This window comes from Ideonella margarita (assembly GCF_038066635.1).
GTDB lineage: Bacteria > Pseudomonadota > Gammaproteobacteria > Burkholderiales > Burkholderiaceae_C > Ideonella > Ideonella margarita.
Window position 1 is genome coordinate 334853 of sequence record NZ_JBBUTI010000001.1, and the last position, 110974, is coordinate 445826.

Below are 110974 nucleotides of genomic sequence, written 5' to 3' on the forward strand. Positions count from 1 at the left end.
CCCGCTGGGCCTTCCGGCCAGCGAGCAACATGCCCTGCAGTGCCTGTCGCTGCCATGTCACCCGCAGCTGGATGATGCCCAGCTGGATCAAGTGATCGCCGCAGTCAACAGCTTCCGGGCGATCTGAGTTTCTGGGCCTCCGCATGACGATCACTGCCAGCTCCAGCCGCCCGGCGATCGCCACGCTGGGGCTTTGGCTCGCTGCACTAGCCGCCGCACTGCTGGCACAAACAGCGCTGTTGTGGGTGCTGCTTGCGCTGGTTGGTGCGAGTACCGCCCGTGCCGCTGGGTGGGTACGCCGGCCTTGGTGGCCTGCTTGGGCTCTGGTGCTTCTGTTGGCTGTGATCAATTCGACCAAGTGGCCGGATTCAGACTTGGCGGAGTATTACCAGTACCTGGCCTACTGCCGACCCTTGGACTGGTGGGTGTTGGTCAGTGACCCGGACTCACATCTCTCGGTTCGAGTGACAGAGCCGGTGTTTCGCAGCTTTGTGTGGTTGCTGGCACAGCTCAGCCCGGCTCCGCGCATCAGTTTCGGACTGATGTGCAGCATGCTGATCTACGGTATGGCGCTGGCCCTCAGCGCCCAGGTCGTCAATGTGCTGAATGACTCTGACGACAATCCGTCGGACCCGGCGCCTGTGGTTGCCGTCTGCGTGGCGCTGCTGCTGGGTGTGACTTTTTCATTGACGGCGCACCTCGTCCGCCAGTACCTGGCCGGTGGCGTCTTCATGCTCGCGATGTGGCACTTTGTGTTGCACCGTCGCCCTCTGGTGTTGCTTTGGGCTGTTGTAGCTGTACTCGTCCACAATTCGGCAGTTCTGCTTTGGCTACCCTTGATGCTGGCTTGGGCAAGGCCACTCGCCCCAAGGCTTTTCTGGGCCATGTTGCTGCTCGCCGTGATTCTGACCAACGCAGGGTTGGTCGGTTGGCTCAATGAGCTTACGGCAGCGGCCACCCTCATCAAGGACGATGGGCAGATCGGTCTGGCACTGCCGCTGTTGGACTTGGCTGTGTTGAGCGGCGGCTGGTGGCTTCTGCGAAGTAGCTCCTCCGGACAGCGGCTGCAACTGCTGTGGTACTTCTGCATTGCCTTCGCGGCGCTGCTGCTTTGCATCCGTGAGGTTCCGCTGATGTTCTTCCGGACCTACTTCTTCCTGGAGTTCCTGCGCGTGCCCATGCTGGCACTGCTGCTGTGTGCCGGCCTGCGCCGCGGCGGCGACTGGCGAGCTCCGATGGCCGTCCTGGCCCTGCTGTGCGCGGCAGGACTTTGCTGGACCCGGGTCCAGGGCGCGGAGTGGACCTACCGCAGCACCCCCCAGAGCTGGCCTGAGTGGTTGCAGATGGACCGCTTGGTCGACCGCTGGCAGAAGATCGAAGACCTGCGCCTGTAAGGGCATGCCGACCCGCACTGGCCGGTCAGGCAGCTCAGCCGCGGCGTACCGCCAGGCGGCGCAGGCTCACGGTGTTGGGCAGGCCCCAGAGGCGACGTGCCAATCGCTTGGGCCAGGGCTCGTTGTAGGACGCACCGGGTGCCGGGCCCCGTGCCGCCAGCCCTTGCAGACGGCGCTGCAGCTGGCCGTACCAATGCTGCAGCTGCAGCGCGTAGGGCGCATAGACCCAGCGTTTGGCACCGGCCGGCAGGTGGTAGCCAAAGGCGTAGCAGAGCTGGTCTTCGCTGTAGCTCATCAGGCCGTGGAAGTGGAAGAACACCAGCGGCCGCCAGTCGCCCCAGGCCGGATCGCCCGGGTCTCTGACCTGCACCTGGCCAGCCACCTCGCGGAACTCGGTCCGCCCGGCGTTCCATGGTGCGATGCCCGCGCCGACGTGGGTCGACACATGCACGCCCTCGAAGCGGCTGGTCCAGTCGTCCAGGTACTTCTGGTCGCCGAACTTTCCGTCCTCGCGCCGTGCGAAGCACCACTCGATGCAGCGATCGCACCACCATTGCAGCGCCGCCAGCCCGCGATCGTTGGCCACGAAGCGCATGAACTGCACGCAGTAGCGCCCACTCAGGGCCGCCTGGTCGTGCTTCGGCGTGTAGCGGTGCTCGGTCAGCAATACGGCCGCGTCGCCCATCTCCTCGAATACCGGCTCGGGATCGGACAGCAGCCAGACGTCGGCGTCGACATAAGTGCATTCCGCGCAGCCCAGCACCTGCAGGCAGTGACGGATGATGTGCGGCGTGCAGGTCCAGAAATACTCACCCATGCCCCGGCTCGGCTTGACGCGCAGCAGCTCGGGCGTTTCGAACTCTGCCGGGGTCACGACCACAACCTGCGGGCGCTTCAGCTCGCGCAGCAGCGTCGCGGTCTGCTCGTCCATAGCAAAAACGTGGATGCGGTGGTCCGGGCAGTGCTTGGCCAGGCTGTCGATCAGGGCCAGGCCACGGACAAGGTAGGTCGCGTTGAAGATGGTGCAAAAGTTGCGATGCATGGGTTGGTGCGCCCGAGCGCTCAACGGGGACCGCGCGCGCCGCGCAGCCGGGTAGCCAGCACATGGCCGACGAAGATCGGCGCCGAGACGAACATGCGGCGCCAGAGCCGGCGTGGCTGCTGCAGCAGCCGTGGCAGCCATTCAAGACCGAGGCGCTGGAAGATCATGGGCGAGCGCACGACCTTGCCGGCGTAGAAGTCGAAGGCCGCGCCGATGGCCGCGGCGAAGCCGAACTGGCCGCCCTGTGCCAACTGGGCCAGCAGAACTTCCTGCTTTGGGGCCGATAGACCCATCCAGAGAACGTCAGGCTGGTGGCGCTCGATCAGCGTGCGCATGGCGGCGATGTCTTCGGCGCTGAACTGGGCCCTGAATGGCGGCGAATAGGTCACCACTTCGCTGGCCTGCGGAAAGTCGCTGCGGTAGCGGCGCTCAACGATACCCAGCGTGTCTTCGGTGGCGCCGATGAACATCGCCTTGAACGGACCGCCCGCGTTCATGCGCCGCGACACGGCCAGGAAGGCGTCCGGGCCACAGACACGGGCCCGGATGTGCCCGCCCAGCAGGCGTGAACCAATGACGACGCCAACGCCGTCGGGGATCAGCCAGCGCGCCTGGTGCAGCGCTGCATGGAACGGCGCCTCGTCCAGCGCCATCACGTAGGAGTGCGGGTTGAGACAGGCCAGCCATTGGCCCTTGGCAGGTCGGGGGGCGCGCACGCCAGCGACGATCTCGTCGGCCAGGGCGTCCAGGTCCTGCGTGGTGAGCGGATAGCCCAGGAAGTCTTCAACGTGGGACGTCGGGGTCATGGTGTGTTGCAACGATGGGTGCATCGGCCGCCAGGGCCGGTGCACCGAGGGAGAAGGGCGCGAACGTCGCTGTGTCAGGTCTTGGCCGGCTGACGGCGGCTGCGCCGGATCAGCCAGAGCATGGTGGCCAGCTCGGCGCCCAGCGCGGCATTCAGGCCGAACAGCGTCCGCTTGGGGCGCACTTTGTGTTCGCCGGGCGTGGCCACGTCTATGACCTGAATCAGTGCGCCCTCGCGACTTTCATCTACCCGTGCCAGTTCGTATTGCCGAGCAAAGAGGTCGAACAGCGTCTCCTGGTACTTGAACTCGCGATAGCGGTTGACGTAGTCCGGGCTGGAGGGGTCGGCCTTGCCGCCACGCTGCTCCGCGTCGGTCAGCTTGGAGCGCAAGGCCTGGATCAGTGCTGACTGGCGCTGGACTTCGGGTGAGCCGGGAGCCATGGCGATCTGCAGGGTTTGCAGCTGTACCTCGGCGGTAGTGAGCTCGGCTCGCAGCTTGGCATAGCCTTCAGCGGCGGCCTTTGGTTCAGACTTCAGATCCCCCAACGTGAAACTGCTGCCTTGCAGCGCGCGCTGTGCTTCGGCCAGTTTCAATTTGACTTCTTGCAACTGCTTGTCAAAGAACACCCGGCGCTGCTGTGCCTCGGTAACCGCCAGCACCGACGTCATCAGTCGCAACTCGGTCACATATTGGTTCGCGATCGCTGCCGCTCGCTCGGCATCTGTGTCCTCGACTGTGACGACGATGAAGCCGTCTTTCTTGCCGAGCGTGATCTGCGCATGTTCAAGAAGGGATTGGCGGGCGTCCTGGCGCAGAGTTGCTCCGTAGACCTTCATCAGATCGAACTGATCGATCAAACGATCGCTGACCTTGACGCTCTGCATCATGGCTACATACTGCTCTGCCGGGCTCTTCACGCCCCCACCGCCGGCCAGGTTTGCCAGAGCACCCAGCGACGCCAGCGCACTGGCGGCACCGCTTTGCTGCTGCTGGGGTGGCAGAAAAGTGGTTGTGGCACTGAACACAGGCTTTATCAGAAAGCTGCCTCCAATTCCGAGCGCACCAGCCACGAGCGGCACGGCGACCAGCAAAGGCCAATGAGCGCGCAGTGGAGCGAGCCAAGCCTCCAGCGAAGCGCCCATGGATGGGCTTGTGGCAGGTGCGGGGGAAGCGTCAGTATGTTTGTTCATCAGAAGACTCACAGCCCCAACGACTTGATGCCCGCCAGACCCAGCCCGAACTGGTAGAGGATCTGGGTCCAGTCCTTGGCATCCTGGATGAAGGTGGTCTTGTCCAACTCTTCAGGCACAAACAATGTGTCGCCTGGCAGGGCCGTAACGCTGGCAAAGCGACTGTCCCGGAAGAAGGTTGAGCCTGACTGACGAGCGCTGACCACCGTGCCGTTGGCGCGAATCACGAACACGCTCTCGGCATCGGCGCCACGGGTTGGGCCACCGGCCAGCTTCAGATAGTCCGCCATGGTCTTGTCGTTGTTGTACAGGTAGCTCCCGGCGTTGTAGACGCTGCCGAACACACCGACGGTACTTGAGCGCGCAGGCACGCTCACCTGGTCGCCATCTTCAATCGGCAGTACTGGCAGCCGGGTTTCGTTTTCTGCTACCTCCAGCACGATGCGCCCTGTTGGCTTGGCTTGACGCAGACGTTCGATCAGTCGAGCGTTCGCCGTTTCGGCTGCGCCTTGATTGACGGTGTCTCCTGCAATCGTCGCCCGCCGTGTGCTCACGTTCTTGGTCAGTTCCGTTTCCAGATCACGCAATGCCCGGTCGAAATTTTCCTGCTGGGTGCGGCGCACACTCTGGCGAGTGAATTCGGTGCCGTACACATAAGCCGCAGGCGTCAATCCGCCAGCAGCTTGAATGGCGTCGGCCAGCGTGCTGTTGGGTGCAAGCACGTAATCGCCTGGCCGCGCCACTTCGCCTTCCACGCGGATGCGCTTGTTCTGCAGGTTCAGAGGCAATGCGGCCGTGACGGCACTGAACACTCGCACGACATCGCCAGCAGACAGGGTGCTGCGCTGACCGGCGCCGTCCAGCTTCAGCTCGGCGACGCGGCCAGTGGCTCGGTCAGCCAGGCGCTCAACGGCCACGCGAGTGCGATCAGCTACAGCGCTGAAGCCACCGCCCATGGCCAGCAGGTCCGCCACGGTTTCGTTTGGCTTGAGTTCAAACACGGCAGGTTGATTGATGCTGCCAATCAAGCCTACCTGCGGGCCGACAGGGCCGATGTGGATCACGTCGTCGGCCTGCACCACCTGGTCCGCGCTCCGGTCGCCGTTGAGCAGCAGGTTGTAAAGGTCGAAGCCGCTCACGACCTTGCCGTTGCGACGCAGCGTGATGTTGCGGAAGCTGCCTGCAGCGGTCGGGCCGCCAGCGCGCATCACCACATGCAGCACGCTGGACAAGCTGTTGACGGACAGGCTGCCCGGCCGTTGGACAAAGCCCGAAACGAACACACGCACGGAGCGCAGGCGCCCCATGCTCACGCTGATCTGGAAATTCTTGAACACCTGCGCCACACGGCGGCTGATGATCTCGGTCAGCTCGCCGCTGCGTACGCCGGCCACGGGAATGGAGCCCACCCGGGGCAGCACGATCCGGCCCGACCGGTCGACCATCACCTGCAGATCGGCGTCCACCGAGCCCCACAGCGTCACGCTGATTTCATCGCCCGGTTTGACGACATAGTCGTTGGGCACGAGCGGCGAGGGGTCTTGAACCGCGCTACCCCGTGTGTCACTGACGAGCTCCGCACCAAACCGGCGGATCGGTGTGACCACGCCGCCGGTGGCCTCCGCTTGGCGTTGCACGTAAATCTCGAATTCGCCCGGGCTGTAGACGACCTTGGGTTCAACGACCTCGATGACGTCAGCGTCGGTTGCGCTGCGATTGGCTCCCGAGGTGCTGCGCTTGAGCCGGTAACTTCCGTTGGTCGTGCCGTCGGTGCTGTTTTGCAGGTTCGTACGGTTCGCAGCGTCACCGATTGGATTGTCCGATTGGGCCATGGTGAGCGGGGCTGCGAAAGCCAGACCAATCAGCAATGCGGCTTGACTCAAGCTGTGCAAGACGGAATATCGATGGGAATGCATGGATGAGTGGGTATGCCCCACGGTTCGTCTGTGAAAGGACTATCCGTCTGATTCTATCGCCCGGGCATGACTGCCAAATGAGCGCATAGACCAAGCAGCGGATTGGCGTGAATTTGAGGTTCTGGCAGGGCAACCCGCAGCAATCCGTTGGTGCCGAAGGCCTGTCTTTTGCGCGACGCCGCCGGCCATCATGTCGGCGTCTCCGAGTCTTGAAATGAAGCGTTCACGATAGGCGCATCTCATCACGCAGCCTTGATTTGTTGAATTGATCTTGGAAAGCCCGGAGTCTGTCAAAGCAGCAAACGGCGGACCAAGCGATAATGCGCGGTGATGACCACCGAACCCCTCGCGCCCACGGCTGTTGCCGAGCAGGCGCCGATTCCCGCCCGTTTTGACACTTTGCCGCTGGACGCCAAGCTCCTGCGGGCTGTGGACGATCAGGGTTACGCCACCATGACGCCCATCCAGGCGAAGGCGATTCCCGTGGTGCTCAGTGGCCGTGACGTGATGGGTGCTGCCCAGACCGGTACCGGCAAGACGGCTGCGTTTTCCATCCCGTTGCTGCAGAAGATGATGCGGCACGAGAACTCCAGCACGTCGCCCGCACGCCATCCGGTGCGCGCGGTGGTGTTGGCGCCTACCCGTGAGTTGGCCGACCAGGTCGCCAACAACGTCAAGGCCTACGCCAAGCACACGAACCTGCGCGCTGCCGTGGTGTTTGGTGGCGTCGACATGAAGCCCCAGACGCTGGAGCTGAAGGCTGGCGTTGAAATCCTGATCGCCACGCCCGGTCGCCTGCTGGACCACATTGAAGCCAAGAACTGCGTGCTCAACCAGGTCGAGTACGTTGTGCTGGACGAAGCCGACCGCATGCTGGACATCGGCTTCCTGCCGGACCTGCAGCGCATCCTGAGCTACCTGCCCAAGGGCAATCGCCAGACCCTGCTGTTCTCCGCCACGTTCTCGCCTGAAATCAAGCGACTGGCGGGCAGCTACCTGCAGGATCCTGAGCTGATCGAGGTGGCCCGCCCGAACGCCACGGCTTCGACGGTGGAGCAGTTGTTCATCAGCTGCGTGGATGACGACAAGCGTCGCATCATCCTGAAGATGCTGCGGGACCGCGAGATCAAGCAGGCCATCATCTTCGTGAACTCCAAGCTGGGCGCGGCGCGCCTGGCGCGTTCGTTCGAGCGCGACGGCCTGCGCACCGCCGCACTGCACGGCGACAAGTCGCAAGATGAGCGTTTGAAGTCGTTGGCCGCCTTCAAGGCCGGCGAAGTGGACCTGTTGGTGGCCACCGACGTGGCTGCGCGTGGCCTCGATATCGCTGATCTGCCAGCCGTCTTCAACTTCGACGTGCCGTTCAACGCAGAAGACTATGTGCACCGCATTGGCCGCACGGGCCGCGCTGGTGCCTCGGGCATTGCCGTCACCATGGTCACCCGTGATGACGCGCGTCTGGTTGGCGACATTGAGAAGCTGATCAAGAAGACCATCGAGCTCGGCACCGTCGAACTGGAAGATGATCGTCCGCGTCGTGCCCCTCGCTCGTATGACGCTGACGCAGAGCCGCGTCGCCCGGTCGAGGTTGCGCCGCGCGCCTATGCCGAATCAGCCCCTCGCAGCGCACCTGCTCCGCGTCGCCATGAGCCGCGTCAGAGCCGTGACCCGTTCTTTGACAAGCCCTACGAGGCCACTGTCAGCGACTCGCCGGCAGCCTGGGAGAAGTCGGCGCCTGCAACGGCGTCAGCGCCCGCACGCGTCTCGCCCAACATCCGCCCGAAGCGCAAGCTGGCCAGCTTGCTGGGCGGTGGTCCCAAGGCGTGATTGACACACAGCCGCGCGGCGCACTCTGGCGCCGCTGGGCTGCTGCCGCGTTTGTGGCGGCGATGATGGGCATCCTGGTGCTGGCGCTGCTGCCTGGCGGCGGTGGAACGGATTGGTTCCCGCAGGCCGACAAGCTTCGTCACGCCTCGGCATTCATCGCGTTGTGGGCGCTTGGTTCACGGGTGCCTCGCTTGACGCCGTGGCGTCTCGTGGCCGTGTTGCTGGTTTTTGGGGCCGGCATCGAGGTGGCGCAATCCTTCACGACCTGGCGCGAAGCCTCGGTGCTTGATTGGGTTGCCGATGCCGTCGGCGTTGCCATCGGCGCCTGGCTCCTGCGCTTCCCTCAGGACGCCAGCCACATGAACACGGCCGGCAACTGATCCGGCAGATTCACCGGCGCAGTGCGCCAGCGCTCGACGCGCTGGGTCTTGCACCAGCCTCCCGGTGAGGTCAGTCCGCAGGCCACGCTGAGTTGCGTGCCCGGACTCAGGATCTGCACCAGGGCCTGGAAAAGCGCCGTGTTGCGGTAGGGCGTCTCGATCACCAATTGCGTCTGGCCTTCGCGGCGTGAGCGGGTTTCCAGCTCGCGTACACGCTGTGCCCGCAGGTCGGCCTGCTGGGGCAGGTAACCCTCGAACGCGAATCGCTGGCCGTTGAGCCCGCTCGCCGCCAACGCCAGGGTCAGTGAGCTGGCGCCTGGCAGCGGCTCGACGATGATGCCGGCCGCGTGTGCCGCTGCCACCAACGTGGCGCCGGGGTCTGCCACGGCGGGCAGGCCAGCTTCAGACAGCAAACCCACGTCGTGGCCGGCCAGGGCCGGTGCCAGCAGTGCTTGCCAATCGCGCGGGTCGGTGGTGTCCCCGGCACCCTTGCGCGGCCGTGGCAACTCCTTCACATCCAGGCTTTGCAGCGGCTGGCTCAAGGGCGTCACGGCATCCACGCGCTTCAGAAAGGCGCGGGTTGATTTGGCGTTTTCGACGGCCCAGTGCTGCAGGCCCGCCGCGCGTGCCAGCACGCCATGGCTCAACACCTGCTCGATGGGCTCCGGCTGCGTGCCCAGGTCCAGCGCATTGGGCACCAGCACCAGCTTGCCTCGGGCCGTGCTCAAGGCGCCGCCCCTTCGAGCGGGTTCAGTCCGGCCGCGCGCAGCAACTGGCTGGTGCGGATCAGCGGAAGTCCGATCAGGGCCGTCGGGTCATCGGAATCGATGGCGTCCAGCAGCGTGATGCCCAGCGTTTCGCACTTGGCACTGCCGGCGCAGTCGTAAGGCTCTTCAGTGCGCAAGTAGAACTCTATCTCCGCATCGCTCAGGGTGCGAAAGCGCACATGCACGGGTGCCAGCAATGTCTGCGCGAACTGGGTGTCGCCGCGCACCACGGCCACTGCGGTCTGGAAGGTGATCGTGCGGCCACTCATGCGCTGCAGCTGCGTCACGGCGCGCTCATGGGTGCCGGGCTTGCCGATGGGCTCTCCGTCCACGTCGGCTACCTGATCAGAGCCGATGACGATCGCGCCCGGGTGCTGCTCGGCCACGGCTTGGGCTTTGGCCAGTGCCAGACGGCAGGCGAGGGCGGCGGGTGCCTCGCCGGACAGCGGGGTTTCGTCCACTTGGGGCGAGACGGTGATGAAGGGCAGGCGAAGGCGCTCCAGCAGTTCGCGGCGATAGCGCGACGTGGAGCCAAGGATCAGGGTCGGGCGAGAACTCATCCCCCAATTGTCCCATCGCCGGCAGCGTGGTGCGTGCCGGCCAGGTGGCGGGCTCGTACACTTGCCGCATGAATCCGAGATCCATAGACCCCTGCCGCGCCGATGTGGCCTCGCTGGCAGCCTCCGGTGTGCTGCTGACGGGCCAATGGCCGCTGGCTGAATTGCAGCGCCTGCATGAATCGGCCATGGCCACTGGCCAGGCGCCTGATGCCGTCGACTGGCAGTTGTCCGCCGAGTACCGCCCCGTGACCGGCGGTGAGCCCGAGTTGTGGCTGCACCTGCAAGCCACCTCGTTGGTGGCGCTGTGCTGCCAGCGGTGCCTGGGTGCCGTGATGGAGCCCGTCGAGGTCGATCGCTGGATCCGCTTGGTGCGTGACGAAGCGCAGGCCGAGGTGCTGGATGCCGAGATGGAGGACGACGTGCTGGTGCTTGAGCGGGTGATGGACCTGCGCGAGCTGACCGAGGACGAGTTGCTGCTGGCGCTGCCGCTGGTCCCGCGCCACGAGGTGTGCCCCGAACCGCTGCCGGTGCCGGAAGACGACTTGCCGGTGGAAGACGACAAGCCGAATCCGTTCGCGGCCCTGGCGGCTTTGAAGAAGCGCTGAACTCGGCTATTTCCTCAAGCGGCTGGCCCGTGTTATACTAGCGGGCTTTTCCGGGTGTGCCTGGGTTTGGCTCGAAGCTTGCGGCTGCAGTGAATGCAGTGGCCGAGCGTGCAAGCCAAAACCTGCAGCCGCACACCTCGGGCTTTGTCAGTTTCAAGGTGCATGGGTGGCCTAGCCGCCCACACACTGTTTATTCGCCGGGACCCCGGCGTCCCAGGAGAATTCCATGGCCGTTCAGCAAAACAAGAAGTCGCCCTCCAAGCGTGGCATGCACCGTTCGCACAACGCGCTGGTGACCCCGGGTACCGGCATCGAGCCGACCACCGGTGAAATCCACCTGCGTCACCACATCAGCCCGACCGGTTTCTACCGTGGTCGCAAGGTGCTGAAGACCAAGGCGGACGCCTGATCTCTGGCTCGTGATCGGGGTGGCTTGATGCCTGCCCTGTACACGCCGCCAATCCCGGTGCCATGTTCATGGTCCGGGTCTGCACAAAAATCGCCCCGCGCATGTCGACTGGAATCCGGTCGGTGTCCGCGGGCGTTTTCGCTGGCGTGCGCCAATTTGTCTGGCTGAAGATCTAGCTCATCGCCGTGTCACATTCCACACCTCTGAAGCCCATGGATCGCGTGCGAATCGCCGTCGATTGCATGGGGGGCGACCATGGCCCGTCCATCACGCTGCCTGCCTGCCGGGCTTTCCTGGACAGCCATCCTGACGTCGACTTGCTGCTGGTGGGCATGGCTGACGCGTTGGCGCCTGCAGCCAGCTGGCCGCGTTGCACGATCGTCGCCACCACGGAAATCGTGGCCATGGACGACCCTGTCGAGATTGCACTGCGCCGCAAGAAGGATTCGTCCATGCGGGTGGCCATCTCCAAACTGAAGGCAACCGCCACCAGCCCCGCCTTGGCGGACGTGTGCGTCTCGGCCGGCAACACCGGTGCGCTGATGGCGCTGGCCCGCTACCTGCTCAAGACGCTGGAGGGCATTGATCGCCCAGCCATTGCATCCGTCATCCCGAATGAGCACGGTGAGTTCACGACCATGCTCGATTTGGGTGCCAACGTCGACTGCACGGCCGAGCATCTGTTGCAATTTGCCGTCATGGGCAGTGCCTTGGTGTCGGCCATCGACGGCAAATCCGAGCCCTCCGTGGGCCTGCTGAACATCGGATCCGAGGTCATCAAGGGCAGTGAAGTGATCAAGCGGGCGGGCGATCTGCTGCGCTCTGCCGGTGCTGACGGGCACCTCAATTACTTCGGCAATGTCGAGGGCAATGACATCTTCAAGGGTACTGTCGACGTGGTCGTATGTGACGGCTTCGTCGGCAATGTCGCTTTGAAAACCACCGAAGGTCTGGCATCGACCATGAGCCGATTCATCCGGGAAGAGTTCACCCGGACGTGGTGGACGAAGCTCGCGGCGATCATTGCGATGCCTGTTTTGAAGCGCTTCCGCGCACGTGTGGACCCGCGCGGGTACAACGGCGCGGCGCTGCTCGGACTGCAGGGCCTGGTGTTCAAGAGCCACGGTTCGGCAGATGCGTATTCGTTCGGCCGGGCGCTGGCTCGGGCTTATGATGCCGCCCGCAACCGCTTGTTGGACCAGGTGCACGACCGCATCGTGGAAACCCTGCAGGCGATGCCCGCCAACCCGGGCGATGTGCCGGTCAGGCCCGCTGCCTGAATTTTTCGAAGCTTGCGTTTGTCCCATCCTCGTTACTCCCGCATCACCGGCACCGGCAGCAAGCTGCCCGAGCGCCGTGTGACCAACGCTGAACTGGCTGCCCAGTTGGCCGAGCGCGGCCTTGAGACGTCTGACGAATGGATCGTCGAGCGCACGGGCATCCGTGCCCGGCACTTCGCTGCGCCCGATGTCACGTCGAGTGACCTGGGGACCGAAGCCGCCCGACAGGCCTTGGCGGCGGCAGGCTGCGAGCCCGGCGCCATCGATCTGATCATCGTTGCGACCTCCACGCCCGACATGGTGTTCCCGTCGACCGCAACGATGGTGCAGCACAAGCTTGGCATCGCCGGCTGCCCGGCCTTTGACGTTCAGGCGGTGTGCTCCGGTTTCGTCTACGCGCTGACGGTCGCTGACGCGATGATCCGCGCTGGCTCGGCCACCAAGGCACTGGTGATCGGCGCTGAAGTTTTCTCCCGCATCCTCGATTTCAACGACCGCACCACCTGCGTGCTGTTCGGCGATGGCGCGGGCGCCGTGGTGCTCGAAGCTTCCGATGAGCCGGGCATCCTGGCGACCAAGCTGCATGCCGATGGCCGCCACCGCGACATCCTGTGCGTGCCCGGTCATGTGTCTGGCGGCGAGGTGATCGGCCTGCCTCTGCTCAAGATGGACGGCCAGGCCGTGTTCAAGCTGGCCGTGGGCGTGCTCGATGAAGTGGCCCGCGAAGTGCTCGACGCCGCTGGCCGTACCCCGGCCGACATCGACTGGCTGGTGCCTCACCAGGCCAACATCCGCATCATGCAGGGGACAGCCCGCAAGCTGAAGTTGCCGGCCGAGCGTGTGGTGGTGACCGTGGACCAACACGGCAACACCTCCGCGGCCTCCATCCCGCTGGCCCTGGACCATGCGGTCCGTGGCGGCCAGATCCAGCGCGGCGACACCGTCATGCTCGAAGGTGTTGGCGGTGGTTTCACCTGGGGCGCCGTGCTGCTCGATCTCTGAGCCACCGTCCCTTACCGCGCGCATCGAAAGACATTGACCATGACGGCATTTGCATTTGTATTTCCTGGCCAGGGCTCGCAAGCCGTTGGCATGCTCGACGCCTGGGGCGACCACCCGGCCGTGCGCGACACGCTGGCTGAAGCGTCCGCTGCCCTCGGTGAAGACCTGACAGCCCTGATCAAGCAGGGCCCGAAGGATCAGCTCGACCTGACCACCAACACCCAGCCCGTGATGCTGACGGCGGGCATTGCCTGCTACCGCGCCTGGCTGGCCGAAACGGGCCTGACGCCGGCGGCGGTGGCAGGGCACTCCCTCGGTGAATACACGGCCCTCGTGGCTGCCGGTTCGTTGAGCCTCGCCGACGCGCTGCCGCTGGTTCGTCTGCGCGCGCAAGCCATGCAGGAAGCTGTGCCGGTCGGCGTGGGCGCCATGGCCGCCATTCTCGGCCTGGATGCCGACGCCGTGCGCGCGACCTGCCTGGAAGCCGCTGCAGCCTCGGGCGAGGCCGTCGAGGCGGTCAATTTCAATGATCCCAAGCAGACCGTCATTGCAGGCACGAAGGCCGGCGTGGACAAGGGCTGCGAGCTGCTCAAGGCCAAGGGCGCCAAGCGCGCGTTGCTGCTGCCGGTGTCGGCCCCGTTCCACTCCAGCCTGATGAAGCCGGCTGCCGAGCGGCTGAAGGTGCGCCTTGCACAAATTCAACTGTCGGCACCCGTCATTCCGGTGGTCAACAACATCGACGTGTCCGTGGCGAATGAACCAGACGCCATCCGCGATGCGCTGTATCGTCAGGCGTTCGGCCCGGTCCGTTGGGTGGAGGTGGTACAGGCCTTGCGTGCCCGTGGCCTGACCCACATCATCGAGTGTGGCCCGGGCAAGGTGCTTGCCGGCATGGTCAAGCGCATCGACGCGGAAGCTGTCAGCGCCACCATTTTCGATCCGGCCTCGCTGGCCGAAGTCAAAGGAATCCTCGCATGAGCGAAGCAAGCAGCACCCCCGCACAGATCGCATTGGTCACTGGTGCCTCGCGCGGCATCGGCCGTTCGATCGCATTGGGGCTGGCCGCTCAAGGCTACAAGGTCATCGGCACGGCCACCAGTGATGCTGGCGCCGCGTCCATCACCGAAGCGCTGGCCGCCTACCCTGGCAGCAAAGGCTTGACCCTGAACGTCAATGACGCTGCTGGCGTGGACGCGGCCATCGAGGCCATCGTCAAGGAGCACGGTGCACTGCACGTGCTGGTGAACAACGCCGGCATCACCCGCGACACTCTGGCCATGCGCATGAAGGATGACGACTGGGATGCGGTGCTCGACACCAATCTGAAGGCCGTCTTCCGCATGTCTCGTGCCGTGATGCGTCCGATGATGAAGCAGCGTTATGGCCGCATCATCAACATCACGTCCGTGGTCGGTGCCTCCGGCAACCCAGGCCAGGCCAACTATGCTGCCGCCAAGGCCGGCGTGGCGGGCATGACCCGCGCCCTGGCGCGTGAGCTGGGCAGCCGCAACATCACTGTCAATTGTGTCGCCCCCGGCTTCATCGCCACCGACATGACCGAAACACTGCCCGAGGCCCAAAAGGCCGCGTTGCTTCAGCAGATTCCGCTGCAGCGACTCGGGCAGCCCGGGGAGATCGCCCATGCGGTGGTCTTCCTAGCCTCGCCCGAAGCGGGCTACATCACCGGTTCCGAGCTGCACGTCAATGGCGGCATGTTCATGAACTGATCCCATGGCCGGAAAAAGTGCTGGCATGTTGCCAGCGTAGAATCCGGCCCGTTTTACGCAATCCCTCCTGGAGGAGTCATGAGCGATATCGAAGCACGCGTCAAGAAGATCATTGCCGAGCAACTGGGCGTTCCCGAAGCCGACGTCACCAACGAAAAGGCCTTCGTGGCTGATCTGGGTGCCGATTCCCTGGACACCGTTGAATTGGTGATGGCCCTGGAAGACGAATTCGGCATCGAAATTCCGGACGAAGAAGCCGAGAAGATCACCACGGTGCAGTTGGCAATCGACTACGCCAAGGGCCACGCCAAGGCCTGAACGCCCATTGGGCAGTAACGATCCATACTGAACGCATGACCCGTCGTCGAGTAGTCATCACCGGCCTGGGGCTGATCAGCCCTGTTGGCAACACGGTCACCGAAGGCTGGAACAACCTGCTTGCAGGACGTTCCGGCATTGGCGCCATCACCAGGTTCGACGCTTCGGCGTTGACCTGCCAGTTTGCCGGCGAGGTCAAGGACTTCAAGGTCGAGGAGTACATCCCCGGCAAGGAAGCCAAGGCGATGGATACTTTCATCCATTTCGGTCTGGCCGCTGCGGTCCAGGCTGTTCAGGATGCGGGTCTGCCAACAGGCGATGCCCTGACCGAAGAGCAAGCCGAGCGTATCGGCTGCATGGTTGGTTCAGGCATCGGGGGGCTGCCCGAAATCGAATCCACCGCACGTACCGTGGTTGAACGCGGTCCGCGGCGGATTTCCCCATTCTTTGTGCCCGCGTCGATCATCAACATGATCTCCGGACACATCTCGATCCGCTACGGTTTCAAGGGCCCGAACATGGCCATTGTCACTGCCTGCACCACCGGTCTGCATTGCATCGGTGAAGCTGGCCGCATGATCGAGTATGGCGACGCCGACGTGATGATCGCCGGCGGCGCTGAAGCCACGGTGTCGATGCTCGGGGTGGGTGGCTTTGCCTCTGCCCGGGCCCTGTCGACCCGCAACGAAGACCCCGCCACCGCGTCGCGGCCGTGGGACAAGGACCGCGACGGTTTTGTCCTCGGCGAAGGCGCCGGTGTGCTGGTCCTCGAAGAATACGAACACGCCAAGAAGCGCGGCGCGAAGATCTACGCCGAGCTGATCGGCTTCGGCATGGGTGCCGATGCGTACCACATGACCGCGCCTAACGTGGACGGCCCGAAGCGTTCGATGAAGGCGGCCCTGCGCAATGCCGGCATCAACGCGGACCAGGTGCAGTACCTGAACGCCCACGGCACGTCGACCCCGCTGGGTGACCTGAACGAAACCAACGCCATCAAGCTGGCGTTCGGTGATCACGCCAAGCAGCTGGTGGTCAATTCGACCAAGTCGATGACCGGCCATCTCCTGGGCGGCGCCGGTGGCGTCGAGTCGGTGTTCTCGGTGCTGGCCCTGAAGAACCAGGTCTCGCCTCCGACGATCAACATCTTCAATCAAGATCCCGAGTGCGATCTGGATTACTGCGCCAACACGGCGCGGGACATGAAGATCGACATCGCCGTGAAGAACAACTTCGGCTTCGGTGGCACCAACGGAACCCTGGTGTTCCGTCGGGTCTGATTCCCAGCGCCTGCCGCGCCGCATGCGCGTTGCACCCCCAGCCAGCTACCCTGTGAGCGCGTTCAGCGTCTTTCACGGGCTGGCCTTGGGTGCCGTGATCGTGGCGCTGCTCAATGTGCTGCTGTGGAGCGGCCAGTTGCTGGCTGCTGAAGCGCAATGGCCGTGGATCATCCTGGCGCTGCTGTGTGTGCTTGCCATGTGGCCGGCCTGTCGTTCATTCTGGCGCGCTGTTGCTGGTCGTGAAAATCAAGAGGCCACCTCGCCGGTGCTGCGCTGGAGCGAGGGCGCCTGGCAGTTGTTGCACACCCGAGTTGACGGGGCTCCTGTCCTTGAAGCCGCAACAAAAACCGCAGCTGAAGTCACCGCAGAACGCGGCACACCCGAACTGCTGCTCGATCTCGGGCAGCATCTGCTGTTGAGTTGGCGTGCGGACGATACAAAGTCGCTGCGCTGCATCGCCTTGTCGTCGAAGCCGGGCCACCTGGCTGCATGGCATGCCCTGCGCGTCGCCCTGCATGCCCGACAGCCTTTCACCGGCCAACCCGCCCGATGATCCAGCAGCCTGACGCAGATGCCGCGCTGGTCGAGCGCGTGAAGCTGGGTGACCAGAAGGCGTTCGAAATGCTGGTCATCAAGTACCAGCGCCGCATCGAGCGCCTGATCGGCCGGATGGTGCGAGACACCGACCTCGTGCAGGACATTGCCCAGGAAACCTTCATCCGGGCCTACCGTGCCCTGCCGCAGTTCCGCGGCGACAGTGCCTTCTACACCTGGCTCTACCGCATCGCGGTGAACACGGCGAAGAAGGCCTTGATGGATCTCAAGCGTGATCCGCTGATCACCGAGGCGGCCTTTGCAAGTTCCGACGACGACGACGAAACTTCTCGTCCCGGAAAGGAACCAACCGACACCGCAACGCCGGAAGCCTTGCTCGCGAGCAAGGAAATTGCTGCAACCGTGAATGCGGCGATCAACGCGTTGTCGGAAGATCTGCGTCAGGCCATCACCCTTCGGGAAATCGAGGGCCTGAGCTATGAAGAGATTTCGGATGTGATGAATTGCCCGATTGGCACCGTGCGCTCACGGATCTTTCGGGCCCGAGAGGCGATCGCAGTGAAGTTGCGCCCTTTGTTGGATACCCGTGATGGAGAGCGCTGGTGAGCCACCTTTCCGTGCCGAACTTCTGGAGTGACCATGTCTGAGCCGTCAAGAACCCCGGAGCGCCTGCTGCAGGACCTCTCTGCCTTGCACGATGGCGAGCTGGATGCCGCTGCGCTGGCTGCGCTCACGCGTGAATGGGCGGCTGAGCCCGAGTTGCGGGCCGACTGGCACACCTATGCCCTGATCGGTGACGTGCTGCGTTCTGATGATCTGGCCAGCCCGGCCGATCACGACAGTGCGTTTCTGCAACGTCTTCGTGGCCGCCTGGCCGACGAGCCCGTGGTCTTCGCCCCCATGCCGGCGTCCAAGAGCGCCGAGCAGCCTGCGGTGGCAGCAGTGCCGATGCCTGCGGCTGTGGGCGATAACCAGCGCCGCTGGTCCCGTCCGGCCGCGGTGGGTGCCGCGTGCATGGCCGTGGCCGGTGTCGCAATGGTGCTGCGCTTGGGCGACCCGACGCCCACCGGTGATGTGATGGCCCAGGCAGGCACGGCGGCCACGGCGCCTGCAGCGTCGTCGGTTCAGATCGTCCGCAACGCCGAACTGGATCGTTACCTGAGCGCCCACCGTCAGTTCGCCCAAGGCGCTGCGCTGGCCTCGCCAGGCGCCCTGCGGCAAGTTGCGGTGACACCGGACGGCCGCTGATGCCACTGCCCGGCATGACCACGTCACGTGCGCTCGCGCATCTGGGGCGCTCGCTGCGTCTAGGTGCGCGCCTGCGCTGGCAGCCTTTGCTGCTGCAGGCGGCTTGCGTCGCCTTGTCGGCATCGGCCGGACTGGTTCAAGCACAGACCCAAACCCAGAATCCGGGTGCTTCGACGCCCGAGGCACCGCTGGACGCGCGCGCCTGGCTCATGCGCACGCATGAAGCTGCCTCGACACGCAACTACCAGGGCACGCTGGTGTTCTCCAACAGCGCGTCGATGTCGGCATCACGGGTCGCGCACTACTGCGAGGCGAATCAGCAGTACGAACGTGTGGAAGCGATGGACGGCGAGCCTCGCAGCCTCCTGCGCCACAACGACACCGTGCACACGGTGTGGCCGCGCGCCAAGGTTGCGGTGGTTGAACAACGGGATGCTCGCGCTACCTTCCCGGCGCTGCTTTCCGCTGGTGAGCGCCGCGTGCTGGAGCTGTATGAGCTGCGTGTGCTCGGCGTCGACCGTGTGGCAGGTCGTGACGCCGACGTGGTGCTGCTGAAGGCGAAAGACAACCTGCGTTTCAGCCAGCGCCTGTGGGCCGATCGCCAGACGGGCCTGCTGCTGCGCTCAGACACGGTGGGTGCCAACGGGCAGACACTCGAGTCGGCGGCTTTCACCGAACTCAGCATCAACGTGAAGCCCCAGCCGGAGCTCGTGACTGGCCCGCTGCGCAAGCTGGACGGCTACAAGGTGCTGCGCCCGCAGATGGCGCCTAGCTCGCTCGCTGCCGAGGGCTGGCAGATGGGAGCCGTGCCCGCGGGCTTCCGGGAAATGCAGTGCGCCAAGCGCTCGCTCGACCCGGCCGGGCAAGCCGGCGCCCCCGTGGTCCTGCAGGTCATTTATTCGGACGGCCTGACCCACGTGTCACTGTTCATCGAACCTTTTTCTCCGCAGCGACACCAAGCCGAAGGTACTTCGGTGGTGGGCGCCACGCACACCTTCAGTGTCCGGCGCGATGACGTGTGGCTCACAGCCCTCGGCGACGTGCCACCGGAGACCTTGAAGCGCTTCGTAGCCGCGCTGGAGCAGCGCAAGCGCTGATCTCGTCGAGTTGTTCGTCGGTGATCAGTGGCTGGCGTCTGCCTGACACGGTTGCGAATGCACACGGCCAACGAGAAGGAGTTTTCATGAAGTTCCCTGCGCTCACGAGTGCATTGAATCTGCGCCGCGGCGCCCTGGTGGCGATGATGAGTGCCGGCGTCTTGCTGACGGCCTTGCCGCACGCCCCGGCCACTGCCCAGGTTCGTGGCCTGCCTGATTTCACCGAGCTGGTGGAACAGGCCGGTCCGTCGGTGGTCAACATCCGCACCTCTGAAAAAGCCAAGCCGGCCGCTGGCAACAGCCAGATCGACCCCGGCCTCGAAGAGTTCTTCAAGCGCTTCGGCATTCCAGTGCCAGGCGGGCGCACGCCACGAGGTGGCAACAACGGCGGGGACGACGATGCGCCCCAGCGCCGCGGTGTTGGCTCGGGCTTCGTGCTGACCGCTGACGGCCTGATCATGACCAACGCCCACGTGGTTGACGGAGCGGATGAGCTGATCGTCACGCTGACTGACAAGCGGGAGTTCAAGGCCCGCGTGATTGGTGCTGACAAGCGCACCGATGTGGCCGTCGTCAAGATCGATGCCACGGGGCTGCCGGCCGTCAAGGTGGGCGATGTTAGTCGCCTGAAGGTGGGGGAGTGGGTCATGGCGATCGGCTCGCCGTTCGGCCTCGACAACACCGTCACTGCGGGCATCGTCAGCGCCAAGCAGCGCGACACCGGTGACTTCCTGCCCTTCATCCAGACCGACGTGGCCATCAATCCGGGCAACTCGGGTGGCCCGCTGCTGAACATGCGCGGCGAGGTCGTGGGCATCAACTCCCAGATCTACAGCCCCTCCGGCGGTTATGCCGGCATCTCGTTCGCCATTCCGATCGATGAGGCTGTGCGTGTTGCAGACCAACTGCGCGCCAGCGGGCGGGTGATTCGCGGCCGCATCGGTGTCCGCATCGACGCCGTCACAAAGGAAGTGGCGGACAGCATCGGTTTGGGCAAGGTGACCGGTGCCTTGCTGCGCGGCATCGAAGCGGGCAGCCCGGCCGAGAAGGCGGGCCTGGAGGCGGGTGACATCGTCACCAAGGTGGATGGCCGCGTGGTGGAGAAGCCCGGCGACCTGCAACGCGCGATTGGTGCCGTGAAGCCCGGCGCGAAGGCCACGCTGCAGATTTTCCGCAAGGGCAACTACCGCGACGTGGTGGTCGTGGTGGCCGAACTGGAGCCCGATGCCAAGGTGGCCGCCGCAGCCAAGGCCGACGCCCCGGCATCCACCGCAGCGCGCAGCGTGCTGGGCCTGACGGTGGCGGAGCTGTCCGAGGCCCAGAAGCGCGAATTGCGCATCAAGGGTGGCGTGCGCGTGGAAACCGCAGACGGCCCCGCTGCGCGTGCCGGGTTGAAGGCGGGTGATGTCATCCTGGCCATCGACAACAGCGACATCGCCGACGTGAAGCAGTTCAACGCGGTGGTGGCCAAGGTCGACAAGAGCCGCCGGGTGACCATGCTGGTTCGCCGCGGCGATTGGGTGGATTACCTGGTCCTGCAACCCGCCAAGTAAGGCGGCCGCGCCGTTGGCCGGCGCGTGCCCGCAAGACCCGCTGACTGACTATTTCAGCGGGTCTTTTTGCATGGTGGGATAGTTGGCCCCGGTTTTGGCCTCGGGGCTGTTCGCCCAGGTGCCTGGCGAGAAGAAATTAGGTGTTGGTGACTGCTTACTTGTTTGGCCGAATGACCTGATTGTGATGTGCTGGCGATACAATGACAGCCTTCCGCCAAGCATTTCCAATGTCTTGGGCGCACAGTGCGACGGTGCTTGCAGGTTGGCCGCGCAGACGCAGTCGAATTGTTGATAACTTGTGGACAACAATGCCTGTTGGCACCCTGCAACGACCCTCCACCGCGCCAGGAGGCTGCATGCGCAAAGCGTGTTTTGGCTACAATGAAAGCCCAACATGCAGTTGCCAAACGTTTTGTTGGAAGGCGCGTCTCCTCTTGGACGTGCCTTTTTTTTAACTGCGATCCGCTCCTTCAACCGGTGGTGCCCCGAGGCGCATCCGGGTGCCATGAGCGGCTTGTCAGACGCTTCAGCCCCAGGCCGCAAGGCCGTCGTCCGTCCGTTCACGGGCTGCCAGGGCGCTGACAAGGCCAGGCTCAACGCCGCTCGCGATCGCACTGCAACGGCAGCGCACCGCACTGTTTCCGAACCGCATGGACCACATTCGCAATTTCTCGATCATTGCCCACATTGACCACGGCAAAAGCACCCTGGCTGACCGCATCATCCAGCGCTGCGGTGGCCTGAGCGACCGTGAAATGGAAGCGCAGGTGCTCGATTCGATGGACATCGAACGCGAGCGCGGCATCACCATCAAGGCCCAGACGGCCGCCTTGCAATACAAGGCCCGCAACGGTCGGATCTACAACCTCAACCTGATCGACACCCCTGGACACGTGGACTTCTCGTATGAGGTCAGCCGGTCCCTGTCGGCCTGCGAAGGCGCGCTGCTGGTGGTGGACGCCAGCCAGGGCGTGGAAGCGCAGACGGTGGCGAACTGCTACACAGCGCTCGACCTGGGCGTCGAGGTGGTGGCGGTGCTCAACAAGATGGACCTGCCGCAGGCAGACCCCGAGCGCGCCAAGGAAGAAATCGAAGACGTCATCGGCATTGATGCCACCGACGGCATTCCGTGCTCGGCCAAGACCGGCATGGGCATCGATGAAATCCTCGAAGCCGTGATCGAGCGCATGCCGGCCCCGAAGGGCGACCCCGATGCCCCGCCGCGCGCGATGATCATCGACGCCTGGTTCGACAACTACGTCGGCGTGGTGATGCTGGTCCGCGTGGTCGATGGCGAGCTGAAGAAGGGTGAGCGCATCCGCATGATGGCCACCAACGCCATCTACCCGGCCGAGCACCTGGGCGTGTTCACGCCGAAGAGCGAAAGCCGCGAATCTCTGAAGGCGGGTGAGGTGGGTTTCATCATCGCCGGCATCAAGGAGCTGCAGGCTGCCAAGGTGGGTGACACCATCACCCTCGAAAAGAAGCTGCCCAACAACGCCGGCCCGGCCACCGAAGCACTGCCTGGCTTCAAGGAAATCCAGCCGCAGGTGTTTGCGGGTCTGTATCCGACCGAAGCCAGCGAGTACGACCAGCTGCGTGATGCGCTCGAGAAGCTCAAGCTCAACGACAGCTCGCTGCGCTACGAGCCAGAAGTGTCCCAGGCGCTGGGCTTCGGCTTCCGCTGCGGCTTCCTCGGTTTGCTGCACATGGAAATCGTGCAGGAGCGACTGGAGCGCGAGTTCGACCAGGACCTGATCACCACCGCACCGAGCGTGGTGTACGAGGTGGAGCTGAACGGCGGCGAAATCATCCAGGTCGAGAACCCCTCGAAGATGCCTGAGCTGGGCCGCATCAACGAGATCCGCGAGCCCATCGTCACCGTGCATCTCTACATGCCGCAGGACTATGTCGGCACCGTGATGACGCTGGCCAACCAGAAGCGCGGCGTGCAGCTGAACATGGCCTATCACGGCCGTCAGGTGATGCTGACGTACGAGATGCCGCTGGCTGAAATCGTGCTCGACTTCTTCGACAAGCTCAAGAGCGTGTCGCGCGGTTATGCCTCCATGGACTACGAGTTCAAGGAGTACCGCGCGTCCGACGTGGTCAAGGTCGACCTGATGATCAATGGCGACCGCGTGGACGCCCTGTCGATCATCGTGCACCGTGCGCAGAGCCAGTACCGTGGCCGTGCCGTGGCCGCCAAGATGCGTGAGCAGATCCCGCGTCAGATGTACGACGTGGCAATCCAGGCGGCCATCGGCGCCAACATCATTGCCCGCGAGAACATCAAGGCCCTGCGCAAGAACGTGCTGGCAAAATGTTATGGCGGTGACATCTCCCGTAAACGCAAGCTGCTCGAGAAGCAGAAGGCCGGCAAGAAGCGCATGAAGCAGATCGGCTCGGTCGAGGTGCCTCAGGAAGCGTTCCTGGCAATTCTTCAAGTGGACGATTGAACCCTTTATGAGCGCACTCACCGCCGCCCTGTACGGCGCCCTGATCGTCTATCTTGGCGGTTGGTACATGAATGCCTGGATCGGCAACTTCTCGTTGCTGCTCTTCATCCTCTCCTTCGTCACGCTGCTGTACTGGCTGGCCGAGCGTTTCCGCTTCGCGCCTGCCCGTGAGGCGGCCGCCCGCAACCTTGAGCAGCAGGACGCACAGCGTCGGGCTGAGCTGGCGAAGCTGGGCATCGAGAAGGTCGATGGCGACATCACGGAAGCCCGCGAGAAGCTGCTGATGCAGCCCTGGTGGCTCGATTGGACCGCCGGCCTGTTCCCGGTGATCATCATCGTGTTCGTGATGCGCTCGTTCCTGTTCGAGCCGTTCAAGATTCCGTCCGGCTCGATGATCCCGACGCTGCAGATCGGCGACCTGATCCTTGTGAACAAGTTTCACTATGGCGTTCGCCTGCCCGTGCTGAACATCAAGGTCATCCCGAACCATGAGCCGGCGCGTGGCGACGTTGTGGTGTTCCGCTACCCGATCGATCAGCGCATGGACTACATCAAGCGTGTGGTCGGCCTGCCGGGCGACGAGGTGTCGTACCTGAACCAGCAGTTGCGCATCAACGGTGTGCCGGTGCCCACCACCCCGGCTGGCGATGATTACGACGACGAGAGCATGCGCTACATGGCGCGCTTCAACGAGAAGCTCGGCGAGATCGATCACCGCATCCAGCGCTTCCCGACGCCGTTGCCTTTCAACCCGGCCCAGACCTATCCGTTCCCCTTCAAGGATCAATGCCGCCACACTATCGAGGGTGTTGTGTGCAAGGTTCCAGCCGGTCACTATTTCGTGATGGGCGACAACCGGGACAATTCGGAAGATTCGCGATACTGGGGTTTTGTTCCTGACAAGAATCTGGTCGGCAAGGCCTTCTTCGTCTGGATGAACTTCAGCAACCCGGGCCGTATCGGCGGGTTCCACTGAGTGCACTCTCACGCGATTCACGGAAAGGGAAAGTCATGATCGTTCGGTCTCCGGCACACCACGCACAACGCGGCCTCTCGATGTTCGGGCTGCTGTTCACCGCTGTCGCGGTGGCGTTCGCCGCGCTCATGATCATGCGCATCTTCCCGACCGTGAACGAGTACCTTACGGTGCAGAAGTCGATCGACAAGATCATGGCCGAGAACCCGTCGTCGGTGCCCGAAATCCGCCGTGCATTTGATCGCCAGCGCGACGTTGAATACGCCATCACCACCTTGAACGGCAGCGACCTCGAGATCGAGGCCGTGGGCGACAAGTTCCGTGTGCGCTTTGCCTACGAGAAGGAAGTCGACCTGTTTCCGCCGGTCTACCTCCTGATCAAGTACCGCGGCGGTTCACGCTGAATCTGGCCGGCCATTGATGGAACAGCGTCTAGTCAACCTCCAGGAGCGCATCGGATACCGCTTCGTGCGTCCCGAGCTGCTCAAGCGGGCCCTGACGCACCGCAGCTTCGGCGCTGACCACAACGAGCGCCTCGAGTTTCTCGGGGATTCGGTGCTCAGCCTGTCGGTATCGCGCCTGCTGTTTGACCGCTTCGCAGGCTCTGACGAAGGCGACCTGACCCGTGTCCGCGCCCACCTCGTGCGCGAAGACTCGCTGCACAAGGCGGCGCTGGTGCTGGGTCTGCCCGACGTGATCCGCCTCTCCGAGGGCGAAGCGAAGGCAGGTGGTGCACAACGCGCTTCCATCCTCGCGGACGCCCTGGAAGCGCTGCTGGGCGCGATGTACCTGGACGGTGGTACCGAGCCCGCCAACGCCTTGGTGCAGAAGCTGTTTGGCGAGATGATCACCGGCACCACCGCCGAGAGCTGGCGCAAGGATGCCAAGACCGAACTGCAGGAATGGCTGCAGGCCCGTCGACTGTCGGTGCCCACCTACCGCATTGCCGGCGTTCGCGGGCAGGCCCATGCCCAGACCTTCGACGTGGCCTGTGACGTGCCGGCCCTTGCCGTGACCGACACCGGAGACGGGCGTTCACGCCGGGCCGCTGAACAAGAGGCCGCGCGCAAGGTGCTGCTGCAGCTGCAGGCCCTCCCTGAATCGACCATCGCGGCCCGCCTGCGCGACTGAGTCAACCGCGGTCGGCCGGTCCTCCGGGGCCGGCCACCGCGTCTGCTTTTTTACTTGCGCACAACCCGTGCGATTGCCGGACAATACCCCTGTGGACAACACCCCTGACGACCTGACCCCCGACGACGCCTCTGACGACGACGGCGTGGCCCAACGCTGCGGCCTGATCGCCATCGTCGGACGCCCCAACGTGGGCAAGTCCACGCTGATGAACGCGTTGGTCGGTCAGAAGATCAGCATCACGTCCAAGAAGGCGCAGACCACGCGCCACCGCATCACCGGCATGCGCACGGTCGAGGAAGCCCAGTTCGTGTTCGTTGACACGCCTGGTTTCCAGATGAAGCACGCCAACCCGCTGAACCGCACCCTGAACCGCACCGTGCAAAGCACGCTGAGCGACGTGGACGTGGTGCTGTTCCTGGTCGAAGCCGGCCGCTTCGGCAGCGACGACGAGAAGGTCCTGTCGCTGATGCCCGAGGGCAAGCCGCTGGTGCTGATCGCCAACAAGCTCGACGAAATCCACCGCCGCAGCGACCTGCTGCCGTGGCTGCAGAAGATGCAGGCCCGCCATCCCTTCACCGAATTCGTGCCGATGTCGGCGCAGAAGAAGTCGGATGTGGATCGCCTGTTCGGCATCCTCAAGCCTTACCTGCCCGAGCAGGACTGGTTCTATGAAGAAGACACGCTGACCGACCGCAGCGAGAAGTTCATGGCCAGTGAAATCATTCGTGAAAAGCTGTTCCGCCTGACCGGTGATGAGCTGCCCTACACCTCCACTGTGGTCATCGACAAGTGGGAAGAGGAAGAGGGCGGCACGCGCCGCCGCATCAGCGCCTCCATCGTGGTGGAGCGCGATGCCCACAAGGGCATGATCATCGGTGGTGGTGGCGAGCGCCTCAAGCGCATCGGCAGCGAAGCCCGCCAGGAGATGGAAAAGCTGATGGAAGCGCGGATCTTCCTTGAGTTGTGGGTCAAGGTGCGTTCTGGCTGGGCCGACAGCGAGGAGCACCTGCGCTCCTACGGCTACGAGTGAGCCCGCGGCGCCCAGCGGCTGCCAGTGCGGCCTATGTGCTGCACCGCTACGACTGGAGCGAAACCAGCCTGATCCTCGACCTGTTCACCCGTGAACAGGGCCGGCTGACGGTGGCGGCCAAGGGCGCCAAGCGCCCGTATTCGCAGCTGCGGCCCGTGCTGCTGCCTTTCCAGGGCATGACGGTGGTGCTGGGCCGGCCGGCCAAGGAAGAGCCCTCCGAGGTGCTCAACCTGCGCAGCGCCGAATGGGCCGGTGGCGCGCCGATGTTGCCTGCCGCCGCGCTGTTCGCCGGCTTCTACCTGAACGAGCTGCTGATGAAGCTGCTCGCTCGCCACGATCCTCACCCCGTGCTGTTTGATGCCTACGCCGCGTCACTGCCCGCGCTGGCCGCTGGCGACGACACGCTGACGCAGGCCGCGCTGCGCGCCTTCGAGATCGTGCTGCTGCGCGAGATCGGCCTCCTGCCCGAGCTGGACACCGTCACCGCCACGCTGGCGTCGGTGCAGCCTCAACGCCAATACCTGCTGCGTGCGGACAGCGGCCTCAGCACCGCCCGCGAAGGCGAGGCCAGCCTGAGTGGCGGCCTGCTGCTGCAACTCCAGCAGACGCTGGATGGCGGGGCGCTGAGCGAGCTGCAAACGGCGTGCGCCAACGAGCGCAACGCCCTCAAGGCCACCTTGCGCGGATTGCTTCACTATCATCTGGGGACGCCACGCCTGCGGACCCGTGACGTCATGCTCGGTGCCCAACAGTTCATCGGCCTGGCCGACGGGCCCGCCGAGCAGGTCGATCCCACCACTCATCCAGCCAGCTGAACCATGAATCCCTTGATGGCCCCCGAAGCCGTGTATGTCGGCCACGCCACGACCGCGCTGTCGGTCAATATCAACAAGGTGGCTCTGCTGCGCAACACCCGTCATCTGGGCATTCCCAGCGTGCTGCGTGCCGCTGAGCAGGTCTTGCAGGCCGGGGCACAAGGCATCACCGTGCACCCGCGGCCGGACGAGCGGCACATCCGCGGGACCGATGTGCATGAGCTGGCGGCGATGCTGAAGCGCGACTGGCCCGCGGTGGAGTACAACATTGAAGGCAATCCGTTGCACAACCTGATGGAGTTCGTGCGCATGGTGCGGCCGCACCAGGCCACCTTCGTGCCCGACACGGTGGGCCAGTTCACCTCTGACCACGGTTGGGTGCTGCCCGCTGATGCGGCCGTGCTCAAGCCGCTGATCGACGAATGCCATGCCCTCGGCGTGCGCGTCAGCCTGTTCATGGACCCGCTGCCGGAAGCGATGGCGCTGGTGCGCGAGCTGGGTGCGGACCGCGTGGAGCTGTATACCGAGACCTACGCCAGCGCGATGGGCACGCCCGACGAGCAGGCCGTGCGCGCGCAATTCGCGGCCACCGCCCGCGCGGCGCTGGCAGCCGGCCTGGGCGTGAATGCCGGCCATGATCTGAACCGCGAGAACCTCACGCCTTTCCTGCGCGAAGTGCCCGGTGTGGCGGAAGTGTCGATCGGCCATGCGCTGATCGCCGATGCGCTCGAGATGGGCTATGCGCAGACCACGCGCGAATACCTGCGCTGCATCCACGCTGCCCAAGGCCCCGCCACCGCATGATCGCTGGCATTGGCACGGACGTCTGCGACCTGCGGCGCATTGCCGAGACGGTCGAGCGGCGCGGCGAGCGCTTCGCACAGAAGGTGCTTGGCCCGCATGAACTGGCGGTCTATCACGCCCGCCGGGAGCGCTCGGCCGAGCGTGGCTTGGCCTACCTCGGCAGCCGCTTCTCCGCCAAGGAATCCTTTTCCAAGGCCATCGGCCTGGGCATCCACATGCCCATGACGTGGCGCTCCTGTGAAATCCTGAACCACCCCAGTGGCCAGCCCTACATCCAGCTCAACGGCCCCTTGGCTGAGTGGTTTGAAGCGCGCCACTGGCAAGCCCACGTCACCCTGAGTGACGAGACTGACTACGTGGTCAGCTTCGTCGTTGTTGAATCAGCCCCTGCACCATGACCACGCATTCGCCTGTCATTCTCGATATCGCCGGCCCCGCCCTGGACGCCAATGACCGCCGCCGCCTGGCCCACCCGATGACGGGCGGGCTGATCCTGTTCGGTCGCCATTGGCAAAGCCGCGCGCAGATCACGCAGCTGGTTGCTGAAATCAAGTCGATTCGCCCGGACCTGCTGGTCTGCGTGGACCACGAAGGCGGCCGCGTCCAGCGCTTCCGCACTGACGGCTTCACCCACCTGCCGCCCATGCGCTTTTATGGCGACATGTGGATGAACGACGCGATGCAGGCCACCGACGCCGCCACCGCCGCAGGCTATGTGCTGGCCAGCGAGTTGCGCGCTTGCGGCATCGACCTGAGCTTCACGCCGGTGCTCGATCTGGACCACGGTTCGAGCTCGGTGATCGGCGACCGCGCCTTCCACCGCGATGCACGGGTCTCGACGCTGCTCGCGAAGAGCCTGATGCAAGGTTTGATGCAGGCCGGCATGGCCAACTGCGGCAAGCATTTCCCCGGCCACGGGCATGTGGCGGCCGACAGCCATGTGGCGGTGCCGGTGGACAAGCGTTCGCGCAAGGCCATCCTGGCCGATGACGCGCGTCCGTACGAATGGCTCAGCACCTCGCTCAGCAGCGTCATGCCGGCGCACGTCATCTATCCCAAGGTGGACAGCCGGCCGGCCGGTTTTTCGAGCTTGTGGCTGCAAGACGTGCTGCGCATACAGCTGGGCTTCACTGGCGCCATCTTCAGCGACGACCTGAGCATGGAAGGTGCCCGTTTCATTGACGGCCAGTCTGTGACGGCGGTGGAGGCGGGCATTGCCGCGCTGACCGCTGGCTGCGACATGGTGCTGCTGTGCAACCAGTCACAGGTTGATGGTGGCCGCGCGGTGGATGACCTGCTCGACGGCCTGGAGAAGGCCCGCGTGCGTGGCCGCTGGGCCGCGAACGGGCACAGCGAGCGTCGCCGCCTGGCGCTGCTGCCCCAGACCGAGCCCCTGTTCTGGGACGAGTTGATGCACCACGCGCCGTACATCCGCGCGCTGGAGCGCCTGCACGGCTGATCACTCACCGGCGATTCGGCCACAAAAAAGCCGCCTCATAGAGGCGGCTTTTTCATTGGGCCGAGACCTTTGACGGGCCTCGGCGAGCCTGCGATCAGGCCTGGGGACGATCGAACGGCAGGCTGACCTGGCTGAGGTCCTTGCGGGTCTCGACCAGCACCAGCGGGCCTTCGTCGATGACCACCACCGGCGGGCGTTCACGCGGCACGTGCACCGGCTTCGGCTCTGCAGCGATGGCCGCCTGGGCGGCAGCGATCTTGGCAGCATCCGAGTTGACCCATGCCAGGCCTGCGCCTTCGGCGATGCGATTCAGCTCGTCGAGTGACAGCACGAAAGGTGCAGCCGGTGCCGCTGCGGGTGCAGCAACTTCGGCAGCCACGGCAGCCGCCGGAGCGGCTTCCACGGTGTCGGCACCCATGCCCACCAGCGGTGCTGCGGCGTAGGCGGCGGCATCGGCGGCTTGCTCGGCCGTCGGGGCCGGGCTGTCACCGAAGGCCGGTGCTTCCTGGCCGTTGGCTTCAGTCGACGCTGCGGCGTCACCGTTCTTCACGGCGTCATCGTCACGGCGCTGGCGGTCACGGCCACGGCCACCACGGCGGCGGCGGCCACCGTCGGTGCCTTCAGCGTTGTCGGCGGTCTCAACGGGGTTGGCAGCTTCGGCGGCCGCTTCAGCCACCGGAGCGGCTTCTGCGTCGGGCGCGTCATTGCCTTCTGCGCCGGCTTCGGTGCCTTCTGCGCGGCCATCTTCACGACCACGGCCACCGCGGCGGCGGCGACGACGGCGGCCTTCACGCTCGGCATCGCTGCCGGCTTCCGTCGTGGCGGCGTCGGTGCCTTCCGGCAGGTCGACCAAGCCGTTCGCGACTTGCAGTTCAGCGGCTGCCACCGGAGCGGCCTCGCTGTCCTGGCGACGCGGGCGGCGCTGGTTTTCCGTGGCCAGCGGCTGGGTGCTCTCGACTTCTTCGTTGCGCTCCGAGCCATTGCCGCGACGCTGATCACCACCGCGGCTGTTGCCGTCGTTGCGCGCTTCGTTGCGGGCCTCGTTACGGCCATCACGGCGGCCATCGCGGCGACCGTCACGGCGGCCTTCGGCCTGACCTTCGGTGCGCGCGCCTTCAGCACGCGGCTCGTTGCGGTTGCCCGAACGGCCTTCGGTGCGTGCGCCATCGCGCTGACCACGTTCGCTGCGCTCGCCGCGGCGACCCGACTGGCCTTGGCGGCCACCCTTGCCATCGCGCTGGCCGTCACGGCCGGTGCCTTCACCGCGTTCCTTGGTGGTCGCAGCTTCCTTCGGTGCAGCAGGTGCGGGTGCCGGCGCTTCAGCGCCGCCAAACAGCGACTTCAGCCAGCCGAAGAAACCGCCACCGCTCTTGGCGGCAGGCGCTGCAGCAGCAGCCACCGGCTTGGCGGCCACGGGGGCCGGTGCAGCAGCCACAGGGGCAGCCACCACCGGTGCCGGCGGGGCCACCGGGGCCGGCTGGTCGGGCAGCACGCCCTTGATGACCGGCTCCTGCTTGGCCTTCATCTTTTCACGACGCGTGATGCCGACTTCTTCTTCCGGCTCCTCGATCATCGTGTAGCTGGCCTGCAGGTTTTCCAGACGCGGGTCGTCGTGGCGCAGGCGTTCCAGCTTGTAGTTCGGCGTTTCCAGGTGCTTGTTCGGCACCAGCAGCACGGTGGTGCGCTGCTTCAGCTCGATCTTGGTGATTTCAGTGCGCTTCTCGTTCAGCAGGAACGAGGTCACTTCCACCGGCACCTGCACATGCACGGCGGCGGTGTTTTCCTTCATCGACTCTTCCTGGATGATGCGCAGGATCTGCAGCGCGGAAGATTCGGTGTCGCGGATGTGGCCGGTGCCGTTGCAGCGCGGGCAGGTGATGTGGCTGCCTTCGCTCAGCGCAGGGCGCAGGCGCTGGCGGCTCAGTTCGAGCAGGCCGAACTTCGAGATGGTGCTGAACTGCACGCGGGCACGGTCGAAACGCAGCGCGTCCTTCAGACGCTGTTCCACCTCGCGGCGGTTCTTGCTGTCTTCCATGTCGATGAAGTCGACCACCAGCAGGCCGCCCAGGTCACGCAGACGGCACTGGCGTGCGATTTCGTCGGCGGCTTCCAGGTTGGTGCGGGTGGCGGTTTCCTCGATGTCGCTGCCGCGCGTGGCGCGGGCCGAGTTCACGTCGATCGACACCAGTGCTTCGGTGTGGTCGATCACGATGGCGCCGCCCGAAGGCAGGTTCACCGTGCGCGAGAACGCGGTTTCGATCTGGTGTTCGATCTGGAAACGCGAGAACAGCGGAGCGTCGTCGCGGTAGCGCTTCACACGTGCGGCCGATTCCGGCATCACGTGATTCATGAACTGCTGGGCCTGCTCGTAGATGTCGTCGGTATCGATCAGGATTTCACCGACGTCAGCGGTGAAGTAGTCGCGGATCGCACGGATCACCAGCGACGATTCCTGATAGATCAGGTAGGCACCCTTGCCGCCCTTGGCCGCGCCGTCGATGGCGTCCCAGAGCTTGAGCATGTAGTTCAGGTCCCACTGCAGCTCGGCAGCCGAGCGGCCGATGCCAGCGGTGCGGGCGATCAGGCTCATGCCCTTCGGGTACTCGAGCTGGTCGAGGTTTTCCTTCAGCTCTTCGCGCTGCTCACCCTCGATGCGGCGGCTGACGCCACCGCCACGCGGGTTGTTGGGCATCAGCACCAGGTAACGGCCGGCGAGCGACACGAAGGTCGTCAGGGCAGCGCCCTTGTTGCCGCGTTCTTCCTTTTCGACCTGGACCAGCAGTTCCTGGCCATTCGAGATGACGTCGGAAATCTTGGCGTCGCGGACGCTGGCGCCTTCCTTGAAATACTGCTTCGAGATTTCCTTGAACGGCAGGAAGCCGTGGCGGTCTTCGCCGTAATCGACGAAGCAGGCTTCCAGCGAGGGCTCGACGCGTGTCACCACGGCCTTGTAGATGTTGCCCTTGCGTTGTTCGCGACCTTCGATTTCGGTCTCGAAGTCGAGCAGCTTCTGCCCGTCAACAATCGCCAGACGCCGCTCTTCCGGCTGCGTCGCATTGATCAGCATGCGTTTCATGTGCACTCCTCAGTGCGCACGAGGCAGCCCGGTGGCAGCCGCGTGCGTTCACGAAGACGTCACCGAATCCGGGAAAGATTCGGGCGACGCCTCAACCGATGCACGAGAAACAAGGAATGAGGCCGGAGAAGGAATCGCCCTGGACTGTGGCTGCGGCCGCTCTTGGCGGACTGAGCATCACAGCGTTGGCGCGTGCGGCAAAGTGCTCTCGGCCAGAACGTGCAGGCAGATCTGCTGCAACCGGGCGCCGGGCGCCTGGGGTTGCGCCCAGCCGCCACCAGGCCGCGCCGGCCATGAGCCGGGGCCTTTCGTCAGCGGGTGGGGGGAGCAAGACAACAGCATGCGGGAGGAACTGGGCGAACTGCTTCGACGCTGGCTGGATGTTCAGACGATCCCATGGGGCACTGAACATCCGGCCAAAAAACCTTGTTGGAAGTCCTTGCACGAGGCAAGGCGGCACATCCGATATTTCTCTGCCACGGTCCGTCTGCTGGCCGCGAGTCACATCGGGACCCACCATTCCTGCATTCAGACAGCGTTGCATCACCTATAAATGCGCGCAACTTCAGCGCGCATCACCACGGTAGCACGGCAACTACCCGGGTAAACTCTGAAAAATCAAGTACTTACCGTTCAAACGTGGCTCAGACCATTATAAAGGCGAAAACCCGGGCGACTGCCGCCCGCGGGGCCGCCGGACAAAAAGCCACGCGCGGCGCGCCACCCAAGGGCATTCGCGTGCCGATCAAGCCGGCGGCCAAGGTGGCCGCCAAGCCGGTTCGCGCCGTTCAGAACGTGCCACCGGTGCCCGTCGAAGTGGTGGCGCCGCAGGTGCGGCTGGTCACGGTGGATGACGGCTCGGCCGGTCAGCGCCTCGACAACTTCCTGATCCGCGAACTCAAGGGCGTGCCCAAGACGCACGTCTACCGGATCATCCGCGCCGGAGAGGTGCGGGTGAACAAGGGGCGGGCGGCCGCCGATACCCGGCTGGAGCTGGGCGATGTGGTGCGCGTGCCGCCGGTGCGCGTCTCGGCCAGCGTGGCAGACAGCGAAGCGGCCCAGGCCCTGGTGCCGCCGCGCGAGTTTCCGGTGTTGTTTGAGGACGACCATGTGCTGGTGATCGACAAGCCGGCTGGCGTGGCCGTGCACGGCGGCAGCGGCGTGAGCTTCGGCGTGATCGAGCAACTGCGGCGTGCCCGGCCGCAGGCCAAGTTCCTGGAACTGGTGCACCGCCTGGACAAGGAAACCTCCGGCTTGCTGATGGTCGCCAAGAAGCGCAGCGCGCTGACCAACCTGCAAGATCAGTTTCGTGCGCGCGAAACCGGCAAGACCTACGCCGCGCTGGTGATCGGTGACTGGTCGCCCGCCAAGAAGGTGGTGGACGTGGCACTGCACAAATACCTGACGCCCGACGGCGAGCGGCGGGTGCGCGCCGTGCCGGAAGACAACGAGGACGGCCGCCGCTCGATCTCGCTGGTGCGCATCCAGCGTGAATTTGATGGCTTCACCCTGCTCGATGTCACCATCAAGACCGGCCGGACCCACCAGATCCGGGTGCACCTGCTCCATGAAGGCCACGCCATCGTGGGTGACGACAAATATGGCGACTTCAGCCTGAACAAGACGCTGGCCGCCGGCCGCCATGCCTGCGGCGTCAAGTTCGAGCGCATGTTCCTGCATGCCCGCCGGCTGGCTTTCGACCATCCTGCCAGCGGGGAGCGCATCGAGCTCGCCGCACCCCTGCCCGCCGAATGCGAGACACTGCTGGCTCATCTTTCACCGCGTTGACATGCCCATACCCCGCCGTTTTGACCTGATTGCCTTCGATTGGGATGGCACGCTGTTCGATTCCACCGCGCTGATCGTGCGGGCCATCCAGGCGGCAGCGGCCGATCTGGGAGAGCCTGTGCCCGGCGACAGCCAGGCCGCCTATGTCATCGGCATGGGCCTGCATGAAGCGCTGAAACACGCGGTGCCCGGCCTGCCGGTCGAGCGTTACCCAGAGCTGGGCCAGCGTTACCGCGCCCACTACACCGCGAGCCAGCATGACTTGAGCCTGTTCAACGGCGTGCTGCCCATGCTGCACGCCCTCAAGGCCCGCCACCACTGGCTGACCGTGGCGACCGGCAAGAGCCGGCTGGGCCTGAACGAGGCGCTGGCCAGCACCGAACTCAAGGGCATGTTCGACGGCAGCCGCACGGCAGATGAAACGGCGTCCAAGCCTGATCCGCGGATGCTGTACGAGCTGATGCGCGAATTTGGCGCCGAGCCGCAACGCACGCTGATGATCGGCGACACCACCCACGACCTGCAGATGGCGCTGAACGCCGGTGTGCCGTCGGTGGCGGTCAGTTACGGCGCGCATGACCCGTCGGGCTTCGCCGCCTGTCAGCCCCTGTTCGTGGCGCACTCGGTGGCGGAATTGCACGACTGGCTGGCCGAGCATGCCTGAGCCGACCCGCCCCGCCTTGATCCTGGAGCCTCAGCCGCTGTGCGCTGCCAGCGACCTGGCTGAGCGCGGCCTGGCCCAGGTGTTCGATGTGCAGCTCTGGCGCCAGCCGGCCCGGGCCTTTGCGATGCGCTTTGACGGGAAAGTGGTGGGCTACCTCAACCGCTGCGCCCACGTGCCCACCGAAATGGATTGGCAGGCCGGCCAGTTCCTTGACCAGGACAAGCGCTGGATCATCTGCGCCATCCACGGCGCCGCTTACGAGCCCGCCAACGGTGTGTGCGTGGGTGGCCCGTGCCGCGGCAAGCGCCTGCACCCCGTGAAGATGCACGAGGTGGATGGCCAGGTGTTCTGGTCGCCCGACAACGACATCCAGCCCGTGGCGCCGGCCTGATCGCCCGCACCGCACGGCTTCCCGTTCTTTGATTTCAGCCTGACCCCACCATGAGCGACGTTCAAGACAACTCCACCAACCCGCCAGTGCCCACCCCGGCGCCTACGCCCGAGGCGGTGGCCCAGACCACGGCTGATGCAAACACTGCGGCATCCACTGCCGCAACCGCACAGGCGCCTGCAGCCGCCTCCGCGTCGCAGAGCCAGATCAACAGCCTCGAAACCCTGGTGCGCCAGGTCTCGGGTGAGTTGCTGCGCGAGCGCCGCAGCGACCGCCGCTGGCGTCTGGCCCTGCGTCTGGGCTGGTTCGGCCTGGTGCTGGCGCTGGTCTGGTCCGGCTTCTCGCAGCGCGGCAATCATCCGAATGCACCGAGCGGCCCGCACACGGCGCTGGTGGAAGTGCGCGGTGAAATCGCTGCCGACAGCGAAGCCAGCGCAGAAAACCTGGTCGCATCGCTGAAGTCCGCTTTTCAGGACGAAGGTGCGCAAGCCGTGGTGTTGCGCATCAACTCACCCGGCGGCAGCCCGGTGCAGGCCGGCATCATCAACGATGAAATCCGTCGCCTGAAGGTGTTGCACAAGAAGAAGGTCTACGCCGTCGTCGAGGAAATGTGCGCATCTGGCGCCTACTACATCGCCGTGGCCGCCGACGAAATCTATGTCGACAAGGCCAGCGTGGTCGGCTCCATCGGCGTGTTGATGGACGGCTTCGGCTTCACGGGCCTGATGGAGAAGCTGGGCGTCGAGCGCCGCCTGCTCACCGCCGGCAGCAACAAGGGCATGCTGGATCCGTATTCGCCCGCCAATGAGCGCCAGACCGCCCTGGCCAAGGCCATGATCGACCAGATCCACCAGCAGTTCATCAAGGTGGTCAAGGAAGGCCGTGGCGAGCGCCTGAAGGAAACGCCTGACACGTTCTCGGGCCTGTTCTGGAATGGTGAAGAGGCCGTCAAGATGGGCCTGGCCGACGAGTTCGGCAACCTTGATTTCGTGGCCCGCGAGGTCATCAAGGCCGAAGAGGTGATCGACTACACCCCGCAGGACAACGTGGCGGAACGCCTGGCCAAGCGCTTCGGCGCCTCGGTTGGTGCGGGCGCCGTGCGCGCCCTGCGCGGCTCGCTCGAGCTGCGCTGAACCTACAGAAGTCTGCCCCTCGGCCGATATGCCGAGGGTGGACCTCTGTCTTGAACCCCCTTCCGTGGCCCTTGGTGGCCACGCCATGCAGCCCCTGAGCTTGTCAGGGTGGGGCCGCAGCATGGCCGTTCCGGCATCGGGCATCGCGCATGGCTGACGACATCGACGCCGCCGCCGACGCCTTCGCCGAGGCCTTTGCCGCCGAGGTTCCGCCGCCTTCGCCGGCATCTCCGCCGCCCGGCATGAACATTCCCGTGCTGGACATGGCCGACATCGCTGCGGCCACCGCGACGGCCCAGTCCGGTCGCCCGGCTGCGCCGCCATCTCCCGTGAACCAGTTGCCCGGCACGCCCGCCGAAGAAGCCGCTGCTGCGATTGCCGCTGCCAGCGGCAAGGCCGGCGGGGAGGGCGAAGCGCATGCTGAAGGCGGCCACGCCGAGCACGGTGATGACGCCAGCGGACCCCTGCTGGCGGGTCTGGTGGCCTGGCACAACAAGCGCTGGTTCCGGCGCCGCCTGAAGGCCGAGCAGATCGACGGTGTGGGCCTTGTGCGCTTTGCCTACGCCAGCGGGCCGCAGGGGCCTGCACAGCCGCTGTTTACCCCTGAGCAACTGGTGCCTGGCCTCAAGGCCAAGCGCCTGGAAGCCTTTGTCAACGCACACGGGTTTGATGAGCGCCCCGGCCCGGGCACCTGGCCCACGCGTGACATCAGCCATGCCTTGCCCGACCAGGCCGTGCATTGGCGCTACCTGATGACCGCCGCCTATCCGGGCGAAGGCAAGAACCCGCTGCGGGCCCTGGTGGGCCGTGTGCCGCCCGGTGGCGTGATGCCCGTGGGCGGCCGGCCGGCTTGGTCGCTGCCCAAGGTGGGTGGCTTGGTGGCGGGCGTGGCGCTGGTGCTTGGCGCGGCGCTCTTTGGCTGGCACACCTGGCAGGCCCGCACCGCGGCAGCCGCCGCCACCGCGGCGGCGGAGGCGGCCTCGGCAGCGTCGGCTGCGGCAGCGGCCTCTGCGGTGGCGGCGGCTGAAGCCAAGGCGGCTGCGCTGAAACAAGCCGAGGCGGCGTCTGCGGCGGCTGCCCAGGCGGCGGAGGCTGCGTCAGCCGCTGCTGCTTCGGATGACGCCGCATCAGCGGCCGGGTCTGAACACGACAAGCCAGCCGACGCCGCCGACAAGACCCCGGCAGCAACCAAGGCTTCTGCCCACGACGACGCCCACGCCGCCGGCAAGGCCAAGGCCACCGCAGAGCCGCAGGAGCGGATCGATCCGGTCATCAAGCCTGACAAGTCGGCCATGGCCGCGCAGGCCGAATCGCCTGACGGTGAGGCGGAGCGCCCCGCCCGGCCGCAGGGCCGCTACGCCAAGCGGCCCTTGCACGCCTTGCCCGGCACGCCTGCACCTGCTGCCAAGGCCGAGGCGGAAGAGCCTCGCACGGCTCCGCCCGCTGCGGCGACCAAGTCGGCGGCGCCTGCGGGCAAGTTCGCGCTGGTCACGGGCGCCTACGCCGACCCTGCGCCGCTGGTGGCCATGCGCCGCCGGCTGCGCCAGGCGCTCGGCCGCGAGGGCGAGCACCTGCAACTCGAACTGCTGCCCGCCCCCGGTGGGCAGGCGCTCACGCTGTGGCCGCTGAAGTCCGAGCAGGAAGCTCAAGTGCTGGCGCGCCTGCTGCAGCAGAACGGCATCCCGATGCGGGTGGTCGCCTTCTAGGTGCTTTGGCCCCGGCACGCCGCGCCGCGTGCAGTCCCGGGGGGCGCTCCGCAGCAGGTTGGCCAGTCATTGGTCGAGGCTTCTGGCAGCCCGGGAAGGGCAAGGTCAGGCAACACAGGCAGAATGCCGCCCGTGCTGCGCTGCAGCACCTTGCCCACCCTGTAGCCGAAAATGCCCACACCATGAGCGTTCATTCCGCCTCCACGCCAGCTGCCGCCACCCGCGCCAGCGTGAGCTTGCCCCGACTCCGTGACATGGTTGCGCGCGGCGAGAAGGTCACCATGCTGACCGCCTATGACGCCACGTTTGCGAGGATCATCGACGACGCCGGTGTGGACGTGCTGCTGGTCGGCGACTCCCTCGGCAATGTGATCCAGGGCGAGACCAGCACGCTGCCGGTCACGCTGGAGCACATGGCGTACCACACCCAGTGCGTGCGGCAAGGCCGCCGCAGCGCCTGGCTGGTGGCCGACATGCCGTTTGGCTCGTATGAAGCCAGCCCGCAGCAGGCACTGGCATCTGCCGTCGCCCTGATGCGAGCGGGTGCCCAGATGGTCAAGCTCGAAGGTGCCGGCCCGATGGTCGAGACCGTGCGCTTCCTGGTCGAGCGCGGCATTCCCGTGTGTGCCCACATCGGTCTGACGCCCCAGCGCGTGCACGCCCTCGGCGGCTTCCGCGTGCAGGGCCGTGACGATGCGGCCGCCGCCATCCTGAAGGCCGAGGCCGCAGCGCTGGCCGAGGCCGGCGCCGACATGATCGTGCTGGAGCTGGTGCCGTCGGCGCTGGCCCGTGACATCACGCTGGCGCATCCGCGCATGATCACCATCGGCATCGGCGCCGGCGCCGGTACCGCCGGCCAGGTGCTGGTGATGCATGACCTGCTGGGCATCACCTCGGGCAAGCGGCCGCGTTTCGTGCGTGACTTCACCCGTGTGGCTGGCACCGAGGCCGATGCGCCGGGTCTGTCGATCGCCCAGGCGGTGCAGGCCTATGTCGCCGCCGTCAAGGACGGCAGCTTCCCGGACGAGACCCAGCACGGCTACTGAACCCGTGCGTTGATCGGCCAGGCGCCAGCCCCGCGGACGGGCGGCCTGTGCCATCCACTCAATTGCAGGAGAGCGCCCATGCGCGTCATTCACACCCTGGCCGAGCTGCGTGAAGCGCTCGCGGGCCAGACCAACACGGCCTTCGTCCCCACGATGGGCAACCTGCACGAGGGGCACCTCTCGCTGGTGCGCGAAGCCGCGCGCCTGGGCGGGCCGGTGGTGGTCAGCATCTTCGTGAACCGTCTGCAGTTCCTGCCGCACGAGGATTTTGACCAGTACCCCCGCACGCTGGCGCGTGACTGCGAGCTGCTGGCCCCGGCCGGCTGCGACATCGTGTTCGCGCCGTCCGAGGCTGAGCTCTATCCCGTCAAGCAGACCTACAAGGTCACGCCGCCGGCCGGCCTGGCCGATTTGCTGGAAGGCGAGTTCCGCCCCGGCTTCTTCACGGGCGTGTGCACCGTGGTGATGAAGCTGTTCCAGTGCGTGCAGCCTGCGGTGGCCGTGTTCGGACAGAAGGACTACCAGCAGCTCAAGGTCATCAAGGGCATGGCCGAGCAATTCGCGATGCCGGTGCAGGTGATCGGCGCGCCGACGGTGCGGGCCGATGACGGCCTGGCCCTGTCGTCGCGCAATGGCTACCTGGGCACGGATGAGCGCCTGGAAGCCGTGGCGCTGTCGAAGGCGCTGCAGCACCTGGCCGATGCCGCGCGTGACCCCAAGCAAACCCTCGCCGGCATGGAAGCCGCTGCCGCGGAAGAGCTGCGCCAGCGCGGCTGGGCGCCCGATTACCTGACGCTGCGTCGTCGCACCGACCTGCTGCCACCCACCGACGCCGAGCGTGCCGCCGGCGAGCCTCTCGTGGCGCTGGGTGCAGCCCGACTGGGCGCCACGCGCCTGATCGACAACCTCGAACTTTGAACGCCGGAGAACTGCCATGAGCATGCAAGACAACACCGCAGTGGCCGCACAGCCCATCCAGATCCACAAGCCGCGCGCGGCCCAGTCGGCGCCTGTCGAGCGTTGGTCTGTCGCTGACATCGAAGCCTTGTTCGACCTGCCGTTCCCGGAACTGATGCACCGTGCGCAGACCGTGCACCGCGAGCACTTCAACCCGACCGAGGTCGAGCTGGCCACGTTGCTGTCGATCAAGACCGGCGGCTGCCCGGAAGATTGCGGCTACTGCCCGCAGTCGGTGCACTACGACACCGGCGTGGACGCCACGAAGATGATGGAAGTGGACGCCGTGCGTGAAGCCGCGCTGGCCGCCAAGGGCGCCGGTGCCACCCGCTTCTGCATGGGCGCCGCCTGGCGTGCGCCGAAGGACCGCGACGTGGAGAAGGTGGCCGAGCTGATCCGCGAGGTGAAGTCGCTGGGCCTGGAGGCCTGCTGCACGCTGGGCATGCTGAACGAAAACCAGGCCAAGGAGCTGAAGGACGCCGGCCTGGACTACTACAACCACAACCTCGACACCGCACCGGAAACCTACGGCCGCATCATCTCGACCCGCGACTATCAGGACCGCCTGGACACGCTGGACAACGTGCGCAAGGCCGGCATGTCGGTGTGCTGCGGCGGCATCGTCGGCATGGGCGAAAGCCGCCGTGAGCGCGCCGGCCTGGTCGCCCAGATTGCCAATCTCGAGCCGTATCCGGAATCGGTGCCAATCAATGAGCTGGTGCAGGTGGAAGGCACACCGCTGGCGGGCACCGACAAGCTCGACCCGTTCGAGTTCGTGCGCACCATCGCCGTGGCCCGCATCACCATGCCGAAGGCGCGCGTTCGCCTGTCGGCCGGTCGCCAGCAGATGGGGGAAGCCATCCAGGCGCTGTGTTTCCTGGCGGGTGCCAACTCGATCTTCTACGGCGACAAGCTGCTGACCACTGGCAACCCTGACGTTGACCGCGACCGTGAGTTGCTGGAACGTCTGGGCCTGCACGCCCGCCACAGCCACGCCGCCTGATCTACGGGCTTTGCCTGTCTTGCCGATCCGTTTCCTGAAGTTGCCTGAGCTATGTTTCGTACCCTGCTGAAGTCCAAGATCCACCGCGCCACCGTCACGCATTGCGAACTGCATTACGAAGGCTCGTGCGGCATTGATGAAGACCTGCTCGACGCCGCCAACCTGCGGCCCAATGAGCAGATCCACATCTGGAACGTGAACAACGGCGAACGCTTCATCACCTACGCCATCAAGGCGCCACGCGGCAGCGGCATCATCTCGCTCAATGGCTCGGCTGCACGTCGGGCCAGCGTGGGTGATCTGGTCATCATTGCGGCGTTTGGCCTGGTGCACGAAGACAAGCTCGACGACTGCGTGCCGCAGCTGGTGTTCCCGGACGCGGCCAACCGCATCACGGAAGTGCGCCATACGCCGGCCGGCCCGCAGGCGGGTGACCCGGACATCCTGCCGCTGTCGGTTTGAGTGGCTCAGCCATGAACAGCAACGCCGACTGGCGCCGTCGCAGCCTGGCGGCGGTGTGGCACCCGTGTACCCAGATGAAGCTGCATGCGCCCGAAGGCGCCGATGTGCCGCTGATTCCGGTGACCCGCGCCGAGGGCGTCTGGCTGCATGACGCCGACGGTGGCCGCTACCTGGACGCCATCAGCTCCTGGTGGGTCAACCTGTTCGGCCACAACCACCCGGCCATCCGCGCCGCGTTGACCGACCAGCTGCAGCGCCTTGATCACGTCATGCTGGCCGGCTTCACTCATGCGCCGGTGGTGGAGTTGTCTGAGCGGCTGGCGGCGCTCACCGGCCTGGGCCATGCCTTTTATGGCAGCGATGGTGCGTCTGCCACCGAGATCGCGTTGAAGATGAGCGCGCACCACTGGCGCAATGCCGGGCAGCCCGCCAAGAACGGTTTTGTCAGCGTGGCCGGGGGCTATCACGGTGAAACCGTGGGTGCGCTGGCCGTGACCGACATCGCCCTGTTCCGCGAGGCCTACGCGCCGCTGGTGCGCCTGGCCCACACCGTGCCCAGCCCGGATGCCCGTGCCGCAAGGGGCGATCAAACCGCAGCGGATGTGGCCCACCTGGCCGCTGATGCGGCGGAGCGCTGGCTGGCTGAGCACCATGCCACCACCGCGGCCATGATCGTGGAGCCGCTGGTGCAGTGCGCCTCAGGCATGGCCATGCACCACCCGGTCTACCTGCAGCGGCTGAGGGCGGCCTGCAGCCAGTGGCAGGTGCATCTGGTGCTGGATGAAATCGCGGTGGGCTTCGGCCGCACCGGCAGCTTGTTTGCTCACCAGCAGGCGGGCATCCAGCCCGACTTCTTGTGCCTCTCGAAGGGCCTGACCGGCGGCACCTTGCCCCTGAGCGTGGTGCTGTGCACCGACGCGGTGTATGGCGCCTTTTATGACGACGAAGTGGCGCGTGGCTTTCTGCATTCGCACAGCTACACAGGCAACCCGCTGGCGTGCCGGGCGGCACTCGCCACGCTCGATCTGTTTGATGAGACCAACGCGCTGGTGGCCAACCAGGCCAGCGCCTCGCACCTGGCTGCGCTGTTCGAGCCCTTGAGCACCCATGCGCGGGTGCGCCATGCGCGGCAGCAGGGCATGATCTTCGCGTGGGACGTGGCCAGCAGCCTGCCCGATTTCGCCCGGCGTTACAGCCGCGCCGCGCTGGCCCGGGGCCTGGTGCTGCGGCCCATCGGCCACACGCTGTATGCCATGCCGCCCTATGTCATGAACGAGACCGAGATGGCCCACCTGGCCACCGGCGCGCTGGCCGCGCTGAACGACACCCTGGCGCAAGAGCAGGGCGGTGACGCCGTGACCCAAGGGGTGATGGATGCTGTCTGAACGTACGCCCCGGTGGTTCGTGACCGGCACCGACACCGGTGTGGGCAAGACCTTCATCAGCGCCGCCTTGCTGCACGCGCTGGCCACCCGCCACGCTCGCGTGGTGGGCATGAAGCCGGTCGCGGCCGGGCTGGTGCTGCGCGAGGGCCGGATGGTGAGCGAGGACGTGCTGCAACTGCGCGCCGCCTCCACCGTGCAGGTGCCCGCCGACCTGGACAACCCCGTGGCCTTGCCCGATCCGCTGTCGCCACATTTGGCAGCCCGGCGCGCCCAGCGCCCGGTGCAGGTGGCCGAGCTGGTGAGTGCCTTCGAGGCGCTCTGCACCCATGCCGACGCCGTGCTGGTGGAAGGCGCTGGCGGCTGGCGCGTGCCGCTCAACGACAGTGAAACGCTGGCCGACCTGGCGCGCGCCCTGAAAGCGCCCGTGGTGATGGTGGTGGGCATGCGTCTGGGCTGCCTCAACCACGCGCTGCTGACCGCCGAAGCGGTGCGGGCCGATGGCTTGACGCTGGCCGGCTGGGTGGCGAATGTGATCGACCCCGACATGGCCTGCCTCGACGAGAACATCCAGACCCTGCAAGCCCGGCTGGGCGCGCCCTTGCTGGGCGTGGTGCCCTGGCAGCCCCAACCTGACGCCGCCGCTATCCAACTGGCCCTGCCGCAGGTGGCGCCGTGAGCTGGCTGCATGAGTTTGAAGAGCGCCTGAGCGCGCTCGACACACAGCAACTGCGCCGGCGCAGGCGCGCTGTGCAGCCCCAGCACGGCGCCCACTTGCTGGTGGACGGGAAGCCGATGCTGGCGTTCTGCAGCAATGATTACCTCGGCCTGGCGCAAGACGCTGCCTTGCGCGCGGCCGTGCATGCGGCGGTTGATGTCTACGGCGTGGGCGCCGGGGCATCGCCGATGGTCAGCGGGCACAGCGTGGCGAATGCGGCGCTGGAGCTTGAACTCGCTGACGCCGTGCAACTGCCCCGTGCGCTGTATTTCTACGCCGGCTTTGCCACCAATGCCAGCATCGTGCCGGCGCTGGTGGGTGAGGGCGATGCGCTGTTTTCCGATGCCCTGAACCATGCCTGTCTGATCGATGGCGCGCGTTTGTCTCGCGCCACCATCCACCGCTACGCGCATGCAGACTTGAATGATCTGGCGAGCAAGCTGGCCGCCAGCACGGCGCGCCGCAAGCTGGTCATCAGCGATGCGGTGTTCAGCATGGACGGCAATGTGGCCGATATTCGCGGCCTGCTGGCGCTGTGCGAGGCGCACGACGCGCTGCTGCTGCTGGACGACGCCCACGGCTTTGGCGTGCTCGGCCCGCAGGGTCGGGGCGCGCTGGCGGCTGCCGGTCTGACCGGGCCGCTGGCATCCAGTCGTGTTCTCTACATGGCCACGCTGGGCAAGGCGCTGGGCGTGGCTGGTGCCTTCGTGGCAGGGCCCGACACGCTGGTGGAATGGCTGCTGCAGAAGACCCGCAGCTACACCTACGCCACGGCGGCGCCGGCATTGCTGGCCGAGGCAGTTCGGGCTGGCTTGCGTGAATGCCTGGGTGAGGGCGGCGATGGCCGCCGCGCCCACCTGGATGCGTTGATCACCGCCCTGCGTGCGGGCTTGATGCCAGGCGCACATCCGGCCATCGACGCGGCGGGATGGACGCTGATGCCTTCGGCCACGCCGATCCAGCCGCTGGTGGTGGGCAGCAATGCCGACGCACTGGGCGTGATGGCGGCCTTGCAGGCGCGTGGCATCTGGGTGCCGGCCATCCGCCCGCCCACGGTGCCTGCGGGCACGGCGCGGCTGCGCATTGCGCTCAGCGCCGCGCACACCCTGGACGATGTGTCGGTGTTGCTGCAGGCTTTGTACGACGCGGCGTTGGCGCCGCGCTCGGCTGGCTGAACAGCCGCTTGAGCGGCGGTCAGAGTGGCGGCTTCAGCGGCTGCCTGATCAGCGCGCCCCGGCGCCCATGCCGGCCAGGCCTTGTTCAGTCGGCTGGCTCGGGAAGCTGTGCCGCAGGATGCGCCACACCACCTGGCCAAACTGGCGCGGCAGCGAGCCGGTGTTGTAGGCCACGCCATAGCGGCGACAGATGTCGCGCACGGTGACGGCCATGTCGGCGTAGCGGTTCGCCGGCACGTCCGGGAACAGGTGGTGCTCGATCTGGTGGCTCAGGTTGCCTGACAAGACGTTCAGCAATTTGCCGCCCGCGATGTTCGACGAGCCCAGGATCTGCCGGTAGTACCAGTGCGCGCGGGTTTCGTTGCGCACGCTGTGCTTCGGGAAGGTGTGTGCGTTGGTCGTGAAATGGCCGCAGAAGATGATGGTGTAGGTCCACAGGTTGCGCAGACCATTGGCCACCAGGTTGCCGGCTGCCACCGCCAGGAAACCCGGGCCGGCCAGCGCAGGCCACACCAGGTAATCCTTGATCAGCTGGCGGCGCATCTTGCGCAGCACCGGCACGGCTTCCTGCTTGATCATGTCGCGGTGGCGCTGGCTCTTGAACCAGCGGCCCAGCCGGATGTCCTGGATGGCTACGCCCCACTGGAAGTACAGCGCGAAGATCACGGCATACAGCGGCTGGAACAGCGCGGCGGGTGTCCACTTCTGCTCGGGGAACAGGCGCAGCACGCCATAGCCGATGTCGTCGTCCATGCCGTGCACGTTGGTGTACGTGTGGTGCCGGAAGTTGTGGGTCTTGCGCCAGTTGGCGCTGGTGCCGGCGATGTCCCACTCGAACACGGCGCCGCGCAGGTGCGGATCACCCATCCAGTCGTACTGACCGTGGATGACGTTGTGGCCCAGCTCCATGTTGTCGAGGATCTTCGAGATGCCGAGCGTCAGGGCACCTACGCCCCAGAACGACCAGAACCATGCGCCCGGCAAGAAGGCGCCGATCAGCAGCAGGGCACGGCCCAGCAGTTCGCTCCAGCGCACGGCGGCCTGGATGCGGCGGATGTAGCGGGCGTCCTGGGCGCCCAGGCTCGCCACGGTGCGCTCGCGCAGGGCTTCGATTTCGGCGCCGAAGCGCTGCAGGTGGTCGTCGTTCATGCGGAGGGGCAGGTCAGAGGTCAAGCGAAAGATCGGTGCAGGCGTGGCTCACGCACAGGCGCAGCGGCACGCCGGGCTCGGCGTCGCGCTCGCCGGTGTCACTGGCCAGCGTGGTGCCGGACACCCGCGTGCAGATGCAGGTGCGGCAGATGCCCATGCGGCAACCGGAAGGCGGCGTGATGCCCTGGGCTTCCAGGGCAAGCAGCAGCGCCTCACCGGGCGAGATGCTGAGCGTGCGGCCGCTGCGCAGCAGCTGCACCTGCACGGGCGGTGCGTCGGCGGCCGGGGCATCGGCCAGCACGTGCGGCGTGAATGCTTCGGCGTGGAAGGTGCGAGCCAGCGGCTGCAGCAGGGTGCGGGCGGTGGCCACGAAGCCGGCCGGGCCGCAGGCCAATACGGTGGTTGTCGACCAGTCCGCCGGGGCGTGGCCGGGTTCGGTGGACTGTTCGGGCAACAGCTTGGGCAAAAGCTCCGCACTGAGCCGCCCATGTGGCGCTGGCTGGCAGGCTTGAACATCCGCGCGCACCGGGCCGGTCAGCACCACCTGCACACGCAGGCGAGGGTGCTGCGTGGCCAGGGCGCGCAGGTCGTCCACGCGCATCAGCTGCTCGGTGCTGCGGGCCCACACGATCACATCGAGCGCCACGGGCATGTCTTGCGCGGCCAGGGCGCGCGCAAGACCGACGAAGGGCGTGATACCGCTGCCGGCGGCCAGAAACACCAGCCGGTCACCGGGCGCCCAGGCCGTGGGGGCGGGCAGCACCATGTCGCCAAACGCGGGTGACACGCGCAGCACGTCGCCAACGCGGGCGGGCTCGCACAGGTGGGTGGACATCGGGCCGCCCTGCACCGGCTGCACCGTGATCTCCAGCCGACGGTCTGCGCGCGGCAGGCCGGTCAGGCTGTAGCTGCGGGTGATGAGGCGACCGTTGATTTCCGCGCCGACGTTCACGTGCTGTCCGGGCAGGAAGGTGCCCACATGCCGGTTGGCTTGCAGCGTCAGGGTGACGGCGCCACCGCCGGCGGGCCGACGATCCACCACGCGGGCCACCGGTTCAGCCCAGCGCCAGAGCGGGTTGATCAATCCGACCCAATAGTCGAACACGGCCGGGTCCACCACGGCATTCGCCAGGCGGTGGAACAGCGGGGCCGGCGAGGCGGCGGCCTCCATCGGCAATCGGGACAGGGACGAAGACAAACGGGCACTCCGGCAAACAGCTTCGGTCGGATTTTACGTGTGTCAATACAAATGTCTAGACACTTGTATATTAATTAGAGGAAGCTATCATGGCTTTCCTGATGCAGATCATGACCACGGCCCTGCCCATACCCTCTTCCGTTGAGACGCTCGCCGAGACGCCCGCGTCGGCGTCGCTGCCGACCACTGTCTCCGGGCCGGGTCGCAAGGCGCACATCTCGCGCGAGGACATCATCCGGGCGGCGCTGACGCTGCTTGGTCCGCACCGCAGCGTGTCGTCGCTCAGCCTGCGCGAGATCGCCCGCGAGGCCGGCATCGCCCCCAACAGCTTTTACCGGCAGTTTCGCGACGTTGACGAACTGGCAGTGGCCTTGATCGAACTGGCGGGTGAATCACTGCGCCGCATCATTGGCCAGGCGCGCCTGCGCGCGGTGTCGGGCCGCAGCGTGGTGCGTGGTTCGGTCGAGGCTTTCATGGACCAGCTGCAGTCGGACGACAAGTTCCTGCACATCCTGCTGCGCGAGGGCTCGGTGGGCTCTGACGCCTTCAAGCAGGCGGTCGACCGGCAGCTGAACTTCTTCGAGGAAGAACTGCAGGGCGACCTGATCCGCGTGGCCCAGATGCGCGGCACCGGCCTGCATGAGCCCGGGCTCACGGCCAAGGCCATCACCCGGCTGGTGTTCGCGATGGGCACCTCGGCGATGGACATGCCGCGTGATCAGCTGCCGGCGCTGACCGAGCAGCTGGTGATCATGGTCCGCATGATCATGACCGGCACCCAGGCGATGGCCGAGCACCCCGACCTGCCGCGTTGAACTTTGCAAACCGGGGCCTCGCGGCTCGGCCGGGTTTTGCGCACAATGGCTGGCAACGCCGCACAACCAGGAGCCAGCCATGAAGGGTGACGCCCAAGTCATCGCGTTTCTCAACGCCCAGTTGAAGAACGAACTCACCGCCATCAACCAGTATTTCCTGCATGCCCGCATGCTGAAGAACTGGGGTCTGATGCGCCTTGCCAAGCACGAGTACGAAGAGTCGATCGAGGAAATGAAGCACGCCGACAAGCTGATCGAGCGCGTGCTGATGCTCGATGGCCTGCCGAACCTGCAAGACCTCGGCAAGCTCTACATCGGCGAGAACGCGGTGGAAGTGCTGCACTGCGATCTGAAGATCGAGACCGCCTCGCACCCCTTGCTGAAGGAGGCGATTGCCCACTGCGAAAGCGTGCGCGATTACGTCTCGCGCGATGTGCTGCTGGAGATCCTCGACGACACCGAAGAGCACATCGACCACCTCGAAACCGAGATCGGCCTGGTGGCGCAGCTGGGTGAGCAGAACTGGCTGCAGACCCAGGTGGGTGACGCCAGCAGCTGAAGAACGCCAGTTAGCGGACGGATGCCAAAACCCTGATTGAGTCTCAGGGTTTCTGTTTCTTATTGAGAAGCAGTCGCATTTGCATTAAGCTTCAGTCATGGTGCCCTTTGTGCTGGCACCGGGCTGAACTTCCATGATCGTCTGTCTGTGCAACCGGGTCAGTGACCGTGACATCCGCAAGGCCGTGCAGGTCCACGCCATCCGTGACTTCGAAGTCCTGAAGGACCAGACCCGCGTGGCTTCCTGCTGCGGCTGCTGCCACGACTGCGCCCGCGAAGTGTTTGATGAGGCCTGCGCGCAGGCGGCCGCTGCCAGCGCCGCCGACAACGCCTCTGCCGCTGCCTGACTGACAGGCTGACGGGCTGACCCGCATCAACGAGCAGGGCGGGACTGCTTCAGCCCGCAGGCAAGCACCGCCTCCGGCGCGCTCAGTCGCCTGAAGGCCGCTCCGGCTGCCAGCCCTTGCTGCCCATCTTCGCTTTCTGCTCGGCGCGTTCCTGCGCAAACAGGTCTTCCAGCTGCTGCCGGCCGGCTTTGGCCATCGCCACGAGGCGCTGCTCGTCGCCGTAATGCGGCGCCAGTTTTTCCAGCATTTCCACGTTGTGCTGCCGGAAGCGCAGCGCCAGGTTGCGCGCCTGGTGCGGCCTGAAGCCCAACTGCTCCAGCGTGCTGCGGCCGCTCATCAGGGCCGCATCCAGCGTCTCGCGCTCGACCATCGTCACGCCCCGGCGCTGCAGCTCATACCAGTGCTGCGCATTGCGGGCGCGCACCACGAGTTGCAGGTTCGGGAAGTGCTCACGCGCCAGGTCCACCACCGCCAGGTTCTGCGCCATGTCGTCGATGGCCACCACCAGCACCTTGGCCTTTCCGGCGCCGGCCACCTTGAGCAGATCGAGCCGCGTCGCGTCGCCATAAAACACGCGCCAGCCAAAGCGCCGCAGGCTTTCCACCTGGCCGGCGTCGTGTTCCAGCACGGTGGCTTGAATGCCGTTGGCGTACAGCAGGCGGCCGACGATCTGACCGTAGCGCCCGAAGCCGGCGATGATCACCGGCGCTTCCTGCTGCTCGTTGATTTCCTCCAGCGCAGGCCCGCCGCCGTCACGAACCTGGCAATGCGCCGACCACCAGTCCGCCATCACCAGCAGCAGCGGCGTGAACAGCATCGACAGCGCCACCACGGCCACCAGCATCGAGGCGGTGGCCGCGTCCATCGCACCGGCCTGCGTGGCCGCCTGGCTCACCACGAAGGCGAACTCACCGCCCTGGGCCAGCAAGATGACAAACACCGGCCGCTCGGCCAGTGGAATGGGCATGGTGCGGGCCATCGCCCACAACACGCCGGCCTTGATCACCAGAAAGCCCACTACCAGCAGCGCCACCAGCCCCGGCCTGGCCAGCAACACGGCGAAGTCGATGCTCATGCCCACGGCGATGAAAAAGAGCCCGAGCAGCAGACCCTTGAAGGGCTCGATGTCGGTTTCCAGCTGCCGCCGGTATTCACTCTCGGCCAGTAGCACACCGGCAAGGAAAGCGCCCAGGGCCATTGACAGCCCAACAGCCTCCATCAGCGCGGCGGTGGCCACCACCAGCAGCAAAGAGGCTGCGGTGAAGATCTCCGGCGTGTCGCTGCGGGCAATCCAGCGCAGCGCCGGCCGCAACAGCAGGCGCCCACCCAGCACGATGGCCGCGATCACCCCGATCGCCTTGGCCGCGCCCCACCAGCCGCCGCCGGAATGCACCGCGCCCGTGGCACTGTCGGTGGCCAGCAAGGGCAATAGCGCGAGGATGGGAATGGCCGCCATGTCCTGCAGCAGCGCCACGCTCAGCACGCTCTGACCGGACGTGGTCGACATCAGGTTGCGCTCGGCCAGCACGCCCAGGCCAATGGCGGTGGACGACAGCGCCAATGCCAGTGATGCCGCCAGTGCCAGGTGCCAATCCACCCCGGCGGCGATCGCGGCGCCGGTCATCAGTGCGGTGGAGCCGAGCAGTTGGGCGCTGCCCCAGCCAAAAATCGGACGGCGCAGGGCCCACAGCCGTTTGGGCTCCAGCTCCAGGCCAACCAGGAACAGCATCAGCACCACACCGAATTCGGCGAAGTGCAGCATGGTTTGCGGGTCGGTCACCAGCTTCAGGCCCCAGGGGCCGATGGCAATGCCTGCAGCCAGGTAGCCGATGATGGCGCCGAGCCCGGCCAGCCGCGCCAGCGGCACCGCCAGCACCGCGGCGCCGAGATACACCAGGCTCATCGTCAGCCAGCCGCCCCCGGTGGAAGCGTGGGCCACGGCCTGACTGGCTGCAGCCTGCGTTGCAATCGCGTCCATCAGTGGCTCTCCTCCGGCCGCTCATCGGCCGGCACGTGGCATCCCGGACAGGCCGGCAGCTCGCTGATCTCCGGCCAGGCCGGATAACTGGAGAGGCGCTCGACGAACACCTCGCGGTGGCCCGCCAGTTCCGAGTCGCTCACCTGGTGGGCCCCGTGCAGCACCAGGGGCGGCAAGAAGCGCATGCCGCACAGGGCAGCGGTCTGTTCATGCGGCGGCCAGAAGGCATCCACAAAATGGCGGTGGTGGCCGCCCGGGGTGTAGGCCTCGTCGGTGCCGCCGGTGCTCACCACCAGCCAGAGGTCTTTGCCCCGCAGGGCGTCGCCACCAGGCCCGTAGCCCCAGCCGAAGCTCACCACCTCGTCCAGCCAGAGCTTCAGCAGCGGCGGCTGGCTGTACCAGTGCATCGGGAACACCCAGACCACCAGTTTGGCCGCGGCCAGCGCCGCCTGCTCGGCGGCCACGTCGATGTGGAAATCGGGGTAGCGGGCGTACAGGTCATGCACCTGCACACGACCGGGCGGCAGGGCAGCCGCGGCTTTCAGCAGGCTGCGGTTGACGCGGGAGCGCTCCAGATGTGGGTGGGCGCCGAGGACGAGAATCTCAGACATCCGGCTACCATACCTTTGAAAACCCAGACTTGTAGTGAGGAGTGCCTGATGCGCGTGATCGTCGTTGCCAACCCGAAGGGCGGTGTGGGCAAAAGCACGCTGGCCACCAACGTGGCGGGCTGGCTGGCCCACCAGGGCCAACACGTGATGCTCGGTGATCTGGACCGGCAGCATTCATCCCGGCAGTGGCTGGGTATCCGGCCGGCCACGGTGCCGGTCATCCAGGGTTGGGACTTGAGCGACGGCGACAAGCTCAAGCCGCCGAAGGGCGTGAGCCACGTCGTGATCGACACCCCGGCGGGCCTGCGCGGCAAGCGTCTGGCGGCGGTGCTGGCACTCGACCCCGTCGTGCTGGTGCCCTTGCAGGCCAGCCTGTTCGACATGCAGGCCACCCACGCCTTCATCGATGAGCTGGCGCAGGCCGGCCAGGGCCACTTGAAGCGCACAGGCCTGGTGGGCATGCGGGTGAAAGACCACACCATCGCGGCCGACCGCCTGACCGAGTTCGTCAGCGGCCTGCCTGTCCCCTTGGTGACGCAGCTGCGCGACACCCAGAACTATATTCATCTGGCGGCCCACGGTTTGACGCTGTGGGACGTCGCGCCCGGCCGTGTCGAGCGCGACCGCGCCCAGTGGGCGCCCCTGACCCGATGGATATGTGACGCATGACGACCCGATACGCCCATCTGTCTGACCTGCAAGCGCTGGTGGGGCAATCCCTCGGCGCCAGCGACTGGATCGTGATCGACCAGGACCGCATCCAGCGCTTTGCCGACGCCACCGGTGATCACCAGTGGATCCACCTTGATGAGGCGCGGGCCGCGGCAGGGCCTTTTGGCAGCACGGTGGCGCACGGCTTCCTCACCTTGTCACTGTTGCCGTGGATGTTTGGCAGCGGGTTCGACATCGACGACAGCCACATGGGTGTCAACTACGGGCTGAACAAGGTGCGCTTCCCTGCGCCGGTGCCGGTGAACAGCCGTTTGCGCGGGCACTTCCGTCTGCTGTCGTTTGAGCCGGTGTCCGGTGGTGCACAGCTCACGATTGAAGTCACCATCGAGCGTGAAGGCAGTGACAAGCCGGTGTGCGTCGCTGAATCGGTGTCGCGTCGCTACGTGTAAGCCTGTCAATTTTGTGAAGGCCCGTGCAGGTAACATCGCCGCCCACGTCCATAACAAGGGTCGACGCGCTGTTTCAACCGTGATCGACCACAGGGAATCATGAAAGTTTTGCTGGTAGACGACCATCCGCTGATCCTTTCCGCGCTCAAGGCGATGATGGAAAGCATCCGCCCGGGTGTGGCCGTGACGGCACTGGGCACCGCCAAGGAAGCGCGCGATGCGCTGCAGCGCGACGCCAGTTTTGACCTTGTGCTGCTGGACCTGCAGCTTGGCGAGGCCAACGGCTTTGATCTGCTGGCCGAGCTGCGCAGCGCCTGGCCGGCCTTGCCGGTGGTGGTGGTGTCGGCCTCTGATCGCTCCAGTGACGTGATCCGCTCGATCGACCTCGGCGCGATGGGCTTCCTGCCCAAGCGCATGTCGACCCAGGAGTTGGCCGAGGCGCTGCGCCTGGTGATGGCCGGCGGCATCTTCGTGCCCACGATGACGGCCGGCGATGACCCGCAGGTCGAGGAAGACGCCCGCGTGGCTTCCCCGGCGCCGCTGCCCTACGAAGACCCGTACCAGACCATGCCCTCGTTCGAGGAACTGGGCCTGACCCCGCGCCAGCACGACGTGCTGACCTTGCTGCTGCAAGGCAAGCCGAACAAGGACATCGCGCGCCGCATGGGCCTGTCGGTGGAAACAGTGAAGGACCACGTGCAGGCTGTGTTGCGGGGTTTGAATGTGAACTCGCGCACGCAGGCGGTGCTGGCGGTCGGGCAACTGACCCAGCAGCGCCGCCGGGCCGCGGCCACCGCCGCAGGCGCCGCGATGACGCCGCGTCCGCCCACGTATTGAGCATCCGTCGGGCTGTGCTGCCGGTCAGGCAGGGCGGCCCGCAGCGTTCAGCTGGGCTGGTAAGCCAGGCGAACGTAGATCGGCGCGAAGGCCTCCGCCTGGGTCAATTCCAGCAGGCGTTCGCGGGCCAGCTCCAGCATCGCGATGAAGGTCACCACCATCACCGAGTGGCCGCGCGTCACGTCGAACATGTCGCGGAACTCGACGAAGCGCTCGCCCTGCAGGCGCCGCAGCACCATGCCCATGTACTCGCGCACCGAGAGCTGTTCCCGCGTGATGCGGTGATGCTGGTGCAGCTTGGCGCGCCGCATGATGTCGGCCCAGGCGTCGCGGATGTCGGCCACTTCCACGTCCGGGAAGCGCGGGGCGATCGCCTGCTCGATGGTGACCTGCGCGCGCAGGTAATCGCGGCCCAGCACCGGCATCTGGTCGATGCGGGCGGCGGCCAGCTTCATCTGCTCGTACTCCAGCAGGCGCCGCACCAGCTCAGCCCGCGGGTCTTCCGCTTCCTGGCCTTCGTCGGTCTTCTTCGGCGGCAGCAGCATCCGCGACTTGATCTCGATGAGCATCGCCGCCATCAGCAGATAGTCGGCCGCCAGTTCGAGGTTGTGCTTGCGGATCTGGTCGACGTAGCGCAGGTACTGCCGCGTGACATCCGCCATCGGGATGTCGAGGATGTTGAAGTTCTGCTTGCGGATCAGGTAGAGCAGCAAGTCGAGCGGGCCCTGGAACGCTTCCAGGAACACCTCCAGCGCATCGGGCGGGATGTAGAGGTCGTTCGGCATGGCGAACAACGGCTCGCCATACAGCCGCGCCATCACGACGCCATCAATGGCCTGGGGGCTGACGGCGTCGGCGCCGGTCGGGGCTGGCGGCAACTCCACCGCGAGGGCTTCTGCCGGGCCGGGCTCGGCCGGCAGGTGGTCGCTCACGCGGGGCCTTACTTGGCCTTGGTCTGGTAGACGTAAGGCTGCTGCGCCACGCGGGCTGCAGCGAATTCGCCAGCGGCTTCGCGATCTTGCGCCTTGTCCCACAGCAGGGCGCGGCCGGCGCGCTGTTCAGCTTCCAGCCACGGCTTGGCCGACTTCAGCGACTCGATGAACTCGGTGGCTTCGGACTTGTAGGGCTTCCAGAACAGCGGCATGGCGGGCGACGGGCCTGGGTGCAGGCCGTAGTGACATTGAATCGGATGCTGATTTTAGCGCCCGCCCCCTGGCGGCAGGTAGGATTTGCGCGTCCGCGCCGGCCCCTGGCGTGAAACCCGACCACGGAGTGCCCGGCTTGATCGAGATCGAATTGAAATTCCAGGTGCCGACCGCCGCCCGCCAGGCCGTGCAGGCCGAGGTGAAGGCGCACGCTGGCGCTGCTTGCACCCGCCTGCAAGCCCGCTATGTGGACACGCCCGAGCAGCACCTCGCACGGGCCCGCGCCGCCTTGCGCTTGCGGCGCGAAGGTCCGGTGTGGGTGCAGACCCTGAAAGCCCAGGGCGTAGACCTGCTGCAGCGCCTGGAGCACAACGCCCCGGTGGACCCGGCCGATGGCGACCCGCCGGCCTTGCGCCTGGCGCGCCACGCGGGCACCCCGGCCTTGCCGGCGCTGGCACGCGCCCTGGGTTGCACCGATGACGCCATGAATGAGGCTGCCCGGACCGACAACACCCTCGGCCTGGGCGTGGTGTTCGAGACCGACATCCGGCGCGGCCATGCCCCGCTGACGGTGGCGCCCGGCAGCACCGTGGTTGAGCTGGCATTTGACGACGGCGAGATTCGCGGCGGCGGGCGCGCACAGGCCGTGTGCGAACTGGAGATGGAACTGCTGCAAGGCGACGTGGCCGGGCTGCTGGCCACCGCGGCCGATTGGGTGCAACGGCACGGGCTGTGGCTGGATGTGCGCAGCAAGGCGGAGCGCGGCAACCTGCTGGCGCAGGGGCTGCAGGCCTCGCCGCCGCAGCAGCCGCCGGCCGCCATCGCCGGGCAGCCCGGCCATGAGGCCGTGTCGGCGTGCCTGCATGCGGCGCTGCGCAATGCGGCCGTGGTTGCGGACCCGGCAGCTGATCAAGCCGCGGCTCCAGTGGCAGCGCCCCAGGCCCACACCCAGGCGCTGGTGGCCGGCCTCGGGCGGCTGCACAGCCTGCTCAGCCGCCATGCCGCTGAATCCGGCTTGGCGGAGTCGCTGATCCTGTGGCTGGCCCCGCTGGACGTGGCTGGCGCCGCGCAAACCCGCGCGGCCGGTCGGCTCGTGCGCTCAGCCGCCTTCAATCAATGGGTGCTGGGTGTGCTGGGCTGGTGTGCGGCGCAGCGGCCGAGCGCCTGATCGCCGCCAGCGCCGCGTCCACATCGGCGGCGATGTGGTCTTGCCCCAGCGCATCGGCAAAGCCTGAGCGCTGCATCAGGCTCAACGGCTGCGCGTTCACGGCGGCCAGCTGAAGCGCCACGCCGCGCAGGTGCAGCGCGTGCTGCAGGTGCACCAGCGCATCCAGACCTGACGTGTCCATCGAAATCAGCCGGTGCATGTCGAGCACCACGGCCTGTGTGCCCGGCACCACGGCCTCCGGCAGCGCTTCCACCTTGCCCACGGCCCCAAAAAACAGCGAGCCAAACAGCTCGAACACCTGCACGCCATCGGGCAGCTTGGGCGGGGTTTGGGCCAGCACCGTGAACAGCGTGCTCATGCGGTAGATGAAGAAACCGCACGCGGCCACCAGGCCCATCTCCACGGCCACCGTCAGGTCGAACACCACGGTGAGCACGAAGGTGCCGACCAGCACGGTGCGGTAGGGCATCAGGAAGTGCTTGAGCCGGGCAAATTCGCGCCACTCGCCCATGTTCCACGCCACGAACAGCAGGATGCCCGCCAAGGCGGCGAGTGGCACATGCAGCGCCAGCGGTGCGGCCAGCAGCACCACGAGCAGCAGCACGCCCGCATGCACCATGCCCGCCACCGGGCTGCGCCCCCCGGCGCGCACGTTCGTCACGGTGCGGGCGATGGTGCCGGTGGCCGGAATGCCACCAAAGAAGGGCGTCACGAAGTTGGCCACGCCCTGGGCCATCAGTTCCTGGTTCGGGTCATGCCGGGGCAGGGTGCTGGCCATGTTGTCGGCCACCCGGGCACACAGCAGCGATTCAATCGCCCCAAGCAGGGCGATGGTGAGGGTCGGGATCACCAGTTGCTTGGCCGTGCCCCATGAAAAATCAGGCAGGTTGAACGAGGGCAGGGTTTGGGGAATGCCACCGAAGCGCGATCCGATGGTTTCCACCGGCAAACCCAGCAGCACCGTCGCCAGCGTGGCGCCGGTCAGGGCCACCACCGTGCCCGGCAGCATGCTGGCGCCGCGGCGCAGCCGGTCAGCGGGGCTCGCGCCCTGCGCCGGCATGGCGTAACTCTTGGGCCACACCACCACCACGGCCAGGCAGGCCAGCCCCAGGGCCAGCGCCCAGGGGTTGAAGCTGCCGAGGTTGGCACTCAGCAGATGCAACTGGGTGAAGAAGTCGGCCGGCATCTTCGCGATCTGCAGCCCCAGCAGGTCTTTCACCTGCGACAGGCCGATCAGCACCGCGATGCCATTGGTGAAGCCGATGACGATGGACACCGGGATGTAGCGCACCAGCGCGCCGAGTTTCAGCCAGCCCATCAGGAACAGCAGCACCCCGGCCAGCGAGGTGGCGATCAGCAGATTGGGCAGGCCGTAGCGCTCGACGATGCCGTAGACGATGACGATGAACGCACCGGCCGGCCCGCCGATCTGCACGTTTGATCCGCCGAGCGCCGAGATCAGGAAGCCCGCGATGATGGCGGTGAAGAGGCCCGCCTCGGGCGCCACGCCACTGGCGATCGCAAACGCCATGGCCAGCGGCAGTGCCACCACGCCGACCGTCAGGCCGGCCCCGGCGTCCGCCAGGAACTGCCCGCGCGTATAGCCGGGCAAGGTGCTGAGCAGCCGGGGGCGAAAGGGTTGCAACCTTGCTCGCCAGCCCCCGGTATCAGCCATGGGGTCAGCGCACCCGCATGCCGGGTTGTGCGCCCGGGAAGGGTTCCAGCACGAAGATGCCGGGGTTGGCCTTCTCGTCGGCGTGGCTGGCGGCGAGCACCATGCCTTCGCTGATGCCGAACTTCATCTTGCGCGGGGCCAGGTTGGCCACCATCACCGTCAGCTTGCCTTCCAGCGCTTCCGGTTGATAGGCGCTCTTGATGCCCGAGAACACGTTGCGCAGGCGGCCCTCGCCCACATCCAGCGTCAGGCGCAGCAGCTTGTCCGAGCCCTCGACATGTTCGGCCTTGACGATCTTCGCGATGCGCAGATCGACCTTGGTGAAGTCGTCGATCTTGATCTCGGGTGCGAGGTCTTCGCCACCCGGCACCACCTTCGGCGCGGCCGGTGGCGTCAGCAGCTCTTCCAGCAGCTTGGCGTCCACACGCTGCATCAGGTGCTGGTAGTTGCCGATGGTGTGGCCGCCCAGGGCACGCGCCGCGTCGGCAAAGTTCAGCGGCGGCACGTTCAGGAAGGCTTCGACCTGTGCGGCCAGGGCCGGCAGCACCGGCTTGAGGTAGATGGTCAGCAGGCGGAAGGCTTCGATGCAGGTGCTGCACACATCGTGCAGTTGCGCCTCGGCGCCTTCCTTCTTGGCCAGGTCCCACGGCTTGTGCTGGTCCACATACTCGTTGACCTTGTCGGCCAGGCCCATGATTTCACGCAGGGCCTTGCCGAACTCGCGCTCTTCATACAGCTCTTCGACCGTGGCCTGGTGGGCGCGCAGGGTGTCGAGCAGGCTGCGGCCTTCCACGCCGAGGTCGGCGCTCAGGTGGCCGCCGAAGCGCTTCGACAGGAAGCCCGCGGCACGGCTGGCGATGTTGATGTACTTGCCGACCAGGTCCGAGTTCACCCGTGCGACGAAGTCATCGGGGTTGAAGTCGATGTCTTCGACGTGGCTGTTGAGCTTGGCGGCGATGTAGTAGCGCAGCCATTCCGGGTGCAGGCCGAGGTCGAGGTACTTCAGCGGCGAAATGCCGGTGCCGCGGCTCTTGCTCATCTTCTCGCCGCCATTGACGGTGATGAAGCCGTGCACGTTCACCTTGTCCGGCGTCTTGCGGCCGCTGAAGTGCAGCATCGCCGGCCAGAACAGGGTGTGGAAGTAGGTGATGTCCTTGCCGATGAAGTGCACCTGCTCCACCGACGGGTCGGCGAAGAAGGCGTCGAAGTCCTGGCCGATCTTGCCGAAGTAGTTCTTCAGCGAGGCCAGGTAGCCAATCGGCGCGTCCAGCCAGACGTAGAAGTACTTGCCCGGTGCGTCCGGGATCTCGATGCCGAAGTACGGCGCGTCGCGGCTGATGTCCCAGTCGCCGAGGCCGCCGTTGCCGTCGTCATCCTTGGTGAACCATTCCTTGATCTTGTTGAGCACTTCCGGCTGCAGGCGGCCCGGCGCATGCGTCCACTCTTCAAGAAACTCGACGCAGCGCGGGTCGGACAGCTTGAAGAAGTAGTGGTCGGAGGTCTTCAGCACCGGCACCGCGCCCGAGAGCGCCGAGAACGGGTTCTTCAGCTCGGTCGGGGCGTAGACGGCGCCGCACGATTCACACGAATCGCCGTACTGGTCCTTCGTGCCGCACTTCGGGCACTCGCCCTTGATGAAGCGGTCGGGCAGGAACATGCCCTTCTGCGGGTCGTAGAACTGCTCGATCGTCTTGACGCTGATCAGCTCGTTCTTGCGCAGGGCCAGGTAGATCTCCTTGGCCAGGGCGTGGTTCTCTTCGCCGTCGGTGGAGTGCCAGTTGTCGAAGCCGATGTTGAAGCCGTCGAGGTAGCGCTTGCGGCCAGCGGCCACTTCGCCGACGAACTCCTGCGGCGTCTTGCCGGCCTTTTCGGCGGCGATCATGATCGGCGCGCCGTGGGCATCATCAGCGCAGACGAAGTGAACCTGCGCGCCCTTCATGCGCTGCGCCCGCACCCAGATGTCCGCCTGGATGTACTCCATCATGTGCCCGATGTGGAAGGGCGCATTGGCGTAGGGCAGGGCGGTGGTGACGAAGAGTTTGCGAGTCATGGGCAACAGGGTCAGGGTTGGTGGCCGGCGAGTGCCGCGCATCCGGAACCCCTGATTTTAGGCGCCTCGGGCCGCGCCAGGTTGTTCGCTGCCGCGCCTTCCCTGTTTAAACGGGGCTCAACGGCCCACATTCACCATCGGCGTCGAGCCGCCATTCAGCAGCACGGTGTTGCCCGCCTTGCCCGCCACGGCGATGGCCGCGTCACGGTGAATCTCGGCCAGTCGCAGCTCCTTCAGCGCCGGCGTGAGCGAGGCGCTGATGATCTGGTTGGCCCGCGCTTCACCTTCCGCCTGCACCACCAGCCGCTCGGCCTCGGCCTTCGCCAGCTCGATCTCCTTGCGCTTGCGCTCGATCGCCTGGTCAGTCTCGGCCCGCTGGCGGATGGCGGCCTCGATCGCCGGGTCGGTCAGCAGGTTGCGCACATTGACGGCGGTGATGACGAAGGCGCTCTTGTCGTTGCTGTCGAGCTCGCTCTGCAGGCCGCTGCGGATCAGCTCGGCCAGCTCGGAACGCTTGGTGTGCATGGTGGTCGCGTCCAGCGTGGCGATGGCCTTGTAGACGGCCTCGCGCGCTTCCCGCGAGACGCGGCTGTAGGCGATCACCAGATCGCCGGTGCCGCCACTCACCATGTCCTTGTGCTTCACGACGTCGCCCTGGTACTTCACGTACAGGCCCGGAATCGCGCCGGGGTTGGTCTTGAAGTAGACGTCGATGTCGACGTCCTTCATGGTCAGGTTGTCGCGGCTCTTTGGCGTCAGGTCGTTGAGCGCGAAGTTCACTTCCTTCGCTGTGAACTCATCCACCGTCTTGAACAGCGTGAAGTACAGGCCTGGCGCCAGCGCTTCGGGGCTGACCTTGCCGAGCGTGCGTTCGACGCCCACATTGCCGGTGTCGATCTGGCTGCAGCCGCCCAGCAGGGCAAGCAGGCCCAGGCCCAGGCCCAGGGGCAACAGGGTGCGGCGAAGAACGGTCATGGTGCAGCTCATCCGAGTTGGTAGTGCGCTGATGCTAAGCGGGCCGGCGCGGCGTGCGTGGGCCAGTGACGGCGGGTTACCCGGCGCGTGGCGGGCACGACACAGTGCGCGGCGCCGCTTACCATCGCCGCATGCCGTTCATGCTCGATGCCCCGATCGTCACGCCGCGCCTGCTGGTGCGGTCACTGCACGCCGACGACCTGCCCGATCTGCTGGTGGTGAATGGCGATGACGCCGTCACCCACCATCTGCCGTATCCCTCCTGGGCGGGCATGGACGACGCGACTGCATGGGCAGAGCGGGTGCGGCAGCGCGAGCAGGCCGGCGACACCCTGCAGCTGGTGCTGCAGCGCCGCGACACGGGCCAGGTGATCGGTGCCTGTCTGCTGTTCAAGCTGGATGAGCCCAGTGGCCGTGCCGAGCTGGGTTATGTGCTGGGCCAGGCGCACTGGCATGGCGGCTGGATGTTCGAGGCCTGCGAGGCGCTGGTGGCGCACGCGTTCGGGCCGCTCGGTTTGCGGCGCCTGGAGGCTGAAGTGAACCCCGCCAATGCGGCCTCGATGGCCCTGATCCGCCGGCTCGGTTTCACTCAGGAAGGTTTGCTGCGGCAGCGCTGGACGGCCAAGGGCCGCACCTACGACATCGCGTTTTTTGGCCTGCTGGCGTCGGATCTGAAAACCACGGCCGATTGAGGCCGAGCCACCCGCAGTGATCCGGGCGGGGTGACTGAGTGGTTCAGTGCGCGGGCAGCGTCAGGTCGCGCAGCCGGGTCGGGCCGGCGTGCTGCACCACATGCTGGCGCAAGGCGCAGGCGTGGCCGGTGGCAAACAGCACTTCAGCCAGCGCAAACAGCGGACCGGTGAGGTGCGCAGCCAGACCGCGCAGTTGCCGGGGGCGGTGGCCCTCGTAGTAGCGGCCGATGCGCTGCAGACCCAGCCCCAGGGCCAGCACCGCGGCGCTGGCACCCAGCCCGCCTGCGGCGCTTGCGCCCACCAACGCAGCACCCAGGCCCAGTAGCGCCGCATTCATCAGGCTCACCAGCACGCCCAGGCGCCATTCGCCGCGCGTCACGTACCAGAGGCTCGACAGTGCCCACAACACCGCCGCCGGGCTGACGGGCCAAGGGCCGATCGGGCTGTCCAGCGTCAGCATGGTGGGTTTGGCCAGCAACATGCCCAGTGCCAGCACCGTGAGCGGAATGCCGACCAGGTGGGTGGTGATGTTGCGCGCATCGCGCCGGTCACTGGCGTACAAGGCCAGCAGGGTACGGGCAGGACGGAACGTGGACGGCATGGTGGTGGGTACGAACCGGAGCGCGGCGGGTTTGAACGTCAGGGCCCCATCGTAGCGCCAGTCGGCGATTCAGGTCAGGCCCAGCGCGCGCAGCAGTTCACGCGAACTCTGCACAGGCGCCCCGCTGCCCAGGCCCTTGACCAGCGTGGTGATGCCCGCGGCCAGCGGCGCCTGCCCGCCCTTGGACTGCGCCAGCTCGACCACGGCGCCGCAGATGGCGTCGATTTCGGTGGGTTTGCCCAGGGCCACGTCGTCGGCCATGCTGGAGCGGGCCTTGTCGTCGATGCGCAGCATCCGCGCGGCCAGCAGGCGGAACACCGCCGTGGGCAGGCGCAGCAAGGCGGGCATGCGCGCCGGGGGCACCGGGCCCAGCTGCGCGGGCTCGATGCCGGCCGCGGCCAGCACGCCCAGGGCTTCCTGCTGCAGCGCGGCCAGCACCCGCCGGTAGCCGCGATCCAGCAGTTGCGCCCGCAGCGGCAGGCCCGACAGCGCATTCACCGGGTTGTTCAGGTTCATCAGCAGCTTGGCCCACTGCACCGGGGCCAGGTCGTCATGAAGCCGCAGCGGCAGGCCGGCCTGCTCGAAGGTGGGCACAAGCGCCTCCAGCACCAGGTGCCGCTGGGCAGCCAGCTGACCGGCGGTGCCACGGTGCAGGCGCCCGGGGCCCAGCTCGGCGATGTTGTAGGGCACCATGCCCGGCAGCCACACCAGCTCAGGTGCCACGCGGGCGCCGAGCGCTGCATTGCCGATGCCGTTCTGCAGCGAGAGCACGGGCGTGCCCGCCGGCAGCATCCGGGCCAGCTCGCCAGCAGCCTCGGCGGTGGCGCCGCTCTTCACGCAAAGCAGCACCAGCGCGGGCTGCAGGCCTTCGGGGATGTGGGTGTGCAGCTGCAAGACGCTGGGGGCCAGGCGGGTGTCGCGGCCGTCGAGATCGGTCAGGTGCAGGCCGTGCTGGCGCAGGGCGCCGAGCATGCGGGGCCGGGCCACGAAGCTGAGGTCGGCACCCGCCGCAGCGAGGCCACCACCGACAAAGCCACCGACGCTGCCGGTGCCCATGACGAGAATAGAGGGGCGAGAGGAATCATTCATGTGAGCACCATGCTGACAGGCTTCTAAAATGGGGGGACTCCAAGGAAACCCGATGAGCATCAAGAGCGACAAGTGGATCCGCCGCATGGCAGAACAGCACGGCATGATCGAGCCGTTCGAGCCCGGCCAGGTGCGCCAGTCGGCCACCGGCCAGAAGATCGTCAGCTACGGCACCAGCAGCTACGGCTACGACATTCGCTGTGCACGCGAATTCAAGGTCTTCACCAACATCCACTCCACCGTGGTGGATCCGAAGAACTTCGACGAGAAGAGCTTCGTCGACATCGAGAGCGATGTCTGCATCATTCCGCCGAACAGCTTTGCGCTGGCCCGCACCGTCGAGTACTTCCGCATTCCGCGCAGTGTCCTGACGATCTGCCTGGGCAAGAGCACCTATGCGCGCTGCGGCATCATCGTCAACGTCACCCCGTTCGAGCCCGAGTGGGAAGGCTATGTGACGCTGGAATTCAGCAACACCACGCCGCTGCCGGCCAAGATCTACGCCGGCGAAGGCTGCGCCCAGGTGCTGTTCTTCGAGAGCGACGAGGTCTGCGAGACCAGCTACAAGGACCGCGGCGGCAAGTACCAGGGCCAACGCGGCGTGACGCTGCCCAAGACCTGAAGCGGGCCGGGAAGGCCTGCCTTTTCACGCTTTAGCCCGGCAGGTGGGCGGCGCACCATGAGCGCATCCGGATGGTCCGGATGCCACAAGGAGGCGCCATGGTTCCCCATCCCCACTCCGCTGCAGCCCAACAGGTCATCCGCAGCTGGCAGCCCCCGGTGCTTGGCGCGCTGGAGTTGGCTGATGCCTCAGGCAACCGGCCTTCTGCCCGCGCCTGGCCGGCGGCCAGCGACCTGGACATGGGTGCCTTGCTGCACTTCCGCTCGCTGATGGCCCTGGACGGCCACGCCGTGCAGGTGGCCCGCATGTGCTACGACCGCCTTTACGCCTACGAGCGCATCGCCACCGCGCACGGCAGCGCTCACGACCCGCTGCGCCGTCTGGCGCTGGAGTTGTTCCAGACCTACCACCGCCGGGACGAATTGCACGACAACGGCCACTGAACACGGGCTGCCCGAGGCGCTTCGCAGCGCTGCGTCAGCTTGCGGCCGGACAATGGCTGCATTCACGGACACAAGGGGGCAGCATGCGTTGGCAAGGTGAGCGGCAGAGCGACGAAGTTGAAGATCGTCGGGACGACGGTGGTGGTGGCATGGGCGGCGGCGGTGGTGGTGGCGGGTTGCCCATCGGCGGACGCGGCATCGGCCTGGGCGGCATTGCCGTGGCCCTGATCGCCAGCTGGCTGCTGGGCGTGAACCCGATGACGGTGATCGGCCTGCTCAGTGGTGGCGGTGAAGCTGCCGGCCCGGTGGCCGCGCAGCACGCACCCGCCACGGCCAAGGCACCCCGCAACGATGAGATGACGCAGTTCGTGCGCACCGTGCTGGCCAGCACCGAAGACGTGTGGGCCGCGCAGTTCCAGGCTCAAAACGCGCAATACCGCAAACCGGTGCTGGTGCTGTTCACCGGCCAGACACGCACCGCCTGCGGCAATGGCGAAGCGGCGATGGGGCCGTTCTACTGCCCGGGCGACAGCAAGGTCTACATCGATCTGGCCTTTTACGACACGCTGCGCCGCCAGCTGGGCGCGCCCGGCGACTTCGCGCAGGCCTATGTCATCGCCCACGAGGTGGGGCACCACGTGCAGCACCTGATGGGCATCTCGGACAAGGTGGACCAGATGCGCGGCCGGGTCTCGAAGACCCAGGCCAATGCACTGTCGGTGCGCCTGGAGTTGCAGGCCGATTGTTTCGCCGGCATCTGGGCGCACGACGCCAATCAGCGGCGCAACATCCTCGAATCCGGTGATCTGGAAGAGGCCTTGAACGCGGCCTCGCGCATCGGCGACGACGCGCTGCAGCAGCAGTCCCAGGGCCGCGTGGTGCCTGAAAGCTTCACCCACGGCAGCAGCGCCCAGCGGGTGGCCTGGTTCCGTCGCGGGATGGACAGCGGCCAGATCAACCAGTGCAATACCTTCGAGGCGAAGCAGCTGTGACAGCCGCACTCGCCTGAACACCGGAAAGAGGCCCCCATGCGTTCTGCCGCTCGTCCCAAGGCCCTCGTGGCCGCCTGGTTCGACTTTCTCTCACCGGCTCAGCGGCCGATGGCGATCGAGTTGCAGGCGGCGGTGCGGGGGGCCGTGCCGGATGTGGCCGAGTCGATCCGCTGGGGCAACCTCGTGTTCACGGTGAGCGACGAACTGATGGCGGCGCTGGTGCCGCACAAGGCGCACATCAACCTGCAGTTCTACCAGGGCGCATCGCTGCCGGCACACATCGCCGAGCTGGACGGCAACCAGCGCGACAGCCGCAGCCTGAAGTGCCGCCTCAGCCAGCCGCTGGACGGCGTGAAGGTAGAGATGCTGGTGACGGCAGCGGCGGTCATCGCGCGCCGGCAGGCGCTTGAGCGTGCGGGGGAGCGGGCCGTGGAGCGGGCCATTGAGCGGCCCAGCCACCCGCCGAACAAGCCCGTTTGACGCGCCAGGGCCTCAGGTCGTCAGCAGGCCTTTGGTTTCGATGAAGCGCACCACCTCGGCCAGGCCTTCGCGGGTCTTGAGGTTGGTCATCACGAAGGGCCGGTTCGGCCGCATGCGCTTGGTGTCGGCTTCCATCACCGCCAGATCGGCACCCACGTGCGGGGCCAGGTCGGTCTTGTTGATGATGAACAGATCGCTCTTGGTGATGCCCGGGCCGCCCTTGCGCGGAATCTTTTCGCCGGCCGCCACGTCGATCACGTAGATCGTCAGGTCGCTCAGCTCCGGGCTGAAGGTCGCCGCCAGGTTGTCGCCGCCCGATTCGATGAACACGATGTCGGCGTCCGGGTACTTGTCGAGCATGCGGTCGACGGCTTCCAGATTGATCGACGCGTCTTCGCGGATGGCGGTGTGCGGGCAGCCGCCGGTTTCCACGCCCATGATTCGGTCGGGCTCGAGCGCGCCGGAGATCGTCAGCAGGCGCTGGTCTTCCTTCGTGTAGATGTCGTTCGTCACGACCACCAGGTCCCAGCGCTCACGCATGGTCTTGCAGAGCATTTCGACCAGCGTGGTCTTGCCGGAGCCCACAGGGCCGCCGACACCCACGCGCAGCGCGGGCAGTGGCTTGGTACGACGGGCGGGAGAGGGTGCGGGCATGGTGCGTCAGCTCGTGGCAGGTTCAATGAATCGAGCATACGACATGCACGGAACATGCCTGCATCGCTCCAACACCATGCATCTTTGCAACCTCAGACCGAGATGCCCACCTGCAGCGTGGCGCTGTAGCCAGCCGCCACCGAACCGCTGACGGTGGTGGTCTGGGTGCTCACGCCGTCGCTGAAGACGTTGTCGGTGCTGTAGCTGATCCTGGCCAGGTTGCTCACGCTCGTCTCGTAGCCGGACTGGGCGTACACCGTGTTCAGCATGTCCATCGGGAAGGTCAGCTGCGAGGTCTTGATCTTGTTGCTGGCGATGCTGGCCGTGCTCAGGCTTGGATAGACCTCGAAGTGCATGTGGGTCATGCGGCCGTCGTAGCAGCCCGGCACGATGGTGGTGAAGGTGACCTGGCCGCTGGCGTTGGTGGCCTGCACGCCGCGCAGGTAGTTCTGGTCGGTGATGCCGCTGGAGTACATCGAATACTTGCCGCTGCGGTCGCAATGCCAGAGGTAGATGGCATAGCCCTCGAGCGACGCGCAGCTGTTGCCGGTGTTCACGAGCGTCAGGGTGATGGTCAGCGGCACGCCGTTGGCCGTGCCGGTGGCGCCGCCGATGCTGGACGTGATGTCCGAGCGCACGATGCCGCTGAGCGACAGTGCATTGGCCACGCTGCCGTTCACGCTGTTCGAGCCGTCGCCGGGGTAGGGGCCGGCGGTTTCCTCGGGAATGACTGAGCAGGTGCCGCTGCTGGTGGAGCCGCCTGTCGTTGTGCCTCCGGTGGTAGTGCTTCCACTGGAAGTTGTCGTGGTGGTGCCCGCGTCACTGCCGCCACCGCCGCAGGCCAGCAGGGCCAGCGGTGCCACGCCACCGGCGGTCAGCAGGCCCAGCCAGCGACGGCGGCTGGCGCGGTGCCGGGCCAGGGTGTCGAGGTCGGCTTGCAGACCGCCATCATGAGCGTGGTCATGGGCTTCGTGCTGCGTCGCGTGACCGGCGTTTGTAGTCTGTTCTGGTGTGCGCATGGTGGATTCCTCTTCAGAAGGTATCCATCGTGCGAAGTGCGCGTTGCTGACTTGTTGCTCGCGGTTTGCTCGCGGCAAAGCCTGCCCTCAAGACCGGAACAGCCGGGAATACTGGGCTTCGTGGCGGGCCGACAGAATCGCCAGCATCGGCGTGAAGGCCTGGCGCTGGCTGTCGGTCTGGCGCATGGCGGCCTCCACCACGGCCGGGATGGCCTGCGTCAAGGAAGCCAGCATGCGCTGACCGGCGCTCTGGCCCAGCGGCACTGATTTGATCGCGGCCTGCACCATGTTCTCGGCCCAGCCGAAGCAGTGGGTCAGCAGGGCCTCGCGCAGCGGGGCGCCGGCGAACACGGTGGCCAGGGCAAAAGACACCGGCCAGGTGGGGGCCGGTGACAAGGCGCCGAGGTGCGCCACCCGCGCATCGCTCGAGTTGCGCTGGCGCAGCCAGTCGTGCAGCGACCGGCCCATCTGCTCGGCCTGCTGGCGCAGCTCGCTTGATTCGCGGGTTTCACGCACCCAGTCATTCAACTCGGTGATGCGGGCCAGATCAGCGCGCTGCCAGGCGCCCACGGCGCGTGCCACCACACCCAGGTCAGCGCGGCCCAGTGCCAGGTGCAGCTGGTCGCTCAGCCAGGCGCTGGCCTGGGCTTCCTGTGTCACCAGGCCGGCTTCCACCGCCGCCTCCAGCACTTCCGAATAGCTAAAGCCGCCCACCGGCAGCGCGGGCGACGCCAGCCACATCAACTGCAGCAGGGTGGAAGCCGGCAAGGGCGCCGGCGCTGAACGCACACGAGGCATCGAGACGAGGAATCAGGTCAGTGGTCGTGCTTGTGACCGTGGTCGTGGCCGTGGTCATGCCCACAACCCGGGCCATGCACATGCGGTGCCGGCGCGGCCGCCACCGGGATGCCCAGCGGCTTGCCACGCACGGGCGCTGCGGCAGGGCTGTGCGCGTGGTCTTGTGCGTGGTTGTGCCCATGGTCATGCCCATGGTCATGCCCACAACCCGGGCCGTGCACATGCGCCGCCGGGGCAGCCGGGGCCGCGTGGGCATGTCCGTGACCGTGGTCATGGCTGTGGCCGTGACCATGCCCGTGCCCACCCGCCGCATACGCCCCGCTCTCGGGCTCGAAGGCGGCAGAGGTTTCGGTGACGATCAGGTGCATCTGGCGCAGCATGTCGGCCAGCACGTGGTCGGGCTCCAGCGTCAAGTGGCCGGGTTGCAAGGCCAGGGGCACATGCCGGTTGCCCAGGTGGTAGGCGGCGCGCAGCAGGTCAAACGGGCTGCCGTGCTCGGTGCAGGCACGCACCTCCAGCACCGGCTGCGGGGCCGCTTTCACGGCCACCAGCGAGCCGTCTTCCGCCACCAGTACGTCGCCCCCCCGCACCACGGTGCCGCGGGGCAGGAAGACGCCCAGGTGCCGGCCCTGGCTGTCGGTGGCATCGAAGCGGCTCTTCTGGCGCACGTCCCAGTCGAGTTCGACCGTGGCGGCGCGCTTGAGCAACACAGCGGCCAGGCCCTGGCCGCGCGGAATGAGTTTCTGGATCGTCAGCATGCGCCGATGGTAAGGCCGGGCCGGGTCAGGGCGCTCAGAAGAGGAAATAGCGCTGTGCCATCGGCAGCACGCTGGCGGGCTCGCAGGTCAGCAACTGGCCATCGGCACGCACCTGGTAGGTCTGGGCGTCGATCTCCATGTGCGGCGCATAGTGGTTGTGCACCATCGCCGCCTTGTTGACGGTGCGGCAGCCGCGCACCGCCGACAGGCGCTTGTGCAGACCGAACTGCTGGCCCACCTGCGCCGCCATGCCGGCCTGGCTCACGAAGGTCAGCGAGGTGCGTGCGATGGCGCCGCCGAAGCTGCCGAACATCGGCCGGTAATGCACCGGCTGGGGCGTCGGGATGCTGGCGTTCGGGTCGCCCATCGCCGCCGCGGCAATGAAGCCGCCCTTGAGCACGAGGCTGGGCTTCACGCCAAAGAACGCGGGCTTCCAGAACACCAGGTCGGCCCATTTGCCCACCTCGATGCTGCCCACCTCATGGCTGATGCCATGGGCCAGCGCCGGGTTGATGGTGAGCTTGGCGATGTAGCGCTTCAGGCGCGCGTTGTCGCTGCGTGCCGGGTCATCGGGCAGCTTGCCGCGCTGCACCTTCATCTTGTGGGCGGTCTGCCAGCAGCGGATGATGACTTCGCCTACGCGGCCCATGGCCTGCGAGTCGGAGCTGAACATGCTGATGGCGCCGAGGTCATGCAGGATGTCTTCAGCAGCGATGGTCTCGCGGCGGATGCGGCTTTCGGCAAAGGCCAGGTCTTCGGCAATCGACGCATCGAGGTGGTGGCACACCATCAGCATGTCGAGGTGCTCGTCCAGCGTGTTCACCGTGTACGGGCGCGTCGGGTTGGTCGACGAAGGCAGCACATTGGCCTCGCCCACCACCTTCATGATGTCGGGCGCATGGCCGCCCCCCGCGCCTTCGGTGTGGAAGCTGTGGATGGTGCGGCCCTTGAAGGCGGCTATGGTGTCTTCGACGAAGCCGGATTCATTCAGCGTGTCGGTGTGGATGGCCACCTGCGTGTCGGTTTCTTCGGCCACGCTGAGGCAGCAGTCGATCGCCGCGGGCGTGGTGCCCCAGTCCTCGTGCAGCTTCAGGCCGATCACGCCGGCTTCCACCTGCTGGCGCAGGGCGTGCGGCTGGCTGGCGTTGCCCTTGCCGAGGAAGCCGATGTTCATCGCGAATGCATCGGCCGCCTGCAGCATGCGGGCGATGTTCTCGGGGCCGGGCGTGCAGGTGGTGGCGAAGGTGCCGGTGGCCGGCCCGGTGCCACCGCCGATCATGGTGGTGACGCCCGAATACAGCGCTTCCTCGATCTGCTGCGGGCAGATGAAGTGGATGTGCGTGTCGATGGCGCCGGCCGTGACGATCATGCCTTCGGCGGCGATGATCTCGGTGCCCGGGCCGATGACGATGTCGATGCCCGGCTGCACGTCGGGGTTGCCGGCCTTGCCGATGGCCACGATGCGCTGGCCCTTCAGGCCGATGTCGGCCTTGACCACGCCCCAGTGGTCGAGGATGGTGGCGTTGGTGATGACGCAGTCGCAGGCGTCACCGGGCAGCGGGCCGTTGCTGCGCTGGCTCTGGCCCATGCCGTCGCGGATGGTCTTGCCGCCGCCGAACTTCACTTCCTCGCCGTAGCCGCCGGCGCGCAGCGTCAGGTCTTGCTCCACCTCGAGGATGAGTTCGGTGTCGGCCAGCCGCAGCCGGTCGCCAACGGTGGGGCCGAACATCTCGGCATAGGCGCGTTTGCTGATCGTGCTCATCAGAGTTTTCCTTGGACCAGGCCGCGAAAGCCGTAGACCACGCGGTCACCGGCCAGATCGATCAGATTCACCGTGCGTTGCTGGCCGGGCTCGAAGCGCACCGCGGTGCCGCTGGCAATGTGCAGGCGCTTGCCATGTGCAGCCGCGCGGTCGAAGCGCAGTCCGGCGTTGGTTTCGGCAAAGTGGTAATGCGAGCCGACCTGGATCGGGCGGTCGCTGGCGTTTTCAACCACCAGGGTCAGCACAGGCCGGCCCGGGTTGAGTTCAATCTCGCCCTCGTCAGTGAAAAGTTCGCCGGGAATCATCGCGCGCTCCCGTTCAAGCCAGCAGCAGGGCGCTGCCGAACACCGCCACGCCCAAGCCGGCTGCGCGGGTGACCCAGCCGTGGCGCTGCTGCAGCGAGCGGCCAGCCAGCCAGCCCATCAGGTGCAGGCTGGCCGTGCCGAGCAGCATGCCGGTGACGGCGGCGGCGCTGTCGCCCAGCTCCATCCCGTGTGCGGCGCCATGGAACAGCGCGAAGCCGCCGACCAGCGCGGCCGCCACCGGGGCCGGCAATTGCTGGCGTGCGGCAAGCAACAGGCCCAGCGCCAGCAGCGACGTGGCGATCATCGGCTCGATGGCCGGCAGCGCCCAGCCACCGGCAGCCAGCAGCACGCCCGCCAGCATCAAACCCACGAAAGACAGCGGTGCGACCCAGGCACGGCGGCTGGCACCGCTGCCGCTCCACAGGCCCACGGCCAGCATGGCGGCCAGGTGGTCCAGGCCGGTGTAGGGGTGAGCCAGGCCTTCTGCGAAGCCGGTGTGCGCATGCGCGGCGTCCGTGCCGTGCGCCGAAGCCAGCAAGGGCAAGGCGCCCAGGCACAGGGCGGCGCCCGCACGCACGAACAGGCGGGTGGAGGAGGTCGAAAGCGAGGAGGTCATGTCGGGTCCTTCAGGAGTGACGCGAGGAAAGCGATCTGAGGCAAATGCACACGCTTGGTGCGCAATGCCGGGGTTTGTGCGTGGTCAGGCGATGGGTTGGTGCACGGTCACCAGCTTGGTGCCATCGGGGAACGTGGCTTCCACCTGGATTTCGGGAATCATCTCGGCCACGCCGTCCATCACCTGGCTGCGCGTCAGCACGGTCTTGCCGTCACTCATCAGCGCCGCCACGGTCTTGCCGTCACGGGCGCCTTCCATGATGGCGGCGGTGATCAGGGCCACCGATTCCGGGTAGTTCAGGCGCAGGCCACGGGCCAGGCGCCGCTCGGCCAGCAGCGCGGCCGTGAAGATGAGCAGCTTATCTTTTTCGCGGGAGGTCAGTTCCATCGGGGCTCTCCAGGGTGGCGCATCTGCCCGGCACCTGTGCCGGTACGGGTGCACCACCTGTCGGTGTTGTTGAGGCTTGTACCTGCAAGGGTGATGCCATCGGTGCAGGCGCAGCACCGATGCGTGGTTTCACGTAGGCCGGGGTCGAGTTACAACGCGGTTTCAGGTGCAAGATCGAGCCCGGGGCCAGCGGTTGGGCCTCGAAGTTGCTAAATCAGGATGGCTGCGTCCGCGCCGCCAGTCAATGCAAAAAAGAGAAAGCTCGGAGACTCTTTCCATGGACATCAAGCACAGCGTGAACAACCGTCACCTCGCCCGCAAGACCCTGGCCCTCGTACTGGCCGGCGGTCGCGGCTCGCGCCTCAAGTCGCTGACCGATCGCCGCGCCAAGCCGGCCGTGCACTTCGGCGGCAAGTTCCGCATCATCGATTTCGCGCTCAGCAATTGCATCAACTCGGGCATGCGCCGCATCGGCGTCATCACCCAGTACAAGTCGCATTCGCTGCTGCGCCACCTGCAGCGCGGCTGGAGCTTCATGCGCAACGAGATGAACGAGTTCATCGACTTGCTGCCGGCCCAGCAGCGCCTGAACGAAGACGACTGGTACCGCGGCACTGCCGACGCGATCTGGCAGAACCTCGACATCATCCGCAACTCCACGCCGCCCGAGTACATCGTGGTGCTGGCCGGTGATCACATCTACAAGATGGACTACGCGGTGATGCTGGCCGACCACGTGGCCAGCGGCCGCGGTGTCACGGTGGGCTGCATCGAGGTCAGCCGCGAAGAGGCCATGGGCTTCGGCGTGATGGCGATCAACGAACACCGCCACATCACCCAGTTCGTCGAGAAGCCGGCCGATCCGCCAGCCATGCCGGGCAACCCCGCGATGTCGCTGGCCAGCATGGGCATCTACATCTTCTCGGCCGAGTACCTGTATCGCCTGCTCGAAGAGGACGCGGTTGATCCGGAGTCGGAGCATGACTTCGGCAAGAACCTGATCCCGAAGGCGGTGGCCGAGCAGCAAGCCTCGGCGCATCCGTTCTCGATGTCGGCGATCGCCAACCCGCCGTACTCGCGGGCCTACTGGCGCGATGTGGGCACGGTGGACGCCTACTGGGCGGCAAACCTTGATCTGGCCACCGTCACGCCCGAGCTGAACATGTACGACCGGGACTGGCCGATCTGGACCTACCAGGAGCAGCTGCCCCCCGCCAAATTCGTGCACGACGACGAGGCGGAAGGCCGTGTCGGGCAGGCCATCAACAGCCTGGTGTCGGGTGGCTGCATCGTCTCGGGCGCTACGGTGAAAGACTCGGTGCTGTTCTCGAACGTGCTGGTCCGCTCCTACAGCCAGATCGAGCGCACCGTGGTGTTGCCGGATGTGCAGATCAACCGCAACTGCCGCATCCGCAACGCCGTCATCGACCGCCGCTGCAAGCTGCCGGAAGGGCTGGTGATCGGCGAAGACCCGGTGCTGGACGCGCAGCGTTTCCACCGCAGCCCGAACGGCGTGGTGCTGGTCACCCGCGACATGCTGAAGGCGCTTTGACGATGCGGGTTCTGCAGGTCTGTGCCGAGATTTTCCCGCTGCTTAAAACCGGCGGGCTGGCCGATGTGGCCGGCGCCTTGCCGGCCGCGCTGGCGGGTGTGGGCGTCGATGCCCGGGTGCTGCTGCCCGGCTTCGACGCCATCCTGCAAGGCCTGCAGAACGCAGAGTGCCTGGTGGAGCTGCCGGGCCACGGCCAGGTGCCCGGCGGGCGGCTGCTGCGGGGTGAGCTGCCGGCCGCGGGCGTCACCGCCTACGTGCTGGACTCGCCCGCGCTGTACCAGCGCCCCGGCGGCCCGTACGCCGATGCCGCTGGCCAGTCCTGGCCTGACAACCACCTGCGCTTCGCCGCGCTGGGCTGGGCCGCCGCGGCGCTGGCGCTGGGCGCCGACACCACCTGGCGCCCGGCCGTGGTCAATGCACACGATTGGCACGCTGGCCTGGTGCCGGCCTGCCTGCGCGCCACTGCGGCGCCGGTGGCCAGCGTCTACACCATCCACAACCTCGCCTACCAGGGCCAGTTTGATGCGGCCTGTTTTGCCCAGCTCGGCCTGCCCGCCAGCTTCTGGGGCGTGAACGGCATGGAAGCCTGGGGCCAGCTCAACTTCATGAAGGCCGGCTTGTACTTCGCGGACCGGCTCAGCACGGTCAGCCCGACCTACGCCCGCGAGATTCAGCAGCCCGAACAGGGCATGGGCCTGGACGGCCTGCTGGCGGGCCGGGCCAACGTGCTGCACGGCATCCTGAACGGCGTGGACCCGGCGGTCTGGAGCCCGGCTTCCGACACCTTGATCAACACCCGCTACGACGCCAGCCGGCTCGCCGGCAAGGCCCGCTGCAAGGCCGATCTGCAGACGCGCCTCGGCCTGGCGCTTGACCCCAAGGCGCCGCTGTTCTGCGTGGTCAGCCGGCTGACGGAGCAGAAGGGCCTGCCGCTGGTGCTGAACGGTGTGCAGGCGATGGTGGCGCGTGGCGCCCAGCTGGCCGTGCTGGGCAGCGGCGACGCCCACATGGAAGCCCGCTTCCGCGCGTTGGCGGCCAGCCACCCGGCGTCGGTGGCGGTGCGCATCGGGTATGACGAGCCATTCGCCCACCAGCTGGTGGCGGGCGCTGACGTCATCCTCGTGCCCTCCCGCTTCGAGCCTTGCGGCCTCACCCAGTTGTACGGCCTGGCCTATGGCACCTTGCCGCTGGTGCGCCGCGTGGGCGGCCTGGCAGACACCGTGACCGACAGCGCGCTCGAGAACCTCGAAGACGACACCGCCACCGGCTTCGTGTTCGAGGAGTTCACCGATGCCGCGTTTGACGCCGCCGTGCGCCGCGCGCTGGCCCTCTACAAGCGCCCGAAGGCCTGGACGGCCGTGATGCGCGCCGGCATGGCCCGCCGCCACGACTGGCGCGTGGCCGCCGAGGCCTACCGCGACATGTACCGCCTGGCCCTGCCGCACTGAGCCGGCGCCGCCCCCCGTTTTTGATGACTTGACTGAACCCGAAGGAAGCCCGACATGGACCTGACCCAATTCGCCAATGCGCATGACGCCCTGGCCAAGGACGTGCCCGCTTTCAAGCGCGCCATCGCCAACAAGCTGATGTACCAGATCGGCAAGGACCCGTCGTCGGCACGCCCGGAAGACTGGATGCAGGCCGCCGCCTACGCCGTGCGTGACCACCTCGTCGGCCGCTGGATGACGACGACGCGGGCCCAGTACGCGCAGGACGTCAAGCGCGTGTACTACCTCTCGATGGAATTCCTGATGGGGCGCACCTTCGGCAACGCGGTGCTGGCACTGGATCTGATGACCACGCTCAAGCAGGCCTTGAGCGAGCTGGAGGTCGATGTCGACCAGCTGTTTGACCTGGAGCCCGATGCGGCGCTGGGCAACGGTGGCCTGGGTCGCCTGGCGGCCTGCTTCCTCGATTCGATGGCCACGCTGGCGGTGCCCGGCTTCGGTTACGGCATCCGCTACGACTACGGCATGTTCCGCCAGATCATCAAGGACGGCCGGCAGGTGGAGGCGCCCGATTACTGGCTGACCCACGGCAACCCCTGGGAATTTCCGCGGCCGGAAGTGACCTACCGCGTGCGCTTCGGCGGCCGGGTGGAAGAGGTGGGTACCGGCCCCACGGCCGTGGTGCGCTGGGTGGATACCGACGATGTGCTGGCCATGGCCTACGACAGCATCGTGCCGGGTTATGGCACCGAAGCCACCAACACCCTGCGCCTGTGGAGCGCCAAGGCCACCGAGGAAATGAACCTGCGGGCCTTCAACCAGGGCAACTATTTCGGCGCGGTGGAAAGCAAGAACCACAGCGAAAACGTGTCGCGCGTGCTGTACCCGGACGACTCCACGCCGTCGGGCCGCGAGCTGCGCCTGCGCCAGGAATACTTCTTCGTCAGCGCCAGCGTGCAAGACCTGGTGCGCCGCTACCTGCGCACCCACACCGAGTTCGACCAGCTCGCCGACAAGGTCAGCATCCACCTGAACGACACCCACCCGGTGCTGGCCATTCCCGAGCTGATGCGCGTGCTGCTCGATGAGCACCGCCTGCCCTGGGCCAAGGCCTGGGCGCTGTGCCAGAAGGTCTTCAGCTACACCAACCACACGCTGATGCACGAGGCGCTGGAGACCTGGCCGATCGACATGTTCGGCCGCGTGCTGCCGCGCCACCTGCGCATCATCTTCGACATCAACGCGCACTTCCTCGGCGAGCTCACCCGCACCCACGGGCAAGACGTCGACCTGATGCGTCGCCTGTCGCTGATCGATGAGTCGGGTGAGCGCCGCGTGCGCATGGCCTACCTGGCGGTGGTGGCCAGCCACTCGATCAACGGCGTGTCGGCGCTGCATTCGGACCTGATGCAGCAGTCGATCTTTGCCGACTTCGCGCGGCTCTGGCCCGAGCGTTTCAACAACAAGACCAACGGCGTCACGCCGCGCCGCTGGCTGGCCCATGCCAACCCGGGCCTGAGTGCGCTGCTGGATGCGCGCATCGGTACCGGCTGGCGCCGCCAGCTCGACCAGCTGCAGGGCCTGAAGGGCGCGATCGAGCTGCCGGGCTTCCTGGGCGCGTTCCGCAAGGTCAAGCGGCAGAACAAGGAGCGCCTGGCCGCTCTGGTGCAGAAGCAGCTGGGCGTGACGCTGAACTGCGACGCGCTGTTCGATGTGCAGGTCAAGCGCATCCACGAGTACAAGCGCCAGCTGCTCAACGTGCTGCACGTAATCACCCGCTACCAGCGCATCATCGCCAACCCCGATGCGGTGTGGACGCCGCGCGTCGTGGTGTTCGCCGGCAAGGCGGCGTCGGCTTATCACATGGCCAAGCAGGTCATCCGCCTGATCAATGACGTGGCGGCGGTGATCAACAACGACCCGCGCGTGGGCGACAAGCTCAAGGTCGCGTTCATTCCGAACTACAGCGTGAGCCTGGCGGAAATCATCATTCCGGCGGCCGATCTGAGCGAGCAGATCTCCACCGCCGGCACCGAAGCCTCGGGCACCGGCAACATGAAATTCGCCATCAACGGCGCGATGACCATCGGCACGCTGGACGGCGCGAATGTGGAAATGCGCGACCACGTCGGCGCCGACAACTTCTTCATCTTCGGCCTGACCACGCCGGAAGTGGCCGACCTGAAGGCCGGCGGTTACCAGCCGCGCCGCTACCTCGAAAACGACGCTGAGCTGGCCAGCGTGCTGGAAGCCGTGCGCAGCGGTGTCTTCAGCCCGGGCGAGCCCGACCGTTACCAGCAGATCTTCGACACGCTGGTGAACTGGGGCGACAACTACCTGCTGCTGGCCGACTACCGCAGCTACATCGACACCCAGGACCAGGTCGACGCGCTGTACCGCAACGCCGACGCCTGGACCCGCAAGGCCGTGCTCAACGTGGCGGGCATGGGCTTCTTCTCGGCGGACCGCACGATTGCCGAGTACGCCCATGACATTTGGCACAGCACGCCGGTGCATCTGGGCAAAACCGACGCTGCCTGAAGGGCGGCCTGAAGCCAGCCATGCAGGGGGCGGACTACAATCCGCCCCCTTTTCTCATTGCCTGAAAGACGCTCGTGGATTTGAAGCTGCCCATCAAGATCGTGGATGAACTGGCCGACGAGGTGATTGAATCGACCGGCATCCTGGACCTGGCCAGCGGCGAGATCCGTGATGTCAAGCTGTCCGACAACAACGACCCGCCGTACGACGGTTTCCCCGCCGAAGACGAAGACTACGAATTCACCTGCGGCATGCTGTCCAACGGCAAGAAGGAAGTTGAATTCCGCATCGAGGTGGATGTGGTCGGCCAGAAGTATTCGGTCACGCCGTCGGAGCTGCTGGAACTGAAGGGCCGCGCGGCCCGCCTGTTCTCGGCCGCCCCGGAAAGTGCCGAGCCGCCCCCGCCGCCCCCGAAGGGCCGCAAGCCGCGCGGCTGACGCACCGCGGCCGTCACACGGCCGCCACCCCCAACGCCTATCGTTGTCGCTTCTGCCCTGAGGTCTCTGACATGCCCGTGAATCTGCAAGCTCCCGATCCGCAATCCCTGTTCCCGGTGCCTGGCGTCACGCTCGGCATCGCCGAGGCGGGTGTCCGCAAGGCCAACCGCAAGGACGTGGTCGTGGTGTCGCTGGCCGAAGGCTCGGCCGTGGCCGGTGTGTTCACCAAGAACCGCTACTGCGCCGCCCCGGTGCAGGTCTGCCGTGAACACCTCGCTGGTGGCGCGGCCGTGCGGGCCATCGTGATCAACACGGGCAATGCCAACGCCGGCACCGGCGCTGACGGCCTGGCGCGGGCGCGCCGCACCTGCACGTCGCTGGCCGGCCTGCTGGGCGTGGCGCCTGAGCAGGTGCTGCCGTTCTCGACCGGCGTGATCATGGAAACGCTGCCGGTCGAGCGCATCGAGGCGGGCCTGCCAGCCGCGCTGGCTGATCGCCAGCCGGCCCACTGGGCCCGTGCTGCGGAAGGCATCATGACCACCGACACCCTGCCCAAGGCCGCTTCGCGCCAGGTGCAGATCGGTGGCGTCACGGTCACGGTCACCGGCATTTCCAAGGGCGCGGGCATGATCCGTCCGAACATGGCGACGATGCTGGGCTTCGTGGCCACCGACGCAGTGCTGGCCCCGGGCCTGCTGCAGCCGCTGGTGACGCGCGCGGCCGACGCCTCGTTCAACCGCATCACCATCGACGGCGACACCTCGACCAACGATTCCTTCGTGCTGATCGCCACCCGCCAGGCTGGCCATGCCGAGATCACCTCGCTGGACAGCGCCGAGGGCCAGGCCCTGAGCGCGGCTGTGCTGGCCGTGTCGCGTGAGCTGGCGCAAGCCATCGTGCGTGACGGCGAAGGCGCCACCAAGTTCATCACCGTGCAGATCGACGGCGGCCGCACCGAAGACGAATGCAAGCTGGCGGCCTACGCCATTGCCCATTCGCCGCTGGTGAAAACCGCCTTCTTCGCCAGTGACCCCAACCTGGGCCGCATCCTGGCGGCGGTGGGTTATGCCGGCATCGACGACCTCGACCAGAACCTGATCGAGATGCACCTCGACGACGTGCATGTGGTCACCCAAGGTGGCCGCAACCCGTCTTACCGCGAGGAAGACGGCCAGCGTGTGATGAAGCAGTCAGAAATCACCGTGAAGGTGAACCTGAACCGCGGCGCCGCGAGTGTCACGGTGTGGACCTGCGATCTGTCGCACGACTACGTCAGCATCAACGCCGACTATCGGTCCTGAGACCTCACGGTCACATCAGGCCTGGCCGGGCCTGAACAAGCCGGGTGCGCCGCGAACTGCGGTGCCCCGGCTTTTTGCATGGCCTGAGGCCGGCCGATCAGTAGCTGCCGTTGTTGCCCAGATCGGCGTCGGCATCCACATCGCCGCGGTATTCCACCTTGCCGCGCAGGCGGGCGCGCGGGTGCACGTCCAGCAGTGCGTCATACAGCGCGTCGCCCAGCAGCGTGGCCGAGCCGGTGATTTCCAGCGTCTTGCGGGCCACGATGGTGCCGCGCACCTTGCCTTCGAGCAGCACGTGGTCGGCCTCGATGGTGGTGCCTTCCACCACGCCGGTCGGACCGATGTGCACGGTGCCGCCCTGAGCGAAGCTGATGTCGCCCTTGAGCACGCCGTCGATCTTCAGGCCCAGGTCCTGGCGCGAGCTGAACGAGCCTTCGAATTCGGCGCCTTCAGCGATCAGGCTGGAGATGGCATTGAGTTGCTCCGTGGGCACCAGGCGGGCGGTGACGCGGTTGCCGTCGTTGAAGTTCATGGGGACATCTCCTTCAGGGACTTGGTTCGGGGAACGGGCGCCGGCGCATTGTCAGCGTCCAGACGCAGGTGAATCGGGGTGTCGGCAGCGCTGGCTGGCTGAGCGGCGGAAGACGCTGCGGATGCGGACATGGCACCAGACGCTGGTACCGCCGCGGGGGCCTGTGTCTTCATCGCCGGAGCCAGGCTGGGCGTTGACTTGGGCATCAGCTCAGCCAGCACGGTGCCGCCATGCAGCCACAAGGCCACGGCCAGGGCGGGCAGCCAGCCCCAGCGCAGCACGCGGCCGGCGCACCACAGCAGCCAGCGCCCAGCCAGGCGCCTGCGGGCCACCTGCCGGCCTCGCTGCTGCGAACGGTGCATCGCTGCATGCAGCAGTTCCTGGCTGGTCAGCGGACGAGGTTCAGTGGCGCTGGTCGCCATCCGTGCGGACGCGCTCGAGCTGCGCGTTCAGATCGGCGCCATTGACCTGCAGGTGCGTGTAGCGGATGCGGCCCGACACGCTGGCCGTGCTGTGCAGCGACACCCGGCCGCCACCCGCATCGAGCAGACCCACCGTCTGGCCCAGCACCGAGATGTTGCGCGCCGTGATGTCGCCCACCACGGTGCCGGTTTCGGTGACGGTGACATGCCCGTCCACCGCCTCTGACACGCGCAGGTCGCCCTGCACCTCGCCCGCCACGGTGATCGATCCGGCGATCGCGGCAGTGCCGCTGAACGACAGACCATCGGCCAGCGTGGAGTGGCGGATCGGACCCTCGGGCACCGCCACCGGCATCGCCTGCATGGCGGGCTGCAGCGTGGGCAACTGGTGGGGCTCGGGCATGCTCTGGCCCATCATCACCTCGGGCGCGTCGGCCGAAGGATCATCAGGCACGGCCTCGTCGTCAGACGGGTCGGAAGCGTAAGGGTTGGAATCCATGCGATACAGCCACTGCTTGAAATGCGGGAGGGAGTGGCTCAGCTGTTGCGAGCCGCTTGCAGTACCGGCACCGATTGCTCGGGCCGGAGGGTCTTGAAGGGGCCTTGAAGGACCGCACCATCGTACATGCGCAGCCGGGCGGCCAGCAGGGTACCGGTGGACACACCGGTGCTGGCCACATAGGCCGTGCCCTGGCACTCGATCAGGGTGTCGCGGTCGATGTCGTCGGCCACGCCGCCGAGGTGGCCGAGCACGTACAGATCGCCCAGCACCTTGAAGCGGCCCTGCAACTGGCCGGTGTGCCAGATGACCAGCCGGCCGGTGATTTCGCCCATGCCGCGCAAGGTGCCCTGCAGCAGCAGGCCGCCGTCAAAGCGCAGGTCGCCATCCACCGCGCTGCCTTCGGCAATGCGGTTGACGATGTTCATCTTCACCGGGTCGATGACCAGGGTGTCGTGGCTGGTGTCCAGCGGGTCGTCGTTGTGCCAATGTGTCATGGGAAACCGTGTTCCAGAACGTGGAAGGCGCCCCACAGCAGCACAGACCACAGCAGCAGGCCGCCGATGAGCCAGCCGCGCCGTGCACGCAGCAGGGCGGGTCCGTTCACCGGCCGGCCGGCCAGGGCTTGCGCCGGGTCATCGGCCAGCAAGGAGAGGGCGGCCATCTGCATCACCTCCACCCGCCCGCTGACGCCGCTCACCAGCACCCCACGCTTCGGTTGATCGGCCTTGGCCAGCCGGCGCCCGAGCGTGATGCGGATCGGCAAGCCCACGATCTGCTCGGTGAAGAACTGCTGGGTGCCAGCGGAAGAGGAGGGATCCTGCATGTAACCAATTATGAATTGGCGAAAGCGCTTTCCGCCTCAGTGTGGCAGCGTCACAACCCGATGACCATCGGGGCGTGCCTGATAGCATGTCCGGCTGCGTTGGAGGCCTGATCCGGGCCGCAGTGTCCGACGCGTTCTTTACCCGGAACGGCAGGTGAGCGGCCCATGAGGCTCTGGTGGAAACAATGGCGCGCCCGCATGACGCTGGCGCCCGACGATTTGTTGCGCGACGTCGTGTACCGGCGTCTGTGGACCTCGATCCTGATCAGCTCGTTCGGGGGGCAGGTGACCATGCTCGCGCTGCCGCTGACCGCTGCCGTGCTGCTCAACGCCAGCCCCACGCAGATGGGCTGGCTGACCACGATGGAGCTGCTGCCCTTCGTGCTGTTTTCGCTGCCTTCGGGCGTGTGGCTCGACCGGGTTCGCAAGCTGCCGGTGTATGTGGCCGGCGAGATCGTTCTGGCGGTGGCCGTGGCCTCGGTGCCGTTGGCCTGGGCGCTGGGCTGGCTCGGCATGGGCTGGCTGTACGCGGTGGGCTTCTTCATCGGGGCGGTGCACACCACGGCGGGCTCGGCCGCACAGATCGTGTTGACCCAGGTGGTGCCGCGGGAGCGGCTGGTGGAAGCGCATGCCAAGAACGCGCTGGCCAGCTCCGGCGCCGAAGTGGCGGGGCCCGGCGTGGCCGGTGCTCTGATCCGCGTGCTGGGTGCGCCCGTGGCCCTGCTGGTGGACGCCGTGATGCTGCTGGGCTCGGCCGCCATCCTGCGGGGCGTGAAGGTGAATGAGCAGCGGCCGTCCGCGCCGTCAGGCCGGTTCTGGGCGGACCTCAAACAGGGCCTGGCCTTTGTGCGCAGCCAGCGCTTGCTGATCGCCTTGGCCACCTGCGTGGGCATCTGGCAGATGTGCCACCAGTCCGCCATCGTGGTGCAGATCCTGTATGCCACCCGCACGCTGGGCATGAGCGAGCATGCGGTGGGCCTGAGTTATGTGGCGCTGGGGGCCGGCACGGTGCTGGCCAGCATCCTGGGCGACCGCATCAGCACCCGCCTGGGGCCCGGCCCCTGCCTGGTGCTGGGCCTGGCTACCACGGCCATCGGCTGGCTGGTGCTGGCGGTGATGCCGGGCGGGGCGGTGGGTGTGGCCGCGTTCGCAGTCATGTTGAGCTTCTTCGGCTTTGGTGCCGTGCTCATCTTCATCAATTTCATCTCGCTGCGGCAGGCGGTGACGCCCGAGCCCTTGCTCGGCCGGATGACCAGCACCATGCGCTGGCTCATCCTGCTGCCCGCGGGCCCCGGCGCGATGATCGGCGGCTGGCTGGGTGAGCATGTGGACCTGCGCGCCTCGCTGGCCTTTGCCGGCATCAGCTGCAGCCTGCTGGCGGTGGTGGCCTGGCGCTGGCCGGTGATCCGCGCGGTGAAGGTGCTTCCGAAGGCGGTGAATGTCAGCGGCACGCAGGTGGTGGATGACGCCACGACCTGACCAAACGTCGTGCCCCAACGACGTGACGCAACCGCGTCCCGCTCAGTCCAGCAATCCCTGCTCAGCTTCCACCGGCGCCAGCCGGTCCACGGCGTCGGTGATGATGCCGTCGATGCCCAGGGCCAGCAGGCGCGTCGCCTCGGCCGGGTCGTTGACCGTGTAGACCAGCGCGCGAAGACCAGCGCCGTGCAGGCGTTCGATCAGCGCTGCGTCCATCAGGCCGTAGTTCGTGATCACGGCCACGCAGCCGAGTGACTGCACCACGTCCCACCAACCGCTCCACAGGCTGTCGAGCAGCAGCGCCCGTGGCAGTTGCGGGGCGGTGGCCTGGGCGCCTCGCAGCGCCTCCGGGCGGAACGAGCTGAGCAGCGGCGGGCGAGCTTGGCCGGCCCACAGCCGGGCCACTTCCGCTGCCACCAGCTGGCCTGTGCGTTCCTCGTCACCCGGCGTGGGCTTGATCTCCAGATCCAGCCCGTGGCCGTTGCGCTGCAACCAGGCCGCGATGGCCACGAGGCTCGGCAACGGCTCACCGGCGAACGAGCGGCTGTGCCAGCCCCCGGCGTCGATGCGCGAGAGTGCTGACCACGAGCGCTGCGACGCGATGCCGCGCTCGGGCGTCGTGCGCTCCAGCGTGGCGTCGTGCAGCAGGAAGGGCACGTCGTCGGCCGACAGCTTCACATCGCACTCGAACGCGCGGTAGCCATGGCGCGCACCTTCGCGGAAAGCCGCCAGGGTGTTTTCAGGCGCCAGCTTGCCGGCGCCGCGGTGGGCAATCCACAGCGGCAGCGGCCAGCTCTCAGCATCCAGCAGCCAGGTGGGCGCGCTCATGTCATGCCTCCACGCGGGCCTGGGTCTGCGGGTCGAACCAGTGCAGGTGATGGGCGGCCACTTGCAGGAACACGGTGTCGCCCGCGCGTGGTGCCGGCTCGGTGCTGTTGATGCGCAGCGTGAAGGCGGCGCCGCCCAGCAGGCCGTGCACCAGGCGCTCGGCGCCCAGCATTTCCACCAGATGCACCTTCAGCGGCCATCCTTGGGCGGACACCTCGGCATGCTCCGGCCGCACGCCCAGCACCAGGGCGCCGGTGCGCGGGGCTGCGGCTGGCAGGGGCAGGCTGAGCTCACCAATGCGGAAGGCGCCGGCTTCAGCCGTGCCGGTCATCAGGTTCATCGGGGGCGAGCCGATGAAGCTGGCCACGAAGGTGGTGGCCGGCTTGGCGTACACGGTTTCCGGGGTGCCGATCTGCTCCATGCGGCCACCGTTCATCACGATCATGCGCTGGGCCAGCGTCATGGCCTCGACCTGGTCGTGGGTCACGAAGAGAGAGGTGACGCCGAGTTCGGCATGCAGCTTCTGGATCTCCAGGCGGGTCTGGGCGCGCAGCTTGGCGTCGAGGTTCGACAAAGGCTCGTCGAACAGGAATACCTGGGGCTGGCGCACGATGGCGCGGCCCATGGCCACGCGCTGGCGCTGGCCGCCCGAGAGCTGCCGTGGCTTGCGGTCGAGCAGGGCGCCGAGCTCCAGGATGCGCGCGGCCTTCTGCACGCGGGCGTCGATGTCTTCCTTCGGACGTCCGGCGATCTTCAGGCCGTAGGCCATGTTGTCGTAGACGCTCATGTGCGGGTAGAGCGCGTAGTTCTGGAACACCATCGCGATGTCGCGCTCGGCCGGTTCCAGGTCGTTCACGACCCGGCTGCCGATGGCGATCTCGCCGCCGGTGATGCTTTCCAGCCCGGCCACCATGCGCAGCAGCGTGCTCTTGCCGCAGCCCGAGGGGCCGACGATCACGATGAATTCGCCGTCGGCGATCTCGGCGTTCACGCCGTGGATCACCTTGTTCTTGCCAGCGCCGGAGCCGTAGGTTTTTTCAACGGCGCGCAGTGAAATCTGAGCCATGTCTGACAGTGTCCTTTGCTTATTTTTCTGAATCGACCAGGCCCTTGACGAACCATTTCTGCATCACGATGACCACCAGGGCCGGCGGCAGCATGGCCAGCATCGCAGTGGCCATGACCACGTTCCATTCGGTGTAGGCCTCACCGGCAATCAGCCGCTTGATGCCCATCACCACCGGGTACATCGACTCATCGGTGGTCACCAGCAGCGGCCACAGGTACTGGTTCCAGCCGTAGATGAACTGGATGACGAACAGCGCCGCGATGCTGGTGGTCGACAGCGGCAGCAGCACGTCCTTGAAGAAGCGCAGCGGGCCGGCGCCGTCGATGCGCGCGGCCTCCACCAGCTCGTCCGGCACCGTCAGGAAAAACTGGCGGAACAGGAAGGTGGCGGTGGCCGAGGCGATCAGCGGCACCGTCAGCCCGGCGTAGCTGTTGAGCATGCCCAGATGCGACACCACCTCGTAGGTCGGGCCGATGCGCACCTCCACCGGCAGCATCAGGGTGATGAAGATCATCCAGAAAACCACGCTGCGGAAGGGGAAGCGGAAGTAGACGATGGCGAAGGCCGAGAGCAGCGAAATCGTGATCTTGCCAAGCGAGATCACCAACGCGCTGATGAGGCTGGTCAGCATCATCGGGGCGGCCGCGGGAATCTGGCTGCCCATGCTGGTGGTGCCGCCGAACAGCGCGGTGCGGTAGGACTCCAGCGCGTGCGCGCCGGGCAGCAGCGACAGCGGGTGGCTCTGCGCGATTTCCTGGGCGGTGTGGGTCGAGGCCACGAAGGTCAGCCAGACCGGGAAGGCCACGATCAGCACGCCGATCATCAGCACCAGGTGGGCCACGAAGGTGGCCACGGGACGTCGTTCAATCATGGGGTGTCCTCAGTACTGCACGCGGCGTTCAACGAAGCGGAACTGCACCACCGTGAGGGCCACCACGATGACCATCAGCACCACCGACTGGGCGGCCGAGCCACCCATGTCCAGCGCCTTGAAGCCGTCGTAATAGACCTTGTAGACCAGGATGGCGGTGTCTTTGCCCGGGCCGCCCTGGGTGGCGGCGTCGACGATCGCGAAGGTGTCGAAGAAGGCGTAGACGATGTTGATGACCAGCAGGAAAAACGCGGTGGGCGACAGCAGCGGGAACTGCACCGTCCAGAAGCGTTTCCAGGGGCCGGCGCCGTCGATGGCCGCGGCCTCGATCAGTGATTTCGGAATGGCCTGCAGGCCCGCCAGGAAGAACAGGAAGTTGTAGGAAATCTGCTTCCAAACGGCGGCCAGCACGATCAGCGTCATGGCGTGGTTGCTGTTGAGCAGGTGGTTCCATTCGATGCCCATCAGGCCGAGGGCGTGGCTGACCACCCCCAGGCCCGGCGCGAACATGAACATCCACAGCACGCCCGCCACCGCCGGGGCCACGGCATATGGCCACACCAGCAGCGTCTTGTAGAAGCGCGCGCCCTTGACCACGCGGTCGGCCATCACGGCCAGCATGAGGGACAGGCTGAGCCCGCTCACCGCCACCAGCAGCGAAAACACCGCGGTGGTCTTGAACGAGGCGAGGTAACTGGTGTCGGCCCAAAGGCGACGGAAGTTCTCGAGCCCGACGAACTCGACATTGGTGCCAAAGGCATCCTGCTGCAGCGCGCTCTGCCAGAGCGCCTGGCCAGCGGGCCAGAAAAAGAACACCAGCACGATGGCCATCTGCGGCGCGATCAGCACCCAGGGCAGCCATCGTGAGCGGAACAGCACACGTTTTTCCATCGTCACTCCAAACACCGACGGGGCGCTCCGGATCTCGGAGACGCCCCGTCACTGCGACAGGTCAGGTGCGCCGGATGTGCCGGCACGCCTTTGCAAAGGGTCGCGACTTTACAGCTTGGCGCTCTTCTCGAAGCGCACCAGCTGTTCGTCACCGCGCTGGATGGCGGCGTCGAGCGCTTCCTTCGGTGCCTTCTTGCCGGCCCACACGCCTTCGAGTTCCTCGTCGATGATGGTGCGGATCTGCACGAAGTTGCCCAGGCGAACACCACGCGACTTCTCGGTCGTCTTGCGGATCATCTGGTTCACCGACACGTCGGTGCCCGGGTTCTCCTTGTAGAAGCCGGACTTGTCGGTCAGCTCGAACGAGGCCTTGGTGACCGGCAGGTAGCCGGTGCGCTGGTGGCTCTTGGCCGCCACTTCAGCCTGCGACAGGTACGAGAAGAACGTGGCCACGCCCTTGTACTCCGGGGCCTTCTTGCCGCTCATCACCCAGAGGCTGGCGCCGCCGATGACGGTGTTCTGCGGCGAGCCCGGCACGTCCGGGTAGTAGGGCAGGGTGCCGATGCCGGCGGCGAACTTGGCGTTGCGCTTCACGTTGCCGTACAGGCCCGACGAGCCGGTCATCATGGCGCACTCGCCCGAGACGAAGGTGGCGTCAGCCGCATTGCCGCGGCCCTTGTAGATGAACAGGCCCTGCTTGGCCATGTTGCCCAGGTTCTCGATGTGGCGCACGTGCAGCGGCGTGTTGAAGGCCAGACGCGTGTCGAGGCCGCCAAAACCGTTGTTCTTGGTGGCGAACAGGGTGTTGTGCCAGGCCGAGAACGATTCCAGCTGCGTCCAGCTCACCCAGCTGGTGGTGAACGGGCACTTGTGGCCGGTGGCCTTCAGCTTGGCGGCTGCCAGGGCCACTTCGGGCCAGGTGGTGGGCGGCTTGTTCGGGTCGAGGCCGGCGGCCTTGAAGGCGTCCTTGTTGTAGTGGAAGACAGGCGTCGAGCTGTTGAACGGGAAGCTCAGCATCTGGCCGTTGGGCGCCGTGTAGTAGCCGGCGACCGCGGGCACGTAGGCCGAGGCGTCGAACTTCTGGCCGGCTTCCTTCATGACTTCGGCCACCGGGCGGATGGCGCCCTTGCTGGCCATCATCGTGGCGGTGCCCACTTCAAACACCTGCAGGATGTGCGGCGCGTTGCCGGCGCGGAAGGCGGCAATCGCGGCGGTCATGGATTCGTCATAGCTGCCCTTGAAGGTGGGCACGATCTTGTATTCCTTCTGGCTGGCATTGAAGTCCTTGGCCAGGTCATTCACCCATTCGCCAAGGGCGCCGCCCATGGAGTGCCACCATTGCACCTCCACCGGGGCTGCTGCCGTCTGGGCCAGCGCAGGGGCCGCGAGCAGGCCGCCGAGCGAGGCCACCAGGGCCAGTTTCTTGAAGTTCATACGGGCTCCGAGATCAGTTTCATGACAACTCAACAGTGTGGCTGTCTTTTGTGACAAAACTGTTTTGTCACATGATGGTCAACCCCGGGCAAGCGGGGAAACCCCTTCGACGCTGGCGCGCAGGCGACAATCACCCTCTTTCACGCACCCCCCTGCGAACTGGGGGGTTTGCTGCGCTGCGGTACGATTCGGCCCCAACGTGCCCTAGACAGGGGCCTGCGGCCAGGTGGCCGTTGCGCCACACCTGCCCGCCATGAACGCACCGCTTCCGATCGCCGTCACCGCCCCTGTGGCCCATCCCGACGCCAGCGCGCCGCGCCTGCGCGAAATTCCGTACAACTACACCTCGCTGTCCGACCGCGAAATCGTGCTTCGCCTGCTGGGTGAACGTGCGTGGGAGCTGTTGAACCGACTGCGCGAGGAGCGCCGCACCGGCCGTTCCGCCCGCATGCTGTACGAAGTGCTGGGCGATATTTGGGTGGTCCAGCGCAACCCGTACCTCGAAGACGACCTGCTGGACAACCCGAAACGCCGGGCCCTGCTGATCGAGGCGCTGCACCACCGCCTGGGTGAAGTCGAGAAGCGCCGCACGCCGGAGGCCGATGCCACGCGCGACGCCAATGTCGGCGAGCTGCTGGTGGCCGCCCGTGCCACCGTCGACCGCTTCGCCCGCCGGTTTGATGACGTGTCTGCCCTGCGCCAGCGCTGCCGCAAGCTGCTGGGCAAGCACACGCCGAAGGACAACATCAAGTTCGACGGCCTGTCGCGCGTGTCGCATGTGACCGACGCCACCGACTGGCGCGTGGAATACCCGTTCGTCGTGCTGACGCCGGACACCGAAGCCGAAATGGCCGGCCTGGTGGCCGCCTGCGTCGAGCTTGGCCTGACCATCATCCCGCGCGGGGGTGGCACGGGCTACACCGGCGGCGCGGTGCCGCTGACCTGGAAGAGCGCGGTCATCAACACCGAAAAGCTCGAACAGATGACCGAGGTCGAGTTCGTCGAGCTGCCCGGTCTGCCTGACAAGATCGCCACGGTGTGGACCGGCGCCGGCGTGGTCACCCAGCGGGTGGCGGATGCCGCCGAGCGGGCCGGCTATGTGTTCGCGGTCGACCCGACCTCGGCTGAGGCCAGCTGCATCGGCGGCAACATCGCGATGAATGCCGGCGGCAAGAAGGCCGTGTTGTGGGGCACCGCGCTCGACAACCTGGCCAGCTGGCGCATGGTGACGCCCGAAGCCAAGTGGCTGGAGGTGACCCGCCTGAACCACAACATGGGCAAGATCCATGATGTGGAGATGGCCAGCTTCGAGCTGTGCTACTTCGACGCTACCGGCCGCAAGCTGGAGCGCACCGAGCGCCTCGACATTCCGGGCCGAGTCTTCCGCAAGGAAGGCCTGGGCAAGGACGTCACCGACAAGTTCCTGGCTGGCCTGCCCGGTATCCAGAAGGAAGGCTGCGACGGCCTGATCACCAGCGCGCGCTGGGTCGTCCACCGCATGCCCGACCACGTCCGCACGGTGTGCCTGGAGTTCTTCGGCAATCCGAAGGACTGCGTGCCCTCGATCGTCGAGATCAAGGACTTCATGTTCGCCGAGATGAAGAAGCCCGGCGGCGCGATCCTGGCCGGTCTCGAGCATCTGGACGACCGCTACCTGAAGGCGGTGGGCTACACCACCAAGAGCAAGCGCGGCGGTTTCCCGAAGATGGTGCTGATCGGCGACATCGTGGGTGATGACGCCGACCAGGTGGCGCGTGCCACCAGCGAAGTCATCCGCCTGGCCAACGGCCGCTCGGGCGAGGGCTTCGTGGCCGTCTCGGCCGATGCGCGCAAGAAGTTCTGGCTGGACCGCAAGCGCACCGCGGCCATCAGCAAGCACACCAACGCGTTCAAGGTGAACGAGGACGTGGTGATTCCGCTGGAGCGCATGGGTGAATACACCCTGGGCATCGAGCGCATCAACATCGAGCTCAGCCTGCGCAACAAGATCGCCCTGGCCGACCGGCTGGAGCTGCTGTTTGCCGAAGGCAGCCTGCCGCTGGGCAAGACCGACGACGCCAACGAGATTCCGAGCGCCGAGCTGCTGGAAGACCGTGTCCAGCAAGCCCTGACGCTGATCCGCGACGTGCGCGCGCAGTGGCAAGGCTGGAAGGACGGCCTCGACGTGGTGCAGGCCGAGCCGGCCCGCAGCTTCTTCGACCAGCTGCAGGACCACAGCCTGCGCGCCTCGTGGAAGACGCAGATCTTCAAGCCGCTGCAGTCGGTGTTTGCCGGCGCGGCGTTCATCCCGGTGCTCGACGAGTGCAAGCGCATCCACAAGGAAGTGCTGCGCGGCCGCGTGTGGGTGGCGCTGCACATGCATGCCGGCGACGGCAATGTGCACACCAACATCCCGGTCAACTCCGACAACTACGAGATGCTGCAGACCGCCCATGAAGCGGTGGCCCGCATCATGGTGCTGGCGCGTTCGCTGAACGGCGTCATCTCGGGTGAGCACGGCATCGGCATCACCAAGCTGGAGTTCCTGACCGACGACGAGCTGGCCAACTTCGTGGCCTACAAGGCCAAGGTCGATCCGGAAGGCCGCTTCAACAAGGGCAAGCTGCTGCGAGGCGCGGCCTTGACCGGCCTGGGCGATGACGTGCACGCCGCCGACCTCAGCCATGCCTACACGCCGAGCTTCGGCCTGATGGGGCATGAGTCGCTGATCATGCAGCAGAGCGACATCGGCGAGATCGCCAACTCGGTGAAGGACTGCCTGCGTTGCGGCAAGTGCAAGCCGGTGTGCGCCACGCATGTGCCGCGCGCCAACCTGCTGTATTCGCCCCGCAACAAGATCCTCGCCACGTCGCTGCTGGTGGAGGCCTTCCTCTACGAAGAGCAGACGCGCCGCGGCGTGTCGATCAAGCACTGGGAAGAGTTCGAGGACGTGGCCGACCACTGCACGGTCTGCCACAAGTGCCTGAGCCCGTGCCCGGTGAAGATCGACTTCGGCGAAGTGTCGATGAACATGCGCAACCTGTTGCGCAAGATGGGCCAGAAGAGCTTCCGGCCGGGCAATGCCGCGGCCATGCTGATGCTCAACGCCACCAACCCGCAGACCATCAAGCTGGCCCGATCGGCCATGGTGGGCGTGGGCATGAAGGTGCAGCGCATGGCCCATGACGTGCTGAAGCTGGCTGCCCGCAAGCAGACCAGCGCACCGCCTTCGACGGTGGGCGCAGCGCCGCTCAAGGAACAGGTGATCCACTTCATCAACAAGAAGATGCCAGGCGGGCTTCCGAAGAAGACCGCACGCGCCTTGCTGGACATTGAAGACAAGGATTACGTGCCGATCATCCGCAACCCTGCAACGACCACGCAGGAGACGGAAGCGGTGTTCTATTTCCCGGGCTGCGGCTCCGAGCGCCTGTTCAGCCAGGTCGGGCTGGCCACGCAGGCCATGCTGTGGCAGGCCGGCGTGCAGACCGTGCTGCCGCCGGGCTACCTGTGCTGCGGTTATCCGCAACGCGGCTCGGGCCAGTTCGACAAGGCCGAGAAGATCATCACCGACAACCGGGTGCTGTTCCACCGCGTGGCCAACACGCTGAACTACCTCGACATCAAGACGGTGGTGGTCAGCTGCGGCACGTGCTATGACCAGCTGCAGGGCTACAAGTTCGAGGAGATCTTCCCGGGCTGCCGCATCATCGACATCCACGAGTACCTGCTCGAAAAGGGCATCAAGCTCGACGGCTCGGCCGGTGGTTATCTCTATCACGACCCCTGCCACAGCCCGATGAAGCTGCAGGAGCCGATGAAGACGGTGAAGGCCCTGGTGGGCGACGCCGTGATCAAGAGCGAGCGCTGCTGCGGTGAGTCGGGCACGCTGGGCGTGACCCGCCCCGACATCTCGACGCAGGTCCGCTTCCGCAAGGAAGAGGAAATGCGCAAGGCCGAGACCGAGCTGCGTGCCACCGGTGCCGTCAGTGCCACCCAGGATCTGAAGATCCTGACCAGCTGCCCGAGCTGCCTGCAAGGCCTGAGCCGTTATGGCGACGACCTGAACAACGGCCTGCTGGAAGCCGACTACATCGTGGTCGAGATGGCCCGCAAGATCCTCGGCGAAGGCTGGATGGAGCAGTACGTGGCCCGTGCCAACGCCGGTGGCATCGAACGGGTGCTGGTCTGATGACCGGTGCGCTCGTTTCCACCTGTGAACTCTGTGCGCACCAGGCCACTCCGGCCTGGTCGCTGGTGTTCCAGGGCCCGCTGCTGCGGGTGGTGCGCGTGCTCGATGCGCCGGAGTTCCCGGCCTTCTACCGGGTGATCTGGCAGGCCCATGTGGCCGAGATGAGCGATTTGTTAGCCGCCGATCGCCAGCACCTGATGGACACGGTGAACACCGTTGAAGGGGTGCTGCGCACGTCGCTGCAGCCCACCAAGATCAACCTGGCCGCCTTTGGCAACATGGTGCCGCACCTGCACTGGCATGTGATTGCCCGGTTTGACTGGGACAGCCACTTTCCGCAGCCGGTCTGGGGCACCGCCCAGCGCACGCCGGTGCCCGCGGCGGTTGATCGCCTCATCGCCCCGCTGGTGGAAGTTGATGCCCGCATCGTCGCGGCACTGACCGCCTGACCCGCCCCCCATCGTTTGCCCCGTTTCAAGCAAGGAATCGCCATGAGCGCCACGCCCCATCCTGTTTCGCTGACCTTGCACCAGGCCACCCGCGTGCTGGAGGTCGGTTTTGACGACGGACAGACGTTCAACATCCCGTTCGAGCTGATGCGCGTGTATTCGCCGTCCGCCGAAGTGCAGGGCCACGGCCCGGGCCAGGAAGTGCTGCAGACCGGCAAGCGCCATGTCGGCATCGACGGCGTGGAAGCGGTGGGCAACTACGGCATCCAGCCGACGTTCGACGATGGCCACAATTCGGGCATCTTCACCTGGCCGCACCTCTACAAGCTGGGCTCGCAGCAGGACGCGCTCTGGGCCGCCTACGAGCAGCGCCTGGTGGACGCCGGTGTTGACCGCGACGCGCCGATGCCCGAGAAGGCCGGTTCCGCCTGCAGCAGCCACAACCACTGATCCAGACCCGAGGAAACCCAGCCATGTCGCAAACCCACTTCGGCTTCGAGACTGTCGATGAATCGGTGAAGGCCGGCAAGGTCAAGGGCGTGTTCGATTCCGTGGCGTCGAAGTACGACGTCATGAACGACCTGATGTCGATGGGCATGCACCGCGCCTGGAAGGCCTACACGCTGGCCGTGGCCAACCTGAAGGCCGGTGACAAGGCGCTCGACATTGCAGGCGGCACGGGCGATCTGTCGCGCGCGTTTGCCCGCCAGGTCGGCCCCACCGGGCAGGTGGTGCACACCGACATCAACGAGGCCATGCTCAGCACCGGCCGCGACCGCCTGATCGACGAAGGCCTGGCGCTGCCCACCACGCTGTGTGACGCCGAGAAGCTGCCCTTCAAGACCGGCCACTTCGACCTGGTGAGCGTGGCCTTCGGCCTGCGCAACATGACCCACAAGGACGTGGCGCTGGCCGAGATGTGCCGCGTGCTGCGCCCGGGCGGCCGGCTGCTGGTGCTGGAGTTCTCGCAGGTGGCCAAGCCGCTGCGCAAGCCCTACGACTGGTATTCGTTCAACATCCTGCCCAAGCTGGGGCAGCTGGTGGCCGGTGACGCCGAGAGCTACCGCTACCTCGCCGAGTCGATCCGCATGCACCCGGACCAGGCCACGCTGAAGGGCATGATGAAGACCGCCGGCTTCGGCCATGTGGACGTTCACAACCTGACCGGCGGGGTCGTGGCCCTGCATGTGGGTATCAAGTGCTGAGGGGCCCGGGCTGAGCGCCCGGCTTCTACAATCGGTGAATGCCTGATCCCATCACCGCCTTGTCCCAGCTGGTTCTGCCGGCTGCCACCGCCCGTTTTGTGCTGCTCGCCAACCATGTGCTGAGCGCCGCCCCGGTGGCGCCCGAGCGCCTGAAGGCCCACGCCGGCCGTGTCTTGCGCGTCGAGGTCGAGGGCTGGACGATCCCGCTGCCTCCGCCGCCGCCGCTGGCCCTGCGCATCACGCCGGCCGGCTTGTTCGAGTCGCTCGATGAAGGCGCCGCGACGGGCGCTGAAACCACCGCTGCGGCCACGCCCGAGGCGGACCTGCGCCTGCGGGTGGATGCCTCCGAGCCTTTCGCGGCCGCGCGCCGCCTGGTGTCGGGCGAGCTGCCCACCGTGCGCATCGAAGGTGATGTGGGCCTGGCGGCCGACGTGAACTGGGTGCTGGCCAATGTGCGCTGGGACATCGCGGCCGATCTGGAGCGTGTCTTCGGCCCGGCCGTGGCCGATGGCCTGAGCCGCGTGGGCGACACCGCGGGCGCTGCCCTGCGGGCCGTGGCCCAGGGTGCGGCCGGCGTGCTGCGCCGCGGCTGAGGCACCCACGTCCATGCGTTACCTGCTGCGTCTGCTGCGCATCGTCGTCACCCTGCTGCGTTATGGGGTCGACGAGCTGGTGCTGTCCGGTTTCAAGCACCGCTGGATCATGGCCCTGGCCTGGGTGGTGTCCCGCGGGCGCAGCTATGACGAGCCGCGCGGCGTGCGGCTGCGGCTGGCGCTGGAAGCGCTCGGCCCGATCTTCATCAAGTTCGGCCAGGTGCTGTCCACCCGGCGTGACCTGATTCCGCCCGACATCGCGACCGAGCTGGCGCGGCTGCAGGACCGCGTCCCGCCGTTCCCGGCCGAGCAGTCGCAGCGCATGATCGAGCAGGCGCTGGGCAAGCCGGTGGCCGAGCTGTTTGGCAGCTTCGATGCGCAGCCGGTGGCCAGCGCGTCCATCGCCCAGGTGCACTTCGCCACGCTGAAGGACGGCCGCGAGGTGGCCATCAAGGTGCTGCGCCCGGGCATGCTGCGCGTCATCGACGAAGACATCGCGCTGCTGCACACGCTGGCACGCTGGGTGGAGCGCCTGTCGGCCGACGGCAAGCGGCTGCGCCCGCGCGAGGTGGTCGCCGAATTCGACATGTACCTGCATGACGAACTCGACCTGGTGCGTGAAGCCGCCAATGCCGCGCAGCTGCGCCGCAACATGGCCGATCTGCCGCTGATCATCGTGCCCGAGATGCACTGGGAGCTGTGCACCTCCAATGTCATCGTGATGGAGCGCATGAAGGGCGTGCCCATCAGCCAGGTGCAGCGCCTGCGCGACGCTGGCATCGATATCAAGAAGCTGGCGCGTGACGGCGTCACCATCTTCTTCACCCAGGTGTTCCGCGACGGGTTTTTCCACGCCGACATGCACCCGGGCAACATCCAGGTCAGCCTGGCGCCCGAGACCTTCGGCCGCTACATCGCGCTGGATTTCGGCATCATCGGCACGCTCACCGAGGTCGACAAGGAATACCTGGCGCAGAACTTCATCGCGTTTTTCCGGCGCGATTACAAGCGTGTGGCCGAGCTGCATGTGGAGTCCGGCTGGGTGCCGGCCGATACCCGCATCGAGCAGCTGGAGCAGGCCATCCGTGCCACCTGCGAGCCGCACTTCGATCGGCCGCTGAAAGACATCTCGCTCGGCCAGGTGCTGCTGCGCCTGTTCCAGACCTCGCGCCGCTTCAACGTGGAAGTGCAGCCGCAGCTGGTGCTGCTGCAGAAGACGCTGCTGAACGTGGAGGGCCTGGGCCGCGAGCTCGACCCCGATCTCGATCTGTGGTCCACCGCCAAGCCCTTCCTGGAGCGCTGGATGAACGAGCAGGTGGGCTGGCGCGCGCTGCTGCGCCGCATGAAGGACGAGGCCCCGCTCTACGCCAAGCTGCTGCCTGAGCTGCCGCGCCTGCTGCACCGCCAGTTGCAGTCGCAGCAGCCCGATCAGCGCCCGCTGCTGGCGGCGCTGGTGCGTGAGCAACGCCGCACCAATCGCCTGCTGGCGGGCCTGCTCTGGGGGGCCACCGGCTTCCTGGCGGGTGTGGTGGTGGCACGCTGGCTGCTTCGCTACTTCAGCCACGGCACTTTTTAGAGGTTTCCGCCCCTTGGTGGGGCTGACCGGCGCCGTGATAATGCGCGCCTTCGAGGCAGTTCACCCCCGGTGTGCACTGCCGGGCGCCTTCCGTTGAACTTGCCATGAACAACACCCTGATCGTTTTTGTCGTGCTGTACCTGCTGGGCACCCTGGGCCTGGGCGTCTGGGCCGGCACCCGCATCAAGAACACGAGTGACTTCGCCATCGCCGGCCGCAGCCTGCCGCTGATCATGGTGATCACCACCACCTTCGCCACCTGGTTCGGTGCCGAGACGGTGATGGGCATCCCGGCCAAGTTCGTGCAGAGCGGTCTGGGCGCGATCGTGGAAGACCCGTTTGGTGCCGGCACCTGTCTGATCCTGGTTGGCCTGTTTTTCGCCACCAAGCTGTACCGCCAGAACCTGCTGACGATCGGCGACTTCTACCGCCAGCGTTACGGCAAGGGCGTCGAGGTGTTCTGCTCCTCGGCCATCATCCTGAGCTACCTCGGCTGGGTGGCCGCGCAGATCACCGCGCTCGGCCTGGTGTTCTCGGTGCTGACCAACGGCGCCATGAGCGAAACCGCCGGCATGATCGTCGGCACGCTGGCGGTGCTGGTGTACGTGGTGGTGGGTGGTTTCCTGGCGGTGGCCTGGACCGACTTCATCCAGATGATCGTGCTGGTCATCGGCCTGAGCGTGATCGCCGTGTTCTCTGCGGACCTGGCTGGCGGCACCGACAAGGTCATCGCCCTGACCCAGGCGAATGACCTCTGGCGCTTCCTGCCCGAGCCCACCTTCACCGAGATGGCCATGTTCATCGGCGCGGCCGTGACGATGATGTTTGGCAGCATCCCGCAGCAGGACGTGTTCCAGCGCGTGATGTCGGCCAAGGACGAAAAGACGGCCCGCAACGGCGCGGTCATCGGCGGTGTCAGCTACATCCTGTTCGCCTTCGTGCCGATGTTCATCGTGGCCGCGGCCGTGGTGGTGATGGGCCAGGAGGCTCTGGACATCGCCAAGGACGACTACCAGCGCCTGCTGCCCACCTTCGTGCTGACGAAGATGCCGCTGATCATGCAGATCCTGTTCTTCGGCGCGCTGCTGTCGGCCATCAAGAGCACCTCGTCGGCCACGTTGCTGGCGCCGTCCACCAGCTTCGTCGAGAACATCCTGAAGAACCTGCGCGGCGACATGAAGGACCGCGAACAGCTGCTGGCCATGCGGGTGACGATCGTCATCTTCGCGGCCCTGGTGCTCGCCTACGCCATCGCCATGAAGGGCACGCCGATCTACGACCTGGTGTCGTCGGCCTACCAGGTGACGCTGGTCGGCGCGTTCGTGCCGCTGGCCGTGGGCCTGTACTGGAAGCGCGCCACCACCCAGGGTGCGGTGCTGTCGCTGGGGGCCGGCATCGGCGTCTGGTTGCTGTTTTTCCCTCAGGTCACGTCGCTGGGCGAGGTGTTCCCGGGTCAGCTGGCTGGCCTGCTGGCTGCGCTGGTGGGCATGGTCGTGGGCTCGCTGGCGCCGCAATGGCTGACCAACCGCCACGAACACAAGCAGCATGTGGCAGGTTTGCCCGACGAGGCAGCCGGCGCGTGATCACCGCGGGCGCCCGGAAGAGGCGCCCGCCCTATAATTCGACGTTTTTCCCCCGAGGTTCCCCATGCCTATCTACGCCTATCGCTGCGCCGCCTGCGGCCATGCGCGTGATGTGCTGCGAAAGATGTCTGATGCCCCGCTGACCACCTGCCCGGTCTGCGGCGCGGAGCAGTTCCAGAAACAGGTCACCGCCGCCGGCTTCCAGCTCAAGGGCTCGGGCTGGTACGTGACCGACTTCCGTGGTGGCAGCGGTGGTGCTGCGGCACCTGCGGCGGCCGCCGCCGGCGCGACGGCATCCACTGCCGCCAGCGCAGCACCGGCCCCTGCGCCGGCCAGTGACAGTGGTTCCTCGGCCTCGGCCAGTTCAGGTGGCGACAGTGCCGCCGGCGGTTGCGGCGGTTCTTGTGCCTGCCACTGAATCTCATCGTTTCAACCTCGGACGCACCGTGAAAAAATATCTGATCGCTGGCTTGCTGTCCTGGTTGCCGCTGGCCATCACGGTCTGGGTGCTGCTGTCGGTGCTGGGTCTGCTCGACAGCCTGTTCGCCGCTGTCCTGTCGGCCACCCAGGCCATCCTGCCGCACAGCGCCTATGACGGCCTGGAGCGCCTGCGCCATGTGCCGGGCCTGAGCGTGCTGGTGGTGGTGCTGGCGATGCTGGCCACGGGCGTGTTCGTGACCAACATCTTCGGTCAGTGGTTCCTGCGCCAGTGGGATGCGCTGATGAACCGCATCCCCATCGTCAAGTCGATCTACAGCTCGGTGAAGCAGGTGTCGGACACGCTGTTCTCCAGCAGCGGCAACGCCTTCCGCGAAGCCGTGCTGGTGCAGTACCCGCATGCCGGCTCCTGGACGATCGCTTTCGTCACGGGCAAGCCCAGCGGCGAGGTTGCGGCGCATCTGCAGGGTGAGCATGTCAGTCTGTACGTGCCGACCACGCCAAACCCGACGTCCGGATTCTTCCTGATGATGCCGCGCGACGCGGTGCGCCCGCTGGGCATGAGCGTCGACGAGGCTCTGAAGTACATCATTTCCATGGGCGTGGTGGCGCCCCCGGCGGGTGCCATCACCCGGCCGGAGGAGGCCGACCCCAATCGGGCGGGCTGAACACCGCGCTGCCCGGCGTTCAGTCCTGAGGGCTTGGCCCCACCCCTGTCAGCCCCTGAAGATCATGGCGCTCCGGCACGACCGGCGCGCATCCCCCTTGTACCGAAGCACCGGAGTGCATCCATGAGAACGACTTATTGCGGCCAGGTCAGCGAAACGCTGATGGGCCAGACCGTGACCCTGATGGGCTGGGCCCATCGTCGCCGCGACCACGGCGGTGTGATCTTCATCGACCTGCGTGACCGCGAAGGCCTGGTCCAGATCGTCTGCGACCCCGACCGCGCCGACATGTTCAAGGTCGCCGAAGGCGTGCGCAACGAGTTCTGCCTGAAGGTGGTGGGCCTGGTGCGCGCCCGTCCGGCCGGCACTGAAAACATCAACCTCGTGTCCGGCAAGATCGAAGTGCTGTGCCACGAGCTGGAAGTGTTGAACTCGTCGGTGACGCCGCCGTTCCAGCTCGACGACGACAACCTGAGCGAGACCGTGCGCCTGACGCACCGCGTGCTCGACCTGCGTCGCCCGGCCATGCAGAAGAACCTGATGCTGCGCTACCGCGTGGCCATGGAAGTCCGCAAGTTCCTCGACGCCAACGGCTTCGTCGACATCGAAACCCCGATGCTGACCAAGTCGACGCCGGAAGGTGCCCGCGACTACCTGGTGCCTTCGCGCGTGCATGACGGCCAGTTCTTCGCGCTGCCGCAAAGCCCGCAGCTGTTCAAGCAGCTGCTGATGGTGGCCGGCTTCGACCGCTACTACCAGATCACCAAGTGCTTCCGCGACGAAGACCTGCGCGCTGACCGCCAGCCGGAATTCACCCAGATCGACATCGAGACCTCCTTCCTGACCGAAGAAGAGATCCGCGCGATGTTCGAGGGCATGATCCGCACGGTGTTCCGCAACGCCATGGGCGTGGAGCTGCCGGTGTACCCGCAGATGACCTACGCTGATGCGATGTTCAAGTACGGCTCGGACAAGCCGGACCTGCGCGTCAAGCTCGAGTTCACCGAGCTGACCGAAGTCATGAAGGACGTCGACTTCAAGGTCTTCTCCACCCCCGCCACCACCAAGGGTGGCCGCGTGGTGGCCCTGCGCGTGCCGGGTGGTGCCGACATGTCGCGTGGCGAGATCGACGGCTACACCGAGTTCGTCAAGATCTACGGCGCCAAGGGCCTGGCCTGGGTCAAGGTCAACGACGTCGCCAAGGGCCGCGAAGGCCTGCAGTCGCCGATCGTCAAGAACCTGCACGACGCCGCGATCGAACAGATCCTGGCCCGTACCGGTGCCTGCAACGGCGACCTGCTGTTCTTCGGTGCCGACAAGGCCAAGGTCGTCAACGACGCCATTGGCGCGCTGCGCGTGAAGATCGGTCACAGCGAATTCGGCCGCTCCAAGGGCCTGTTCGAGGACAAGTGGGCCCCGCTGTGGGTGGTCGACTTCCCGATGTTCGAGCAGGACGAGGACGAAGGCCGCTGGAACGCCGTGCACCATCCGTTCACCGCGCCGAAGGACGGCCATGAAGACCTGATGGACACCGACCCGGGTGCCTGCATCGCCAAGGCCTACGACATGGTGCTGAACGGCTGGGAACTGGGTGGCGGCTCCATCCGTATCCACCGCGCTGAAATCCAGAGCAAGGTGTTCTCTGCGCTGAACATCAGCAAGGAAGACGCCCAGGTCAAGTTCGGCTTCCTGCTGGACGCGCTGCAGTACGGCGCCCCGCCGCACGGTGGCCTGGCCTTCGGCCTGGACCGCCTGATCACCCTGATGACCAAGGCCGACTCCATCCGCGACGTGATCGCCTTCCCGAAGACGCAACGTGCCCAGTGTCTGCTGACCGGCGCACCGAGCAACGTCGACGAGAAGCAGCTGCGCGAGCTGCACATCCGCCTGCGCAACACGCAACCGGCCGCTTGATGCGACAGCCGTGAAGCAGGAAAGGCCCTTCGGGGCCTTTTTTTTCGCCTGCGCCCCAGGCTCGGCCAGCGCGATAGCATCACGGCATGAGCGAACCCATGCAGGCCAAGCCCCTGAAGATTCCTGAATCGGTGCTGGTGGTGATCTACACCCCGGCGCTGGATGTGCTGCTGATCGAGCGCGCCGACGTGCCCGGCTTCTGGCAAAGCGTGACGGGCTCGAAGGATGCCGTGGACGAAGCCTCGCGCCTGGCGGCCATGCGTGAGGTGGCCGAAGAAACCGGCATCCAGGTGGGCACGCCTGAGGTGCCGGACGCCGCCTTGCAAGACTGGCAACTGGCCAACGTCTATGAGATCTACCCGCGCTGGCGGCACCGTTACCCGCCGGGCGTGACGCACAACACCGAGCAGGTGTTTGGCCTGTGCGTGCCGGCCGGCACATTGGTGACGCTGGCCCCGCGTGAGCACACGGCGGCCGTGTGGCTGCCCTGGCGGGAGGCGGCTGACCGCTGCTTCTCGCCGTCGAATGCCGAGGCCATCCTGCAACTGCCGCGGTATGCCACGGCCGCGGCACCTGGCGCATCGGCATGACCATCCAGCGGCCGCATCTGCGGGCGGGCACCGCGCCCACCACGCAGTTCAGCACCCGGTTCAGCAGCCACACCTTCCGGGTGGGCACCTACAACATCCACAAGGGCGTGCGCGGGCTGGGGCCGGCCAAGCGGCTGGAGATCCACAACCTCGGCCTTGGCATCGAGGCGCTCGACGCTGATGTGGTCTGCCTGCAGGAAGTGCGGCTGTTCCATGCGCTGGAGGCGCGGCAGTTTGCGCGCAGCCCGCTGGGTTGGCCGGCTCAGGGCCAGGCGGAATTCCTGGCGCCCGAGGGTTATGCCTCGGCCTATCGCACCAACGCCGTCACCCGGCATGGCGAGCATGGCAATGCGCTGCTGTCACGCTGGCCAATGGGCGAGATCGGGCACCACGATGTGTCGGACCACCGTTTCGAGCAGCGCGGTTTGCTGCATGTGCCGGTCATCTGGCAGGGCATGACGGTGCATGTGGTGGTGGCGCATTTCGGCTTGATCCACGCCAGCCGGGTGCGGCAGGTGCAGCGCCTCGCAGAGATGCTGGACCGCGAGGTGCCGGCCGATGCACCGCTGCTGGTGGCCGGTGATTTCAACGACTGGGGCGAGAAGCTGGATGCACCGATGCAGGGGCTGGGCTTGCAGCGCGCGTTGTCGCCGTCTGGCCGAACGGCTGACCGCGTGACGTTTCCGTCTCGGGTGCCGGTGTTTGCACTCGACCGGGTCTATGTGCGCGGCTGGCGCTGCGTCAGCACCCTGGTGCCGCGCGGCGCGGCCTGGGCGCGCATGTCCGATCACCTGCCATTGGTGGTGGAGCTGGAGCCCGCATGAGCGAGCAGCGGCCCGCCCTGCCGCAAGACGACGAGGCCCGGCCGCATCCGGCGGCCTGGTACCTGCACCCACGGCCGGTCTGGCTAGGTGGCAATGACGTGACCTTGCTGCAGGGGGGCGACCAGTTGTTCCCCGCGCTGAGGCGGGCCATGGCTGCTGCGCGGCATGAGATCTGGCTGGCCACCTACATCTTCGAGACCGATGACGCCGCCCGCGGCATCGTGGACAGCCTGATCGCGGCCTCCCTGCGTGGCGTGCGCGTGCGGCTGGTGGTGGATGGCTTTGGTTCGCACCGCAGCTTGAGCCAGTTGCAGGAGTGGCTGTCGCCGCACCCGGTGGGGCTGGTGGTGTTTCGCCCGCTCACCCGCTGGTGGAACTGGCTGCAGCCGGGGCAATTGCGGCGCCTGCACCAGAAGCTGTGTGTGGTGGACGGCGATGTGGCGTTTGTCGGCGGCATCAACCTGATCGACGACCGCCACGACCTGCACCATGGCTGGACCGATCAGCCACGGTTTGACTTCGCCTTGCAGGTGCGTGGCCCGGTGGTCGCGCCGATCGAACAGACGGTGCGCGCCATCTGGACCCGCGCCGCCTTCGGCCGTGACTGGCGCCAGGAGGTGCTGGCGCTGGCCCGCAGCACCGAGCCGCTGCACCGCGCACGGCGCCTGCTCAAGCAGCTGCGCATTCAGCCTGCCCGCGCTGTGCCGGTTGGTGACGTTGAGCCCGTGGAGGCGGCGTTTCTGGTACGGGACAACCTGCGGCAGCGCCGCTCGATCGAGCGCAGTCTGATCGAGGCGATCCGCTCAGCCCGGCAGTCGGTGGATCTGGTGACGCCGTACTTCTACCCCGGCCGGGCGTTCCGGCGTGCGCTGGGGCAGGCGGCGCAGCGCGGCGTGAAGGTGCGGCTGCTGCTCCAAGGCAAGCTGGACTACCGCCTCGCCGGCCTGGCCGCCGAGGTGCTGTATGACGAGCTGCTGGGCCACGGCGTGGAGGTGTTCGAGTACACCCCGGCCTTTCTGCACGCCAAGATGGTGGTGGTGGATCGGCGCTGGGCCACGCTGGGCAGCTCGAATGTCGATCCGCTCTCGCTGCTGCTGAACCTGGAAGCCAACCTCGCCGTGCGCGATGCCGAACTGGCCGGTGCGATGGGGGCGGCGTTTGACCAAGCAGTCGCTGCGTCACGGCAGGTCACCAAGCCTTCACTGGCGCGTGGCCCGTGGGCTTTCCTGCGTCGCGCCTTCGTGGCCTGGCTGGCGCATTCCTACCTGCGCCTGGCAGGGCTGAACGGGCGGTACTGAGCTGCTGATTGCCCCAGGGCGGCGCTTTACTGCGGCGCGGGCCCGTACCGGTTCGGGCCGGGTGTGCCGGCGCGGCAGCCGTTGGCCACCAGCGTCCATATCCAGCCGATCACCGGAATCAGGGTGATGAGCACCCACCAGCCTGACTTGTCCTGGTCATGCCAACGCTTGGCCGATACCGCCACCGCCGGCCAGACCAGCAGCAGGTTGACGATGCCATCGGCCTTTTCGCCGTGGTAGCCGGCGATGTTCACCAGCGCGGTCAGCACCAGGCCCACCAGCAGCAAGCCCAGCACGCCCACACGCCAGAACAGCCCGCGCCCGATGCGGCCCTGCAGGCTGAACAGCAGCTTCAGCGGCGGCATGGACTCACGCAGAGGGTCGTGGGGCTCGGCGTGGCCGGCCGGGGCCAGTGGGGACGGTCGCATGTCAGACATGGGTGAAAGTATTCCATGGGCCGAGCGGGCGGTGGGGGAGGGCCCGCTGGGTTGGGTGGGGCAATTCCCCCAGTGGTGGTGATGTAGACCCACCGGCGGTTGCATTGCGGGAGGTCGTCAACCTTCGGGAATTGAAAAGTTCATTGAAATCAATAACTTGCAAATAAATGGGCTGTTTGCACATTGCTGGCACGCGCGTTGCGTTCTTGTGGTGTGTCAGCGACGGTGCCGCGTGGCTGACACCTCCCACCGCCAGCCCCGCGTACCGCAAGTACCGGGGTTGGTGGCACCTCAAGATGCCCTATCAGGAGAATGTCATGAACCGCTTCACCACCACCCAGACCGCCGTCCTGTCCGCCCTGCTGTTCAGCGTGCTGGCCGCCACCGCCCAGGCGCAATCGCTGCGCGTGCGCTGCGAAACCCGTGCTGACCGCTCCAGCGCCTCGGTTGACGGCATGGACGTGCCCACGGGTGCTTACACCGCCGTGCTGATGTCGGGCAGCGGCCGCGTGGTCAGCAGCACCGAAAACACCGTGGCCAACGAAGTCGAGATCGACTTCTCCAGCCAGCGTCGCGACATCCGCAAGGGCGCCACGGCCATCCCCGTCAACTTCATCGTCGGTGGGGCCGTGACGGCCGAGCTGCATGACGCCGCCGGCGCCACCGTGCTGACTGGCAAGGCCAACTGCCGCGTTCGCTGAAGCAACATCCCCACTCCGCCCTGTGCCTTGCCGCTGCACGAATGTGCGCAGGCACGGCAGAATCGGCCATCAAGATGGCGATGGGTGGGGTGGTTCCAGATGTCCGTGTCCGAAGTGAATCCAGCACCGGCCGCTTCGGCCGGCTGGCAGTTCTCGCCCTCGCCGCAACTGCTGCTGGACGATGACGACCAGGTGCTGGCAGCCAACCCCGCTGCGCTGGCCCTGTGGGGGCTTGCTGAAAGGGCGGTGGTGGGCCGGCCATTGGCCGACCTGCTGCAGCTTCAAGCCGACGGCCTGAGCAAGCTGCAAGACCGCCAGCCGGGCACCGAGCCCGCAGGCGAGTTGCTGGTGCAATTGCAGATCGGTCCGAAGTTCCTGGCCCAGGCACCGCCTACCGCCCCGGAGGGCCAGGGCAAGCCGCCTGCCCATCAACACATCGTGGCGCTGCTCGTGCAGCCCGCCACCCGCCTTGGCGACTGGGCGGGCAGCCGCATGCTCGACAACCTGCCGGCGGGCGTGTTGCGCTATGACGCCTCCCTGGAACTCGTGGAGGCCAACCCCGCCGCACTGGCGTTTTTTGGCCGCAGCCAGGTTCAGCAGGCCCGGCACCGCGCCGACGACGAGGTGCACCTGTTGCTGCATGAGGACGGCCGCCCGGTGCCGCCGTCAGACCGCCCGGCCGTGCGCGCCCTGCGCACCGGCCAACCCGTGACCGGCATGACCATCGGTGTGCACACCGCCCATGGCCTGCGCTGGGCGCAGGCCAACGCAGAGCCCTTGCCGGTGCGCGAGGACGGCAGCACCGACGGCGTTGTGGTGACATTTGCCGACATCACCGGACGCGTCGAGGCCATGCAGGCGCTGCGCGAGAGCGAATCGCGCTTCCGCCTTTTCGCCGAGGCCAGCCAGGATGTGATCTGGATGAGCCGCCCGTCCGATGGCCGCACGCTGTACGTCAGCCCGGCGTTCGAGCGGCTCTGGGGCCTGCCCGTGCAGGCGCTGTATGACCAGCAGGTCAGCTGGATGGACTGCATCCACCCGGACGACCGGCAAGCCGTGGCTGATGCGTATTTCGGCACCACGGTTGAACGCCCGTTCGAGGCCGAATACCGCGTGGTGAGGCCTGACGGCAGCATGATCTGGGTGCGTGACCGCGGCAAGCCGGTGCTTGACGCTCTCGGCGGCCTGTCCCACCTGGTGGGCATGGCCGAAGACATCACCCTGGCGCGGGCCGCCAAGGAGGCCGAGCATGCCCGTCAGCAAGCCGAGCAGCAGGTCGCCCGCCTGGTGGCCACCGCCCCCGGTGTGCTCATCAGCTACCGCCTCGATGCGAACGGCCGCGGGTCGGTGCACATCGCCAATCCGCGCATTGGCTCGGCTTACGGCATCGGCCAGGGGCTCCATGACATCCGCGACGTGGTGCATGCCGCAGACCGGGCCCGCATGCGCCAGGCCTTCACCGCCTCGGCCCAGACGATGAAGGCGTTCCGAGAGGAATTCCGCGTTCAGCACCCCAAGTACGGCGAGATCTGGGTGGAGCTGCATGCGATGCCCGTGAAAGTCGGTGACGGGGTCATCGAGTGGCACGGGTTCATGCATGAGATCACCAGCCGCAAACGGGTGGACGACGAGATTCGCCGGGTGAACGCCGAGCTGGAAGCCCGTGTGGCCGAGCGCACCGCCGAGCTGGAGGCGCGACACCGCGAGATGGAAGCCTTCACCTATTCGGTCTCGCATGACCTGAAAGCGCCTCTGCGCGGCATCGACGGCTACAGCCGGCTGCTGGAGGCCGACCACGCCAGTGATCTGAACGCGGAAGGTCGCTCCTTCATCGAGACCATCCGCAAGGCCACGGTGCACATGGGGCGGCTGATTGATGACCTGCTGGCCTATTCGCGGGTCGAGCGCAGCCGGCCCACGCTGGCGCCGCTGAACCCGTCAACGCACATCCAGCAGTGGGTGGCCGAGCGGCGGCGCGAGCTCGACGAGCAGGGCGTGACGCTGTCATTGACGCTGGAAGCCCAGCACGCCGTGGCCGAGCGCGACGGCCTCGGGCTGGTGATGCGCAACCTGCTCGACAACGCGATCAAGTTCACCGCGGGCCGCGAAGAACGTGTCATCCGCGTGGCCTGCGAGGTGCACGAAACCGGCTGCCGAATCACCGTCAGCGACAACGGCCCCGGCTTCGACATGCGCTATCACGACCGCATCTTCGAGATCTTCCAGCGCCTGCACCGCGCCGAGGATTACCCCGGTACAGGTGTGGGCTTGGCCATCGTCCGCAAGGCGGTGGAACGCATGAAGGGCCGGGTGCGGGCCCACAGCGAGCCCGGGCAGGGCGCCACTTTCGTGGTGGAGTTGCCGGGATAGCGTGTTGGCGTCTCGGGCTCTTGGGGGAGGCGGCCAGCGAGTCGTCACTTCCTGAGGCTTTCGGGGTATTCTTGTGCGTTAACAACCGGGCGCCAACGCCCGCTGGATCTACGAATGAGTGGTAACCGTCCGATCCTGCTGGTCGAAGACAACCCGATGGATGTCGACCTCACGCGCAGGGCATTCGCCAAACGCAACATCGCGAACCCGCTCGAAGTGGCGCGCGATGGTGAAGAGGCCCTGAACTGGCTGGCTCGCTGGGAGGCCGGTGAACCGCTGCCCGTGGTCATCCTGCTCGACCTGAAGCTGCCGCGCGTGCCGGGCCTGGACGTGTTGCGCAAGCTCAAGGCGCACCCCACTTTCAGCCGCATCCCGGTCGTGGTGCTCACCACGTCCCGCGAGGACGCCGATGTCCAGACGGCCTATGGCCTGGGCGTCAATTCGTACATCGTCAAACCGGTCGAATTCGAGAAGTTCATCGAAGTGGCCGCGCAGATTGACCTGTACTGGTGCGTACTCAACCAAAACCCGCAAGACCCCTGATGGTCTGATGTGCTTTCCGGCCAGCGCCGGCTGCGCATCCAGGCGTGGTTGAGGTGGTGGGCCAACCCCGCATTGCCTCCCCCCACCCATGAAGGTTCTCTACGTTGAAGACAATGACCAGGATGCCGACCTGACGCGTCGCCACCTGAGTCGTCTGGCGCCACACATCGTGCTGATGAATGTGGCCGACGTGGCCAGCGCCCGCGAGCGCCTGAAAGCCGACGTGCTGCCCGACCTGTTGCTGTGCGACATGAACCTGCCCGACGGCAGCGGGCTGGAGTTGCTGCGCCAGGTGCGCGACCAGGCGCTGCCCATGCCGGTGGTGATGCTGACCGGCTCCGGCGACGAAGCCACGGTGGTGGCGGCCCTGCGCGGCGGTGCCGACGACTACATCGTCAAGCACGGCAACTACCTCGACCGCCTGCCCGTGCTGCTGGATCTGGCCATGGGGCGGCATCGTCTGGCCAGCGCGCGCCATGCCCGGCCGATCCGCGTGCTGTATGCCGAGCGCACCCACACCGATGTCGACCTGCTGATGCGCCACCTCAACCGCTACGCGCCGAACATCCGGCTCGAAGCGGTGGGCTCGGCCGATGAAGTGCTGAACCGCCTGCCCCCGATTGCCCGTGCGGCTGCGGCGCCCGATGTGCTGCTGCTCGACTACCTGCTGCCCGGCATGAATGCGCTGGAGCTGGTGAAAGTGGTTCGGCAAGACCGCGGCCTGGACCTGCCCGTCATCATCATCACCGGCCAGGGCGACGAAGACAGCGCGGTGCAGACGCTCAAGCTGGGCGCCACCGACTACCTCGTCAAGCACGAAGACATGCTGCGCCGCCTGCCGGTGGCCATCGAGAGCGCGTTTTTCCGGGTCGAGCTTGAGCGTGAGCGCGGTGCCCTGCGTGAGAGCCAGGCGCGCTTCCGCCAGATGGCCGAAGGCATCGGTGACGTGTTCTTCCTGAACGACCCGCTGCGGCGCAAGCTGCTGTATGTCAGCCCCGCGTTCGAGCGCATCTGGGGTCTGCCTTGCGAGGTGCTGTACGACGACTGGGTGGCCTGGATGGCGCCCATTCACCCGCATGACCAGGTGCGCATGCAGGCCGCCGTTCAGGCCATCAACACCGACGAGCGCTTTGAGGCCGAGTACCGCGTGGTGCGGCCCGACGGCGCCCTGCGCCATGTGCTGATGCGCAGCTACCCGGTGTTCGACGAAGCCGGCCTGCCGTACCGCCGCGCCGGCATCGTGCAGGACATCACCGAGCGCAAGCAGCAGGAAGCGCGCATCGAGCACCTGGCGTACCACGATCCACTCACCGGCCTGCCCAACCGCACCTTGCTGATGGACCGCCTGGGTCTGGCGCTGGCCCACGCGCAGCGGCATCAGGGCCAGCTGGCCGTGCTGTTCATGGACCTGGACCGCTTCAAGACCATCAACGACACCCTCGGCCACCTGCAGGGTGACGAGCTGCTCAAGCAGGTGTCGCAGCGGCTGCGCGGTGTGCTGCGCGAAGACGACACGGTGGCGCGCCTTGGCGGCGATGAGTTCGTGGTGGTGCTGCCGCAGGTGGAAGGTGTGGCTGACCCGGCACACGTCGCCGACAAGCTGATGGCCGCGTTGACCGCGTCCTTCCGCATCGGGCATCAGGACTTGTACGTCACCTGCAGCCTCGGTGTGAGCATGTACCCGCGTGACGGCACCGACGCCGAAACCCTGCTGAAGTACGCTGACACCGCGCTCTACAAGGCCAAGGATGCCGGTCGCAACGCCTACCGTTTCTTCAGCCCCGAGATGGATGCCCGCGCGCACCAGCGGCTGCGTCTTGAAAACGACCTGCGCGGCGCGATTGCGCGCGACGAGCTGCGGCTGCACTACCAGCCTAAGCTGCGGGTCGACAACGGGCAGGTGAGCGGTGTGGAGGCGCTGGTGCGCTGGATGCACCCGGTGGAAGGCCTGATCCCGCCGGACCAGTTCATTCCGCTGGCCGAAGAGACCGGCCTGATCCTCGACATCGGTGAATGGGTGCTGGGTGAGGCTTGCCGCCAGTTGCGTCGCTGGCGTGCCGCCGGCCACCCCGACCTGTGCATGGCGGTGAACCTGTCACCGCGCCAGTTGCAGCGCCCCGGCCTGGACGTGACCGTGCTCAACGCGCTGGAAGCCGGTGGGCTGCCACCAGCCAGCCTGGAGCTGGAAATCACCGAGTCCAGCGTGATGCAGGAGCCTGAGCAGGCCCTGACGCTGCTGCGCCGCCTGCGGGCGATCGGCGTGCGCATCTCGATCGACGATTTCGGCACCGGCTACACGAACTTCGCCTATCTGCGCCAGCTGCCGCTGCAGCGCCTGAAGATCGACCGCAGCTTCATCCAGCATCTGGCCGATGTGGATGAAGACGGCGTGGCACCCGGCGCCACGCAAGACGACGTCGCCATCGTCGAAGCCATCATCGCCATGGCCCACAAGCTGCGCCTGAACGTGCTGGCCGAAGGCGTGGAAACCGAGGCCCAGCACGAGCGCCTGAGCGGGCTGGGCTGTGACGAGATGCAGGGCTTCCTGCATGGCCGTCCGATGCCCGCCGACGAGTGCGAACGCTGGATGCTCGACCGCCTCAAGAAGGTTTGAAGGCATTGAAACCAGGGGCGTTGCCCCCGGCTTCATTCACCCCACAAGTTGCGCATGACCTCGGTGAACCGGGCCTGATGCTGCGCCTTGCCCGGCCGCTCGCCGTCGCGCAGCGTCCACCGGCCCGCCACCATCACGTCGCTCCAGGCCTGGCCGGGGCTGGAGAACACCAGCGCGTCCAGCGTGCGGCTGGTTGGGATGCCTGCCAGCGCTGCGTCCGTTGCCGGAGCCACCAGCAAGTCGGCGCGCGCACCCACCTGCAGGCCCCAGCTTGTCTGACCTGCCGCCGCGGCACCACCGGCCAGCACGGCCTGCCACAGCCGGCTGGCCGTGGCGCCGGCCGCGGGCGGGTGGCTCATGGCCACATTGCGTTGCCGCCATTGCAGCCGCTGTCCGTATTCCAGCCAGCGCAGCTCCTCGCGCCAGCAGCGCGTCACCTGGCTGTCTGAACCCACGCTCAACGGCGTACCTGCGCGCAGCCAGCCGGGCAGGTCGGTCAGGCCGTCGCCCAGGTTGGCCTCGGTGGTCGGGCAGATCACCACGCCGCTGCCCGCGCGGCCTGTGGCCTCGATCTCTTCCGGGGTGACGTGGGTGGCGTGCACGAGCTGCCAGCGCGCATCCAGCAGCCCCTCTGCTGCCAGCCACTGCACCGGCCGCTGCCCGGTGGCTTGCAGGCAGTCATCCACCTCGGCGGTTTGTTCCGCCACATGGATGTGGATGGGCAGGTCTTGCCCCTCGCACAGCGCCCGCAGGCGGTGCAAGGAGGCTGGCCGCGCCGCGCGCAGCGAATGCACCGCCACGCCGGCATTCAGCGAGATGTGGCCTTGCGCCGCCACATGCCGCTGTGCCGCCATCACTGCCTCGGCGTCACGGTGGAAGCGTTGCTGGTCC

General features: G+C 66.5%; 111 protein-coding genes (2 of these 111 cut by a window edge). 73 read left to right on the plus strand and 38 right to left on the minus strand.

Translation table 11 applies throughout. The features are described 5' to 3' along the window. Positions 1-127: the 3' portion of a DegT/DnrJ/EryC1/StrS family aminotransferase gene (locus AACH00_RS01575; protein ID WP_341397182.1), read on the plus strand. It extends 968 nt beyond the left edge of the window; only the last 127 of its 1095 coding nucleotides appear in the window; its start codon lies off the left edge, out of view; the stop codon is at positions 125-127. 16 nt (positions 128-143) lie between these two features. Then, positions 144-1394, plus strand: coding sequence for an EpsG family protein (locus AACH00_RS01580; protein WP_341397183.1), 1251 nt, complete (start codon positions 144-146; stop codon positions 1392-1394). A gap of 34 nt (positions 1395-1428) precedes the next feature. Here the strand turns inward: AACH00_RS01580 and AACH00_RS01585 are convergent, their stop codons facing one another. The 4 genes from AACH00_RS01585 to AACH00_RS01600 all read right to left on the minus strand — a co-directional run bounded on the left by AACH00_RS01585 (position 1429) and on the right by AACH00_RS01600 (position 6300). Next, a complete protein-coding gene (locus AACH00_RS01585) occupies positions 1429-2436 on the minus strand; it encodes a hypothetical protein (protein ID WP_341397184.1) in 1008 nt (335 codons plus the stop codon). A 20-nt stretch (positions 2437-2456) separates the two neighbouring features. Continuing rightward, positions 2457-3242: a WecB/TagA/CpsF family glycosyltransferase gene (locus tag AACH00_RS01590; protein ID WP_341397185.1), complete on the minus strand. Its 786-nt coding sequence runs from the start codon at positions 3240-3242 to the stop codon at positions 2457-2459. A 74-nt stretch (positions 3243-3316) separates the two neighbouring features. Next, the gene (locus AACH00_RS01595) at positions 3317-4384 is read right to left on the minus strand and encodes a Wzz/FepE/Etk N-terminal domain-containing protein (RefSeq protein ID WP_341397186.1); all 1068 of its coding nucleotides are present in this window, start codon (positions 4382-4384) and stop codon (positions 3317-3319) included. A gap of 56 nt (positions 4385-4440) precedes the next feature. Next, entirely contained in the window at positions 4441-6300 is a 1860-nt protein-coding gene (locus AACH00_RS01600) for an SLBB domain-containing protein (protein WP_341397187.1), read from the minus strand. Between the two features lie 378 nt (positions 6301-6678). On the opposite strand from AACH00_RS01600, the gene AACH00_RS01605 reads away from it, so the two are divergent. Next, a complete protein-coding gene (locus AACH00_RS01605; RefSeq protein WP_341397188.1) occupies positions 6679-8175 on the plus strand; it encodes a DEAD/DEAH box helicase in 1497 nt (498 codons plus the stop codon). Between the two features lie 62 nt (positions 8176-8237). After that, positions 8238-8555, plus strand: coding sequence for a VanZ family protein (locus AACH00_RS01610; RefSeq protein WP_341397189.1), 318 nt, complete (start codon positions 8238-8240; stop codon positions 8553-8555). On the opposite strand, the gene AACH00_RS01615 is transcribed toward AACH00_RS01610, so the two are convergent. Next, on the minus strand, positions 8519-9283 hold the full coding sequence (locus AACH00_RS01615; RefSeq protein WP_341397190.1) for an SAM-dependent methyltransferase: 765 nt from the start codon (positions 9281-9283) through the stop codon (positions 8519-8521). The genes AACH00_RS01610 and AACH00_RS01615 overlap by 37 nt on opposite strands. Beyond that, a complete protein-coding gene (locus AACH00_RS01620) occupies positions 9280-9882 on the minus strand; it encodes a Maf family nucleotide pyrophosphatase (protein ID WP_341397191.1) in 603 nt (200 codons plus the stop codon). Before AACH00_RS01620 ends, AACH00_RS01615 begins: the two co-directional genes overlap by 4 nt. A gap of 68 nt (positions 9883-9950) precedes the next feature. Between AACH00_RS01620 and AACH00_RS01625 the strand changes: the two genes are divergently transcribed. The 22 genes from AACH00_RS01625 (at position 9951) to nagZ (ending at position 29633) form a co-directional block, all read left to right on the plus strand. After that, positions 9951-10487 (plus strand): YceD family protein, encoded by a 537-nt coding sequence (locus AACH00_RS01625; protein ID WP_341397192.1) that lies wholly within the window; start codon positions 9951-9953, stop codon positions 10485-10487. Between the two features lie 226 nt (positions 10488-10713). After that, positions 10714-10896 carry a 50S ribosomal protein L32 gene (gene rpmF / locus AACH00_RS01630; RefSeq protein ID WP_341397193.1) on the plus strand — a complete coding sequence of 61 codons (183 nt, stop codon included), beginning with the start codon at positions 10714-10716 and terminating at the stop codon, positions 10894-10896. A gap of 212 nt (positions 10897-11108) precedes the next feature. Further along, a complete protein-coding gene (plsX, locus tag AACH00_RS01635) occupies positions 11109-12176 on the plus strand; it encodes a phosphate acyltransferase PlsX (RefSeq protein ID WP_341397194.1) in 1068 nt (355 codons plus the stop codon). An 18-nt stretch (positions 12177-12194) separates the two neighbouring features. Further along, complete coding sequence (locus AACH00_RS01640) at positions 12195-13178, plus strand: beta-ketoacyl-ACP synthase III (protein ID WP_341397466.1); 984 nt, start codon at positions 12195-12197, stop codon at positions 13176-13178. Between the two features lie 39 nt (positions 13179-13217). Continuing rightward, positions 13218-14156, plus strand: a complete 939-nt coding sequence (gene fabD / locus AACH00_RS01645) for an ACP S-malonyltransferase (protein WP_341397195.1) — start codon at positions 13218-13220, stop codon at positions 14154-14156. Next, positions 14153-14905, plus strand: coding sequence for a 3-oxoacyl-ACP reductase FabG (gene fabG / locus AACH00_RS01650; protein WP_341397196.1), 753 nt, complete (start codon positions 14153-14155; stop codon positions 14903-14905). The genes fabD and fabG overlap by 4 nt, the downstream gene beginning before the upstream one ends. 78 nt (positions 14906-14983) lie before the next feature. Further along, positions 14984-15223, plus strand: coding sequence for an acyl carrier protein (acpP, locus tag AACH00_RS01655; RefSeq protein WP_341397197.1), 240 nt, complete (start codon positions 14984-14986; stop codon positions 15221-15223). A 35-nt stretch (positions 15224-15258) separates the two neighbouring features. Further along, complete coding sequence (gene fabF / locus AACH00_RS01660; protein ID WP_341397198.1) at positions 15259-16503, plus strand: beta-ketoacyl-ACP synthase II; 1245 nt, start codon at positions 15259-15261, stop codon at positions 16501-16503. A gap of 94 nt (positions 16504-16597) precedes the next feature. Continuing rightward, the gene (locus AACH00_RS01665; RefSeq protein WP_341397199.1) at positions 16598-17056 is read left to right on the plus strand and encodes a hypothetical protein; all 459 of its coding nucleotides are present in this window, start codon (positions 16598-16600) and stop codon (positions 17054-17056) included. Further along, positions 17053-17664 (plus strand): RNA polymerase sigma factor RpoE, encoded by a 612-nt coding sequence (gene rpoE / locus AACH00_RS01670; RefSeq protein WP_341397200.1) that lies wholly within the window; start codon positions 17053-17055, stop codon positions 17662-17664. Before AACH00_RS01665 ends, rpoE begins: the two co-directional genes overlap by 4 nt. Before the next feature lie 33 nt (positions 17665-17697). After that, positions 17698-18306 carry a sigma-E factor negative regulatory protein gene (locus AACH00_RS01675; protein WP_341397201.1) on the plus strand — a complete coding sequence of 203 codons (609 nt, stop codon included), beginning with the start codon at positions 17698-17700 and terminating at the stop codon, positions 18304-18306. A 14-nt stretch (positions 18307-18320) separates the two neighbouring features. After that, a complete protein-coding gene (locus tag AACH00_RS01680) occupies positions 18321-19403 on the plus strand; it encodes a MucB/RseB C-terminal domain-containing protein (RefSeq protein ID WP_341397202.1) in 1083 nt (360 codons plus the stop codon). A gap of 86 nt (positions 19404-19489) precedes the next feature. Further along, positions 19490-20956 (plus strand): DegQ family serine endoprotease, encoded by a 1467-nt coding sequence (locus AACH00_RS01685; protein WP_341397203.1) that lies wholly within the window; start codon positions 19490-19492, stop codon positions 20954-20956. Positions 20957-21606: 650 nt separating this feature from the next. Continuing rightward, complete coding sequence (gene lepA / locus AACH00_RS01690; protein WP_341397204.1) at positions 21607-23415, plus strand: translation elongation factor 4; 1809 nt, start codon at positions 21607-21609, stop codon at positions 23413-23415. A gap of 7 nt (positions 23416-23422) precedes the next feature. Then, on the plus strand, positions 23423-24391 hold the full coding sequence (gene lepB / locus AACH00_RS01695; protein ID WP_341397205.1) for a signal peptidase I: 969 nt from the start codon (positions 23423-23425) through the stop codon (positions 24389-24391). A 35-nt stretch (positions 24392-24426) separates the two neighbouring features. Then, positions 24427-24795, plus strand: a complete 369-nt coding sequence (locus AACH00_RS01700) for a DUF4845 domain-containing protein (RefSeq protein WP_341397206.1) — start codon at positions 24427-24429, stop codon at positions 24793-24795. Positions 24796-24811: 16 nt separating this feature from the next. Further along, positions 24812-25522 carry a ribonuclease III gene (rnc, locus tag AACH00_RS01705; protein WP_341397207.1) on the plus strand — a complete coding sequence of 237 codons (711 nt, stop codon included), beginning with the start codon at positions 24812-24814 and terminating at the stop codon, positions 25520-25522. Positions 25523-25613: 91 nt separating this feature from the next. After that, entirely contained in the window at positions 25614-26555 is a 942-nt protein-coding gene (era, locus tag AACH00_RS01710) for a GTPase Era (protein WP_423221876.1), read from the plus strand. Next, positions 26552-27370, plus strand: coding sequence for a DNA repair protein RecO (recO, locus tag AACH00_RS01715; RefSeq protein WP_341397208.1), 819 nt, complete (start codon positions 26552-26554; stop codon positions 27368-27370). Before era ends, recO begins: the two co-directional genes overlap by 4 nt. 3 nt (positions 27371-27373) lie before the next feature. Then, the gene (locus AACH00_RS01720; protein ID WP_341397209.1) at positions 27374-28174 is read left to right on the plus strand and encodes a pyridoxine 5'-phosphate synthase; all 801 of its coding nucleotides are present in this window, start codon (positions 27374-27376) and stop codon (positions 28172-28174) included. Continuing rightward, positions 28171-28572: a holo-ACP synthase gene (acpS, locus tag AACH00_RS01725; RefSeq protein ID WP_341397210.1), complete on the plus strand. Its 402-nt coding sequence runs from the start codon at positions 28171-28173 to the stop codon at positions 28570-28572. The genes AACH00_RS01720 and acpS overlap by 4 nt, the downstream gene beginning before the upstream one ends. Further along, complete coding sequence (nagZ, locus tag AACH00_RS01730) at positions 28569-29633, plus strand: beta-N-acetylhexosaminidase (protein WP_341397211.1); 1065 nt, start codon at positions 28569-28571, stop codon at positions 29631-29633. Before acpS ends, nagZ begins: the two co-directional genes overlap by 4 nt. Before the next feature lie 94 nt (positions 29634-29727). On the opposite strand, the gene AACH00_RS01735 is transcribed toward nagZ, so the two are convergent. Next, positions 29728-32709 (minus strand): Rne/Rng family ribonuclease, encoded by a 2982-nt coding sequence (locus tag AACH00_RS01735; RefSeq protein WP_341397212.1) that lies wholly within the window; start codon positions 32707-32709, stop codon positions 29728-29730. 831 nt (positions 32710-33540) lie between these two features. Between AACH00_RS01735 and AACH00_RS01740 the strand changes: the two genes are divergently transcribed. The 12 genes from AACH00_RS01740 to AACH00_RS01795 all read left to right on the plus strand — a co-directional run bounded on the left by AACH00_RS01740 (position 33541) and on the right by AACH00_RS01795 (position 45134). Continuing rightward, on the plus strand, positions 33541-34497 hold the full coding sequence (locus AACH00_RS01740) for an RluA family pseudouridine synthase (protein WP_341397468.1): 957 nt from the start codon (positions 33541-33543) through the stop codon (positions 34495-34497). Position 34498: 1 nt separating this feature from the next. After that, positions 34499-35161 (plus strand): HAD family hydrolase, encoded by a 663-nt coding sequence (locus AACH00_RS01745; protein WP_341397213.1) that lies wholly within the window; start codon positions 34499-34501, stop codon positions 35159-35161. Then, on the plus strand, positions 35154-35552 hold the full coding sequence (locus AACH00_RS01750) for a Rieske (2Fe-2S) protein (RefSeq protein WP_341397214.1): 399 nt from the start codon (positions 35154-35156) through the stop codon (positions 35550-35552). Before AACH00_RS01745 ends, AACH00_RS01750 begins: the two co-directional genes overlap by 8 nt. Before the next feature lie 50 nt (positions 35553-35602). Then, complete coding sequence (locus AACH00_RS01755) at positions 35603-36685, plus strand: S49 family peptidase (protein ID WP_341397215.1); 1083 nt, start codon at positions 35603-35605, stop codon at positions 36683-36685. Between the two features lie 149 nt (positions 36686-36834). Beyond that, positions 36835-38391 carry a hypothetical protein gene (locus AACH00_RS01760; protein ID WP_341397216.1) on the plus strand — a complete coding sequence of 519 codons (1557 nt, stop codon included), beginning with the start codon at positions 36835-36837 and terminating at the stop codon, positions 38389-38391. Positions 38392-38573: 182 nt separating this feature from the next. Continuing rightward, the gene (gene panB, locus AACH00_RS01765; RefSeq protein WP_341397217.1) at positions 38574-39437 is read left to right on the plus strand and encodes a 3-methyl-2-oxobutanoate hydroxymethyltransferase; all 864 of its coding nucleotides are present in this window, start codon (positions 38574-38576) and stop codon (positions 39435-39437) included. Positions 39438-39515: 78 nt separating this feature from the next. After that, on the plus strand, positions 39516-40355 hold the full coding sequence (gene panC, locus AACH00_RS01770; RefSeq protein ID WP_341397218.1) for a pantoate--beta-alanine ligase: 840 nt from the start codon (positions 39516-39518) through the stop codon (positions 40353-40355). 22 nt (positions 40356-40377) lie between these two features. Then, the gene (bioB, locus tag AACH00_RS01775; RefSeq protein ID WP_423221881.1) at positions 40378-41397 is read left to right on the plus strand and encodes a biotin synthase BioB; all 1020 of its coding nucleotides are present in this window, start codon (positions 40378-40380) and stop codon (positions 41395-41397) included. A 51-nt stretch (positions 41398-41448) separates the two neighbouring features. Next, complete coding sequence (panD, locus tag AACH00_RS01780) at positions 41449-41859, plus strand: aspartate 1-decarboxylase (RefSeq protein WP_341397220.1); 411 nt, start codon at positions 41449-41451, stop codon at positions 41857-41859. A gap of 11 nt (positions 41860-41870) precedes the next feature. Further along, positions 41871-43244 carry an adenosylmethionine--8-amino-7-oxononanoate transaminase gene (gene bioA / locus AACH00_RS01785; RefSeq protein WP_341397221.1) on the plus strand — a complete coding sequence of 458 codons (1374 nt, stop codon included), beginning with the start codon at positions 41871-41873 and terminating at the stop codon, positions 43242-43244. Next, entirely contained in the window at positions 43234-43920 is a 687-nt protein-coding gene (bioD, locus tag AACH00_RS01790; protein WP_341397222.1) for a dethiobiotin synthase, read from the plus strand. Before bioA ends, bioD begins: the two co-directional genes overlap by 11 nt. Continuing rightward, entirely contained in the window at positions 43917-45134 is a 1218-nt protein-coding gene (locus tag AACH00_RS01795; RefSeq protein WP_341397223.1) for an aminotransferase class I/II-fold pyridoxal phosphate-dependent enzyme, read from the plus strand. Before bioD ends, AACH00_RS01795 begins: the two co-directional genes overlap by 4 nt. Before the next feature lie 48 nt (positions 45135-45182). On the opposite strand, the gene AACH00_RS01800 is transcribed toward AACH00_RS01795, so the two are convergent. Both AACH00_RS01800 and AACH00_RS01805 read right to left on the minus strand, forming a co-directional pair. After that, the gene (locus AACH00_RS01800; RefSeq protein ID WP_341397224.1) at positions 45183-46283 is read right to left on the minus strand and encodes a fatty acid desaturase family protein; all 1101 of its coding nucleotides are present in this window, start codon (positions 46281-46283) and stop codon (positions 45183-45185) included. Positions 46284-46296: 13 nt separating this feature from the next. Beyond that, the gene (locus AACH00_RS01805; protein WP_341397225.1) at positions 46297-47481 is read right to left on the minus strand and encodes a ferredoxin reductase; all 1185 of its coding nucleotides are present in this window, start codon (positions 47479-47481) and stop codon (positions 46297-46299) included. An 89-nt stretch (positions 47482-47570) separates the two neighbouring features. On the opposite strand from AACH00_RS01805, the gene fabR reads away from it, so the two are divergent. The 3 genes from fabR to AACH00_RS01820 all read left to right on the plus strand — a co-directional run bounded on the left by fabR (position 47571) and on the right by AACH00_RS01820 (position 49201). Then, positions 47571-48296, plus strand: a complete 726-nt coding sequence (gene fabR / locus AACH00_RS01810; RefSeq protein ID WP_341397226.1) for an HTH-type transcriptional repressor FabR — start codon at positions 47571-47573, stop codon at positions 48294-48296. A gap of 79 nt (positions 48297-48375) precedes the next feature. Further along, complete coding sequence (gene bfr, locus AACH00_RS01815; RefSeq protein WP_341397227.1) at positions 48376-48855, plus strand: bacterioferritin; 480 nt, start codon at positions 48376-48378, stop codon at positions 48853-48855. A gap of 133 nt (positions 48856-48988) precedes the next feature. Beyond that, the gene (locus AACH00_RS01820) at positions 48989-49201 is read left to right on the plus strand and encodes a (2Fe-2S)-binding protein (protein ID WP_341397228.1); all 213 of its coding nucleotides are present in this window, start codon (positions 48989-48991) and stop codon (positions 49199-49201) included. Between the two features lie 82 nt (positions 49202-49283). Here the strand turns inward: AACH00_RS01820 and kefC are convergent, their stop codons facing one another. Then, the gene (kefC, locus tag AACH00_RS01825) at positions 49284-51104 is read right to left on the minus strand and encodes a glutathione-regulated potassium-efflux system protein KefC (protein WP_341397469.1); all 1821 of its coding nucleotides are present in this window, start codon (positions 51102-51104) and stop codon (positions 49284-49286) included. 74 nt (positions 51105-51178) lie between these two features. After that, positions 51179-51790 (minus strand): glutathione-regulated potassium-efflux system oxidoreductase KefF, encoded by a 612-nt coding sequence (kefF, locus tag AACH00_RS01830; protein WP_341397229.1) that lies wholly within the window; start codon positions 51788-51790, stop codon positions 51179-51181. Between the two features lie 48 nt (positions 51791-51838). Here kefF and AACH00_RS01835 point away from each other — a divergent pair, with 48 nt between their 5' ends. The 3 genes from AACH00_RS01835 (at position 51839) to AACH00_RS01845 (ending at position 53748) form a co-directional block, all read left to right on the plus strand. Beyond that, positions 51839-52459: a ParA family protein gene (locus AACH00_RS01835; protein ID WP_341397230.1), complete on the plus strand. Its 621-nt coding sequence runs from the start codon at positions 51839-51841 to the stop codon at positions 52457-52459. Next, positions 52456-52911, plus strand: a complete 456-nt coding sequence (locus AACH00_RS01840) for a MaoC family dehydratase (protein WP_341397231.1) — start codon at positions 52456-52458, stop codon at positions 52909-52911. The genes AACH00_RS01835 and AACH00_RS01840 overlap by 4 nt, the downstream gene beginning before the upstream one ends. 99 nt (positions 52912-53010) lie before the next feature. Then, entirely contained in the window at positions 53011-53748 is a 738-nt protein-coding gene (locus tag AACH00_RS01845) for a response regulator (protein ID WP_341397232.1), read from the plus strand. A gap of 47 nt (positions 53749-53795) precedes the next feature. Here AACH00_RS01845 and AACH00_RS01850 read toward each other — a convergent pair whose 3' ends face one another. Both AACH00_RS01850 and AACH00_RS01855 read right to left on the minus strand, forming a co-directional pair. Next, a complete protein-coding gene (locus tag AACH00_RS01850; protein ID WP_423221882.1) occupies positions 53796-54668 on the minus strand; it encodes a segregation and condensation protein A in 873 nt (290 codons plus the stop codon). A gap of 20 nt (positions 54669-54688) precedes the next feature. Then, the gene (locus AACH00_RS01855; protein WP_341397233.1) at positions 54689-54892 is read right to left on the minus strand and encodes a DUF3460 family protein; all 204 of its coding nucleotides are present in this window, start codon (positions 54890-54892) and stop codon (positions 54689-54691) included. Positions 54893-55029: 137 nt separating this feature from the next. On the opposite strand from AACH00_RS01855, the gene AACH00_RS01860 reads away from it, so the two are divergent. Then, entirely contained in the window at positions 55030-56061 is a 1032-nt protein-coding gene (locus AACH00_RS01860; protein WP_341397234.1) for a CYTH domain-containing protein, read from the plus strand. Here AACH00_RS01860 and AACH00_RS01865 read toward each other — a convergent pair. From AACH00_RS01865 to AACH00_RS01875, 3 genes are all read right to left on the minus strand, one after another. Then, positions 56003-57736, minus strand: a complete 1734-nt coding sequence (locus AACH00_RS01865; protein ID WP_341397235.1) for a SulP family inorganic anion transporter — start codon at positions 57734-57736, stop codon at positions 56003-56005. The genes AACH00_RS01860 and AACH00_RS01865 overlap by 59 nt on opposite strands. 4 nt (positions 57737-57740) lie before the next feature. Next, positions 57741-59786 carry a methionine--tRNA ligase gene (gene metG, locus AACH00_RS01870; protein ID WP_341397236.1) on the minus strand — a complete coding sequence of 682 codons (2046 nt, stop codon included), beginning with the start codon at positions 59784-59786 and terminating at the stop codon, positions 57741-57743. 117 nt (positions 59787-59903) lie between these two features. Next, a complete protein-coding gene (locus AACH00_RS01875) occupies positions 59904-60761 on the minus strand; it encodes an SPFH domain-containing protein (RefSeq protein ID WP_341397237.1) in 858 nt (285 codons plus the stop codon). Between the two features lie 131 nt (positions 60762-60892). Here AACH00_RS01875 and AACH00_RS01880 point away from each other — a divergent pair, with 131 nt between their 5' ends. Then, on the plus strand, positions 60893-61453 hold the full coding sequence (locus AACH00_RS01880; protein ID WP_341397238.1) for a GNAT family N-acetyltransferase: 561 nt from the start codon (positions 60893-60895) through the stop codon (positions 61451-61453). Positions 61454-61496: 43 nt separating this feature from the next. On the opposite strand, the gene AACH00_RS01885 is transcribed toward AACH00_RS01880, so the two are convergent. Together AACH00_RS01885 and AACH00_RS01890 are read right to left on the minus strand one after the other, a co-directional pair. Further along, the gene (locus AACH00_RS01885) at positions 61497-62054 is read right to left on the minus strand and encodes an Mpo1-like protein (RefSeq protein ID WP_341397239.1); all 558 of its coding nucleotides are present in this window, start codon (positions 62052-62054) and stop codon (positions 61497-61499) included. A 69-nt stretch (positions 62055-62123) separates the two neighbouring features. After that, positions 62124-63143, minus strand: coding sequence for a 2-dehydropantoate 2-reductase (locus AACH00_RS01890; protein WP_341397240.1), 1020 nt, complete (start codon positions 63141-63143; stop codon positions 62124-62126). A gap of 52 nt (positions 63144-63195) precedes the next feature. Between AACH00_RS01890 and dcd the strand changes: the two genes are divergently transcribed. The 4 genes from dcd to AACH00_RS01910 all read left to right on the plus strand — a co-directional run bounded on the left by dcd (position 63196) and on the right by AACH00_RS01910 (position 65680). After that, on the plus strand, positions 63196-63765 hold the full coding sequence (dcd, locus tag AACH00_RS01895) for a dCTP deaminase (protein ID WP_341397241.1): 570 nt from the start codon (positions 63196-63198) through the stop codon (positions 63763-63765). Positions 63766-63863: 98 nt separating this feature from the next. After that, positions 63864-64208 carry a hypothetical protein gene (locus tag AACH00_RS01900; protein WP_341397242.1) on the plus strand — a complete coding sequence of 115 codons (345 nt, stop codon included), beginning with the start codon at positions 63864-63866 and terminating at the stop codon, positions 64206-64208. A gap of 83 nt (positions 64209-64291) precedes the next feature. Continuing rightward, positions 64292-65200, plus strand: a complete 909-nt coding sequence (gene ypfJ, locus AACH00_RS01905; protein ID WP_341397243.1) for a KPN_02809 family neutral zinc metallopeptidase — start codon at positions 64292-64294, stop codon at positions 65198-65200. 36 nt (positions 65201-65236) lie between these two features. Further along, positions 65237-65680, plus strand: a complete 444-nt coding sequence (locus tag AACH00_RS01910) for a DUF1801 domain-containing protein (protein ID WP_341397244.1) — start codon at positions 65237-65239, stop codon at positions 65678-65680. Between the two features lie 12 nt (positions 65681-65692). On the opposite strand, the gene ureG is transcribed toward AACH00_RS01910, so the two are convergent. The 8 genes from ureG to AACH00_RS01950 form a co-directional block, all read right to left on the minus strand. Further along, positions 65693-66334: an urease accessory protein UreG gene (gene ureG / locus AACH00_RS01915; RefSeq protein ID WP_341397245.1), complete on the minus strand. Its 642-nt coding sequence runs from the start codon at positions 66332-66334 to the stop codon at positions 65693-65695. A gap of 92 nt (positions 66335-66426) precedes the next feature. After that, a complete protein-coding gene (locus tag AACH00_RS01920) occupies positions 66427-67353 on the minus strand; it encodes a dioxygenase family protein (RefSeq protein ID WP_341397246.1) in 927 nt (308 codons plus the stop codon). A gap of 87 nt (positions 67354-67440) precedes the next feature. Beyond that, entirely contained in the window at positions 67441-68151 is a 711-nt protein-coding gene (locus tag AACH00_RS01925; protein ID WP_341397247.1) for an urease accessory protein UreF, read from the minus strand. A 17-nt stretch (positions 68152-68168) separates the two neighbouring features. Beyond that, on the minus strand, positions 68169-68909 hold the full coding sequence (gene ureE, locus AACH00_RS01930; protein WP_341397248.1) for an urease accessory protein UreE: 741 nt from the start codon (positions 68907-68909) through the stop codon (positions 68169-68171). A gap of 34 nt (positions 68910-68943) precedes the next feature. After that, positions 68944-70671: an urease subunit alpha gene (gene ureC / locus AACH00_RS01935; RefSeq protein ID WP_341397249.1), complete on the minus strand. Its 1728-nt coding sequence runs from the start codon at positions 70669-70671 to the stop codon at positions 68944-68946. After that, on the minus strand, positions 70671-70976 hold the full coding sequence (locus AACH00_RS01940; RefSeq protein WP_341397250.1) for an urease subunit beta: 306 nt from the start codon (positions 70974-70976) through the stop codon (positions 70671-70673). Before AACH00_RS01940 ends, ureC begins: the two co-directional genes overlap by 1 nt. Positions 70977-70989: 13 nt before the next feature. Then, positions 70990-71592 (minus strand): HupE/UreJ family protein, encoded by a 603-nt coding sequence (locus AACH00_RS01945; RefSeq protein WP_341397251.1) that lies wholly within the window; start codon positions 71590-71592, stop codon positions 70990-70992. An 84-nt stretch (positions 71593-71676) separates the two neighbouring features. Then, positions 71677-71979: an urease subunit gamma gene (locus AACH00_RS01950; protein ID WP_341397252.1), complete on the minus strand. Its 303-nt coding sequence runs from the start codon at positions 71977-71979 to the stop codon at positions 71677-71679. Positions 71980-72256: 277 nt separating this feature from the next. On the opposite strand from AACH00_RS01950, the gene glgC reads away from it, so the two are divergent. The 5 genes from glgC to argJ all read left to right on the plus strand — a co-directional run bounded on the left by glgC (position 72257) and on the right by argJ (position 79258). Beyond that, positions 72257-73531 (plus strand): glucose-1-phosphate adenylyltransferase, encoded by a 1275-nt coding sequence (glgC, locus tag AACH00_RS01955; RefSeq protein ID WP_341397253.1) that lies wholly within the window; start codon positions 72257-72259, stop codon positions 73529-73531. 2 nt (positions 73532-73533) lie between these two features. Further along, on the plus strand, positions 73534-74979 hold the full coding sequence (gene glgA / locus AACH00_RS01960) for a glycogen synthase GlgA (RefSeq protein WP_341397254.1): 1446 nt from the start codon (positions 73534-73536) through the stop codon (positions 74977-74979). A 54-nt stretch (positions 74980-75033) separates the two neighbouring features. Then, on the plus strand, positions 75034-77520 hold the full coding sequence (locus AACH00_RS01965) for a glycogen/starch/alpha-glucan phosphorylase (protein WP_341397255.1): 2487 nt from the start codon (positions 75034-75036) through the stop codon (positions 77518-77520). Between the two features lie 74 nt (positions 77521-77594). Next, positions 77595-77957, plus strand: coding sequence for a hypothetical protein (locus AACH00_RS01970; protein WP_341397256.1), 363 nt, complete (start codon positions 77595-77597; stop codon positions 77955-77957). A gap of 71 nt (positions 77958-78028) precedes the next feature. Continuing rightward, entirely contained in the window at positions 78029-79258 is a 1230-nt protein-coding gene (argJ, locus tag AACH00_RS01975; RefSeq protein ID WP_341397257.1) for a bifunctional glutamate N-acetyltransferase/amino-acid acetyltransferase ArgJ, read from the plus strand. 97 nt (positions 79259-79355) lie between these two features. On the opposite strand, the gene AACH00_RS01980 is transcribed toward argJ, so the two are convergent. From AACH00_RS01980 to AACH00_RS02000, 5 genes are read right to left on the minus strand one after another with little or no spacing between them, the layout of a single operon-like run. Then, positions 79356-79790, minus strand: a complete 435-nt coding sequence (locus AACH00_RS01980) for a bactofilin family protein (protein ID WP_341397258.1) — start codon at positions 79788-79790, stop codon at positions 79356-79358. Further along, positions 79787-80152, minus strand: coding sequence for a hypothetical protein (locus AACH00_RS01985; protein ID WP_341397259.1), 366 nt, complete (start codon positions 80150-80152; stop codon positions 79787-79789). Before AACH00_RS01985 ends, AACH00_RS01980 begins: the two co-directional genes overlap by 4 nt. Positions 80153-80192: 40 nt before the next feature. Then, a complete protein-coding gene (locus tag AACH00_RS01990) occupies positions 80193-80711 on the minus strand; it encodes a bactofilin family protein (RefSeq protein ID WP_341397260.1) in 519 nt (172 codons plus the stop codon). 38 nt (positions 80712-80749) lie between these two features. Further along, positions 80750-81208, minus strand: coding sequence for a bactofilin family protein (locus AACH00_RS01995; RefSeq protein WP_341397261.1), 459 nt, complete (start codon positions 81206-81208; stop codon positions 80750-80752). Continuing rightward, positions 81205-81537, minus strand: coding sequence for a hypothetical protein (locus tag AACH00_RS02000; RefSeq protein WP_341397262.1), 333 nt, complete (start codon positions 81535-81537; stop codon positions 81205-81207). Before AACH00_RS02000 ends, AACH00_RS01995 begins: the two co-directional genes overlap by 4 nt. 165 nt (positions 81538-81702) lie before the next feature. On the opposite strand from AACH00_RS02000, the gene AACH00_RS02005 reads away from it, so the two are divergent. Then, entirely contained in the window at positions 81703-83016 is a 1314-nt protein-coding gene (locus AACH00_RS02005) for an MFS transporter (protein WP_341397263.1), read from the plus strand. 42 nt (positions 83017-83058) lie between these two features. On the opposite strand, the gene ugpQ is transcribed toward AACH00_RS02005, so the two are convergent. From ugpQ to ugpB, 5 genes are all read right to left on the minus strand, one after another. After that, on the minus strand, positions 83059-83844 hold the full coding sequence (gene ugpQ / locus AACH00_RS02010; RefSeq protein ID WP_341397264.1) for a glycerophosphodiester phosphodiesterase: 786 nt from the start codon (positions 83842-83844) through the stop codon (positions 83059-83061). 1 nt (position 83845) lies between these two features. After that, positions 83846-84910, minus strand: coding sequence for a sn-glycerol-3-phosphate import ATP-binding protein UgpC (locus AACH00_RS02015; RefSeq protein WP_341397265.1), 1065 nt, complete (start codon positions 84908-84910; stop codon positions 83846-83848). A gap of 19 nt (positions 84911-84929) precedes the next feature. Then, positions 84930-85784 carry a sn-glycerol-3-phosphate ABC transporter permease UgpE gene (ugpE, locus tag AACH00_RS02020; RefSeq protein WP_341397266.1) on the minus strand — a complete coding sequence of 285 codons (855 nt, stop codon included), beginning with the start codon at positions 85782-85784 and terminating at the stop codon, positions 84930-84932. 9 nt (positions 85785-85793) lie between these two features. Next, positions 85794-86675, minus strand: coding sequence for a sn-glycerol-3-phosphate ABC transporter permease UgpA (ugpA, locus tag AACH00_RS02025; RefSeq protein WP_341397267.1), 882 nt, complete (start codon positions 86673-86675; stop codon positions 85794-85796). 108 nt (positions 86676-86783) lie between these two features. After that, positions 86784-88109: a sn-glycerol-3-phosphate ABC transporter substrate-binding protein UgpB gene (gene ugpB / locus AACH00_RS02030; RefSeq protein ID WP_341397268.1), complete on the minus strand. Its 1326-nt coding sequence runs from the start codon at positions 88107-88109 to the stop codon at positions 86784-86786. 253 nt (positions 88110-88362) lie between these two features. On the opposite strand from ugpB, the gene AACH00_RS02035 reads away from it, so the two are divergent. From AACH00_RS02035 to clsB, 13 genes are all read left to right on the plus strand, one after another. Further along, the gene (locus AACH00_RS02035) at positions 88363-92280 is read left to right on the plus strand and encodes a DUF3683 domain-containing protein (RefSeq protein ID WP_341397269.1); all 3918 of its coding nucleotides are present in this window, start codon (positions 88363-88365) and stop codon (positions 92278-92280) included. After that, entirely contained in the window at positions 92280-92729 is a 450-nt protein-coding gene (locus AACH00_RS02040) for an HIT family protein (protein ID WP_341397270.1), read from the plus strand. The genes AACH00_RS02035 and AACH00_RS02040 overlap by 1 nt, the downstream gene beginning before the upstream one ends. Before the next feature lie 42 nt (positions 92730-92771). After that, positions 92772-93179, plus strand: a complete 408-nt coding sequence (locus AACH00_RS02045; RefSeq protein WP_341397271.1) for a gamma-butyrobetaine hydroxylase family protein — start codon at positions 92772-92774, stop codon at positions 93177-93179. Positions 93180-93202: 23 nt separating this feature from the next. Then, positions 93203-93934, plus strand: coding sequence for a bifunctional demethylmenaquinone methyltransferase/2-methoxy-6-polyprenyl-1,4-benzoquinol methylase UbiE (gene ubiE / locus AACH00_RS02050; RefSeq protein WP_341397272.1), 732 nt, complete (start codon positions 93203-93205; stop codon positions 93932-93934). A gap of 38 nt (positions 93935-93972) precedes the next feature. Beyond that, the gene (locus AACH00_RS02055; RefSeq protein ID WP_341397273.1) at positions 93973-94527 is read left to right on the plus strand and encodes a hypothetical protein; all 555 of its coding nucleotides are present in this window, start codon (positions 93973-93975) and stop codon (positions 94525-94527) included. Positions 94528-94540: 13 nt separating this feature from the next. Continuing rightward, positions 94541-96103, plus strand: coding sequence for a ubiquinone biosynthesis regulatory protein kinase UbiB (ubiB, locus tag AACH00_RS02060; RefSeq protein ID WP_341397274.1), 1563 nt, complete (start codon positions 94541-94543; stop codon positions 96101-96103). 104 nt (positions 96104-96207) lie between these two features. Next, positions 96208-97686 carry a high affinity choline transporter 1 gene (locus tag AACH00_RS02065; protein WP_341397275.1) on the plus strand — a complete coding sequence of 493 codons (1479 nt, stop codon included), beginning with the start codon at positions 96208-96210 and terminating at the stop codon, positions 97684-97686. Between the two features lie 64 nt (positions 97687-97750). Continuing rightward, positions 97751-98104: an FmdB family zinc ribbon protein gene (locus tag AACH00_RS02070; RefSeq protein ID WP_341397276.1), complete on the plus strand. Its 354-nt coding sequence runs from the start codon at positions 97751-97753 to the stop codon at positions 98102-98104. Positions 98105-98132: 28 nt separating this feature from the next. Then, entirely contained in the window at positions 98133-98792 is a 660-nt protein-coding gene (locus tag AACH00_RS02075; protein WP_341397277.1) for a DUF502 domain-containing protein, read from the plus strand. 123 nt (positions 98793-98915) lie between these two features. After that, positions 98916-100706: an aspartate--tRNA ligase gene (aspS, locus tag AACH00_RS02080; RefSeq protein WP_341397278.1), complete on the plus strand. Its 1791-nt coding sequence runs from the start codon at positions 98916-98918 to the stop codon at positions 100704-100706. Between the two features lie 86 nt (positions 100707-100792). Continuing rightward, positions 100793-101296, plus strand: a complete 504-nt coding sequence (gene nudB / locus AACH00_RS02085; protein WP_341397279.1) for a dihydroneopterin triphosphate diphosphatase — start codon at positions 100793-100795, stop codon at positions 101294-101296. Next, positions 101293-102120: an endonuclease/exonuclease/phosphatase family protein gene (locus AACH00_RS02090; protein ID WP_341397280.1), complete on the plus strand. Its 828-nt coding sequence runs from the start codon at positions 101293-101295 to the stop codon at positions 102118-102120. The genes nudB and AACH00_RS02090 overlap by 4 nt, the downstream gene beginning before the upstream one ends. Then, the gene (gene clsB, locus AACH00_RS02095) at positions 102117-103418 is read left to right on the plus strand and encodes a cardiolipin synthase ClsB (RefSeq protein ID WP_341397281.1); all 1302 of its coding nucleotides are present in this window, start codon (positions 102117-102119) and stop codon (positions 103416-103418) included. Before AACH00_RS02090 ends, clsB begins: the two co-directional genes overlap by 4 nt. A gap of 26 nt (positions 103419-103444) precedes the next feature. On the opposite strand, the gene AACH00_RS02100 is transcribed toward clsB, so the two are convergent. Next, positions 103445-103855: a DUF805 domain-containing protein gene (locus tag AACH00_RS02100; RefSeq protein WP_341397282.1), complete on the minus strand. Its 411-nt coding sequence runs from the start codon at positions 103853-103855 to the stop codon at positions 103445-103447. 317 nt (positions 103856-104172) lie between these two features. Between AACH00_RS02100 and AACH00_RS02105 the strand changes: the two genes are divergently transcribed. The 4 genes from AACH00_RS02105 to AACH00_RS02120 all read left to right on the plus strand — a co-directional run bounded on the left by AACH00_RS02105 (position 104173) and on the right by AACH00_RS02120 (position 110083). Beyond that, positions 104173-104556 (plus strand): hypothetical protein, encoded by a 384-nt coding sequence (locus tag AACH00_RS02105; RefSeq protein ID WP_341397283.1) that lies wholly within the window; start codon positions 104173-104175, stop codon positions 104554-104556. Between the two features lie 99 nt (positions 104557-104655). After that, the gene (locus tag AACH00_RS02110) at positions 104656-106926 is read left to right on the plus strand and encodes a PAS domain S-box protein (protein ID WP_341397284.1); all 2271 of its coding nucleotides are present in this window, start codon (positions 104656-104658) and stop codon (positions 106924-106926) included. A gap of 114 nt (positions 106927-107040) precedes the next feature. After that, complete coding sequence (locus AACH00_RS02115) at positions 107041-107469, plus strand: response regulator (RefSeq protein WP_341397285.1); 429 nt, start codon at positions 107041-107043, stop codon at positions 107467-107469. A gap of 88 nt (positions 107470-107557) precedes the next feature. Beyond that, on the plus strand, positions 107558-110083 hold the full coding sequence (locus AACH00_RS02120; RefSeq protein WP_341397286.1) for a two-component system response regulator: 2526 nt from the start codon (positions 107558-107560) through the stop codon (positions 110081-110083). 32 nt (positions 110084-110115) lie between these two features. Here the strand turns inward: AACH00_RS02120 and hutF are convergent, their stop codons facing one another. Then, positions 110116-110974, minus strand: the 3' portion of a protein-coding gene (hutF, locus tag AACH00_RS02125) for a formimidoylglutamate deiminase (protein ID WP_341397287.1). It continues 539 nt past the right edge of the window; only the last 859 of its 1398 coding nucleotides appear in the window; the start codon falls outside the window, past its right edge; its stop codon occupies positions 110116-110118.

What these genes read in the sequence shown, in the direction of transcription:
- AACH00_RS01580 (WP_341397183.1), top strand. Translation starts at nt 144, where the DNA reads ATGACGATCACTGCCAGCTCCAGCCGCCCGGCGATCGCCACGCTGGGG.
- AACH00_RS01585 (WP_341397184.1), bottom strand. Translation starts at nt 2,436, where the DNA reads ATGCATCGCAACTTTTGCACCATCTTCAACGCGACCTACCTTGTCCGT.
- AACH00_RS01590 (WP_341397185.1), bottom strand. Translation starts at nt 3,242, where the DNA reads ATGACCCCGACGTCCCACGTTGAAGACTTCCTGGGCTATCCGCTCACC.
- AACH00_RS01595 (WP_341397186.1), bottom strand. Translation starts at nt 4,384, where the DNA reads ATGGGCGCTTCGCTGGAGGCTTGGCTCGCTCCACTGCGCGCTCATTGG.
- AACH00_RS01605 (WP_341397188.1), top strand. Translation starts at nt 6,679, where the DNA reads ATGACCACCGAACCCCTCGCGCCCACGGCTGTTGCCGAGCAGGCGCCG.
- AACH00_RS01610 (WP_341397189.1), top strand. Translation starts at nt 8,238, where the DNA reads ATGATGGGCATCCTGGTGCTGGCGCTGCTGCCTGGCGGCGGTGGAACG.
- AACH00_RS01620 (WP_341397191.1), bottom strand. Translation starts at nt 9,882, where the DNA reads ATGAGTTCTCGCCCGACCCTGATCCTTGGCTCCACGTCGCGCTATCGC.
- AACH00_RS01625 (WP_341397192.1), top strand. Translation starts at nt 9,951, where the DNA reads ATGAATCCGAGATCCATAGACCCCTGCCGCGCCGATGTGGCCTCGCTG.
- rpmF (WP_341397193.1), top strand. Translation starts at nt 10,714, where the DNA reads ATGGCCGTTCAGCAAAACAAGAAGTCGCCCTCCAAGCGTGGCATGCAC.
- plsX (WP_341397194.1), top strand. Translation starts at nt 11,109, where the DNA reads ATGGATCGCGTGCGAATCGCCGTCGATTGCATGGGGGGCGACCATGGC.
- fabD (WP_341397195.1), top strand. Translation starts at nt 13,218, where the DNA reads ATGACGGCATTTGCATTTGTATTTCCTGGCCAGGGCTCGCAAGCCGTT.
- fabG (WP_341397196.1), top strand. Translation starts at nt 14,153, where the DNA reads ATGAGCGAAGCAAGCAGCACCCCCGCACAGATCGCATTGGTCACTGGT.
- acpP (WP_341397197.1), top strand. Translation starts at nt 14,984, where the DNA reads ATGAGCGATATCGAAGCACGCGTCAAGAAGATCATTGCCGAGCAACTG.
- fabF (WP_341397198.1), top strand. Translation starts at nt 15,259, where the DNA reads ATGACCCGTCGTCGAGTAGTCATCACCGGCCTGGGGCTGATCAGCCCT.
- rpoE (WP_341397200.1), top strand. Translation starts at nt 17,053, where the DNA reads ATGATCCAGCAGCCTGACGCAGATGCCGCGCTGGTCGAGCGCGTGAAG.
- AACH00_RS01675 (WP_341397201.1), top strand. Translation starts at nt 17,698, where the DNA reads ATGTCTGAGCCGTCAAGAACCCCGGAGCGCCTGCTGCAGGACCTCTCT.
- AACH00_RS01680 (WP_341397202.1), top strand. Translation starts at nt 18,321, where the DNA reads ATGACCACGTCACGTGCGCTCGCGCATCTGGGGCGCTCGCTGCGTCTA.
- AACH00_RS01685 (WP_341397203.1), top strand. Translation starts at nt 19,490, where the DNA reads ATGAAGTTCCCTGCGCTCACGAGTGCATTGAATCTGCGCCGCGGCGCC.
- lepA (WP_341397204.1), top strand. Translation starts at nt 21,607, where the DNA reads ATGGACCACATTCGCAATTTCTCGATCATTGCCCACATTGACCACGGC.
- lepB (WP_341397205.1), top strand. Translation starts at nt 23,423, where the DNA reads ATGAGCGCACTCACCGCCGCCCTGTACGGCGCCCTGATCGTCTATCTT.
- AACH00_RS01700 (WP_341397206.1), top strand. Translation starts at nt 24,427, where the DNA reads ATGATCGTTCGGTCTCCGGCACACCACGCACAACGCGGCCTCTCGATG.
- rnc (WP_341397207.1), top strand. Translation starts at nt 24,812, where the DNA reads ATGGAACAGCGTCTAGTCAACCTCCAGGAGCGCATCGGATACCGCTTC.
- AACH00_RS01720 (WP_341397209.1), top strand. Translation starts at nt 27,374, where the DNA reads ATGAATCCCTTGATGGCCCCCGAAGCCGTGTATGTCGGCCACGCCACG.
- acpS (WP_341397210.1), top strand. Translation starts at nt 28,171, where the DNA reads ATGATCGCTGGCATTGGCACGGACGTCTGCGACCTGCGGCGCATTGCC.
- nagZ (WP_341397211.1), top strand. Translation starts at nt 28,569, where the DNA reads ATGACCACGCATTCGCCTGTCATTCTCGATATCGCCGGCCCCGCCCTG.
- AACH00_RS01735 (WP_341397212.1), bottom strand. Translation starts at nt 32,709, where the DNA reads ATGAAACGCATGCTGATCAATGCGACGCAGCCGGAAGAGCGGCGTCTG.
- AACH00_RS01745 (WP_341397213.1), top strand. Translation starts at nt 34,499, where the DNA reads ATGCCCATACCCCGCCGTTTTGACCTGATTGCCTTCGATTGGGATGGC.
- AACH00_RS01750 (WP_341397214.1), top strand. Translation starts at nt 35,154, where the DNA reads ATGCCTGAGCCGACCCGCCCCGCCTTGATCCTGGAGCCTCAGCCGCTG.
- AACH00_RS01755 (WP_341397215.1), top strand. Translation starts at nt 35,603, where the DNA reads ATGAGCGACGTTCAAGACAACTCCACCAACCCGCCAGTGCCCACCCCG.
- AACH00_RS01760 (WP_341397216.1), top strand. Translation starts at nt 36,835, where the DNA reads ATGGCTGACGACATCGACGCCGCCGCCGACGCCTTCGCCGAGGCCTTT.
- panB (WP_341397217.1), top strand. Translation starts at nt 38,574, where the DNA reads ATGAGCGTTCATTCCGCCTCCACGCCAGCTGCCGCCACCCGCGCCAGC.
- panC (WP_341397218.1), top strand. Translation starts at nt 39,516, where the DNA reads ATGCGCGTCATTCACACCCTGGCCGAGCTGCGTGAAGCGCTCGCGGGC.
- bioB (WP_423221881.1), top strand. Translation starts at nt 40,378, where the DNA reads ATGCAAGACAACACCGCAGTGGCCGCACAGCCCATCCAGATCCACAAG.
- panD (WP_341397220.1), top strand. Translation starts at nt 41,449, where the DNA reads ATGTTTCGTACCCTGCTGAAGTCCAAGATCCACCGCGCCACCGTCACG.
- bioA (WP_341397221.1), top strand. Translation starts at nt 41,871, where the DNA reads ATGAACAGCAACGCCGACTGGCGCCGTCGCAGCCTGGCGGCGGTGTGG.
- bioD (WP_341397222.1), top strand. Translation starts at nt 43,234, where the DNA reads ATGCTGTCTGAACGTACGCCCCGGTGGTTCGTGACCGGCACCGACACC.
- AACH00_RS01800 (WP_341397224.1), bottom strand. Translation starts at nt 46,283, where the DNA reads ATGAACGACGACCACCTGCAGCGCTTCGGCGCCGAAATCGAAGCCCTG.
- fabR (WP_341397226.1), top strand. Translation starts at nt 47,571, where the DNA reads ATGGCTTTCCTGATGCAGATCATGACCACGGCCCTGCCCATACCCTCT.
- bfr (WP_341397227.1), top strand. Translation starts at nt 48,376, where the DNA reads ATGAAGGGTGACGCCCAAGTCATCGCGTTTCTCAACGCCCAGTTGAAG.
- AACH00_RS01820 (WP_341397228.1), top strand. Translation starts at nt 48,989, where the DNA reads ATGATCGTCTGTCTGTGCAACCGGGTCAGTGACCGTGACATCCGCAAG.
- kefC (WP_341397469.1), bottom strand. Translation starts at nt 51,104, where the DNA reads ATGAGCCTGGTGTATCTCGGCGCCGCGGTGCTGGCGGTGCCGCTGGCG.
- kefF (WP_341397229.1), bottom strand. Translation starts at nt 51,790, where the DNA reads ATGTCTGAGATTCTCGTCCTCGGCGCCCACCCACATCTGGAGCGCTCC.
- AACH00_RS01835 (WP_341397230.1), top strand. Translation starts at nt 51,839, where the DNA reads ATGCGCGTGATCGTCGTTGCCAACCCGAAGGGCGGTGTGGGCAAAAGC.
- AACH00_RS01840 (WP_341397231.1), top strand. Translation starts at nt 52,456, where the DNA reads ATGACGACCCGATACGCCCATCTGTCTGACCTGCAAGCGCTGGTGGGG.
- AACH00_RS01845 (WP_341397232.1), top strand. Translation starts at nt 53,011, where the DNA reads ATGAAAGTTTTGCTGGTAGACGACCATCCGCTGATCCTTTCCGCGCTC.
- AACH00_RS01855 (WP_341397233.1), bottom strand. Translation starts at nt 54,892, where the DNA reads ATGCCGCTGTTCTGGAAGCCCTACAAGTCCGAAGCCACCGAGTTCATC.
- AACH00_RS01865 (WP_341397235.1), bottom strand. Translation starts at nt 57,736, where the DNA reads ATGGCTGATACCGGGGGCTGGCGAGCAAGGTTGCAACCCTTTCGCCCC.
- metG (WP_341397236.1), bottom strand. Translation starts at nt 59,786, where the DNA reads ATGACTCGCAAACTCTTCGTCACCACCGCCCTGCCCTACGCCAATGCG.
- AACH00_RS01875 (WP_341397237.1), bottom strand. Translation starts at nt 60,761, where the DNA reads ATGACCGTTCTTCGCCGCACCCTGTTGCCCCTGGGCCTGGGCCTGGGC.
- AACH00_RS01880 (WP_341397238.1), top strand. Translation starts at nt 60,893, where the DNA reads ATGCCGTTCATGCTCGATGCCCCGATCGTCACGCCGCGCCTGCTGGTG.
- AACH00_RS01885 (WP_341397239.1), bottom strand. Translation starts at nt 62,054, where the DNA reads ATGCCGTCCACGTTCCGTCCTGCCCGTACCCTGCTGGCCTTGTACGCC.
- AACH00_RS01890 (WP_341397240.1), bottom strand. Translation starts at nt 63,143, where the DNA reads ATGAATGATTCCTCTCGCCCCTCTATTCTCGTCATGGGCACCGGCAGC.
- dcd (WP_341397241.1), top strand. Translation starts at nt 63,196, where the DNA reads ATGAGCATCAAGAGCGACAAGTGGATCCGCCGCATGGCAGAACAGCAC.
- AACH00_RS01900 (WP_341397242.1), top strand. Translation starts at nt 63,864, where the DNA reads ATGGTTCCCCATCCCCACTCCGCTGCAGCCCAACAGGTCATCCGCAGC.
- ypfJ (WP_341397243.1), top strand. Translation starts at nt 64,292, where the DNA reads ATGCGTTGGCAAGGTGAGCGGCAGAGCGACGAAGTTGAAGATCGTCGG.
- AACH00_RS01910 (WP_341397244.1), top strand. Translation starts at nt 65,237, where the DNA reads ATGCGTTCTGCCGCTCGTCCCAAGGCCCTCGTGGCCGCCTGGTTCGAC.
- ureG (WP_341397245.1), bottom strand. Translation starts at nt 66,334, where the DNA reads ATGCCCGCACCCTCTCCCGCCCGTCGTACCAAGCCACTGCCCGCGCTG.
- AACH00_RS01920 (WP_341397246.1), bottom strand. Translation starts at nt 67,353, where the DNA reads ATGCGCACACCAGAACAGACTACAAACGCCGGTCACGCGACGCAGCAC.
- AACH00_RS01925 (WP_341397247.1), bottom strand. Translation starts at nt 68,151, where the DNA reads ATGCCTCGTGTGCGTTCAGCGCCGGCGCCCTTGCCGGCTTCCACCCTG.
- ureE (WP_341397248.1), bottom strand. Translation starts at nt 68,909, where the DNA reads ATGCTGACGATCCAGAAACTCATTCCGCGCGGCCAGGGCCTGGCCGCT.
- ureC (WP_341397249.1), bottom strand. Translation starts at nt 70,671, where the DNA reads ATGAGCACGATCAGCAAACGCGCCTATGCCGAGATGTTCGGCCCCACC.
- AACH00_RS01940 (WP_341397250.1), bottom strand. Translation starts at nt 70,976, where the DNA reads ATGATTCCCGGCGAACTTTTCACTGACGAGGGCGAGATTGAACTCAAC.
- AACH00_RS01945 (WP_341397251.1), bottom strand. Translation starts at nt 71,592, where the DNA reads ATGACCTCCTCGCTTTCGACCTCCTCCACCCGCCTGTTCGTGCGTGCG.
- AACH00_RS01950 (WP_341397252.1), bottom strand. Translation starts at nt 71,979, where the DNA reads ATGGAACTGACCTCCCGCGAAAAAGATAAGCTGCTCATCTTCACGGCC.
- glgC (WP_341397253.1), top strand. Translation starts at nt 72,257, where the DNA reads ATGGACATCAAGCACAGCGTGAACAACCGTCACCTCGCCCGCAAGACC.
- glgA (WP_341397254.1), top strand. Translation starts at nt 73,534, where the DNA reads ATGCGGGTTCTGCAGGTCTGTGCCGAGATTTTCCCGCTGCTTAAAACC.
- AACH00_RS01965 (WP_341397255.1), top strand. Translation starts at nt 75,034, where the DNA reads ATGGACCTGACCCAATTCGCCAATGCGCATGACGCCCTGGCCAAGGAC.
- argJ (WP_341397257.1), top strand. Translation starts at nt 78,029, where the DNA reads ATGCCCGTGAATCTGCAAGCTCCCGATCCGCAATCCCTGTTCCCGGTG.
- AACH00_RS01980 (WP_341397258.1), bottom strand. Translation starts at nt 79,790, where the DNA reads ATGAACTTCAACGACGGCAACCGCGTCACCGCCCGCCTGGTGCCCACG.
- AACH00_RS01985 (WP_341397259.1), bottom strand. Translation starts at nt 80,152, where the DNA reads ATGCACCGTTCGCAGCAGCGAGGCCGGCAGGTGGCCCGCAGGCGCCTG.
- AACH00_RS01990 (WP_341397260.1), bottom strand. Translation starts at nt 80,711, where the DNA reads ATGGATTCCAACCCTTACGCTTCCGACCCGTCTGACGACGAGGCCGTG.
- AACH00_RS01995 (WP_341397261.1), bottom strand. Translation starts at nt 81,208, where the DNA reads ATGACACATTGGCACAACGACGACCCGCTGGACACCAGCCACGACACC.
- AACH00_RS02000 (WP_341397262.1), bottom strand. Translation starts at nt 81,537, where the DNA reads ATGCAGGATCCCTCCTCTTCCGCTGGCACCCAGCAGTTCTTCACCGAG.
- AACH00_RS02005 (WP_341397263.1), top strand. Translation starts at nt 81,703, where the DNA reads ATGAGGCTCTGGTGGAAACAATGGCGCGCCCGCATGACGCTGGCGCCC.
- ugpQ (WP_341397264.1), bottom strand. Translation starts at nt 83,844, where the DNA reads ATGAGCGCGCCCACCTGGCTGCTGGATGCTGAGAGCTGGCCGCTGCCG.
- AACH00_RS02015 (WP_341397265.1), bottom strand. Translation starts at nt 84,910, where the DNA reads ATGGCTCAGATTTCACTGCGCGCCGTTGAAAAAACCTACGGCTCCGGC.
- ugpE (WP_341397266.1), bottom strand. Translation starts at nt 85,784, where the DNA reads ATGATTGAACGACGTCCCGTGGCCACCTTCGTGGCCCACCTGGTGCTG.
- ugpA (WP_341397267.1), bottom strand. Translation starts at nt 86,675, where the DNA reads ATGGAAAAACGTGTGCTGTTCCGCTCACGATGGCTGCCCTGGGTGCTG.
- ugpB (WP_341397268.1), bottom strand. Translation starts at nt 88,109, where the DNA reads ATGAACTTCAAGAAACTGGCCCTGGTGGCCTCGCTCGGCGGCCTGCTC.
- AACH00_RS02035 (WP_341397269.1), top strand. Translation starts at nt 88,363, where the DNA reads ATGAACGCACCGCTTCCGATCGCCGTCACCGCCCCTGTGGCCCATCCC.
- AACH00_RS02040 (WP_341397270.1), top strand. Translation starts at nt 92,280, where the DNA reads ATGACCGGTGCGCTCGTTTCCACCTGTGAACTCTGTGCGCACCAGGCC.
- AACH00_RS02045 (WP_341397271.1), top strand. Translation starts at nt 92,772, where the DNA reads ATGAGCGCCACGCCCCATCCTGTTTCGCTGACCTTGCACCAGGCCACC.
- ubiE (WP_341397272.1), top strand. Translation starts at nt 93,203, where the DNA reads ATGTCGCAAACCCACTTCGGCTTCGAGACTGTCGATGAATCGGTGAAG.
- AACH00_RS02055 (WP_341397273.1), top strand. Translation starts at nt 93,973, where the DNA reads ATGCCTGATCCCATCACCGCCTTGTCCCAGCTGGTTCTGCCGGCTGCC.
- ubiB (WP_341397274.1), top strand. Translation starts at nt 94,541, where the DNA reads ATGCGTTACCTGCTGCGTCTGCTGCGCATCGTCGTCACCCTGCTGCGT.
- AACH00_RS02065 (WP_341397275.1), top strand. Translation starts at nt 96,208, where the DNA reads ATGAACAACACCCTGATCGTTTTTGTCGTGCTGTACCTGCTGGGCACC.
- AACH00_RS02070 (WP_341397276.1), top strand. Translation starts at nt 97,751, where the DNA reads ATGCCTATCTACGCCTATCGCTGCGCCGCCTGCGGCCATGCGCGTGAT.
- aspS (WP_341397278.1), top strand. Translation starts at nt 98,916, where the DNA reads ATGAGAACGACTTATTGCGGCCAGGTCAGCGAAACGCTGATGGGCCAG.
- nudB (WP_341397279.1), top strand. Translation starts at nt 100,793, where the DNA reads ATGAGCGAACCCATGCAGGCCAAGCCCCTGAAGATTCCTGAATCGGTG.
- AACH00_RS02090 (WP_341397280.1), top strand. Translation starts at nt 101,293, where the DNA reads ATGACCATCCAGCGGCCGCATCTGCGGGCGGGCACCGCGCCCACCACG.
- clsB (WP_341397281.1), top strand. Translation starts at nt 102,117, where the DNA reads ATGAGCGAGCAGCGGCCCGCCCTGCCGCAAGACGACGAGGCCCGGCCG.
- AACH00_RS02100 (WP_341397282.1), bottom strand. Translation starts at nt 103,855, where the DNA reads ATGTCTGACATGCGACCGTCCCCACTGGCCCCGGCCGGCCACGCCGAG.
- AACH00_RS02105 (WP_341397283.1), top strand. Translation starts at nt 104,173, where the DNA reads ATGAACCGCTTCACCACCACCCAGACCGCCGTCCTGTCCGCCCTGCTG.
- AACH00_RS02110 (WP_341397284.1), top strand. Translation starts at nt 104,656, where the DNA reads ATGTCCGTGTCCGAAGTGAATCCAGCACCGGCCGCTTCGGCCGGCTGG.
- AACH00_RS02115 (WP_341397285.1), top strand. Translation starts at nt 107,041, where the DNA reads ATGAGTGGTAACCGTCCGATCCTGCTGGTCGAAGACAACCCGATGGAT.
- AACH00_RS02120 (WP_341397286.1), top strand. Translation starts at nt 107,558, where the DNA reads ATGAAGGTTCTCTACGTTGAAGACAATGACCAGGATGCCGACCTGACG.